The 115343-nt window shown below is 62.3% G+C and carries 79 protein-coding genes and 1 pseudogene (2 of these 80 running past the window's edge); 44 read left to right on the plus strand and 36 right to left on the minus strand.

Annotation, left to right across the window (positions count from 1 at the left end; translation table 11 throughout):
* From V6607_RS20425 to V6607_RS20510, 18 genes are all read left to right on the plus strand, one after another.
* Positions 1-121, plus strand: partial view of a GNAT family N-acetyltransferase gene (locus V6607_RS20425; protein WP_003219580.1) — the 3' portion only. The gene continues 302 nt to the left of window position 1, outside the view; only the last 121 of its 423 coding nucleotides appear in the window; its start codon lies off the left edge, out of view; the stop codon is at positions 119-121.
* Between the two features lie 239 nt (positions 122-360).
* The gene (locus V6607_RS20430) at positions 361-1098 is read left to right on the plus strand and encodes a secretin N-terminal domain-containing protein (protein WP_003219578.1); all 738 of its coding nucleotides are present in this window, start codon (positions 361-363) and stop codon (positions 1096-1098) included.
* A 493-nt stretch (positions 1099-1591) separates the two neighbouring features.
* Positions 1592-2917, plus strand: coding sequence for an isocitrate lyase (gene aceA, locus V6607_RS20435; RefSeq protein WP_003219577.1), 1326 nt, complete (start codon positions 1592-1594; stop codon positions 2915-2917).
* 716 nt (positions 2918-3633) lie between these two features.
* Complete coding sequence (locus tag V6607_RS20440) at positions 3634-4047, plus strand: NADH-quinone oxidoreductase subunit A (RefSeq protein ID WP_003219575.1); 414 nt, start codon at positions 3634-3636, stop codon at positions 4045-4047.
* 10 nt (positions 4048-4057) lie between these two features.
* Positions 4058-4732, plus strand: a complete 675-nt coding sequence (locus V6607_RS20445; protein ID WP_003219572.1) for an NADH-quinone oxidoreductase subunit B — start codon at positions 4058-4060, stop codon at positions 4730-4732.
* 72 nt (positions 4733-4804) lie between these two features.
* Positions 4805-6589 carry an NADH-quinone oxidoreductase subunit C/D gene (gene nuoC / locus V6607_RS20450; protein WP_003219570.1) on the plus strand — a complete coding sequence of 595 codons (1785 nt, stop codon included), beginning with the start codon at positions 4805-4807 and terminating at the stop codon, positions 6587-6589.
* A gap of 2 nt (positions 6590-6591) precedes the next feature.
* Positions 6592-7089, plus strand: coding sequence for an NADH-quinone oxidoreductase subunit NuoE (nuoE, locus tag V6607_RS20455; RefSeq protein WP_003219568.1), 498 nt, complete (start codon positions 6592-6594; stop codon positions 7087-7089).
* The gene (nuoF, locus tag V6607_RS20460; RefSeq protein WP_003219566.1) at positions 7086-8441 is read left to right on the plus strand and encodes an NADH-quinone oxidoreductase subunit NuoF; all 1356 of its coding nucleotides are present in this window, start codon (positions 7086-7088) and stop codon (positions 8439-8441) included. Before nuoE ends, nuoF begins: the two co-directional genes overlap by 4 nt.
* Before the next feature lie 135 nt (positions 8442-8576).
* A complete protein-coding gene (gene nuoG / locus V6607_RS20465; protein WP_008432794.1) occupies positions 8577-11291 on the plus strand; it encodes an NADH-quinone oxidoreductase subunit NuoG in 2715 nt (904 codons plus the stop codon).
* Positions 11288-12295 carry an NADH-quinone oxidoreductase subunit NuoH gene (gene nuoH / locus V6607_RS20470; RefSeq protein WP_003219563.1) on the plus strand — a complete coding sequence of 336 codons (1008 nt, stop codon included), beginning with the start codon at positions 11288-11290 and terminating at the stop codon, positions 12293-12295. The genes nuoG and nuoH overlap by 4 nt, the downstream gene beginning before the upstream one ends.
* Before the next feature lie 11 nt (positions 12296-12306).
* Entirely contained in the window at positions 12307-12855 is a 549-nt protein-coding gene (gene nuoI / locus V6607_RS20475; RefSeq protein WP_003174725.1) for an NADH-quinone oxidoreductase subunit NuoI, read from the plus strand.
* Positions 12856-12864: 9 nt separating this feature from the next.
* Entirely contained in the window at positions 12865-13368 is a 504-nt protein-coding gene (nuoJ, locus tag V6607_RS20480; RefSeq protein ID WP_003219561.1) for an NADH-quinone oxidoreductase subunit J, read from the plus strand.
* 2 nt (positions 13369-13370) lie between these two features.
* Positions 13371-13679, plus strand: a complete 309-nt coding sequence (nuoK, locus tag V6607_RS20485) for an NADH-quinone oxidoreductase subunit NuoK (protein ID WP_003219560.1) — start codon at positions 13371-13373, stop codon at positions 13677-13679.
* On the plus strand, positions 13676-15529 hold the full coding sequence (gene nuoL, locus V6607_RS20490; protein WP_003219559.1) for an NADH-quinone oxidoreductase subunit L: 1854 nt from the start codon (positions 13676-13678) through the stop codon (positions 15527-15529). Before nuoK ends, nuoL begins: the two co-directional genes overlap by 4 nt.
* A gap of 49 nt (positions 15530-15578) precedes the next feature.
* Positions 15579-17111, plus strand: coding sequence for an NADH-quinone oxidoreductase subunit M (gene nuoM / locus V6607_RS20495; protein ID WP_003219558.1), 1533 nt, complete (start codon positions 15579-15581; stop codon positions 17109-17111).
* A gap of 7 nt (positions 17112-17118) precedes the next feature.
* Positions 17119-18582 (plus strand): NADH-quinone oxidoreductase subunit NuoN, encoded by a 1464-nt coding sequence (gene nuoN / locus V6607_RS20500; RefSeq protein WP_003219557.1) that lies wholly within the window; start codon positions 17119-17121, stop codon positions 18580-18582.
* A 238-nt stretch (positions 18583-18820) separates the two neighbouring features.
* Positions 18821-19171, plus strand: a complete 351-nt coding sequence (locus V6607_RS20505; RefSeq protein WP_032899042.1) for a toxin — start codon at positions 18821-18823, stop codon at positions 19169-19171.
* A complete protein-coding gene (locus V6607_RS20510) occupies positions 19161-19475 on the plus strand; it encodes a transcriptional regulator (RefSeq protein ID WP_003219555.1) in 315 nt (104 codons plus the stop codon). Before V6607_RS20505 ends, V6607_RS20510 begins: the two co-directional genes overlap by 11 nt.
* A gap of 59 nt (positions 19476-19534) precedes the next feature.
* Here V6607_RS20510 and V6607_RS20515 read toward each other — a convergent pair whose 3' ends face one another.
* Positions 19535-21214 carry a methyl-accepting chemotaxis protein gene (locus V6607_RS20515; protein ID WP_134326934.1) on the minus strand — a complete coding sequence of 560 codons (1680 nt, stop codon included), beginning with the start codon at positions 21212-21214 and terminating at the stop codon, positions 19535-19537.
* A gap of 70 nt (positions 21215-21284) precedes the next feature.
* On the minus strand, positions 21285-22604 hold the full coding sequence (locus V6607_RS20520) for a Na+/H+ antiporter NhaC family protein (RefSeq protein WP_161635727.1): 1320 nt from the start codon (positions 22602-22604) through the stop codon (positions 21285-21287).
* A gap of 374 nt (positions 22605-22978) precedes the next feature.
* Between V6607_RS20520 and V6607_RS20525 the strand changes: the two genes are divergently transcribed.
* Positions 22979-25126 (plus strand): methyl-accepting chemotaxis protein, encoded by a 2148-nt coding sequence (locus tag V6607_RS20525; protein ID WP_134326935.1) that lies wholly within the window; start codon positions 22979-22981, stop codon positions 25124-25126.
* 136 nt (positions 25127-25262) lie between these two features.
* Here the strand turns inward: V6607_RS20525 and V6607_RS20530 are convergent, their stop codons facing one another.
* From V6607_RS20530 to V6607_RS20545, 4 genes are read right to left on the minus strand one after another with little or no spacing between them, the layout of a single operon-like run.
* On the minus strand, positions 25263-26579 hold the full coding sequence (locus V6607_RS20530; protein ID WP_134326936.1) for a sensor histidine kinase: 1317 nt from the start codon (positions 26577-26579) through the stop codon (positions 25263-25265).
* Positions 26576-27244: a response regulator transcription factor gene (locus tag V6607_RS20535; RefSeq protein ID WP_003219550.1), complete on the minus strand. Its 669-nt coding sequence runs from the start codon at positions 27242-27244 to the stop codon at positions 26576-26578. The genes V6607_RS20530 and V6607_RS20535 overlap by 4 nt, the downstream gene beginning before the upstream one ends.
* The gene (locus tag V6607_RS20540; protein WP_008432790.1) at positions 27244-27567 is read right to left on the minus strand and encodes a PepSY domain-containing protein; all 324 of its coding nucleotides are present in this window, start codon (positions 27565-27567) and stop codon (positions 27244-27246) included. Before V6607_RS20540 ends, V6607_RS20535 begins: the two co-directional genes overlap by 1 nt.
* Positions 27567-27875, minus strand: coding sequence for a PepSY domain-containing protein (locus tag V6607_RS20545; RefSeq protein WP_003219548.1), 309 nt, complete (start codon positions 27873-27875; stop codon positions 27567-27569). Before V6607_RS20545 ends, V6607_RS20540 begins: the two co-directional genes overlap by 1 nt.
* 159 nt (positions 27876-28034) lie before the next feature.
* On the opposite strand from V6607_RS20545, the gene V6607_RS20550 reads away from it, so the two are divergent.
* The 7 genes and pseudogenes from V6607_RS20550 to codA all read left to right on the plus strand — a co-directional run.
* The gene (locus V6607_RS20550; RefSeq protein WP_003219547.1) at positions 28035-29114 is read left to right on the plus strand and encodes a hypothetical protein; all 1080 of its coding nucleotides are present in this window, start codon (positions 28035-28037) and stop codon (positions 29112-29114) included.
* A 180-nt stretch (positions 29115-29294) separates the two neighbouring features.
* Positions 29295-29651, plus strand: coding sequence for a 6-carboxytetrahydropterin synthase QueD (gene queD, locus V6607_RS20555; protein WP_003190259.1), 357 nt, complete (start codon positions 29295-29297; stop codon positions 29649-29651).
* Between the two features lie 89 nt (positions 29652-29740).
* On the plus strand, positions 29741-30193 hold the full coding sequence (locus tag V6607_RS20560) for a GNAT family N-acetyltransferase (RefSeq protein ID WP_102369443.1): 453 nt from the start codon (positions 29741-29743) through the stop codon (positions 30191-30193).
* A gap of 10 nt (positions 30194-30203) precedes the next feature.
* Entirely contained in the window at positions 30204-30827 is a 624-nt protein-coding gene (locus V6607_RS20565) for an NUDIX hydrolase (RefSeq protein ID WP_134326937.1), read from the plus strand.
* Between the two features lie 201 nt (positions 30828-31028).
* Positions 31029-32297 (plus strand): cytosine permease, encoded by a 1269-nt coding sequence (gene codB, locus V6607_RS20570; protein ID WP_134326938.1) that lies wholly within the window; start codon positions 31029-31031, stop codon positions 32295-32297.
* Positions 32294-33511, plus strand: coding sequence for a PucR family transcriptional regulator ligand-binding domain-containing protein (locus tag V6607_RS20575; RefSeq protein WP_003219540.1), 1218 nt, complete (start codon positions 32294-32296; stop codon positions 33509-33511). Before codB ends, V6607_RS20575 begins: the two co-directional genes overlap by 4 nt.
* Positions 33512-33538: 27 nt before the next feature.
* Positions 33539-34771: pseudogene (gene codA / locus V6607_RS20580) on the plus strand (cytosine deaminase); the annotation flags it as partial.
* 5 nt (positions 34772-34776) lie between these two features.
* Here the strand turns inward: codA and V6607_RS20585 are convergent.
* The 6 genes from V6607_RS20585 to V6607_RS20610 all read right to left on the minus strand — a co-directional run bounded on the left by V6607_RS20585 (position 34777) and on the right by V6607_RS20610 (position 42529).
* The gene (locus V6607_RS20585; RefSeq protein ID WP_134326939.1) at positions 34777-36927 is read right to left on the minus strand and encodes a lipase family protein; all 2151 of its coding nucleotides are present in this window, start codon (positions 36925-36927) and stop codon (positions 34777-34779) included.
* A 48-nt stretch (positions 36928-36975) separates the two neighbouring features.
* Positions 36976-37518 (minus strand): hypothetical protein, encoded by a 543-nt coding sequence (locus V6607_RS20590; RefSeq protein WP_134326940.1) that lies wholly within the window; start codon positions 37516-37518, stop codon positions 36976-36978.
* A 67-nt stretch (positions 37519-37585) separates the two neighbouring features.
* Complete coding sequence (locus V6607_RS20595) at positions 37586-38428, minus strand: DUF4123 domain-containing protein (RefSeq protein ID WP_134326941.1); 843 nt, start codon at positions 38426-38428, stop codon at positions 37586-37588.
* Positions 38428-40470, minus strand: a complete 2043-nt coding sequence (gene tssI / locus V6607_RS20600; protein ID WP_134326942.1) for a type VI secretion system tip protein TssI/VgrG — start codon at positions 40468-40470, stop codon at positions 38428-38430. The genes V6607_RS20595 and tssI overlap by 1 nt, the downstream gene beginning before the upstream one ends.
* 311 nt (positions 40471-40781) lie before the next feature.
* A complete protein-coding gene (locus tag V6607_RS20605) occupies positions 40782-41771 on the minus strand; it encodes a diaminopimelate epimerase (protein ID WP_102604549.1) in 990 nt (329 codons plus the stop codon).
* Complete coding sequence (locus tag V6607_RS20610) at positions 41768-42529, minus strand: FadR/GntR family transcriptional regulator (protein ID WP_134326943.1); 762 nt, start codon at positions 42527-42529, stop codon at positions 41768-41770. The genes V6607_RS20605 and V6607_RS20610 overlap by 4 nt, the downstream gene beginning before the upstream one ends.
* A 234-nt stretch (positions 42530-42763) precedes the next feature.
* Between V6607_RS20610 and V6607_RS20615 the strand changes: the two genes are divergently transcribed.
* The 7 genes from V6607_RS20615 to V6607_RS20645 are packed head-to-tail and all read left to right on the plus strand — an operon-like array spanning position 42764 to position 48960.
* Complete coding sequence (locus tag V6607_RS20615; RefSeq protein ID WP_338740236.1) at positions 42764-43504, plus strand: SDR family oxidoreductase; 741 nt, start codon at positions 42764-42766, stop codon at positions 43502-43504.
* A 28-nt stretch (positions 43505-43532) separates the two neighbouring features.
* On the plus strand, positions 43533-44378 hold the full coding sequence (locus V6607_RS20620; RefSeq protein ID WP_102369452.1) for an ureidoglycolate lyase: 846 nt from the start codon (positions 43533-43535) through the stop codon (positions 44376-44378).
* 20 nt (positions 44379-44398) lie between these two features.
* Positions 44399-45676 carry an L-fuconate dehydratase gene (locus V6607_RS20625; protein WP_102369453.1) on the plus strand — a complete coding sequence of 426 codons (1278 nt, stop codon included), beginning with the start codon at positions 44399-44401 and terminating at the stop codon, positions 45674-45676.
* Between the two features lie 37 nt (positions 45677-45713).
* On the plus strand, positions 45714-46574 hold the full coding sequence (locus V6607_RS20630) for an amidohydrolase family protein (protein WP_134326945.1): 861 nt from the start codon (positions 45714-45716) through the stop codon (positions 46572-46574).
* Entirely contained in the window at positions 46571-47344 is a 774-nt protein-coding gene (locus V6607_RS20635; RefSeq protein WP_087693071.1) for an SDR family oxidoreductase, read from the plus strand. Before V6607_RS20630 ends, V6607_RS20635 begins: the two co-directional genes overlap by 4 nt.
* Positions 47341-47688, plus strand: a complete 348-nt coding sequence (locus tag V6607_RS20640) for an L-rhamnose mutarotase (RefSeq protein ID WP_134326946.1) — start codon at positions 47341-47343, stop codon at positions 47686-47688. Before V6607_RS20635 ends, V6607_RS20640 begins: the two co-directional genes overlap by 4 nt.
* Positions 47689-47739: 51 nt before the next feature.
* A complete protein-coding gene (locus V6607_RS20645) occupies positions 47740-48960 on the plus strand; it encodes a sugar MFS transporter (protein ID WP_003219513.1) in 1221 nt (406 codons plus the stop codon).
* Here the strand turns inward: V6607_RS20645 and V6607_RS20650 are convergent.
* Positions 48902-49723, minus strand: coding sequence for a helix-turn-helix transcriptional regulator (locus V6607_RS20650; protein WP_166742175.1), 822 nt, complete (start codon positions 49721-49723; stop codon positions 48902-48904). The genes V6607_RS20645 and V6607_RS20650 overlap by 59 nt on opposite strands.
* A gap of 92 nt (positions 49724-49815) precedes the next feature.
* On the opposite strand from V6607_RS20650, the gene V6607_RS20655 reads away from it, so the two are divergent.
* Together V6607_RS20655 and V6607_RS20660 are read left to right on the plus strand one after the other, a co-directional pair.
* Positions 49816-50061, plus strand: coding sequence for a hypothetical protein (locus tag V6607_RS20655; RefSeq protein ID WP_102369456.1), 246 nt, complete (start codon positions 49816-49818; stop codon positions 50059-50061).
* Positions 50062-50339: 278 nt separating this feature from the next.
* On the plus strand, positions 50340-51491 hold the full coding sequence (locus V6607_RS20660; RefSeq protein WP_087693074.1) for an MFS transporter: 1152 nt from the start codon (positions 50340-50342) through the stop codon (positions 51489-51491).
* A 46-nt stretch (positions 51492-51537) separates the two neighbouring features.
* Here V6607_RS20660 and V6607_RS20665 read toward each other — a convergent pair whose 3' ends face one another.
* The 6 genes from V6607_RS20665 to V6607_RS20690 all read right to left on the minus strand — a co-directional run bounded on the left by V6607_RS20665 (position 51538) and on the right by V6607_RS20690 (position 58282).
* Positions 51538-52152, minus strand: coding sequence for a hypothetical protein (locus V6607_RS20665; protein WP_008432744.1), 615 nt, complete (start codon positions 52150-52152; stop codon positions 51538-51540).
* Between the two features lie 497 nt (positions 52153-52649).
* A complete protein-coding gene (locus V6607_RS20670; RefSeq protein ID WP_023658960.1) occupies positions 52650-52994 on the minus strand; it encodes a hypothetical protein in 345 nt (114 codons plus the stop codon).
* 84 nt (positions 52995-53078) lie between these two features.
* A complete protein-coding gene (locus tag V6607_RS20675; RefSeq protein ID WP_338740254.1) occupies positions 53079-54050 on the minus strand; it encodes a type III secretion protein in 972 nt (323 codons plus the stop codon).
* Positions 54051-54272: 222 nt separating this feature from the next.
* Positions 54273-56678 (minus strand): TonB-dependent receptor, encoded by a 2406-nt coding sequence (locus V6607_RS20680; protein WP_003219493.1) that lies wholly within the window; start codon positions 56676-56678, stop codon positions 54273-54275.
* A 96-nt stretch (positions 56679-56774) separates the two neighbouring features.
* Positions 56775-57749, minus strand: coding sequence for a FecR family protein (locus V6607_RS20685; RefSeq protein WP_008432738.1), 975 nt, complete (start codon positions 57747-57749; stop codon positions 56775-56777).
* Positions 57750-57781: 32 nt separating this feature from the next.
* The gene (locus V6607_RS20690; protein ID WP_003219490.1) at positions 57782-58282 is read right to left on the minus strand and encodes a sigma-70 family RNA polymerase sigma factor; all 501 of its coding nucleotides are present in this window, start codon (positions 58280-58282) and stop codon (positions 57782-57784) included.
* A 147-nt stretch (positions 58283-58429) separates the two neighbouring features.
* On the opposite strand from V6607_RS20690, the gene V6607_RS20695 reads away from it, so the two are divergent.
* A complete protein-coding gene (locus V6607_RS20695; protein ID WP_008432737.1) occupies positions 58430-58987 on the plus strand; it encodes a GNAT family N-acetyltransferase in 558 nt (185 codons plus the stop codon).
* Here V6607_RS20695 and V6607_RS20700 read toward each other — a convergent pair.
* A complete protein-coding gene (locus tag V6607_RS20700; RefSeq protein WP_134326948.1) occupies positions 58965-59849 on the minus strand; it encodes an EamA family transporter in 885 nt (294 codons plus the stop codon). The two genes, V6607_RS20695 and V6607_RS20700, sit on opposite strands and share 23 nt — an antisense overlap.
* 115 nt (positions 59850-59964) lie before the next feature.
* Between V6607_RS20700 and V6607_RS20705 the strand changes: the two genes are divergently transcribed.
* The 3 genes from V6607_RS20705 (at position 59965) to V6607_RS20715 (ending at position 62415) form a co-directional block, all read left to right on the plus strand.
* Complete coding sequence (locus V6607_RS20705) at positions 59965-60744, plus strand: helix-turn-helix transcriptional regulator (RefSeq protein WP_134326949.1); 780 nt, start codon at positions 59965-59967, stop codon at positions 60742-60744.
* A 165-nt stretch (positions 60745-60909) separates the two neighbouring features.
* A complete protein-coding gene (locus V6607_RS20710) occupies positions 60910-61881 on the plus strand; it encodes a GlxA family transcriptional regulator (RefSeq protein WP_008432734.1) in 972 nt (323 codons plus the stop codon).
* A gap of 72 nt (positions 61882-61953) precedes the next feature.
* Positions 61954-62415, plus strand: a complete 462-nt coding sequence (locus V6607_RS20715; RefSeq protein ID WP_008432732.1) for a DUF4440 domain-containing protein — start codon at positions 61954-61956, stop codon at positions 62413-62415.
* A 124-nt stretch (positions 62416-62539) separates the two neighbouring features.
* Here V6607_RS20715 and V6607_RS20720 read toward each other — a convergent pair whose 3' ends face one another.
* From V6607_RS20720 to V6607_RS20750, 7 genes are all read right to left on the minus strand, one after another.
* Positions 62540-63895 (minus strand): MATE family efflux transporter, encoded by a 1356-nt coding sequence (locus V6607_RS20720; RefSeq protein ID WP_003218590.1) that lies wholly within the window; start codon positions 63893-63895, stop codon positions 62540-62542.
* A gap of 22 nt (positions 63896-63917) precedes the next feature.
* A complete protein-coding gene (locus tag V6607_RS20725) occupies positions 63918-64481 on the minus strand; it encodes a DUF2239 family protein (RefSeq protein ID WP_134326950.1) in 564 nt (187 codons plus the stop codon).
* Between the two features lie 50 nt (positions 64482-64531).
* The gene (locus V6607_RS20730; RefSeq protein WP_134326951.1) at positions 64532-65488 is read right to left on the minus strand and encodes an AAA family ATPase; all 957 of its coding nucleotides are present in this window, start codon (positions 65486-65488) and stop codon (positions 64532-64534) included.
* 3 nt (positions 65489-65491) lie between these two features.
* Positions 65492-66535: an aliphatic amidase gene (locus V6607_RS20735; protein ID WP_003218599.1), complete on the minus strand. Its 1044-nt coding sequence runs from the start codon at positions 66533-66535 to the stop codon at positions 65492-65494.
* A gap of 15 nt (positions 66536-66550) precedes the next feature.
* Positions 66551-66898 (minus strand): zinc ribbon domain-containing protein, encoded by a 348-nt coding sequence (locus V6607_RS20740; RefSeq protein WP_008432727.1) that lies wholly within the window; start codon positions 66896-66898, stop codon positions 66551-66553.
* Between the two features lie 2 nt (positions 66899-66900).
* A complete protein-coding gene (gene fmdA / locus V6607_RS20745; RefSeq protein ID WP_003218608.1) occupies positions 66901-68130 on the minus strand; it encodes a formamidase in 1230 nt (409 codons plus the stop codon).
* Between the two features lie 894 nt (positions 68131-69024).
* Positions 69025-69495: an Lrp/AsnC family transcriptional regulator gene (locus tag V6607_RS20750; RefSeq protein WP_008430161.1), complete on the minus strand. Its 471-nt coding sequence runs from the start codon at positions 69493-69495 to the stop codon at positions 69025-69027.
* A gap of 124 nt (positions 69496-69619) precedes the next feature.
* Between V6607_RS20750 and V6607_RS20755 the strand changes: the two genes are divergently transcribed.
* Together V6607_RS20755 and V6607_RS20760 are read left to right on the plus strand one after the other, a co-directional pair.
* Positions 69620-70864, plus strand: coding sequence for a methionine gamma-lyase (locus V6607_RS20755; RefSeq protein WP_134326952.1), 1245 nt, complete (start codon positions 69620-69622; stop codon positions 70862-70864).
* Positions 70865-71049: 185 nt separating this feature from the next.
* A complete protein-coding gene (locus tag V6607_RS20760) occupies positions 71050-71739 on the plus strand; it encodes a helix-turn-helix transcriptional regulator (RefSeq protein ID WP_134326953.1) in 690 nt (229 codons plus the stop codon).
* Positions 71740-71864: 125 nt separating this feature from the next.
* Here V6607_RS20760 and V6607_RS20765 read toward each other — a convergent pair whose 3' ends face one another.
* From V6607_RS20765 to V6607_RS20785, 5 genes are all read right to left on the minus strand, one after another.
* Positions 71865-73823: a MacB family efflux pump subunit gene (locus tag V6607_RS20765; protein ID WP_003212489.1), complete on the minus strand. Its 1959-nt coding sequence runs from the start codon at positions 73821-73823 to the stop codon at positions 71865-71867.
* Positions 73824-73826: 3 nt separating this feature from the next.
* Positions 73827-74978, minus strand: coding sequence for a macrolide transporter subunit MacA (macA, locus tag V6607_RS20770; RefSeq protein ID WP_032898521.1), 1152 nt, complete (start codon positions 74976-74978; stop codon positions 73827-73829).
* 851 nt (positions 74979-75829) lie between these two features.
* Positions 75830-87247 (minus strand): non-ribosomal peptide synthetase, encoded by an 11418-nt coding sequence (locus tag V6607_RS20775; RefSeq protein ID WP_134326954.1) that lies wholly within the window; start codon positions 87245-87247, stop codon positions 75830-75832.
* Positions 87244-100167 carry a non-ribosomal peptide synthetase gene (locus tag V6607_RS20780; RefSeq protein WP_134326955.1) on the minus strand — a complete coding sequence of 4308 codons (12924 nt, stop codon included), beginning with the start codon at positions 100165-100167 and terminating at the stop codon, positions 87244-87246. Before V6607_RS20780 ends, V6607_RS20775 begins: the two co-directional genes overlap by 4 nt.
* Positions 100168-101223: 1056 nt before the next feature.
* On the minus strand, positions 101224-107505 hold the full coding sequence (locus tag V6607_RS20785) for a non-ribosomal peptide synthetase (protein ID WP_134326956.1): 6282 nt from the start codon (positions 107503-107505) through the stop codon (positions 101224-101226).
* 486 nt (positions 107506-107991) lie between these two features.
* Here V6607_RS20785 and V6607_RS20790 point away from each other — a divergent pair, with 486 nt between their 5' ends.
* Both V6607_RS20790 and V6607_RS20795 read left to right on the plus strand, forming a co-directional pair.
* Complete coding sequence (locus V6607_RS20790) at positions 107992-108786, plus strand: helix-turn-helix transcriptional regulator (protein ID WP_008430236.1); 795 nt, start codon at positions 107992-107994, stop codon at positions 108784-108786.
* The gene (locus tag V6607_RS20795) at positions 108786-110279 is read left to right on the plus strand and encodes an efflux transporter outer membrane subunit (protein ID WP_338740282.1); all 1494 of its coding nucleotides are present in this window, start codon (positions 108786-108788) and stop codon (positions 110277-110279) included. Before V6607_RS20790 ends, V6607_RS20795 begins: the two co-directional genes overlap by 1 nt.
* 186 nt (positions 110280-110465) lie before the next feature.
* On the opposite strand, the gene V6607_RS20800 is transcribed toward V6607_RS20795, so the two are convergent.
* Positions 110466-111806 (minus strand): sorbosone dehydrogenase family protein, encoded by a 1341-nt coding sequence (locus V6607_RS20800; protein ID WP_134326957.1) that lies wholly within the window; start codon positions 111804-111806, stop codon positions 110466-110468.
* Between the two features lie 185 nt (positions 111807-111991).
* Here V6607_RS20800 and V6607_RS20805 point away from each other — a divergent pair, with 185 nt between their 5' ends.
* Entirely contained in the window at positions 111992-112579 is a 588-nt protein-coding gene (locus V6607_RS20805; protein ID WP_003208266.1) for an Sbal_3080 family lipoprotein, read from the plus strand.
* A 244-nt stretch (positions 112580-112823) separates the two neighbouring features.
* Here the strand turns inward: V6607_RS20805 and V6607_RS20810 are convergent, their stop codons facing one another.
* The 3 genes in view from V6607_RS20810 to V6607_RS20820 are tightly spaced (at most 2 nt apart) and all read right to left on the minus strand, a layout consistent with a single transcriptional unit that may run on beyond the window.
* Positions 112824-113789, minus strand: a complete 966-nt coding sequence (locus V6607_RS20810) for a pyridoxamine 5'-phosphate oxidase family protein (protein WP_134326958.1) — start codon at positions 113787-113789, stop codon at positions 112824-112826.
* A 2-nt stretch (positions 113790-113791) separates the two neighbouring features.
* Entirely contained in the window at positions 113792-114691 is a 900-nt protein-coding gene (locus V6607_RS20815) for a LysR family transcriptional regulator (protein WP_134326959.1), read from the minus strand.
* Positions 114691-115343, minus strand: the 3' portion of a protein-coding gene (locus V6607_RS20820; protein WP_003208270.1) for a LysR family transcriptional regulator. 265 nt of this gene lie beyond the right edge of the window; the window shows 653 of its 918 coding nt (coding positions 266-918); its start codon lies beyond the right edge, outside the window — the gene reads right to left on this strand; the stop codon is at positions 114691-114693. Before V6607_RS20820 ends, V6607_RS20815 begins: the two co-directional genes overlap by 1 nt.

Consider the following 115343-nt stretch of genomic DNA (forward strand, 5'->3'; position numbering starts at 1 on the left):
GCAGATCCTCAGTGCACAGGTCCATGCGGCGCCGTTTTATGAGCGCCTGGGCTTCAAGATTGTCAGCGATGAGTTCCTGGAAGTCGGGATTCCTCACGTTGATATGGTGCGCGAGGGCTGATCCGAGACCGCGCCGCGCCCTTCGCAGGCAAGCCAGCTCCCACATTCGATCCAGTACATCCTTTGGAATGAGGTCAAATGTGGGAGCGGGCTTGCTCGCGAAGGCGCCATCAGCAACACCTCAAAAGGCCCTGCCATCCCCCGATGCCAGGGCCTTTTGCCGTCCAGGATTCAACTTGCACCCCGCCAGGCCGACAAACTGGCAATATCTAGCCTAAATGACTCGCAGAGATAACGGACATGTCCCTACGCACCCTGCTCACCCTGTTGCTCCTGGCCACCAGTTTCTCGGTGATGGCCGCCACCGAAGTCGTGCCCCTGAGCAACCGCACCAGCGCCGACCTGCTGCCGGTGGCGCAGAACTTTATCGGCAAGGACGGCACCGTCAGCGCCTACGGCAACCAACTGATCGTGAACGCCGAGCCCGACAAGATCCAGGGCCTGCGCGCCCTGCTCGCGCAACTGGATACGCCTTCCAAACGCCTGTTGATCACCGTCGACACCAACGAAAACAACCAGCAGAGCAACGGCAACAATCAAACACAGGTCATCACCTACAGCACCGAAAGCCGTGACGGCGGGATCCAGCAGATCCAGGCCAGCGAAGGCGTGCCCGCGCTGATCCAGGTCGGCCAGAGCGTGCCCCTCACCACCACCCAGCCCGATGCCTACGGCCGCCCGCAGAACCAGACCCAGTATCGCAACGTAACCCAGGGTTTCTACGTGACGGCCAGCGTCACCGGCGAGACCGTTCACCTGAGCATCAGTACCAATCGTGACCGCATGAGCCAAGAACGTCCCGATGTAGTGAACGTGCAAAGTACCGACACAACTGTCAGCGGACGCCTGGGCGAGTGGATCACCCTGGCCGGGATCAACCGCCAGACCCAGGCCGACAAAAGTACTACAACCCGCAGCTACTCTACTCAAGGGCGCGATGACCTGACATTGCGGGTCAAAGTCGACACGCTGAACTGAAGCACCAGAAACTGACTGGCGAGTCGTATTAGACTAAAGATGTAGTGCTTTAAAAAAAGCACTACAAAACATTTGACGATCCAAAAAAGCATGGGCATGATGGCCTCGCTCCCGCTAATCAGGGGCCCTGGCAAGGGCCTTCGGATCGTCGCTCAAAGCCACCCACCTGAGCCGATTCGTGTCTGTACCGCCCACAAGGTGTGTTTGACGAGGTTGCGACTGGAACGAAGTTGTCCCGAGGGACGGAAGCTAACCAGGTAACCCGGCAACACACTGATGGATCGTACAAAGGCCCACGACGCCCGAAGACTGTTCGCAGTTCGCCCTTACCTGCTCAACTCCCCCTTGAGCCACTCGTTCATACCGTCGCCTTCCCCGCCAAGCCTGACTTGACCGCCTAAGCTTCTGGTCAGCGAGCAGCCATAACCACGCACTGATACGTGGCTGGCAAATGGAATTTTCCACCTAGACCTATGCGACGAGGTTTTTCCCCATGGCACTGACACGCGAACAGCAAATTGCAGCCCTTGAAAAAGACTGGGCTGAAAACCCACGCTGGAAAGGCGTGACCCGCGCTTATTCCGCTGCTGACGTCGTCCGCCTGCGTGGCTCGGTTCAACCTGAGCACACCTTTGCAAAACTCGGCGCCGAGAAGCTGTGGAAGCTGGTCACCCAGGGTGCCAAGCCGTCCTTCCGTCCCGAAAAAGATTTCGTCAACTGCATGGGCGCCCTGACTGGCGGCCAAGCGGTTCAACAGGTCAAAGCCGGTATCCAGGCGATCTACCTGTCTGGCTGGCAAGTGGCAGCGGACAACAACTCCGCTGAATCCATGTACCCCGACCAATCGCTGTACCCGGTGGACTCCGTGCCAACCGTGGTCAAGCGCATCAACAACTCGTTCCGCCGTGCCGACCAGATCCAGTGGAAAGCCGGTAAAGGCCCGGGCGATGAAGGCTACATCGACTACTTCGCACCGATCGTTGCAGACGCTGAAGCCGGTTTCGGTGGCGTACTGAACGCCTACGAGCTGATGAAGAGCATGATCGAGGCAGGCGCTGCCGGCGTTCACTTCGAAGACCAGCTGGCTTCGGTGAAGAAATGCGGCCACATGGGCGGCAAGGTACTGGTTCCAACCCAGGAAGCTGTTCAAAAGCTGACGGCTGCTCGTCTGGCTGCTGACGTTGCTGGCACTCCGACCATCATCCTGGCCCGTACCGATGCCAACGCGGCTGATTTGCTGACCTCGGATTGCGACCCGTACGACCAGCCGTTCGTGACTGGCGAACGTACCCAGGAAGGTTTCTATAAAGTGCGCGCCGGTCTCGACCAGGCGATCGCTCGTGGCCTGGCCTACGCGCCGTACGCCGACCTGATCTGGTGCGAAACTGCCAAGCCGGACCTGGACGAAGCTCGCCGCTTTGCCGAAGCCATCAAGAAGGAATACCCGGATCAACTGCTGTCCTACAACTGCTCGCCTTCCTTCAACTGGAAGAAGAACCTGGACGACGCGACCATCGCCAAGTTCCAGCGTGAACTGTCTGCCATGGGCTACAAGCACCAATTCATCACCCTGGCCGGCATTCACAACATGTGGCACAGCATGTTCAACCTGGCGCACGACTACGCCCGCAACGACATGACTGCCTACGTGAAGCTGCAGGAACAAGAGTTCGCTGATGCTGCCAAGGGTTACACCTTTGTGGCGCACCAGCAGGAAGTGGGCACCGGTTACTTCGACGACATGACCACCGTGATCCAGGGCGGCACCTCGTCCGTGACTGCGCTGACCGGTTCGACCGAAGAAGAGCAGTTCCACTAAGTACTGAGTACACGGCCACTGCGGCCCCACGGAAGACCTAACCGCAGTGCCGCACGATCTGACGCCCCGACTGGTTCGGGGCGTTTTTTTGGGCGCCTGAAAAGCACTGGTGTGTGAGAGCAGCCACGGTCAACTGTAGGAGCTGGCTTGCCTGCGATGCCGACAACTCGGTTTCTGCGATACACCGAGGCGATGCCATCGCAGCCAAGCCAGCTCCCACAGGAAAGCACAGCGGCACGCGCCTTGGCCCAGCCTTTGATTGGGCTTTTGAATATGTGCCCCTGCGCGCCCTCGCCAGCCGATTTCGATCAAAACATTGATCCAGAGCGCTATTCCCATCTGCAAAACCAGTTAAAAGATCCGCTTTACCAACTAGCATCACCCGCACAAGTAACAACAACTTCCCGCGCTAAACCCCGAACAGTTGTTTAAAACCCACGCAAACAATATTCATTATCATTTAGAGCATGAAAACTTCTTTACCGGTTAAACAAAACACAATTCGTGAAAAGCCCGCTAATGCCCGCAGCACAAGGGCTACAGCCCCAAGAAGGTGCACTATGTCCTTATTCCATCGAATAATTTCGCTATAGGAATTTTACTTGCCCGGTGTTTAGCCATAAAATCACCGCGATTGATTGCGCTGCGACATATCGTCACTGCATCGTTACTTTTTCGAGCTCAGAGACCTTTGCTCTCTGTTAAGGATTTCCAGCATGACCGAAGCGACAGGACTCATGGCCCACAACTGGGGCTTTGCCATTTTCCTCCTCGGTGTAGTCGGCCTTTGCGCCTTCATGCTCGGCGTCTCCAGCCTCCTCGGGTCAAAAGCCTGGGGCCGCAGCAAAAACGAACCGTTCGAGTCCGGCATGCTACCTACAGGTGGCGCCCGCTTGCGGCTCTCAGCCAAATTCTATCTGGTCGCGATGCTCTTCGTGATCTTCGACATCGAAGCCCTTTTTCTCTTTGCCTGGTCTGTGTCCGTCCGCGAAAGCGGCTGGACCGGATTCGTCGAAGCCCTCGTTTTCATAGCAATTCTGTTGGCAGGCCTTGTCTACCTATTTCGAGTGGGCGCCCTTGACTGGGCTCCGGAAGCTCGTCGCAAGCGGCAAGCGAAGCTGAAACAATGAGGCTTTGGCGATGCAATACAATCTCACCAGGATCGACCCGGATGCTCCTAACGAGCAGTACCCAATCGGCGAACGGGAAACCGTTTCCGACCCGTTAGAAGACCAAGTCCACAAAAACATCTACATGGGCAAGCTGGAAGACGTGCTGAGTGGCGCGGTCAACTGGGGACGTAAGAACTCCCTGTGGCCGTACAACTTCGGTCTATCCTGCTGCTACGTGGAAATGACCACCGCCTTCACGGCGCCCCACGACATCGCGCGCTTTGGCGCCGAAGTTATCCGGGCATCGCCGCGTCAGGCGGATTTCATGGTTATCGCCGGTACCTGCTTTATCAAGATGGCGCCGATCATTCAGCGTCTCTACGAGCAAATGCTCGAGCCAAAGTGGGTTATCTCCATGGGTTCGTGCGCCAACTCCGGTGGCATGTACGACATCTACTCCGTGGTTCAGGGGGTGGACAAGTTCCTGCCCGTGGACGTCTACGTGCCTGGCTGCCCGCCCCGCCCTGAAGCATTTCTGCAAGGCTTGATGCTGTTGCAGGAATCGATTGGCAAGGAGCGTCGTCCACTTTCCTGGGTTGTCGGAGATCAAGGCGTATACCGCGCCGAGATGCCGTCACAAAAGGAACAGCGCCGCGAACAGCGTATTCAGGTAACCAACCTGCGCAGCCCCGACGAAGTCTGATCCAGAACCGCTTCTTTTATAGAACGAAAACCTGGCTTCATTCTTTACGTTGACCGAAAGCGATAAAAAACCATGACTACAGGCAGTGCTCTGTACATCCCGCCTTATAAGGCAGACGACCAGGATGTGGTCGTCGAACTCAACAACCGTTTTGGCCCTGACGCCTTCACCGCCCAGGCCACACGCACCGGCATGCCGGTGCTGTGGGTGGCGCGTGCCAGGCTCGTCGAAGTCCTGAGCTTCCTGCGCAACCTGCCCAAGCCGTACGTCATGCTCTATGACCTGCATGGCGTGGACGAGCGCCTGCGCACCAAGCGCCAGGGGCTGCCGAGCGGCGCCGACTTCACCGTGTTCTACCACTTGATGTCGCTTGAACGTAACAGCGACGTGATGATCAAGGTGGCCCTCTCCGAGAGCGACCTGAGCGTTCCGACCGTGACCGGTATCTGGCCCAACGCCAACTGGTACGAGCGTGAAGTGTGGGACATGTTCGGCATCGATTTCCCGGGCCACCCGCACCTGTCGCGCATCATGATGCCGCCGACCTGGGAAGGTCACCCGCTGCGCAAGGACTTCCCTGCCCGCGCCACCGAATTCGATCCATTCAGCCTGACCCTCGCCAAGCAACAGCTTGAAGAAGAGGCTGCGCGCTTCCGTCCGGAAGACTGGGGCATGAAGCGCTCCGGCACCAACGAGGACTACATGTTCCTCAACCTGGGCCCGAACCACCCTTCTGCTCACGGTGCCTTCCGCATCATCCTGCAACTGGACGGCGAAGAAATCGTCGACTGCGTACCGGACATCGGCTACCACCACCGTGGTGCCGAGAAGATGGCCGAGCGTCAGTCGTGGCACAGCTTCATCCCGTACACCGACCGTATCGACTACCTCGGCGGCGTGATGAACAACCTGCCGTACGTGCTCTCGGTCGAGAAGCTGGCCGGCATCAAGGTGCCGGACAAGGTCGACACCATCCGCATCATGATGGCCGAGTTCTTCCGGATCACCAGCCACCTGCTGTTCCTGGGTACCTATATCCAGGACGTCGGCGCCATGACCCCGGTGTTCTTCACCTTCACCGACCGTCAGCGTGCGTACAAGGTCATCGAAGCCATCACCGGTTTCCGCCTGCACCCGGCCTGGTACCGCATCGGCGGCGTCGCCCACGACCTGCCGCGTGGCTGGGAACGCCTGGTCAAGGAATTCATCGACTGGATGCCCAAGCGTCTGGACGAATACCAGAAAGCCGCCCTGGACAACAGCATCCTCAAGGGCCGGACCATCGGCGTCGCCCAGTACAACACCAAAGAGGCCCTGGAATGGGGCGTCACCGGTGCTGGCCTGCGTTCCACCGGTTGCGATTTCGACCTGCGTAAAGCACGCCCGTACTCCGGCTACCAGAACTTCGAATTCGAAGTGCCGCTGGCGGCCAACGGCGATGCCTACGACCGCTGCATCGTGCGCGTCGAAGAAATGCGCCAGAGCCTGAAGATCATCGAACAGTGCATGCGCAACATGCCGGAAGGCCCGTACAAGGCGGATCACCCGCTGACCACGCCGCCGCCGAAAGAGCGCACGCTGCAACACATCGAAACCCTGATCACGCACTTCCTGCAGGTTTCGTGGGGCCCGGTAATGCCGGCCAACGAGTCCTTCCAGATGATCGAAGCGACCAAGGGTATCAACAGTTATTACCTGACGAGCGATGGCGGCACCATGAGCTACCGCACCCGGATTCGCACGCCAAGCTTCCCGCACCTGCAGCAGATCCCTTCGGTGATCAAAGGTGAAATGGTCGCGGACTTGATTGCGTACCTGGGTAGTATCGATTTCGTTATGGCCGACGTGGACCGCTAAGCATGAATAGCACGCTTATCCAGACAGACCGTTTCACCTTGAGTGAAACCGAGCGCTCGGCCATCGAGCACGAGCTGCATCACTACGAAGACCCGCGCGCGGCGTCGATCGAAGCCTTGAAGATCGTCCAGAAGGAACGTGGCTGGGTGCCGGACGGCGCCCTCTACGCCATCGGCGAGATCCTCGGCATCCCCGCCAGCGACGTTGAAGGCGTGGCGACGTTCTACAGCCAGATCTTCCGCCAGCCGGTCGGCCGCCACATCATTCGCGTGTGCGACAGCATGGTCTGCTACATCGGTGGCCACGAGTCCGTGGTCAGCGAGATCCAGAGCAAGCTGGGCATCGGCCTGGGCCAAACCACTCCGGACGGGCGCTTCACGCTACTGCCGGTGTGCTGCCTGGGCAACTGTGACAAGGCGCCGGCGTTGATGATCGACGACGACACATTCGGCGACGTGCAGCCTGCTGGCGTCACCCAATTGCTCGAGGGCTACCCATGACCCTGACTTCCTTCGGCCCTGCCAACCGCATCAAGCGGTCGGCCGAGACTCACCCGCTGACCTGGCGCCTGCGTGACGACGGCGAGCCTGTATGGCTTGACGAGTACCAGGCCAAGAACGGTTACGCGGCCGCGCGCAAAGCCTTTGCCGACATGGCCCAGGACGACATCGTCCAGACCGTGAAAGACGCAGGCCTTAAGGGCCGCGGCGGTGCAGGCTTCCCCACCGGTGTCAAGTGGGGCCTGATGCCAAAAGACGAATCCATCAACATCCGCTACCTGCTGTGCAACGCGGATGAAATGGAGCCGAACACCTGGAAAGACCGCATGCTGATGGAGCAACTGCCCCATCTGCTGATCGAAGGCATGCTGATCAGTGCCCGCGCGCTGAAAACCTACCGTGGCTACATCTTCCTGCGTGGCGAATACACCACCGCCGCCAAGCACCTGAACCGTGCCGTGGAAGAAGCCAAGGCCGCTGGCCTGCTGGGCAAGAACATCCTTGGTTCGGGTTTCGACTTCGAACTGTTCGTGCACACCGGCGCCGGGCGTTATATCTGCGGTGAAGAAACCGCACTGATCAACTCCCTCGAAGGCCGCCGCGCCAACCCGCGTTCCAAGCCGCCCTTCCCTGCCGCCGTGGGCGTGTGGGGCAAGCCGACCTGCGTGAACAACGTTGAAACCCTGTGCAACGTGCCGGCAATCATCGGCGACGGCGTGGAGTGGTACAAATCGTTGGCCCGCGAAGGCAGCGAAGACATGGGCACCAAGCTCATGGGCTTCTCCGGCAAGGTCAAGAACCCGGGCCTGTGGGAACTGCCTTTCGGCGTGACCGCACGCGAGCTGTTCGAGGACTACGCCGGCGGCATGCGCGATGGCTACACCCTCAAGGCCTGGCAGCCAGGCGGCGCCGGTACCGGCTTCCTGTTGCCAGAACACCTGGACGCTCAAATGTACGCCGGCGGCATCGGCAAGGTGGGCACCCGTATGGGTACCGGCCTGGCCATGGCCGTGGACAACACCGTGAACATGGTGTCGTTGCTGCGCAACATGGAGCAATTCTTCTCCCGCGAATCCTGTGGCTTCTGCACCCCGTGCCGCGACGGTTTGCCATGGAGCGTCAAGCTGCTGATGGCCCTGGAAAACGGCGAAGGCCGCGAGGGCGACATCGAGACCCTGCTGGGTCTGGTCGGTTTCCTCGGCCCAGGCAAGACCTTCTGTGCTCACGCACCGGGCGCCGTGGAGCCATTGGGCAGCGCGATCAAATACTTCCGCTCGGAGTTCGAAGCCGGCATCGCGCCTACCAGCGCCGCCGTCCCGCCTCTGGCAAGGCCGATCGTAGTCGGCGCGTAACGCTTAAAAAGGCGAAGGGTCCGTGCCCTTCGCTTTCTCATGTGCTGACGCCTTCAAGGCTGTGTTGATGCACATGAATAACAAGATTCCATTAGCCACGCCCGCTGACACCGGGCCAACGAAGAACTTTGAACCATGGCCACTATCCACGTAGACGGCAAAGAGCTCGAAGTCGATGGGGCAGACAACCTGTTACAGGCGTGTCTGTCGCTAGGCCTCGACATTCCATATTTCTGCTGGCACCCCGCCCTTGGCAGCGTTGGCGCTTGCCGCCAGTGCGCGGTCAAGCAGTACACCGACGAGAACGACACCCGTGGTCGTATCGTCATGTCCTGCATGACCCCTGCCACCGACGGCAGCTGGATCTCCATCGAAGACGAAGAAGCGAAAGTGTTTCGCGCCAGCGTCGTCGAATGGCTGATGACCAACCACCCGCACGACTGCCCTGTGTGTGAGGAAGGCGGCCACTGCCACCTGCAAGACATGACCGTGATGACCGGCCACAACGAGCGCCGGTATCGCTTCACCAAGCGTACCCACCAGAACCAGCAACTGGGCCCGTTCATTTCCCACGAGATGAACCGCTGCATCGCTTGCTACCGCTGCGTGCGCTTCTATAAGGACTACGCCGGCGGTACCGACCTCGGTGTGTTTGGCGCCCACGACAACGTGTACTTCGGTCGCGTTGAAGACGGCACCCTGGAAAGTGAATTCTCCGGCAACCTCACCGAGGTCTGCCCGACCGGTGTGTTCACCGACAAGACTCACTCCGAGCGCTACAACCGCAAGTGGGACATGCAGTTCTCGCCGAGCATCTGCCATGGCTGCTCCAGCGGTTGCAACATCTCCCCGGGTGAGCGCTACGGCGAACTGCGTCGGATCGAAAACCGCTTCAACGGTTCGGTCAACCAGTACTTCCTGTGCGACCGTGGCCGTTTCGGCTATGGCTACGTCAACCGCGAAGACCGCCCACGTCAGCCACTGCTGGCCGACGGCGCCAAGTTGAGCCTCGACGAAGCACTGGATAAAGCCGCTGACCTGCTGCGCGGTCGCAACATCGTCGGTATCGGTTCGCCCCGCGCCAGCCTCGAAAGCAACTACGCGTTGCGCGAACTGGTGGGTGCCGAGCACTTCTACTCGGGTATCGAAGCCGGTGAACTGGAGCGCATCCGCCTCGTGCTGCAAGTCTTGAACGACAGCCCGCTGCCGGTTCCGAACATGCGCGACATCGAAGACCATGACGCGATCTTCGTCCTCGGTGAAGACCTGACCCAGACCGCTGCCCGTGTCGCCCTGTCCCTGCGCCAGTCGGTAAAAGGCAAGGCCGAAGACATGGCCGACGCCATGCGCGTCCAGCCATGGCTCGACGCTGCGGTGAAAAACATCGGCCAGCACGCGCTGAACCCGCTGTTTATCGCCAGCCTGACCGCCACCAAGCTCGACGACATCGCAGAAGAATGCGTACACGCCGCGCCTGACGACCTGGCCCGCATCGGTTTCGCCGTGGCCCACGCCCTCGACGCCAGCGCGCCTGCCGTAGAAGGCCTGGACGCTGAAGCCGCTGAACTGGCCAAGCGCATCGCCGACGCCCTGCTGGCCGCCAAGCGTCCATTGATCATTGCCGGTACCTCGCTGGGTTCCAAGGCGCTGATCGAAGCCGCTGCCAACATTGCCAAAGCCTTGAAGCTGCGCGAGAAGAACGGTTCCATCAGCCTGATCGTGCCAGAGGCCAACAGCCTTGGCCTGGCCATGCTCGGTGGCGAGTCCCTGGACGCCGCCCTGCAAGCCGTGACCGACGGCAGCGCCGATGCGATCGTGGTACTGGAAAACGACCTGTACACCCGCACTGATTCGGCCAAGGTCGACGCAGCGCTGAACGCGGCCAAAGTGGTGATCGTTGCCGACCACCAGAAAACCGCCACCAGCGACCGTGCCCACCTGGTACTGCCCGCCGCCAGCTTTGCTGAAGGCGACGGTACCCTGGTCAGCCAGGAAGGCCGCGCCCAGCGCTTCTTCCAGGTGTTCGATCCGAAGTACATGGACGCCAGCATCCTGGTTCACGAAGGCTGGCGCTGGCTGCATGCCCTGCGCGCCACCCTGCTGAACCAGCCGATCGACTGGACCCAGCTCGACCACGTGACTGCCGCCACAGCCGCAGCCGCACCGCAACTGGCACGCATCGTCGACGCTGCACCGTCTGCCTCGTTCCGCATCAAGGGCATGAAACTCGCCCGTGAACCGCTGCGTTACTCCGGCCGTACCGCCATGCGGGCTGACATCAGCGTGCATGAGCCACGTACACCGCAAGACAACGACACCGCGTTTGCCTTCTCCATGGAAGGTTACTCGGGTTCGGTCGAGCCACGTCAGCAGGTGCCTTTCGCCTGGTCGCCGGGCTGGAACTCGCCGCAAGCCTGGAACAAGTTCCAGGACGAAGTCGGTGGCCACATCCGTGCCGGCGACCCGGGCACCCGCCTGATCGAAAGCACCGGTGACTCGCTGAACTGGTTCGCCAGCGTTCCGCGTCCGTTCAACCCGGCCCAGGGTACCTGGCAGGTTGTGCCGTTCTTCCACCTGTTCGGCAGCGAAGAGACTTCTTCCAAAGCCGCGCCGGTACAAGAGCGCATTCCAGCCGCCTACGTGTCCGTAGCCAAGTCCGAAGCCGACCGCCTGGGCGTCAACGACGGTGCCCTGCTCAGCGTGAACGTCGCCGGCAAGACCCTGCGTCTGCCGCTGCGCATCGACGAAGAGTTGGGTGCTGGCCTGGTTGCATTGCCAAAAGGCCTCGCGGGGATTCCTCCGGCGATCTTCGGCCTTACCGTTGACGGTCTGCAGGAGGCAGCTCAATGACCTGGTTCACCCCTGAAGTGATCGACGTGATCATCGCGGTGGTCAAGGCCATCGTGATCCTGTTGGCCGTGGTCGTGGCGGGCGCCCTGCTCAGCTTCGTCGAACGTCGCCTGCTGGGCTGGTGGCAGGACCGTTACGGTCCGAACCGCGTTGGCCCGTTTGGTATGTTCCAGATCGCCGCCGACATGCTGAAAATGTTCTTCAAGGAAGACTGGACCCCGCCGTTTGCCGACAAGGTGATCTTCACCCTGGCACCGGTCGTGGCCATGAGCGCCTTGCTGATTGCCTTCGCAATCATCCCGATCACCCCGACCTGGGGCGTGGCGGACCTGAACATCGGCTTGCTGTTCTTCTTCGCCATGGCCGGCCTGTCGGTCTACGCGGTGCTGTTCGCCGGTTGGTCGAGCAACAACAAGTTCGCCCTGCTGGGCAGCTTGCGGGCCTCGGCCCAGACCGTGTCCTACGAAGTGTTCATGGGCCTCGCGCTGATGGGCATCGTGGTGCAGGTGGGCTCGTTCAACATGCGCGACATCGTCGAGTACCAGGCGCAGAACCTGTGGTTCATCATTCCGCAGTTCTTCGGCTTCTGTACGTTCTTCATCGCTGGCGTCGCCGTGACTCACCGTCACCCGTTCGACCAGCCGGAAGCGGAACAGGAACTGGCCGACGGTTACCACATTGAATACGCCGGCATGAAATGGGGCATGTTCTTCGTTGGTGAATACATCGGCATCATCTTGATCTCGGCCCTGCTGGTCACGCTGTTCTTCGGCGGCTGGCACGGTCCGTTCGGCATCCTGCCGCAGCTGGCGTTCTTCTGGTTCTTCCTGAAGACCGCGTTCTTCATCATGCTGTTCATCCTGCTGCGCGCTTCCATCCCGCGTCCACGGTATGACCAGGTGATGGATTTCAGCTGGCGATTCTGCCTGCCGCTGACCCTGATCAATTTGCTGGTGACTGCTGCCGTTGTGTTGTTGAACACGCCAGCGGGCGCGGTTCAGTGAGGATTTGACCCATGTTCAAATATATTGGCGACATCGTTAAGGGTACCGGTACCCAGTTGCGAAGCCTGGTGATGGTGTTCGGTCACGGCTTTCGCAAACGCGACACCCTGCAATACCCGGAAGAAGCGGTGTACCTGCCGCCGCGTTATCGCGGCCGCATTGTCCTGACCCGCGACCCCGACGGCGAAGAGCGCTGCGTGGCCTGCAACCTGTGCGCCGTGGCGTGCCCGGTGGGTTGCATCTCGCTGCAGAAAGCTGAAACCGAAGACGGTCGCTGGTACCCGGACTTCTTCCGCATCAACTTCTCGCGCTGCATTTTCTGCGGCCTCTGCGAGGAAGCTTGCCCGACCACCGCGATCCAGCTGACACCGGATTTCGAGATGGCCGAGTTCAAACGTCAGGACCTGGTGTACGAGAAAGAAGATCTGCTGATCTCTGGTCCCGGTAAAAACCCTGATTACAACTTCTATCGTGTTGCAGGTATGGCCGTTGCCGGTAAGCCGAAAGGCGCCGCACAAAACGAAGCCGAGCCGATCAACGTGAAGAGCTTGCTGCCTTAAGGAAGAAAGATGGAATTCGCTTTCTATTTCGCATCGGGTATTGCAGTGGTGTCCACGCTTCGCGTGATCACCAACACTAACCCCGTGCACGCCCTGCTCTACCTGATCATTTCGCTGATCGCCGTGGCCATGACCTTCTTCAGCCTCGGCGCACCGTTCGCCGGTGTACTGGAAGTGATCGCCTACGCCGGCGCCATCATGGTGCTGTTCGTGTTTGTGGTGATGATGCTCAACCTGGGGCCGGCGTCTGTCGCCCAGGAACGCGTCTGGCTCAAGCCCGGCATCTGGCTCGGCCCGGTGATCCTCGCAGCCCTGCTGCTGGGTGAACTGCTGTATGTGCTGTTCGCTCACCAGAGCGGCCAGGCCATCGGCCACACCACCGTAGACGCGAAAGCCGTGGGCATCAGCCTGTTCGGCCCGTACCTGCTGGTGGTCGAACTGGCTTCGATGCTGCTGCTCGCTGCAGCCATCACCGCCTTCCACTTGGGCCGCAACGAAGCCAAGGAGCAATGACGATGCCTGCTATCCCTTTGGAGCATGGTCTGGCGGTCGCCGGCATCCTGTTCTGCCTTGGCCTGGTCGGCCTGATGGTTCGCCGCAACATTCTGTTCGTGTTGATGAGCCTGGAAATCATGATGAACGCCGCGGCACTCGCGTTCATCGTGGCCGGTAGCCGTTGGGGCCAGCCGGATGGACAAGTGATGTTCATCCTGGTGATCAGCCTGGCAGCCGCCGAGGCCAGTATTGGCCTGGCGATCCTGCTGCAACTGTATCGTCGCTTCCACACGCTTGATATCGACGCTGCCAGTGAGATGCGCGGATGAACATGATCTTTCTGACTTTCGTATTTCCCCTGATCGGTTTCCTGCTGCTGTCGTTCTCCCGTGGACGCTGGTCGGAAAACCTCTCGGCCCTGGTCGGCGTGGGTTCCATCGGCCTGTCGGCAATTGTCGCCGCCTACGTCATCTGGCAATTCAACGTCGCACCGCCTGAAGGCGGTCACTACACCCTGGTGTTGTGGCAGTGGATGTCGGTGGAGGGCTTCAAGCCCAACTTCGCCCTCTACGTCGACGGCCTGTCGATCACCATGCTCGGCGTGGTGGTGGGTGTGGGCTTCCTGATCCACCTGTTCGCGTCCTGGTACATGCGCGGTGAAGCCGGTTACTCGCGCTTCTTCGCCTACACCAACCTGTTTATCGCCAGCATGCTGTTCCTGGTGCTGGGCGATAACCTGTTGTTCCTGTACTTCGGCTGGGAAGGCGTGGGCCTGTGCTCGTACCTGTTGATCGGTTTCTACTACAGCAACCGCAACAACGGTAACGCCGCACTCAAAGCCTTTATCGTGACCCGGATCGGTGACGTGTTCATGGCCATCGGCCTGTTCATCCTGTTCCAACAGGTGGGCACGCTGAACATCCAGGAACTGCTGGTGCTGGCACCGCAGAAATTCCAGGTCGGCGACTTCTGGATCACCCTGGCTACCCTGATGCTGCTGGGTGGCGCTGTCGGTAAATCCGCACAACTGCCGCTGCAAACCTGGCTGGCGGATGCGATGGCCGGTCCTACCCCGGTTTCGGCACTGATCCACGCCGCAACCATGGTAACCGCCGGTGTCTACCTGATTGCCCGTACCCACGGCCTGTTCACCCTGGCGCCGGAGATTCTGCATCTGGTGGGCCTGGTGGGTGGCGTGACCCTGGTACTGGCAGGTTTTGCTGCCCTGGTTCAGACCGACATCAAGCGTATCCTCGCCTACTCGACCATGAGCCAGATCGGCTACATGTTCCTGGCCCTGGGCGTTGGCGCCTGGGACGGCGCGATCTTCCACCTGATGACCCACGCCTTCTTCAAGGCCCTGCTGTTCCTTGCTTCCGGTGCGGTGATCGTTGCCTGCCACCACGAGCAGAACATCTTCAAGATGGGCGGCCTGTGGAAGAAACTGCCGTTGGCCTACGCCAGCTTCATCGTCGGCGGCGCGGCCTTGTCGGCCCTGCCACTGGTGACCGCAGGTTTCTACTCGAAAGACGAAATCCTCTGGGAAGCCTTTGCCAGCGGTAACCACGGCCTGCTGTACGCCGGCCTGGTAGGTGCGTTCATGACCTCGCTGTACACCTTCCGCCTGATCTTCATCACGTTCCACGGTGAAGCCAAGACTGAAGCCCACGCAGGCCATGGCATTTCCCACTGGCTGCCACTGTCGGTGCTGATCATCCTGTCGACCTTCGTCGGCGCCATGATCACCCCGCCACTGGCCGGTGTTTTGCCGGAAAGCGCCGGCCATGCCGGTGGTGCAGCCAAGCACAGCCTGGAAATCGCCTCGGGCGCCATCGCCATCGCGGGTATCCTGCTGGCGGCCCTGCTGTTCCTCGGCAAGCGCCGCTTCGTCACCGCCATCGCCAACAGTGGCATTGGCCGCTTCCTTTCGGCCTGGTGGTTCGCTGCCTGGGGCTTCGACTGGATCTACGACAAACTGTTCGTCAAGCCGTACCTTGCGATCAGCCACGTACTGCGCAAAGACCCGCTCGACCAAACCATCGGTTTGATCCCGCGTGCCGCCAAGGCCGGTCACACCGCCCTGAGCCGCAGCGAGACCGGCCAATTGCGCTGGTATGCAGCTTCCATGGCGGCCGGTGCCGTCCTGGTAATCGGCGCCATCATCGTGGTCGCGGTCTGACTATGCACATTGCGAACTTTGCGAACTTGCGAAAGGAAACGAGCCCGTCATGATTCTGCCCTGGCTAATCCTGATCCCCTTTATCGGCGGCCTGCTCTGCTGGATGGGTGAACGCTTCGGCGCCACCCTCCCCCGCTGGATTGCGTTGCTGACCATGTCCCTGGAACTCGCGCTCGGCCTCTGGCTGTGGGCCCACGGTGACTATTCATTTGCTCCGGCACCGGGTGTCGATCCCACCTTCGCGCTTGAATTCAAGCACGTGTGGATCCAGCGCTTCGGCATCAACGTGCACCTGGCCCTCGACGGCCTGTCGCTGTTGATGATCCTGCTGACCGGCCTGCTGGGTATCCTCTCGGTACTCTGCTCCTGGAAAGAGATCCAGCGTCACGTGGGCTTCTTCCACCTGAACCTGATGTGGATCCTGGGCGGCGTTGTCGGCGTGTTCCTCGCCCTCGACCTGTTCATGTTCTTCTTCTTCTGGGAAATGATGCTGGTGCCGATGTACTTCCTCATCGCGCTCTGGGGTCACAGTTCTTCGGACGGCAAGAAAACCCGGATCTACGCGGCGACCAAGTTCTTCATCTTCACCCAGGCTTCCGGCCTGATCATGTTGGTGGCGATCCTGGGCCTGGTACTGGTCAACTTCAACAGCACGGGCGTGATCACGTTCAACTACGCCGACCTGTTGAAAACCAAGATGTCCCTGACCACCGAGTACATCCTGATGCTGGGCTTCTTCATCGCGTTCGCGGTGAAGCTGCCGGTGGTGCCATTCCACTCCTGGTTGCCTGACGCTCACGCCCAGGCGCCGACTGCAGGTTCCGTAGACCTGGCCGGTATCCTGTTGAAGACGGCGGCCTACGGCCTGCTGCGTTTCGCCCTGCCGCTGTTCCCGAATGCCTCGGCCGAGTTCGCGCCGATCGCCATGACCCTCGGTCTGATCGGGATCTTCTACGGTGCGTTCCTGGCCTTCGCCCAAACCGACATCAAGCGTCTGATTGCCTTCTCGTCCGTTTCCCACATGGGCTTCGTACTGATCGGCATCTACTCCGGCAGCCAACTGGCGCTGCAAGGCGCCGTGATCCAGATGCTGGCTCACGGTGTGTCGGCAGCGGCACTGTTTATCCTCAGCGGCCAACTGTACGAGCGCCTGCACACTCGTGACATGCGCGAGATGGGTGGCGTGTGGTCACGTATCGCCTACCTGCCGGCCATCAGCCTGTTCTTCGCCGCCGCATCCCTGGGCTTGCCGGGTACCGGCAACTTCATCGGCGAGTTCCTGATCCTGATGGGTGCCTTCGTGCATACGCCGTGGGTCAGTGCGATCGCTACGTCTGGCCTGGTGTTCGGTTCGGTCTACTCGCTGATCATGATCCACCGCGCATACTTCGGTCCGGCCAAGTCCGACACCGTGTTGCACGGCATGGACGGTCGCGAACTGATCATGGTGCTCGGCCTTGCGGTACTGCTGGTGTTTATCGGCGTGTACCCGCAACCGTTCCTGGATACTTCTGCCGCAACGATGCATGGCGTGCAGCAGTGGTTCGGCACCGCCTTCTCTCAACTCGCTTCGGCCCGGTAAGAGCGCTATGGAATTCACGATCCAACACTTTATCGCGCTTGCGCCGCTGCTGATCACCAGCCTCACCATCGTGGTGGTGATGCTGGCGATCGCCTGGCGCCGCAATCACTCGCAAACGTTCCTGCTGTCCTGTGCGGGCTTGAACCTGGCCCTGCTGTCGATTATCCCGGCACTCAAGGTCGCGCCACTGGCCGTGACCCCGCTGATGATGGTCGATGACTTCGCGCTGCTGTATATCGCGTTGATCCTGGTTGCTACCCTGGCCTGCGTCACGCTTGCCCACGCCTACCTCGGCGAAGGCGGCACCGGCTACCCGGGCAACCGCGAAGAGCTGTACCTGCTGATCCTGCTGGCTGCGGCCGGTGGTATCGTGCTGGTCAGCGCGCAGCACCTGGCCGGCTTGTTCATCGGCCTGGAACTGCTGTCGATCCCGGTCTACGGCCTGGTAGCGTATGCCTTCTTCAACAAGCGCTCCCTGGAAGCCGGCATCAAGTACATGGTGCTGTCGGCTGCCGGTTCGGCATTCCTGTTGTTCGGTATGGCCCTGCTCTACGCAGAAGCCGGCAGCCTGAGCTTCAGCGGTATCGGTCACGCCCTGGCAGCCTCCGGCAGCCCAGCGCCAATCGCCCAACTGGGCCTGGCCATGATGCTGATCGGCCTGGCGTTCAAGCTGTCGCTGGTGCCGTTCCACCTGTGGACCCCGGACGTGTACGAAGGCGCCCCGGCGCCGGTGGCTGCTTTCCTGGCTACCGCGTCGAAAGTCGCCGTGTTTGCCGTGATGGTGCGTCTGTTCCAGATCTCCCCTGCGGCCAACACCGGTGTACTCAGCAACGTGCTGACCATCATCGCCATCGCTTCGATCCTGTTCGGCAACCTGCTGGCGCTGACCCAGAACAACCTCAAGCGTCTGCTGGGTTATTCGTCCATCGCGCACTTCGGTTACCTGCTGATCGCCCTGGTGGCGAGCAAGGGCCTGGCGATGGAAGCCATCGGCGTGTACCTGGTCACCTACGTGATCACAAGCCTGGGTGCATTCGGTGTGATCACGCTGATGTCCTCGCCTTACAAAGGCCGCGACGCCGACGCCCTGTACGAATACCGCGGGCTGTTCTGGCGCCGTCCGTACCTGACCGCCGTACTGACCGTGATGATGCTGTCCCTGGCGGGTATCCCGCTGACTGCGGGCTTCATCGGCAAGTTCTACATCGTGGCCACCGGTGTTGAAGCGCACGAATGGTGGTTGGTTGCTTCCCTGGTACTGGGCAGCGCCATCGGCGTTTTCTACTACCTGCGCGTGATGGTGACCTTGTACCTGATCGAGCCAAACCTGCGCCGTGTGGACGCCGAGTTGCACTGGGAACAGAAAGCAGGCGGCGTGATGCTGCTGGCAATCGCCCTGCTGGCGTTCTTCCTGGGTGTGTACCCACAACCGTTGCTCACCCTGGTGCAGCATGCGGTGATGGCGGGTTGATCGCTTAGTTAAACGCAGCAAGCAAAACGGCGCCTTCGGGCGCCGTTTTGCGTTTCTGGCGTATTAATTTGTTGTCTGACACACAAAGGGAATTTTCCTCGTCGAGATGCCTCCCCTTCCGGCATCACCCTGCCTGGGTCGCTCGTATCGTGGTTGCGTTTTAGGAAACATCCCACAGCAGGGTCACTTGACCCACCGCAGATGGGCCACCAAACTATACGCAGGCTACGTACAGAACATGGATGCTCTATTTATCGAATTGCCGGCCTTTGAGCGGCACCGCAGGGATTATCTGAGTGATGAGTTATTTCACGGCTTTCAACAAGAGTTGATGAGAAACCCGCAAGCGGGCAACGTGATAGAGGGAACCGGCGGGTTACGCAAGGTGCGCTTTGTCGACGAGCGACGCAACAAGGGCAAACGGGGTGGCCTGCGAGTCATCTATTACTGGTGGTCGGGCGGTACGCAGTTCTGGCTGTTCACCCTTTATGGCAAACACGAACAGGACGACCTGAGCGCTCAACACAAAACGGCGCTCAAACACCTGCTGGACAGGGAAATCAAAGCGAGAAAATCTTATGAAACGTGACATCTTTTCCGAACTGGTCGAAGGCTTCGACGCGCTGGCAGATGAACGAGAAGGCAAGGTAACGCTGCGCAGCCACAAGGTGCAGTTGAGCAAGCTGGCACCGCTCACTGCCGACGAAGTAGTCGCTGTGCGTCAACAACTCAATCTGTCGCGCTCGGTGTTTGCGATGTACCTGCGCACCAACACCCGGACCCTGGAAAATTGGGAGCAAGGCCGGGCCACACCCAATGCTCAGGCGGCAACCTTGATTCGGCTGGTGTCGAAGTTTCCGGAGACGGTGGAACGTTTGGCGCTGTTGACCTGATCGATCAATCCAGCCAAGCCCGTCGGCAACGGGACGTTGCCGATGGCTCAAGCCTGCAATCAAATCCTGAACTGCCCCACCAACTGACCCAACCGCTGCCCCAGGTCCGCCAGGCTGCGGGAGGTCTGGGCACCCTGTTGGGTTTCATCGGCCACACTGTCAACCGCCACCGCGATCTGATGCACGCTGCGGTTGATCTCTTCGGCCACGGCGGTTTGTTCTTCCGCCGCGCTGGCGATCTGCGCGTTCATCGAGTTGATGGTGCCGATCAGCTGCGCCATGGTGTCCAGGGATGCTCCGGCTTCGTTGGCCTGGGCCGATGTGCCGTCACCGGCGTCACTGGAACGGCGCATGGACTCCACGGCGGCTTCGGTGCCTTTTTGCAGGCGGTCGATCATGCCCTGGATCTCCTGGGTGCTTTGCTGGGTGCGGCTGGCCAACGCCCGTACTTCGTCGGCGACCACGGCAAAACCACGACCGGCCTCCCCTGCCCGCGCGGCTTCAATGGCGGCGTTGAGGGCGAGCAAGTTGGTCTGTTCGGCAATCGAGCGGATCACGCCAAGCACGCTGACAATCGACGACACATCCTGCTGCAAGCTGTCCAGGGACACGCCGCTGCTGCGGATGTCGTTCACCAGCGCGTGAATCTGCGCGATGCTGCCATCCACGACTTTTTTCGCGGCCTGGCCTTCGGCGTCGGTTTGCTGCGCAGCGACGGCTGCGCCTTGGGCACTGCGCGCCACTTCATGGGCCGCGGAGGACATTTCGTTGATCGCGGTAGCCACCTGGTCGGTCTCGTGTCGCTGGCGCTCCATGGCCTTTTCCGAGCGGTTGGCTTGCTCGGCGACCTGGCTCACCAGGCCGGTAAGCTGGGAGGTCATCTCGGTGATCTGGCGTACCAGGCTGTGGATCTTGTCGACAAAGCGGTTGAAAGAGCCTGCCAGTTCGCCAAGCTCGTCCTGGCTGGTGATGGCCAGGCGGCGGGTCAGGTCACCCTCACCGGCGGCAATGTCGTCGAGGTTGATCTTCATCAGGTGCAACGGCCGCAGGATGGTATTGGCCACCAGCATGCCCACGGCGGCAATCACCAACAGCACCACCACGGCAATGCCGATGATGCTCAGCACCACGCCTTCCATGCGTTTCTCCACCTTGGCCTGAACCTCGGCAACCTGGGCGTCGATGCCGTCCAGGTTCACCGAGGTACCGATCACCATGTCCCACTTGGGCAAGTATTCGGTGTAGCCAAGCTTCGGCACCAGCTCGGTCTGGCCGGGCTGCGTCGAGCTGTATTGCAGGTAGTGGGTGCCGTCCTTGCCGACTTTCACCAGGTCGCGGTTGACGTAGACGCCGTTCGGGTCGCGGTTGTCCTTGAAGCTTTTGCCGACGCCGTCCGGGCTGTTGCCCTTGAACAGGCGAATGGTCTCGGAGTCGTAGCCGAAGAAATAACCGTCCTTGCCATAGCTGGTGTTGGACAGCAGCTTGACCACTTGCGTCCGTGCGGCCGTATCGCCTTGGGCGGCAGCGTCGTACAGCGGCTTGATGGTGGTCATCGCCACCTCGACGTAGCCGCGCAAGGTGGTCTTGGCGTCGTTGAGCAGGTTCTGACGGGTTTCTTCGACCTCGTTGCGGGCCTGCTCCCGAAGGATCCACACCGTGGTCAGGCTGATGATCACGGCAAACAACAACACGGGCAGGACAGCAAGGGACAGTACTTTGGCCTTTAGACTCAGACGCATGGCTCTTCTCTCTTGAGGGACAACTCAAGAGGTTAACGGCTAGTTACAATAAATCTGTAGGACAATCCCGTCAGAGCGTCATCGCGGCAAACCAGCCAAACGCCAGCAGCGGAATGTTGTAGTGCAGGAAGGTCGGTACCACGGTGTCCCAGATATGGTGGTGCTGGCCATCGATGTTCAAACCGGAAGTCGGGCCCAGGGTGGAGTCCGACGCAGGCGAGCCGGCATCACCCAATGCCCCGGCCGTGCCGACGATGCACACGATCGCCAGCGGGCTGAAGCCCAGCTGCACGCACAGCGGCACAAAGATCGCCGCCAGGATCGGCACCGTGGAAAACGACGAGCCGATGCCCATGGTCACCAGCAAGCCCACCAGCAGCATCAGCAGCGCGCCCACACCGCGGCTATGGCCGATAAACGCCGCGGAGGCTTGCACGAGTGTCTGCACTTCACCGGTGGCCTTGAGCACTTCGGCAAAGCCTGACGAGGCGATCATGATGAAGCCGATCATCGCCATCATCTTCATGCCTTCGGTGAACAGGTCATCGGTGTCGCGCCAGCGCACGATGCCCGACACCGAAAAGATCAGGAACCCGGCCAGGGCGCCAATGATCATCGAGTCCAGCCACAGCTGGATAATGAACGCCGCCGCAATCGCCAGGCCGGCCACCAGCAGGGTCAGCGGGTTGTAGTGCACCGCCACCTGCTCGACTCGCTCGATCTTCTCCAGGTCGTACACACGCTTCTTGCGGTAGCTGACAAACACCGCCACCAGCAAACCGACCACCATGCCCAGCGCTGGGAGGCCCATGGCATGGGTGACATTGACCTGGCTGATGTCGACACCGCTCTTGGCCACGTTGGCCAGCAGGATCTGATTCAGGAAGATGTTGCCGAAGCCCACCGGCAGAAACATGTAGGGCGTGATCAGGCCGAAGGTCATGACGCAGGCGATGAGACGGCGGTCCAGCTGCAGTTTGGTCAGCACATATAAAAGCGGCGGTACCAGCAGCGGGATAAACGCGATGTGGATAGGCAGGATGTTCTGCGAGGCGATGGCCACCACCCAGAGCAGACCGATCAGCAGCCATTTGACGTGACTGCCGCCCGTGGCTTCCTGGCGATCCACCAGCAGCAGGGCTTTATCGGCCAGCGCATGGGCCAGGCCGGATTTGGCAATCGCCACGGCGAACGCGCCGAGCAGCGCGTAGGACAACGCCACCGTCGCACCGCCACCCAGGCCGCTGTTGAACGCCTTGAGCGTCGCGTCGATACCCAGGCCGCCGGTCAGGCCACCCACCAGGGCGCCGACAATGATCGCGATCACCACATGCACGCGGGACAAGCTGAGCACCAGCATGGTGCCGACCGCGGCGATTACTGCATTAATCATCGTTACCTCAAGACAGAAAACATGAAAAAAGCACGCACCTGCCCGGGCTGCTGTCGGGAACGGCTGCCGCAAACCAGGTTTTAAGGGAGTTTTATTAGAGGGCGCGCACTTTGCAGCACCCGGCCTGCCTTGTCAAAAAAGTGGGGAGAAGGTTTGTCAGTGGTTAGGGGATTTGTCTGTGGCGAGGGGGCTTGTCCCCCGTTGGAGTGCGCAGCGCTCCCGCTTTTCTTGGGGCCGCTAAGCAGCCCAACGGGGGACAAGCCCCCTCGCCACACAAACAGGTTTAAATTGATCGTTTGAATAAAGAAAATTTCCGAGCCGCCGATACAGGCAGATCGTCTCTGTCGTATCGAAAGGTTAAGGAAGGCTCCATGTCGCTCAGACAGCTGTCCATTCAATGGAAAATTACCCTGCTGGCCGGTCTTTGCCTGCTGGGCATCGTGACCTTGCTGGTAGGTCTCTCGCTGTACCGCATGGCGCAGAGCTCCGACCTGGTCAAGGCTTCCAGTATGGAAATGCTCGACGAAGCCGCCCAGGCGCGCATCGAAGCCCAGGGTGAGGTCCAGGCCTTGGGCATTCGCCAGCAGTTCATGGACGCCTATCAATACGGCCACGGTTTTTCCCGGCAGGTGTTGTTCCTGCGCGAACAGGCCGAGAAACGCTTCCTGGATGCCTTCGACCTGCGCGAAGACCTGACCCGCCAGGTCAAGGCCGCGCTGCAGGCCAACCCTGACCTGCTGGGCCTGTCCCTAGTATTCGAGGCGAACGCACTGGATGGCAAGGACGAACTGTTCGCCAACCAGCAAGAGCTGGGCAGCAACGACAAGGGCCGCTTTGCGCTGTACTGGTCCCAGCCGACTGCGGGCAAGCTGACTTCAATGTCGCTGCCCGAAAGCGACATGTCCGACACCAGCGTCGGACCCAGCGGCGAAAAAGCCAACGCCTGGTTCACCTGCCCGCGCACCACACTCAAGCCCTGCGTGATCGAGCCGTACTTCTATGTGATCGATGGGCAAAAGGTGCTGATGACCAGCATCGTCTTCCCGCTGATGGTCAACGGCAAAGTCATCGCCTCGCTGTCGGTGGACATCAACCTCAACAGCCTGCAAGCCGTCAGCCAGGGCGCCAGCCAGAAACTCTACGACGGCCAGACCAGCGTCAGCATCATCAGCCCGGTGGGCCTGCTGGCCGGCTACAGTCCGGACGCCGGCAAACTCAGCCAGCGCCTGGATGCCGTCGACACCGCCAACGGCGCGCAATTGATCAGTTCGCTTTCCACCAGCACCCAGACCCGCAGCGTGCGCACCGACCACCAACTCAAGGTGCTCGCGCCGTTCCAGCCGATCCCCGATGGCAAGCCGTGGGGCGTGTTGCTGGATGTTCCAGAAAAAGTCCTGGTGGCTCCGGCTGAGGCCCTGAAGTCCAAACTGGACGCCGATAACGCCAAGGGCACCCTGCTGGAACTGAGCCTGGGCCTACTGGCAGCAATCGTCGGCCTGTTGCTGGTGTGGCTGATGGCCCGCAGCGTGACCCGGCCGATCCTCGGTGTGGCGCGCATGCTGGAAGACATTGCCAGTGGCGAAGGTGACCTGACCCGCCGCCTGGCCTACGACAAACACGACGAACTCGGCGAGTTGGCCGGCTGGTTCAACCGCTTCCTCGACAAGCTGCAGCCGATCATTGCCCAGGTCAAACGCTCAGTGCAGGACGCCCGTGGCACCGCCGACCAGTCGGCCGCCATCGCCACTGAAACCAGTGCCGGCATGGAGCAGCAATACCGCCAGGTCGACCAGGTGGCCACCGCCTCCCACGAGATGAGCGCCACCGCCCAGGACGTCGCCCGCAGTGCAGCGCAAGCCGCCCAGGCGGCCCGCGATGCCGATCAGGCGACGCGTGAAGGTTTGACCGTGATCGACCGCACCACCACCAGCATCGGCCACCTGGCGGCGGATATGAGCACCGCGATGGCCCAGGTTGAAGGACTGGCGGCCAACAGCGAGAAGATCGGTTCGGTACTGGAAGTAATTCGTGCAATCGCCGAGCAGACCAACCTGCTGGCACTGAACGCCGCTATCGAGGCCGCCCGTGCGGGTGAAGCCGGTCGCGGTTTTGCGGTGGTCGCCGATGAAGTGCGCAACCTGGCGCGACGTACCCAGGAGTCGGTGGAAGAAACCCGCCTGGTGATCGAGCAACTGCAAAGCGGTACCCAGGAGGTGGTCGGTTCCATGAGCAACAGCCATCGCCAGGCCCAGGGCAGCGTCGAGCAAGTGGGCCAGGCCGTGACCGCCTTGCGCCAGATCGGCGATGCGGTAACGGTAATCAGCGACATGAACCTGCAGATCGCCAGCGCCGCCGAAGAGCAAAGTGCGGTGGCCGAGGAGATCAACAACAACGTGGCGACGATTCGGGATGTGACGGAGTCGTTGTCCGAACAGGCGAATGAATCGGCGCGGGTCAGCCAGGCGTTGAACAGCCTGGCGAATCAGCAGCAGGGCCTGATGGATCAGTTCAGGGTTTGATGAGTTGCGGGATACTCCGGCAATCAGCCCGAGTATCCCGTAGCAGCTGTCGAGCCTTGGCGAGGCTGCGTTGGCGGTGTGTCAGGCATACCGCAACGCAGCCTCGCCGAGGCTCGACAGCTGCTACGGTTTGTTTTCAATGGCGGCGTGGCAGGTCGATGATGACCTTTAACCCGCCCAGCTCGCTCTCCTGCAACAGAAGCACCCCGCCCCACACCTCGACAATATCCCGCACGATCCCCAGCCCCAGACCATGCCCGTCAGTCTGCTCATCCAACCGCGTGCCTCGGCTGAACACCTGATCACGCTGGCTCTCGGGAATCCCCGGCCCGTCATCTTCGACAGCCAACCGAAAGCCTTCCGGGGTTTCGTCGATGCTCAACACAATCTCCGCATCCGCCCATTTGCACGCGTTGTCCAGCAGGTTGCCCAACAGTTCCAGCAGGTCTTCGCGGTCCCACGGCAATTGCAAACCGGGCGGCACGCGGTAACTCAAATCCAGGTGTTCGCCATGGATCATGTTCAGGGTCGCGAGCAACCCCGGTAATTCGCCGTCGCAATCGAACAAGGCACCCGGCAGTGTCTCTCCGGCCAGGCGGGCACGATTGAGTTCACGATTAAGCCGTTGCTGCACCTGCTCCAACTGTTCCCGCAGCAGCTTGCTCAGTTGCGGATGGTCCTTGAGCTGTTCGCTGGATGCCACGCTCAGCAACACCGCCAACGGGGTTTTCAAGGCATGGCCGAGATTGCCCAGGGCATTGCGCGAGCGCTTGAGGCTGTCTTCGGTGTGGGCCAGCAGATGGTTGATCTGCGCCACCAGCGGCTCCAGCTCCACCGGCACCTGGGTATCCAGTTGCGAGCGCTGGCCCTGCTGCAGTTGGGCGATCTGGTTGCGCGCGGTCTCCAGCGGGCGCAAGGCGCGGCGCACGGTGACCCGTTGCAGAATCAGGATCAGCAACAGCGCCGCCAGCCCCAGCACCAAGCCGATCTGACGCATCAGCCGAAAGCTTTCTCTGACGGGTGTGTAGTCCTGGGCCACGCTGATGGAAATCGACTGGCCAAACCGTTTGTAGTCCGAACGCAGTACCAGCAACTGCTGGCCTTCCGGCCCCAACTGCAGGTTGCCCTTCAGCCCGGCGTGGGGCAACTGCGGCAGTTCCTGGTCCCACAGCGAGCGGGAACGCCAATGGGTGTCGGCAAAATCGATACGGAAATAGTGCCCGGAAAACGGACGCTGGTACGCAGGAGACAACCGCTGCTCATCCAGTTGCACACCCGCCGGCCCGCGCACCAGCGCCACCAGCAGGTTCTCGCTGTCGTTGCGCAAGCCGGACTCCAGGTAACGTTGCAGGCCCATTTCGAACAGCCACAGGCTGGTCTGCGCCAGCACCAGGCCGACGATCACCATCACACTGATCAGCCCCAGGCTCAGGCGCCGCTGGATCGACTTCATGCCGGGCTGGCACCAAACCGGTAACCCTGGCCGCGCCGGGTCTCGATCACGCTGCGGCCCAACTTGCGGCGCAGGTGGTTGACGTGGACCTCCAACACATTGGAGTCACGCTCGGTCTCGCCATCGTACAAATGTTCGGCCAGGTGACTTTTTGAAAGGATTTGCTCGGGGTGCAGCATGAAGTAACGCAGCAGCCGAAACTCGGCCGCGGTCAGCTGGATCTCCTCGCCATCACGCATCACACACTGGCGACCCTCATCCAGGTGCAAGCCGGCAGCCTGCAAGGTGGGCTGATTGGCGTGGCCATGGGAACGACGCAGCAAGGCCTGGATACGCAGGTGCAGCTCTTCGGGATGGAACGGTTTGCTGAGGTAGTCGTCGGCCCCGGCCTTGAGCCCTTCGATGCGCTCGGCCCAGGAGTCGCGGGCAGTGAGGATCAGCACCGGCGTGGCCAGGCCGGCGGCACGCCATTGCGTCAACACCTCAAGCCCGGGCAAACCCGGCAGGCCGAGGTCAAGGATGATCAGGTCGTAGGGTTCGCTGCGCCCCTGGTACACCGCATCGCGCCCGTCCGCCAGCCAGTCGACGGCATAGCCCTGGCGATTGAGTCCGGCCATCAGCTCATCGGCCAGGGGTACGTGGTCTTCCACCAGCAGCAGGCGCATCAGTCGTCTTCCTTGTCTTTGAGCAGTTGACCGGTGTTGGCATCGAGTTCGATCTCGCGCACCACGCCTTCCACCGTCAATAGTTCGATTTCATAGATATAGCGCACAGGGCGATCCTTGTGCTCTTCAAGCTCGGCGTCCAGCAGCTTGGCGCCCGGGTAGCGCTCGAAAGCCGGGCCCAGCAGATGCTCAAGCGGCGCGATCACACCCTCCTGGCGCAGGCGAAGCGCCTCGTCCTGGCCCAGGTCACGAGCGGCCAGGCCTGAGCAAAATGCCAGGAGCACCAGCGCCACTTGAACGCTGGTGCGTAGATTTACCTTCATTACGTATCCTGATGATCCTTGAGGACGGCGCCGGTGACGGCGTCCAATTCCAGGTCCCACTCGACGCCCTGGGCGTCGCGCAGTTCAACCTGATAAAGGTACTTGCCGTATTCCTCTTCAAGCTCGGTTTCATGCACGGTGGCGCCGGGATGTTTGGCCAACGCCGTGGCGTTGAGCTTCTCGAAAGACACAATGGTACCAGCGTCGCGCAACTTCAGTGCTTCGTCCGGCCCCAGGTCGCGAGCCTGGGCGACGCCTGCGGTGAGGGCGATGATACTGCTGGCGATCAAGGCTGTGAGGGTTTTCATGGTGAGTCTCCGTTTCGGGATATTTTGCCTACGGGGCTCACGGTACTGGATCCAACTTAACTGAAACTGAATTGCCACCATGGCAATTCTCTGCGAGACCTTTGCCTGCAACCGGGCAAGATTTTCTATACTGCCCTGCTCGCGGTAAATGAGACCGGTATGACTGCTATCCATATGAAGTTCCCCGCCTTGACCCTCAAGGCCGGTAAACGCGCTTTTGCACGCATTCGTGAGCAGGGGCTTGCGCCTGCGGACGTCGGCATCCTTCCCGGCGCTGCCGGCGGGCCCAAGGCGCTGGGCATCCAGGGTCTGGACCTGGCGCTGTTTGGTGACTGGCTGCCCCGGGCGCCCCGCGAGCGTGCGCTGATCGGCGCCTCGATAGGCTCCTGGCGGTTTGCCAGTGCGTGCCTGCCCGACCCGGTGCAAGGCCTGCTCGACCTGGGCCGGCTGTACAACGCACAAAGCTTTGCCAAAGGCGTGACCATGGCCGAAGTCAGCCAGAGCTGCGTGCGCATGCTCGATGACTTGCTGGCCGGCCGCGATGCCCGCGTGCTCGACAACCCGCACTACCGGCTGAACATCATGGTGGTCAAAAGCCATGGCCTGCTCGCCGACGATCATCGCGGTCGGCTTGGTTTGGGGTTGTCCTCGGTGATCGCCGACAACCTGAGGGGCCGCGCGCGGTTGTCCCGGCACTTCGAACGGCTGATCGTCCACGACCCACGCCAGGCGCCACCGCTGCATGCGCTCAAGGATTTCCCGTCGCGCTTCCTTGATCTGGAACTGGGCAACCTGCGCCAGGCCTTGCTGGCGTCGGGCTCGATCCCCATGGTGATGCAAGGCGTACGCGACCTGCCGGGTGCAGGCCAAGGCACTTACCGCGATGGCGGCCTGCTGGACTATCACCTCGACCTGCCCTACCACGGCGATGACATCGTGCTGTACCCGCACTTCACCGACCGGGTCATTCCCGGCTGGTTCGACAAAGGCTTGCCGTGGCGCCGCGCCAATCAACAGGGTTTGCAGGATGTCCTGCTGCTGGCGCCGTCGAAGGAATACCTGGCGCGACTGCCCCACGGCAAACTGCCGGACCGCAGTGACTTCAAGCGCTTCATGGGGGATGACCCGGGCCGCAACAAGTACTGGCAAACCGCAATGAGCGAAAGCCAGCGGCTGGGGGATGAGTTTCTGCAACTGGCCGACAATGGCCAATTGGGCGAACGCCTGCTGGCTCTCTAGCGCCCTCTCCGTAGTAGCTGTCGAGCCCAAGCGAGGCTGCGTCGGCAGCACCTCGGTTTGTCAGACAAATCGCAAACGCAGCCTCGCCATGGCTCGACAGCTGCTACGCGGTATGCGCGCGGCCGCGACAAACTGTTAAACTCGCCGCCTGCCAGACACCTCACCGAGCTGAAAAACCCTGTGGAAATCTTCAAAGAGTTTACCTTCGAGTCCGCCCACCGCCTGCCCCACGTTCCGGAAGGCCACAAATGCGGGCGCCTGCATGGCCATTCGTTCAAGGTGGCGATCCACCTCAGCGGCGACCTCGACCCGCACACCGGCTGGATCCGTGACTTCTCGGAGATCAAGGCGATTTTCAAGCCGCTCTACGAACGCCTCGACCACAACTACCTCAACGACATCCCGGGCCTCGAAAACCCCACCAGCGAAGTGCTGGCCAAGTGGATCTGGAATGAACTGAAACCGCTGTTGCCGGAACTCAGCGCGATTCGCATCCATGAGACCTGCACCAGCGGCTGCATCTATCGCGGCGAATAAGCCGGCGACGTAAAAAACCACCCTTGCGGTGGTTTTTTTATGCCGGAGACTCCCTTACAGTCGTGGCCTCTTGTACAGGAAGCGCTGCGATGCCAACCCATATCCGCCCCGCTACCGGCGACGATATCGCCGCTATTGAAGCGATCGTCCACGCCGCCTACTCCCCTTACATCCAGCGAATCGGGCGCAAGCCAGGACCGATGCTGGATGACTATCGCCAGCAGGTCGCCGCCGAACGGGTGCATGTGCTGGAGAGTGCGGGCCAGGTCCGCGGCTTTGTCGTACTGATTCATCACGATGAGTACCTGCTGCTGGATAACCTGGCCGTCGACCCCGGTGCCCAGGGCTTGGGTTACGGGCGCCTGTTGCTGGGCTTCGCGGAAGGCCAGGCCAGGCATGGCTCCATCCGTCTCTACACCAATGAAGCGATGACCGAAAATATCGCGCTGTACACCCGCAAAGGCTATGTGGAAACCCACCGGGCCGAGGAAAACGGCTTGCGTCGGGTCTACATGCAAAAAGACCTCACCGCCTCGCACTGAAGGAGCTCCCATGGAAAACACCTGGCTGGCCCAGGCCAAGCGCCTGCAAGCATTGGCCTCCACGGGGCTGCACTTCTGCACCGATGACTTCGAGCGCGAGCGCCTTGAGGAAATCGCCCAGATTGCCCACAGCATGCTGGCGCAATTGGGCGAAGTACCGCTGGAGCGCATCACCGGGCTGGTGCCGGATTTTGCCAAACGTTATTCGACGCCCATGATTGATGTGCGGGGCGCAGTGATTGACGGTGACCGGATCCTGTTGGTCCGCGAGCTCACGGATGGCTGCTGGGCATTGCCCGGCGGTTATGCGGATATTGGTTTGTCGGCGGCTGAAAACATCGTCAAGGAAATTCGCGAAGAGGCCGGGCTGACGGTCACGGCCAAGGCGCTGTACAGCGTCACCCACAAGGCCAAAGGCTTGTACCGGCCGGATATCCGGGACTTCTACAAACTCTACTTTCTGTGCGAACGGGTTGATCAACTGGCGCCGTCGGCCGGTTTCGAAACCACCGAAGTTGGCTTCTTCAGCCTGGACGATCTGCCGCCGCTGTCCCGTGGCCGCACCATTGAAAGCGACCTTGAGGCCGCTTTTGCCTTTCATCGCGGGCAGACCACTCACACCCTGTTCGATTGAATAACGGGTGATCCAATTTGTATCACCCTGCACCGCTTTCGCGCCTGACTGGGCAGAAAGACCAATCCCGCCTGCGTGTTTCTCCTGTTTGGCTATAAATACTGTGCAACCTGCACAGTCCTGACCGTGCGCCCATCACTGCCTCGCACTTGGCACGACGGGTGCAATAGGCCTGCGTCACTCATTCAGGGAGAACGGCACATGACGCAGAACGAACCGGGCAATGACTACCCTCTCAGCGAGGTGCCCATGCATGCCCGCAAAGGCCTGGCCTCCACCGCCATGGTGCTGCTGGGCTTTACCTTTTTTACTGCGACCATGTTCGCCGGCGGCAAGCTGGGGGTGGCCTTCAGCTTTACCCAGATGCTCGGCATCGTGGCCCTGGGTAACCTGCTGTTGGGTATCTACGCCGCAGGCCTGGGTTACATCGCGTTCAAGAGCGGTTTGAACTCGGTGCTGATGGGGCGCTTCTGCTTCGGTGAAGTGGGCAGCAAACTCAGCGACTTGATTCTCGGTTTTACCCAGATCGGCTGGTACGCCTGGGGCACCGCCACCGCAGCCGTAGTACTGGGCAAGTATTTCGAGTTGAGCCAGGGCAGCGTACTCGGGCTGATGGTGCTGTTTGGCATGGTGTTCTGCGCGACGGCCTACGTGGGCTATCGCGGGTTGGAGATTCTGTCCTACATCGCCGTGCCGGCCATGGGTATTTTGTTGTTTCTGTCGATGTGGGTCGCCACCGTCAAGGTCGGCGGGCTCGATGGACTGCTGGCGGTGGTGCCGACCGGTGAGCTGGACATTTCCACGGCTATCACGCTGGTGTTCGGCACCTTTGTCAGCGGCGCGACCCAGGCCACCAACTGGACGCGGTTCTCACGCTCGGCCAGGGTCGCGGTGCTGGCCAGCCTGATCGGCTTCTTTATCGGCAACGGCTTGATGGTGTTGATCGGTGCCTATGGCGCCATCGTCTACCAGCAGCCCGACGTGGTCGAAGTGTTGCTGCTGCAAGGCTTCGCCATGGCGGCCATGGCGATGCTGTTGCTGAATATCTGGAGCACCCAGGACAACACCATCTACAACTTCGCCGTCGCCGGCTGCAACCTGCTGCGCACCAAGCGCCGCAAAACGGTGACCCTGGCCGGTGCGGTGATCGGCACCCTGCTGGCGTTGCTGGGCATGTACGACATGCTGGTGCCCTACCTGATCCTGCTGGGCACGGTGATCCCACCGATTGGCGGGGTGATCATGGCGGATTTCTTCTATCGCTACCGCGGCCACTATCCGCGCCTGGCCGATACACGCCTGCCGGCCTTCAACTGGCCAGGGCTGATCGCCTATGCCGTGGGTACGGTGCTGGCCTTTCATTCACCCTGGGTGGCGCCGTTGGTGGGGATCGTGGCGGCGTCCCTGACCTACATCGTGCTGACCAGCGTATTGCGGGTGCGGGCACCTTTGGCTGACGTCCAGGCATGAGCCTGACAGTCGCCGATGTGCTGGCCTTGCCCGGCCTTGAATCGATGTGCCTGCGGGCCGGGGAAGCCGGCCTGGAGAACACGGTGCGCTGGCCCTATGTCGCAGAAAACAGCGGGATCGCCGAATGGGTGCTGGGGGGCGAACTGGTGTTCGTCACCGGCATCAATCATCCACGGGACGAGGCCAATCTGTTGGTGCTGCTGGACGAAGCCTGTCAGCGCCAGGTCGCCGGCCTGGTGATCCTCACGGGGCCGGACTATATCCAGGCGATTCCCCAGCGTTTGCTGGAAGCGGCGCAAGCGGCGGGCATGCCGCTGATCGAACAGCCTTACTCGTTGAAGATGGTACTGGTGACCCAGGCCATCGGTTCGGCGTTGATCCAGTCGCAGCAGTTGGGGCGCTCGCGACACGATGTGCTGGAGCGCCTGCTGGCCGGTGATTACCAATCCCTGGATTTGCTGCTGCACCGCGCTGCGCAGTTGGACATGCCGCTGGCCGGCCATTGGCAACTCGTCCAGTTGCAACTGGACGGCAGCGACGCGCTGTTTGCCCAGGGTGAGGCGCCAGTGGTCGAGACGCAGCTTGCCCGACAACACGATGCGATTACCCGCCGTCTGCGCCAGTTTGCTGCGCAGCATCCGTCGCGCCTGCCCGTGCTGGGGCGTGCCGGACAATGGACGTTGTTGCTGCCTGCGATAGACGCGGGTGCAGCATTGGCCAACCGTCAGTTGTTGGCGGGTTGGTTGAAGGCACTGAATCTGCGCCTGGCACCGTTGAAACTGTTTATCGGCCTGAGTGCTGCCGCGCACCCACCCGCGCGCCTGGCCCAGGCCCTGGATGAGGCGCGCCAGGCATTGGCCGCTGCGCGACGGTTCAGTGAACGCGCCGGGCTGTGTGTCTACGATGAGTTGGGCGTGCTCAAGCTGCTCAGTGGCGTACGTGATCGCGCCCTGCTCGATCAGTTCCTCAACGAACGCCTGGGGCCGCTGCTGCGCCACGACCTGCACCATGGCCCAAGCCTGATGCCGACCCTGGAGGCCTGGTTCCACGAGAATGGTAACCTTGTGGCCGCAGCCCAACGGCTGGCGGTTCACCGCAACACCCTGACGCACCGCGTCCAGCGTATCGAAGCCCTGTGCGGGCTGACGCTGGACAATGCTTATGACCGCCTGGACATCGGCATCGCGCTGATGATCTGGCGGCTGTCTGCCTGACTGTTTTTTGCCAAGAGGAACTTGCCCATGCACATCATCAACGCCCGCCTGCGCAACCGTGAAGGCCTGCATGATCTGCACCTGGAACACGGCCGGATCGCCAGCATCACCCAACAAGGCGCTGCCCCCCTGGCAGGCCCCGACGACCTGGACGCCGCCGGCAACCTGGTGGTCCCGCCTTTCGTCGAGCCGCACATTCACCTCGATGCCACCCTGACCGCCGGCGAGCCGCGCTGGAACATGAGCGGCACCCTGTTTGAAGGCATCGAGTGCTGGGGCGAGCGCAAGGCCACCATCACCCTGGAAGACACCAAGACCCGCTCCAAAAAAACCATCCAGACCCTGGCCGCCCATGGCATCCAGCATGTGCGCACCCATGTCGACGTCACCGACCCGGACCTCACCGCGCTCAAGGCCATGCTTGAAGTACGCGAGGAAAGCGGCCACCTGATCGACCTGCAAATCGTCGCGTTCCCCCAGGAAGGCATCGAGTCCTACCGCAATGGCCGCGAGCTGATGGAAGAGGCCATTCGCCTGGGCGCCGACGTGATCGGCGGCATCCCGCACTTTGAATACACCCGTGACCAAGGGGTGAGTTCGGTGAAGTTCCTGATGGACCTGGCCGAACGCACCGGTTGCCTGGTCGATGTGCATTGCGACGAAACCGACGACCCACACTCGCGCTTTCTTGAAGTGCTGGCCGAAGAGGCCCGCAGCCGTGACATGGGCGCCCGCGTGACCGCCAGCCACACCACGGCCATGGGCTCCTACGACAATGCTTACTGCGCCAAACTCTTCCGCCTGCTGGGGCATTCGGGCATAAGCTTTGTCTCCTGCCCTACCGAAAGCATCCACTTGCAGGGCCGCTTCGACACTTTCCCCAAACGCCGCGGCGTGACCCGGGTCAACGAACTGCTGGAGGCTGGCATGAACGTCTGCTTCGGCCAGGACTCCATCGTCGACCCTTGGTACCCCTTGGGTAACGGCAACATTTTGCGGGTGCTGGAAGCCGGGTTGCATATCTGCCACATGCTTGGCTACCGCAACCTGCAAAGTGCCCTCGACCTGGTCACCGACAACAGCGCCCGGGCGATGGCCCTGGGGGATCGTTATGGCCTGGAACCGGGACGCCCGGCGAACCTGTTGATCCTGTCTGCAGACAGCGACTATGAAGTGATTCGCAGCCAGGGCTTGCCGTTGTATTCGATTCGAGCGGGCAAAGTGTTGATGAAACGCCGGCCGGCGCAGGTGGAGTTTTTGGAGGCTCATACGATTGAATCTATATCGAGGGTTTGTGGCTTTCCCCAGCCATCATCCGATTGTGGCGGGATGCTCGCCACTTGGGTGAGTACGCGATTTTGCGGATGAGCGAACCAGCGTTTCAGGCTGGATTGCAGGGATGGGGATGAAGCGTGGCTGCCGTAGACGTCGCGGGCCTGGAGGCGGCGCCAGCGGAGGGTTGCCAGGCGGTCGCGACTACTTTGCAGACGATCAGCTTCGATGCTCAAGGCCTGGATATCTTCATAACCACGCTGATTGGTCGGTCGATAGCGGTCCAGTTCTCGTTTTTTCTCCCGCAGTTGTTGCCGCATGCTGATCAGCGCTTTTTCGATCAGCTCAAATTCACTCGCAGTCACCAGTGTTCCGTCGGCGTCCACGGTTTGCTGCCAGCGGCGTAACGTCGCCCAGGCTGCCGGGATGTAGCTTGCGGTCATAAAGTGCTGCTTGTATTGGACTAGCTGCTTGATCAGGTTGGCCCGGTCCGGCATATCACCGCTGAGTTGAATCGCGCGATTGCATGCAGCTTCTTCGATCGACTCACACCCGGGGTTCCACAATATTGAAGACTGTGTGCCGTCGGGCAAGGCAATCGGCATGAAATGCTGCTGGGAGCCGTGATGCTGATAGGCGTTCCCGCCCACCCGCACCAACCCAAGTGCGAACAGCAGGCCAGCAGGTGCAGGATTGCTGAACAGGGTAACAAGCCCGGGAATCCAGAGTTTGGCAGTTGTGTTCATCCAGGGTGCCGGGACGCTGGGTACCGGGTCGTTATGATTGACGATGCGGTGATGCACCAAAGATGAAGCACCGTCAGCGAACTCAGAGTCGGCAGCGCGGGGAGCGCCATAGGTGTAAAGAAGGATGTTGCGGTCGTAACCTGGAATTCGCCTAAGAGACTCTGCCAGCAGCAGTGCTATGGCGCCGCCGAGACTATGGCCACAAATTATGATGCGCTGGCCTATGTAGAACCGGTCGAGGTAATGCAGCGCAAAATCACGCATCGCCCGATACGCGCCATAAAAGCCCTCATGAACCTTACCAACACCCTCGACAAAAGCGACCTGGTGAGCATTGGCATCCCTCAGCCCATCGGAACGGCTTGCAGTGCCCCGCACTGCGATCAGGATCACATGGTCGTGATGGCTGATAAACGCCTGAGTATCAGTGCCATTCTCCTCGTCATCAAAAAAATGCAGCTTCGCTGGGTGGGCCGGGGACTCTCCTTGCCCCGATCGATTTTGCTCATACAACTCAGGATCAAAAGGCAACACCTCGAATCGTTGCGAGTACGGCACGTCTTCATACACGGGATAAAAGTGTTCCACCTGGTCGGAATCGAACTTCCAAGCCTCCTGATAGCCCGACAGTTGTTCGGAAAAAAAATTGCCCACACTGGGCTCTATGGGAAAGCTGACCTGGTCCATCGGCGGAGTCGACGGTTCCTGCCCAAAATCGCAATAACTCAAGGTAGCCATAAGCGCCAACTGATAAAGGTTCAAGGCACAGAACTGGTCTTCAATCGACAACAACGGGCGTAGCGCACGCAGCGGCCGTACCTCCAGCACAGTGTGCAGGTCAGGAAATAAAACCAGCCCTGTCAGCTTGGGCTGAGGGGGACCAAACCCAAGTTCAGCCAGCATGCGGAGCGCATGCCGCGGTGGTCGATGGGTTCTGGGCGCCAAGGGAGGCAAATGAGCAGTGTGCAAGACCAAGTCACTGACCTCGACTTGATAGAATTTGCCTGTTTCCCGCCCTGCCGGGTTTCGCTCGACGCGCTCCCCGTCTACACGTGAAAACCGCGTCTGTTCGGCTCGCACCTGAAGCTCGGTGATAGGCAGTGGGTAACAACCACGCGTTTGCAACGTTGCGTAGTAATCCCCGCTCATTTCATACGGCGCATCGAAGATCAGAACCACAGGCCCTCGATATGGGTTGTCCAACTTTGCGAAACCGTTTCCATCCAAACGACCTGCATATTGTTGACCTGTGCTGTCAAAAACCTTGTACGCAAGACCCCCATAAGCGTTTCCGTCACCTGATTCGTCCACCAGACAAAAACTCAGCCAACATCCACGCACTGCACAAGCCGGCATTTTCCCGCTGAAAAAGGGTTGTTTCCATTCTGTAAGCGCCATCGCTGAATATCCTTATTCAGTAAAAGTTAAAGATAAGTACGCTCCCCATCAGATTTCCCCAAACACGAGCCTCACCGTTTTACCGTTCAGCTCATCACGCTGCACACGGCCACCCGTTGCAGTCGTTGGCGGCAGTCCTCTTGCATCCACCAGGTTGCATTGAAATACGTTATCAGTCGCCTGCGTTGGCCCTGCCGGCCTGAGTAACCACTGACAGGCCCCCGGCACCTCCAAGGTACCTGCACCCGGCATTCGAGACATATGGGGTTCGACCCAATCATGCACACCGATAAACGCAAAATCCCCCCCACTGTCCGACAAGTGCTCAGCCGACTTCGCATAGACATCAAACGTCATGTAACGCAGCACTAACGGACACCCGTTCACCGTCTCCGTCAGAGGCAACTCGAAGCTCGCCCGATTCGCCACCGACTTCTCAAGAGCGTCGAATATCTTGATCTCTGGCAGATCACCTGGACGCCATCGTAAAGTGCAAGTCTCACCTGTTCCGGGGACGTAAGTTGCATCGCCTCTGAGTCTGTAATTCGCCGGCAAATCGACCTCCAAAGTGAAACTATCAGCAGGCTTCATCACACAACCGGAAACACCCAGCACACTGCAAACGAATACCCCTCGCCACACGCCCGACATAAATCCCCTACGCATCCTGCTGCTCCCGCTCCACCCGACGCCACTCCCCAACCACCCGCTGAAAATGATCCTCCGCCACTTCCCCACGCATCGGCTGCCATCGAACAAGCACGTCCCCAGTGGCTTCCAACAGCCGCCGCACGACCAAAAACTCCAGCTGTTCCGGCCTGTCCCATTGCCAGGCCCGCGCTTGCTCCAGCACCTGCGCCAACCAGACTCTCGGGTCTTGAAACTCAACCAGTGCGCTCAACGCCTCGCTGTACTCGGCCAGCAGGTAACGCAGGATATTGGCTTGCAGAATCACTCCCGCCTGGGGATTCGGCACCTCCAGCCACGGCGCAGGATCGGGTACCGGATACCCCCCCGGAGCCGGGTTATCGACACAACTCCAACGCTCACCCTGCCAGTAACACACGCCGATCAGCGGCCCGAGAAAAACAGGCCAGTCCCGAGCAGGCAGGTGAACCAAGGCCCGCGCCAAGGTGCGGTTATCGTGGAAGCGGTACAGCGCCTGACTGCCCGCCGCTCCCACTACCAACCTGTCGCGCCAGTGCCGGGTAACACCCGATAAATCATCACCCGGCAGGCTGCCCAACCAGCCCCAATTACGCTGAGGGTTTTGCAACAAACCCACCAATGCGGGCTCGTTGACATGGTCGAGCAACAGGAGCATCGGTCCATCCGCCGCCATTTCCGATGCGACGGTTTCACCATAGAGGCTGCGATACTCAGCGACCGTGCGTGTCGCCAGCAGTACCCCACGCGCATCGCTTTCACCCTGTAGAACCAGGCACAGCCGGCGCCCTGCCTGCTGCTGTTCAGCCATCCACTGGCCAGGCGCGATCGCCATCAAGCCGCCCTCCCGGTGGATTCGCACAGGCCTTCACGGCAGCGCTCGCACACTGGACAGAAGTCCGCATCCAGTCTTCTGGCCAGCTCCATGACTGCGCCCTGGATAACCGAAACCTTCGGCCCATCCGCTGCAAATGCGGACGCAGCAGCCACGTCACCCGGTCCAACTGGGCTGGCTGTTCGAGTCCCGTCAGGCACACCGCCCAACGTGATCGGCCGACTGCTGAAAATCCCTCCGGCCTGAATCAGCAAATGCTCACCACCGGCCTTGAAGCTCAACTGCGCACCGGCATCGATAACCAGGTTGGCACCGGCCTTCAAATGGACCTGTTGCCCCGCTTCGATCACCAGGGTCTGGCCGACAAGGGTCTGGCTGTTGCCCTGCACGTGCAAGTGATCATCAGCCCCAAGCCGAACCTTGCGGTCGCCGGCGATGCTGCGGTGTTCCTCGCCTCCCAGGGTGGTGGCACTCAAGCCGTGGATGGTTTCCCGACGTTCGCCCACCACCTCCAGCCGACTGTGGTGGCCGACCTGCTGCTCCAGATCGCGTTGGGCGCGCAGGTAGATGAGTTCCTGGCCGCTGCGGTCCTCAAGGTGCAGCTCGTTGGCCCCCGTCCCGCCCGGCGAACTGCGGCTGCGCAGCACACTGCGGGTCTTGTGTTGGGGCAACGGATAGGCAACAGGCTGCAAGGTATTGGGCAGGCAACCATTGATCACTGGCCGGTCTGGATCACCTTCCAGGAACGTCACCAGTACCTCCATGCCCACACGCGGGATCATCACCGCGCCATAGCTGTCACCCGCCCATCCGGACGCCACACGCACCCAGCAGCTGCTCTTGTCGTCGTGCTGGTCCAGGCGGTCCCAATGAAAGCGAATTTTCACCCGGCCGTGAGCGTCGCAATGCACGTCTTCACCCTCGGGCCCGGTGACGGTTGCGGTCTGGCTGCCGCTGATACGCGGTTTGACGTGCTTGAGCGGCGGGCGGTAAGCGGCGCGCCAGGGCGTTGCGGTAAATCGATTGCGATAGCCGTGGAATGCCTCGACATCCACCACCGCCTCCTCCAGCACCTGCGGTTGATAGCCTTCGTGACGCACGCCGGTGATCAGCCACAAGTCATTACAGGTGCGGTCCGGATGGCCGCGCAGTTCCAGGAAATGCCCGCTGCGCAAAGCCGGCTGGTCACTGCGGCCCAGGGCCCGATGACGGTCGCGTTGATGACGTTCCAGGCCACGCCGGGCCAACTGCGAACCTCGCAGATGCCCCGTGAATCCCGCAGGGTATTGATAGTCTTCAAGTGCCGGGAAAGATCCGGCCTGCTCCTGTAAGCGCAGCGACGGATGTTCGAAGTCGTAGTCACGCCGAACAACCTGAGCACTGCGCGTGGCCAGGCGCACATCGAAACGCTGGATCACCAGCGTTTCGGCAGCCGGGCCTCCGGCCGGGCAGTAGCGTTGCGCCGGCAAACGACGAAACACCGTCTGGTCATCACCCAACACCAGTACATGGGCGTCTGCACTGTGGCGAAAGTGGTAGTGAATGCCCTCTTCCTCGCACAGCCGCTGGATAAAGTGCAGGTCGGTTTCCGCGTATTGCACACAGAACGTACGCGGTGGGTAAACCACCGGCCCCAGTTCGAAGGTATAGGCATCAGCAAGGATGCCGTGCTGCTCAAGCACTGCCGCGATAATTTGCGGCACGCTGCGCTGCTGGAAAATCCGCTGGTCGCAACGATGGGCCAGGTACGCCACGCGCGGCGCAAGGGTGAGGTGGTAGCGGGTCAGCCGCTGCCCCGGGCCTTCCCGGCCAATGCTGTAGATTTGCCCGTGCAGGCCTTCACCGGGCTCGCCAAAATCCAGATAGGCCGGTTGGTGAAGTAACTTCTCCAGATCCAGGCTGGGGTTTTCACTGACCCACTGCACTTCAATGAAAAAAGGCTGGTCAATCGTTTCGCTGCCTTTAAAAGCCAGCACCTGAAATGCCTGGTTCATTCCTGCAACGACCAGTTTGAAACGTGACGAAACAAGCGTATTGAACATCCGTTGTTACCCGCCATTCATTGTCGAGCTGAAATAACTTCTCCCGTAAAACGCAGATAAAGCCACTCAATTCGAAGCCGATAAAAAGTGCCTGAACCCCAGGAATACTAGCGATTTCAGGCGAAATTCGGCCGCCTCAAAATAAAAAAGAAGATTCGTACATTGATAGTGGAAGGGTCTTTTATAAATACAGAAATGCAGTTAAACAGCCAGTACTGACTAACGAGAATACTCTTACACCACCATTCACCAGAGCTGCTTATTAATAGAGAAACAGCTGACAAAGATGATTAAGCCCGCCACTGCCTTTTTCAAACTTCCTGCAGCCGCGCAGTCCCGAACAGGCTAACGCTCGGCAACTCACCCGGCTCTGCTTGCAACCGTACGGGTGCGGTACCGCCCGGCATCACCACCGCCACCTGACCCGCCGTCACCCATCCTACAGACCAGGCGGCGCACGCCACCGCACTGGCGCTGGTCCCGGAGGACGCCGTGGGCCCCTCACCACGCTCAAACACCCGCGCGATCACGCGATTGCCTGAATCCCGGGCGACCCATTGCAGGTTGACCCCGGAAATACAAGGTTGGCCGGCCCCGGCAGGTGGTGCGAAAGCAATCGCCCTCAGCGGATCGAACCAGGCTGATCGATGCAGCTGGGCGTTGTCCGGCAACGCTGACGCGTCCTGTACCAGCGTCACACAATGCGGGTTGCCCACACGCACAAACTGGCTGTGATTCCACTCGGGGTTGAGCGCAGCCAGTGGCGAAACATGGCTCACCTCAGTTCCCTCAAGCGAGACCGCGCCCACACCAACAGCCCCTACCGCCAAAGGCCCGAACTCGGGACGCCCCAGCGCCAGCCAAAAGCCCTGGACCTGTTCGTACTCCGCCGGCTCAACCCGCGTAACCACCGGCGACAGTGCGTCTGTCTTGTCGTGATGCACCCGCAACTCACAGCCTTGCGCCATCAATCCCTGGTCGGTCAACGACTGGGCAAAGATCGTCAGGCCATTGCCACTGCGTTCGGCCAGGGAACCGTCGGTGTTGACGATCAACAGGTCAAAAGGCGGCGCGGCCTGGAACGGCCCCACCAACAAACCGTCACAACGATGCGCCTTGGCCTCTGCCGGGCGCGGCAACTCATCCCAACCGCACTCGGCGGCAATCGCCGCCAATGCCCAAACACCTCGGGTGCCAGCGGCCAAGTCGGCACGGTCCGGCACGTCGATACCCTTGCTGCGTAACTGCGCCGGGCTTACCACCCCGTAGATATTCCCGCGGGCGTCGTAGAACAGGGTCATTGCGCAGTCCGCATAAAGATTCGTACCACCTCTTCCAGGTGCTTGCGCATCGCCTGTCGCGCACCCTCCATGTCTCGCAATTCCAGTGCATCGAGGATCTTGCGATGCTCGTCTTCCGAGCGATGGGGCATGTCGTCCGAGGTGTAATGCGCCTGCAACCGCTGGAACATGCTGCCGTAACGATGCCCCAGCAAGTGCGCAATCATCAACGCATACGCCGGATTGCCCGAGGCCTGGGCGATGCGAATGTGAAACAGGCGATCGCCCGGATGGGTATGGGAGCCGTCGCGGTTGTCCTGCACATTACGCTCGAAGGCCTCGCGGATCCCCGCCAGCTCTTCGTCGGTGGCATGTTTGGCGGCCAGGGCGGCGGCTTCCGGCTCAATCAGGCGACGGGCCTGGAGCAGGGAAAACGGTGGAATCTCGGCATTGAAGTCGACGTGCAGGTTGAGTTCCGGATCGAACTCTTTCCATTGATCCCGGGTGGCCTGGGCCATCACCGGTTCCTGGCTGACTGTCGGTTGCACGGGTTCACACACCAGCACGCCGTTGCCCACCCGCACGTCTACCAGGCCGATCACCTCCAGGGCAATCATCGCCTCACGCACGGAAGCGCGACTCACGCCCAGCAGTTTGGCGAGTTCACGCTCAGCGGGAAGTCGACTGCCCGGCGGAAATTCTCCGCTGTCGATCAACGCTCGCAACTGGTCGGCAATCTGTCGATAAAGACGTTGGTTATCAATCACTTGAAATGGCATCTAGGCTCAGCTCGATTCATGCACAGCACGGTCAAAGCGATCAACCCGCAAAAAAGCCGCTTGTTGACCGGGATGACCCATGCTAAAAATTGGATCAATGGCCTGACCATTGGATCGTTTCCAGTGTGCTGATCATAGCAAACCCACCAGGGTTCGCTATGCCGCAGATGCAGGTGTTTCACGCCCTCAATGGCCTGACCATTGAGCCAATAACAATAATCAAGGGAGTCTGTCATGGACCTCACCGGTAAACGCGTGCTGATCACCGCCGCCGCCCAGGGCATTGGCCGCGCCAGCGTCGAAGCCTATCTGGCGGCAGGGGCCGAAGTGATTGCAGCCGACATCAATCAACAGGCGCTCGCCGGCTTGCCGGGTGCGCAAACGGTGGTGCTGGATGTCACCGACGCCAGCGCCATCCAACGCCTTGCCGCCGAGATCGGCCCTCTGGACGTGCTGTTCAACTGCGCAGGCGTGGTGCATGCCGGCAATATCCTCGAGTGCTCGGAAAGCGACTGGACGTTTGCCCTCGACCTGAACGTCACCGCCATGTACCGCATGATCCGCGCGTTTCTGCCGGGGATGCTGGCGGCGGGCGGCGGCTCGATCATCAACATGTCGTCGGTGGCCTCCAGCCTCAAGGGCGTGCCCAACCGCTTTGCCTATTGCGCCAGCAAGGCGGCCGTCATCGGCCTGACCAAATCCGTCGCGGCCGACTTTGTCACCCAGCGCATCCGCTGCAACGCTATCTGCCCGGGCACCGTGGAGTCGCCTTCGCTGCAGCAACGCATCGTCGAACAAGCCCGCCATGAAGGCCGTCAACAGGACGAGGTGTACGCCGCCTTCACCGCGCGCCAGCCGATGGGACGCTTGGGCACGCCCCAGGAAATTGCCCAGCTGGCGCTGTACCTTGGCTCCGATGCCAGCGCGTTTACCACCGGCACCACCCAGATCATTGACGGCGGCTGGAGCAACTGACCGCCCACTTCCAATAAGAGGATTGCTCATGAAATTGCTGCGCTATGGTGAAAAAGGTCAGGAACGCCCGGCCCTGCTGGACGCTGATGGACGTCTGCGTGACCTGTCCGCCCACATCAGTGATATCGCCGGTGACGCCCTGCTCCCGCAAAACCTCGCTCGCCTGCAAGAACTCGACCCCGCGAGCCTGCCCCTGGTACCGGGCAATCCGCGTTTGGGCGCCTGCGTCGGCCAAGTGGGAAAATTCATCTGCATCGGCCTGAACTACGCCGATCACGCTGCCGAAACCGGCGCCCCCATCCCTGACGAACCGATCATCTTCAACAAGTGGACCAGCGCCATCGTCGGCCCCAACGACACCATCGAAATCCCCCGCCACTCCACCAAGACCGACTGGGAAGTGGAGTTGGGCGTGGTGATCGGCCAAGGTGGCCGCTACATCGAGGAAAGCCAGGCCATGCAGCACGTGGCCGGCTACTGCGTGATCAACGATGTCTCCGAGCGCGAGTTCCAGCTGGAACGCGGCGGCACCTGGGACAAGGGCAAGGGCTGCGACACCTTCGGCCCGCTCGGCCCCTGGCTGGTCAGCCGCGATGAGATCGCCGACCCGCACCAACTGTCGATCTGGCTGGAAGTCGACGGCCACCGCTACCAGAACGGCAACACCCGCACGATGATTTTCCAGATCCCCAAACTGATCAGCTACCTCAGCCAGTTCATGAGCCTGCAACCGGGGGATGTGATTTCCACCGGCACCCCGCCCGGTGTCGGCCTGGGGATCAAGCCAGTGCCGGTCTACCTCAAGCCCGGGCAAAAAATCCGCCTGGGTATCGAAGGCCTCGGCGAACAGAACCAGACCACGGTCGACGCCTGACAAGAGACTAGGAGCCGTTCATGACTACCATTACCGCGATTCGCGTCGAAGATATCCGCTTTCCTACGTCCCAGTCCCTGGACGGTTCCGACGCCATGAACCCGGACCCGGACTACTCGGCCGCCTATGTGATTTTGCAGACCGACAACCCGGCCCTTGAAGGCCATGGCCTGACCTTCACCATCGGCCGTGGCAACGAGATTTGCTGCGCGGCGATCCAGGCCATGCAGCCGCTGCTGGTGGGCTTGACCCTGGAATGGATCGCCGAAGACATGGGCCGCTTCTGGCGGCATGTCACCAGTGACAGCCAGTTGCGCTGGATCGGCCCGGACAAGGGCGCAATCCACCTGGCCACCGGCGCGATCGTCAACGCCGCGTGGGATTTGTGGGCCAAGGCCGAAGGCAAGCCCCTGTGGCGCCTGGTGGCCGACATGAGTCCGGAACAGCTGGTGCGCTGCATCGATTTCCGCTACATCACCGACTGCATCACCTCCAGCGAAGCCCTGGCCTTGCTGCGCCAACGCGCCGAAGGCAAGGCTGAACGCATGGCCGACCTGCAAGCCAATGGCTACCCCTGCTACACCACCTCGGCCGGCTGGCTCGGTTATGGCGACGAGAAGCTGCGCAGGCTGTGCCAGGAAGCGGTGGATGCCGGCTTCAACCACGTCAAGCTCAAGGTCGGCCACGACTTGCAGGATGACCTGCGGCGCGTACGCATCGCCCGCGAAGTATTGGGCCCGGACCGCCAATTGATGATTGACGCCAACCAGGTGTGGGAAGTCGACACCGCCATCGATTGGGTGCGCGAATTGGCGTTTGCCAAGCCGTGGTTCATCGAGGAACCCACCAGCCCCGACGATATCGAGGGCCATCGCAAGATTCGCCTGGGCGTGGCGCCGGTCAAGGTCGCCACCGGCGAAATGTGCCAGAACCGGATCATCTTCAAGCAATTGATCATGCGCGAAGCCATTGATGTGGTGCAGATTGACGCCTGCCGCCTGGGCGGGGTCAACGAGGTGCTGGCGGTGATGCTGATGGCGGCCAAATATGGCCTGCCCGTGTGCCCGCATGCCGGCGGTGTCGGGCTTTGCGAGTACGTGCAGCACCTGTCGATGATCGACTACCTGTGCATTGCCGGCACTCACGAAGGCCGGGTGATCGAGTATGTCGACCACTTGCACGAGCATTTCGAAGAACCTTGCGTGGTGCGCGGTGCGGCCTATCTGCCGCCGAAGGCGCCGGGATTTTCGATCCAGATGAAAGCCGCGTCCCGGGAGCAATACCGCCACCGGCCGTGAGCTGAACCGCAATTTGAATGGACGGAGCACAATAACAATGTCGTCCCCATCACCTTTGAGGCTCGATGCGCACCAGCATTTCTGGCGCTACCGGGCCGCTGATTATCCGTGGATCGGTACGGCTGAGGCTGACCTGCGGCGGGACTTTCTCCCACAGGACTTGCGGCCGTTGCTCGACGCTGCCGACCTGGATGGCTGCATTGCCGTGCAAGCCCGCGCCGGTGAGCAGGAAACCGACGCGCTGCTGGAAATGGCGCGGCAGCACCCATGGATACTCGGCGTCGTCGGCTGGGTCGACCTGTGCGACCCACGCCTGGAACAGCACCTGGAACAGTGGCGCGACGCACCGGGACTCAAGGGCTTTCGGCATCAGATTCAGGATGAGCCTACGCCTGCCAGCTTTATGGCCGACGCCAGGTTCTCCCGTGGCCTGCAACACCTGCAGCAACAAGGCTACGTCTACGAAGTGCTGATCCGCTGCGCCGACCTCGACGCCGCGACAGCCCTGTGCCAGCGCCACGACCGGCATCATCTGGTGCTGGACCACCTGGGCAAACCGGACATCGCCATCGGCCCCGTCGGTTGGGCCGAACACCTGGCGCCACTGGCCGCCCTGCCCCACGTCAGTTGCAAGCTGTCGGGCCTGCTCACCGAAGCCGGGCCCGAGCAACGCAACGCCCGAGCCCTGCGCCCCTACATCGAACTGGCGCTGGAATTGTTCGGCGCCGAGCGCCTGATGTTCGGTTCGGACTGGCCGGTGTGCCTGCTGGCCGGGGAATACCAGGGCACCTGCCAATTGCTGCAACAGACCCTCGGCCCACTGTCGCCCGATGAACAGCAGGCCATCTGGGGCGGCACGGCCCAGCGGGTCTATCACCTTGAAGGAAACTGCCCATGAATCTGCATTTGCAGGACCGCGTGATCATCGTCACCGGCGGCGGCTCGGGGATTGGCGCCGCCATTTCCCTGGGATTGATTGCCGAAGGCGCAATCCCGGTGATTTTCGGTCATCAACCGTTGTCCGCGGCGTTCGCGGCCGAGCTTGAGCAGCACGGTCAAAGCCACTTCATCCGTGTCGAGTTGCGCGATGAGGACGCCTGCCGCGCAGCCGTCAACGAAGTGTTGCGACGTTTCGGACGCATCGACGGCCTGGTGAACAACGCCGGGGTCAACGACGGCGTGGGCCTGGATGCGGGCCGTGCAGCCTTCGTCGAATCCCTGGAAAAGAACCTGATTCATTACTACCTGATGACCCACCTGTGCCTCGATGCCCTCAAGGCCAGCCGCGGGGCAATCGTGAATATCAGCTCCAAGACGGCCCTCACCGGCCAGGGCGGTACCAGCGGTTATACCGCCGCAAAAGGTGCGCAGTTGTCACTGACCCGGGAATGGGCCGCCTCCTTGCTGGAGTTCGGCATCCGGGTCAATGCCGTGGTGCCCGCCGAGGTGCTGACGCCGCTGTATCAACGCTGGATCGACGGCTTCGACAACCCCGAGGCCAAGCTCGCCGCCATCGTCGAAAAAATCCCCTTGGGCAAACGGATGACCACTCCCGAGGAAATTGCCGACAGCGTGCTGTTCCTGCTCTCACCCCGCGCCTCCCACACCACCGGACAGTGGCTGGTGGTGGATGGAGGCTACACCCACCTCGACCGGGCGCTGACATGAGCGGCCAACGTTACTGCCTGGCGCTGGACCTGATCGACGATGCGGCATTGATCGCCGAGTACCAGCAGCTGCATCGACGCATCTGGCCTGCCGTGGCAGAGCATCTGCGCAGCCAGCAAATCCTGGAAATGCAGATCTGGCGCCTGGGCACGCGGCTGTTCATGGTCATGGACACCGCGGCCGGGTTCAGCTTCGAAGGGCTGGACCACGCTGCACGCGCCAACGCCGACGTGCAAGCCTGGGAAACCCTGATGTGGCGCTTCCAGGCCCCCACGCCGTGGACTGACCCCGGCGGCAAATGGCAGCCCCTGGAGCAGATTTTCCGCCTTACCGACCAACCCTGATACCCGCTGCATCGCACGCCTTGATCCCATAAAAACAACAGGAGAAGCGTCATGTTAAGCAAAGATACACACCTGCCAGGCACCCGTGCCGTGCCGACCTATCGCTGGGCGCTGATGCTGGTGACCAGTCTGTTTTTCCTCTGGGGCTTGTCCTACGGTTTGCTCGACGTACTGAACAAGCACTTCCAGGAAGTCCTGCACGTCAGCAAGGCCCAGTCCGGGCTGTTGCAAAGCGCCTATTTCGGCGCGTACTTCCTGATTGCCCTGCCGGCCGGGTTGTTGATGGACCGCCACGGCTACAAGGCCGGGATCCTGCTGGGCCTGTGCCTGTATGCGGCGGGCGCGCTGCTGTTCATGCCGGCGGCTGCGGCGGCGAGCTTTCCGTTTTTCCTGTTCGCGCTGTTTGTCATCGCCTGCGGCCTGGGCTGCCTGGAGACCGCTGCCAACCCCTATGCCACGGTGCTGGGCGAACCCCAGGGCGCCGAGCGGCGGTTGAACCTGGCGCAATCATTCAATGGCCTTGGCCAGTTCTTCGGCCCGCTGATTGGCGGCGCGATGTTCTTCAGCGCCGGCAGCACACCGGCCTCGGACATGAGTTCGTTGCAGACCACCTACGTGGTGATCGCGGTTCTGGTACTGCTGGTGGCGCTGCTGATCGCCCGCACGCCGCTGCCGGATTTGCGCGCGCAGGAACAGGCACTGCAACCGACGGCCGGCAAGGGTCTGTGGCAGCACCGGGAGTTCGTCGGTGGGGTGATCACGCAGTTTTTCTATGTGGCGGCCCAGGTCGGAGTCGGCGCATTTTTCATCAACTACGTCACCGAGCATTGGGCACAGATGGGCAATCAGCAAGCCGCCTACCTGCTGTCGATCGCAATGCTGGCCTTCATGTTCGGGCGCTTCTTCAGTACCTGGCTGATGGGCCGGGTCAGCGCGCAGAAGCTGCTGCTGATTTATGCGCTGATCAATATCGCGTTGTGCGGCCTGGTGGTGATCGGCCTGGAAGGTATCTCGGTGATCGCGCTGATCGCGGTGTTCTTCTTCATGTCGATCATGTTCCCGACGCTGTTCGCCATGGGCGTGAAGAACCTCGGGCCGCACACCAAGCGCGGCAGTTCGTTCATGATCATGGCGATCGTCGGCGGCGCCCTGATGCCCTACTTGATGGGCAAGGTGGCGGACAACAGCACAGTGGCGCTGGCTTACCTGTTGCCTATGGGGTGTTTCGTGATTGTGGCGGTGTATGCCCGTAGTCGCTTGCGCCATCCGTGAAGTACCGCCCCGGCGTCGTCCCGAACGTACGCCGGAACATCGCAATAAAGGCACTGACGTTTTCATAACCCAGGTCCAGCGCAACCCGGGTCACGGGTGCATGCGCCGCCAGCAACTCCAGGGCGCGCAACAACCGTGCGCGCTGGCGCCACTGGCTGAAGGTGAACCCGGTCTCGGCAACAAACCGCCGGGCCAGGGTGCGCGGCGAGACACCGGCCCACTGCGCCCAGTGTTCCAGCAGGCGGTTGTCGTCGGGACTGTCGGCCAGCGCCTGGGCGATGCGCAACAGGCGCGGGTCCCGGGGCAGCGGCAAGCCGAATGGCTCCTGGGGCAACCCGGCGATTTCATCAAGGATCACCTGGGCGATCCGTGACTGAGGCGGCTCGAGCAGCGGCTGGCTCCAGGTTGCCGCGCGCCTGACGGCTTCCAGCAACAAGGCCGACGTGGCGATAACGCACGTCTGTCGGGGCAGCCCTGCGCATGCCTGGGGTTCGACATACACACTCCAGCCATCAAACGGCCCGTGGGAACGCAAGGCGTGGGAACAATCGGGGGCAATCCACACCGCATGGGTGGCCGGTACTACCCAATGCTGGTGCGCCGCCTGCACCGACAACAACCCGCGCTGGGCTCCGAGCAATTGCCCGCGGGCATGCTGATGAAGGGCCGTGGTGCGTGCTACCGGACTGCTGCGCAACGTCGCCACCAGCAACGGACCGCCGATCGCATTGGCGAGCTGGGCTGAAACGAGTGTTGACGGCATATGGCAGCTTTACCGTATTGAATGACCTGGATAAGGCAGTGTAGCCATTTGCGCACGCCCAGACTGCGGATTCATTCATTGAGGGCTCCGCCATGCGTGCAGAAGACGTGCTTCCCGACCATCTCGACCAAGGCCAATTCAATGGCGTGACCGTGCGCAAGGGCACGGTGGGCGCATTCCTCGCCAACGCCAGAACCTGGTGCGATCCGGCCACCCCGGACGAGCAGCGCTTGCTGGCCGAACAGGACATCCTGCAAGCCCTCCCCGCCCTGCAGGCCCTGGGCTTGTTTGAAGTGTTGCAGGTGCGGGATGCGAAACTGGCGCGGCTGCTGAAGTGAGAGGATCGGCCTGGAAGGTGGTAATCCGTCGCTGGAAGCCCGGGGTTCACCAGCTCTCGCGGGGATTACGCACCTTCCCGGCCACCTCGCACCTCAAGTGGTTACTTGTCCTACGAACTGATAGTGGTTGGAGAGGCCCGTCGCGTTCCACGATCCTGGAAAAAATGTTTGGCCCTGTGTTCAGGCATGCCAAGGGAACCCGGCTCGCTCGATACGGCCTGATGTGCAAGGATGTTGCGCTGCACATCGTTCGTTGAACGCAAAACCAAGGATTTTTCATGACCGCCATCAGCACCCCAGCGCCCGTGGTACCCGGGCGGCTGGAACAAATGTCGACCCGCATCGCGTTTTTCATCGCCGGCTTCGGCATCGCCGCCTGGGCACCACTGGTGCCTTATGCCAAGGCCCGCGCCCAACTCAATGAGGGCACCCTCGGCCTTTTGCTGTTGTGCCTGGGGGTGGGCTCGATGATCGCGATGCCGGTCGCCGGGGCCCTGGCGTCGCGCTACGGTATCCGGCGAGTGGCCACCGGCGGCACCCTCCTGATCTGCCTGGGCCTGCCGATGCTGGCCACCGTCACCTCGATTCCGTTGCTGATGGCCGCGCTGTTTGTGTTTGGTGCCGGCCTGGGCACGGTGGACTCCACGGTCAACCTGCAAGCGGTGATGGTCGAACGGGCCAGCGGCAAGACCATGATGTCGGGCTTCCACGGGCTGTTCAGCCTGGGCGGGATCGTCGGAGCGGCAGGTGTCAGCGGGCTGCTGGGGTTGGGCTGGTCGCCGTTGCAGGCCACCCTCGCCGTGATCGTCGTCATCGTAGTGGCCTTGCTCAAGGCCGGGCCACACCTGCTGCCTTACGGCAGTGAAAGCTCCGGGCCGGCCTTTGCCGTGCCCCACGGCGTGGTGCTGTTTATCGGCTGCCTGTGCTGCATCGTGTTTCTTGCCGAAGGCGCCGTGCTGGACTGGAGCGCGGTGTTCCTGAGCGCCGAGCGCGGCCTTGACGAAGCCTATGCGGGCCTTGGCTACGCAGCCTTTGCCTTGACCATGACCGTCGGGCGCCTTACCGGCGACAGGATAGTTCGCCGCCTGGGCGCAACCCGGGTGATTGTATTCGGTGGCGCGCTCGCCGCCGGCGGCATGCTGTTGGCGACGCTATTCCCTGCGTGGGAAACCGCCCTGCTGGGGTATGCGTTGGTCGGTGCCGGGTGTTCGAACATCGTACCGGTGCTGTACACCGCCGTCGGCAAGCAGACCGTCATGCCGGAACACATTGCGGTGCCCGCCATCACCACCCTGGGCTACACCGGCATTCTCGCCGGCCCTGCGGTGATCGGCTTCATCGCCCATGGCAGCAGCTTGAGCACTGCCTTTGTGCTGATTGCCGTACTGCTGATCGGTGTGGCGATCAGCGGGAAAATACTGCGGGTCTGACCACCCAGCCCCATCACGCCTCGTACATTGAGGCGTCAACCCGGGGTCATTTGGCTTTCTGGAGTTCCAGCCAGCGATCAAGGGTTTTGTTGCTGAGCCAGCCCGCCTGGTGATGGCTGCCGAAAATTCGCCGACCGCTGTCGGCGGTGTTTTCCAGCGACCGCAACAAGCCCGGCCGGTCCACAAGGTTTTTCGCCATGTACACCTGCTGTTCGTCGTACTTCTTCTTCGGTAGCCCCGTGGCCGGGTCCAGTACAACTTGGCCATGGCTGTCGAGCTCATCCGGGTCTTTGCTCATCATCGCCAGCACCTCGATATTGACGTAGCAGATCTGCTCGAAAAACCCCATGCGGTCCCGCGACCGGTCCCGTAACTCGGTGAACATTTCCTTGAACAGGCGGACGAGATCGGCATTGTTTTTTGTGTGGAAAGGGTCCGGGCTGAAGGCACTGGGATCGCTGTTGCCGAACACGACGTTCTCGGCCTGTGCCAGGCTTTCGCGGGTGATGTAGCCGTCCTGGTCGAGGATCGCATCGATCAGGCGCGGACGCTGGATGATCGCCTTGGCAAGCAGGATAGCGCTGTCGGCCTCTCGGCTGGCACCGAGCTTTTTACTGGCGATTCGTTGCAGTGAAGACAGCTTCAGTCCGTCAGTTCTCATGGAGTTTTTTCAGCATGGCAAATTGGGCGTTCGCCGCGCTCACCAAATCGCTGTCCGGCAAACGAATGTAGGGATTGGGCCCGCGGAGGCGGCTGGCCACTTCGTTCTGAAGCCCCAGGTGTTGCAGCAGACTCCTGCAGTGACTCTCCCCCCGCAAAGGAGGCCGATAGCCTGATGAGCGGACAGGCGCCCCGCCGGATTGATGGCTGTGCTTTCGCGCAGCCTCACCGGGTTCACTTGAAGCGGCGTGAATTGCCCGTGTACCGCCGTCCAGTGCCGGGGCAATACAGGGTGTAGCACCGAGGTGCTGGCAGACCGACCCGCCGTTGATTGTCATGATTCATCTCCACCAATTTCCGGTTCCACATTGACCTGGTCATCATCCCGGCAATCGCCGTATCGCTCAGGTGAAAACAGGCCAAAGGTGTGTGGTGTGCCGGTGGCAATGGTTCCGAGATAGAGCAGCGTTCCAATGACAACATGTAAAAACCGAAGAATCAGTCGGCTTTTCGAGACCCTGGCGAGGTCGGTTTTGTCTCCTGCCAAAGGTCTTTGATCGCTGCGACCATAGCGCCCATCACCGCGCGCAACGGGCGTAACCCAGGCGCGTGGGAGGCAGGCAACTGCCCGTGCGGCAACATGCCTTTGATGAAGTCGTCAGCCGCCGGCGCCTGGAACGTGTGCTGCCCGGTGAAGTTCTTCACTCGCCGGGCTTCGGCGCCCTCTTCGCACCGTTTGCCCGGTGCGGCAACGGGGGGCGGTTGCAGGGTATCGCTGCCCGTCGGCGCAAGACAGGCTGGCTGATAGCCAGGATTGTGCGATCCACACGAAGGTGTAGCCATGTCTGAGCCCTGGCTGAGAGTTTGAAAGCAGCGGATTGATCAAGGCAGGTCATCACGCCGCGAGAGGGTCGCGGCGTGATCGAGCTAAAACAGGTTCAGAGAGAGGTGGCGCAGGGCGGCTCTGCCGATCTTGCCGTCATACCGGTCAAGAGAGTCCATCAGCGTTAACAGGCTTGAGCGCTGAGTGACTTCCTTGGCCAACTCGATGAGCCGCTGTTGCTTTGGGTCGCTCGACGACGATGCGGCCAATTTTTTCAAATCTTTGATACTGATGGAGCGGTTCCAGATACCCTTCAGGGCGTCGAAGTCCTTCAACATCTGTTCGGCGAGCTGTTTGTCGGTCTTGTACTTCAAGGCGTTGCCGGAGTCGAGCACGGCGTTGAGGTCCCGCCGGGAGATTCGACCATCCAGATCACCGGTCCTGCCGGCTCGGTCAAAGGCTTGTATTACGTCTGGGCGTCGCAGCAGTTCCCGGGCCAACAGAATGTTCTCATTACGGTCCTGGTCGTTGGTCAACCGTCTGCCCGCCATCTCCTCCAGGCTTTGTTTTGTGATGAAGGGCTGGCCCGGCACCGTGAACGCATCAAACTTGTTCTTGAGGAGGTTCCCCAGTTGATCGGGGGTTTGCCTCGAAAAGTGTGGGTCCGGGCGACCGTATCCCGGGTCAGGCTTGCAGGGGGTCGGACGGCAGTGTCCGGGAAGAGGCTTGAGTGGAATGGCAGGGTCAGGACGACCATAACCGGGGTGAGGCCGGAACGGATTGAACAGCTTGTGCAGAAAGTCCTGAAGCTGTCCGATCAGCCCGCCCAGGAACGAGTTTGCATAGGACGCCCGGAATGAGTTGTTGGCGGCACCATGGGGATCCATCGTGCTCTGCGTCGTCGTCCAATTCGAATATCCCGGGCCGATCCCATTCTGTGGCACGTTGAAGCTGATGTGGATCGACCCCTGCCCGGAGCGTGAGCGTGACTGCGTCGATGTGGCGGCATCAGTATGCGGCTGCGCGGCGTTATCAGAGGGGTTGGCAACAGTTGAGTTGGATAAGGTTACCGACATAGGCATCTCCAGTTCGGCGTATTGACACGATTCACTCCCGGCTCAAAGACACCTCGGCGATACAAGGTATCCCATGGAAAGTGGGCACCTCCTTGTGTGGTAGACCTGTCGGATTCAGTTCCTGCGGACGCAGAAAATCGTTAGAAAAAGAGTAGGAAGAAGGGCTATGGCGAGGGAGCTTGCGCCCCCTCGTCACTGTCGATACCTGGGATCAGGCACGCATCAGAAGCCGACGCTGGCCTGCACGAAGAACGTGCGCGGTTCACCCAGGTAGATCCCGGAGTTGTTGTCGCTGGAGCGGGTGTAGTGTTCCTGGTTGAACACGTTTTTTACCCCGACGCCCAGCTTCAGGTTCGACAGTTGCGCACCGAAGTCATAACCGCTGCGCACGTTGACCGAGACGTAGCCGGGAATATCCCCGTACTGGCCATCAGCAGTCGGCTGGGTGATGTAGGTGGTACCGGTGCCCGGCGCACGCTGGCCGGACTGGGCATAGACGTCCAGGTTGTGGGTCCAGTGGTTGATGTCGTAACGCAGCCCCAGGGTGGCCACTTCACGGGAGTACAGCGGCAAGTCGCGGCCCTTGAAGGCAACGTCGCCTTCGGAGGTGGCCCTGGTGTAGGTGAAGCCGGCGTTGGCGGTCAGGCCGTCCAGGCGCGGGTCGAGGTTCGACAGGTCGTAATGGGCCGACGCTTCGATGCCCTCGTGCTTGGTAGCGCCGAGGTTGGTCCAGCCCACATCGTTGCTGACGTATTGCAACTCGTCCGAGAAGTCGATGTAGAACAACGTCACTTCGCCGCCCCAGACGCTGTCGTTGTAGCGGGTACCGATTTCGTAGGTCTTGGCTTTTTCCGGGTTCAGGCCGTTCGCGGTCTGGTCGCCGTTACCGCCCTGGCCCAGCTGGAAGTATTGCAGGCTGCCGAAGGAGGTTTCGTAGTTGGCAAACAGCTTCCAGGCATCGGAGACGTGGTACATCACGCTCAAGGCCGGCAGCGGTTCGTTGTTGTGGATCTCGCGACGTTTCTCCTGAACCGTGGCGCCATTGAGGCCTACCACCGGACGGTCGTGCCATTCGGTGCGAATCTGCTCAAAGCGAATGCCCGGGGTGACGGTCCATTTGCCGATATCAATCTTGTTGTCGATATAGAACGAGTTGGCCTCGGTGCCACCGGTACGGTCCTGGTACACGTGGCCGTCACTCTGGCCCACGGGCGTCGGCACGTTGTTGACCAGCCCCAGGCTGGTGGCCTGTTCGTGCATGCCTTCCTTGAGGTAGCGATAACCGACGCTGACTTCCTGGGTGCTCGGCCCCAGGTCAAATACATGGGACACACGCGGCTCGATGCCGAAGGTGTAGTAGGTGCGCGGGTAGGAACCCAGGGTCTTCAGGTCGCGGTTGGCGATGTTGCTGCCGCGGAAACTGTCGGAATAGTAGGTCAGCACTTCAGCCTGGGTGCGGTCGTCGATCTGCCGGATGTACTTGAAGGACATATCCTTGCGCCGGCCATTGAAGTTGTCCCAGTCACGTACCGATTGATACGGGTTGGCGTCGTACTGCTTCTGGGTCAGGCCGCCGGGCATGTCGGCGCTGGCGTCGTAGTAGTGGAAATTCAGCGAGAAATCGTCTTGATCGGTCGGCGCCCAGTGGGTCTTGAAGATCACGTCGTCGATGTCGTTGGAGTTGTTGCGGTCGCGGTAACCATCGCCCTTGGTCCCGGAATACAGCAACGCAGCACCGATACCGTTGTCGGCGGTGCCGCCGATGAAGGCGTTTTCAATGTGTTTCCAGCCGCCGTGGGCCGCGGTTTCCAGGGTGGTGCCGACTTCGCCGGAGAATTTTTCCGGGATGGCCCGGGTGACGAAGTTGATCACGCCGCCGACGTTCTGTGGTCCATAACGTACGGAGCCTGCGCCACGCACCACGTCGATGCTGTCGAGGTTGCCGGAGGAAATCGGCGCCATCGACAACTGCGGCTGGCCGTAGGGTGCAAACGCTGCCGGTACGCCGTCGATCAATACCGTGGAGCGTGGCGACAGACGCGAGGTCAGGCCGCGTACCCCGACGTTGAGGGAAATATCACTGCCACCGGTGCCGTTGGCCTCCTGTACCTGCACCCCGGGAATGCGCCGCAGCACGTCACCGACGTTCATCGCGCCCTGCTCCACCATGGCTTCACGGCGCACCACGGTGCGCGCCCCCGGGTGGTTCTGCACCACTTGGGCATTCGCGTCGCCGAGCCAGTCGCCGACCACCTTGATGTCGGTGGCACCCAACTCCAGCGGCGAACCGGCTTCGCCGGTGCCCTTGCCCAGCGGGCGCAGGGTCACGGAGCCCGCATCGATCTGGTAATCCAGGCCGCTGCCCTGCAGCAACTGGCGCAGCGCTTGTTCGGGCGAAAGGTTGCCGTCGACGGCCGGGGCTTGTTTGCCGGCCACCATGTCGGGGCTGAAGAACACTTGCAGCGACGTCTGCTGACCCAATTGGCTCAAGGCCGAACCCAGGGACTGGGCCTGGATATGAATGCCATCGTCAGCATAGGCCGCCGGCAGTGCGGCGCTGACGGCCAGCGCCAGGGCGAGGGGTGCCCAGCGCGATGATTTATTGTTTTTCATGGCGAGTTTTTTCACGTCGAACGTAGTCCTGTGATCGCAAGAGAGTGCGGCTGTTAATGCAAACCAGTTGCAGTTGCACAAGAAGACGAAGAACTCGAAAAAAACCTGAATCTATCGCGAAATTATTTCCTGGCTACCGTCCGGCAAGGTGCGCAAGGCCACCGGAAGAATGTGCGGCAAGGCCTTGAGCAAGGCGTCGGTGTCGGTGGATTTGAACACGCTGGTCAAGCGCAGGTTGCTCACCGCGGGCGCGCTGACCCGCAAAGGTTGCTCGCGGTAACGTGAGACCTCCCGAGCCACTTCGCCGAGAGTGGCGTTGTTGAACACCAGTTTGCCGGTGCGCCAGGCCGTGAGCTCTTCAGGGTTGACGGCGTAGGCAGCCGCCACCTGGCCCCGGGTATCCACATGGGTGCCCCGACCGGCCGTGAGCATCACGATGTCATCGGATGAGCGCCCTTGCACTTTGACCGTACCGGCCTCGACCACCACGCGGGTCTGGTCGTCATCGCGGCGCACGTCGAAACGCGTACCGGTGACCGTCACCTGCCCTGCCCCGGCGTCCACCACGAAGGGCCGGCTGGTGTCGTGCTCGACGCTGAACATGGCCTCGCCCTGCTTGAGCTCGATGCCGCGCTGGCCTTTTACATAGTGCACGGCCACCACGCTGCGGCTGTTCAAGTCCATCAGCGAGCCGTCGGGCAACGCCACCTGCCGGCGCTCCCCCAACGCAGTGCGGAACTCGGCGTTGTACGTCGCCGGATGATCCAGGCCACTGAACAACCCCAGGCCCAGGGCCACCGCCAGCACACTTGCAGCCACTGCATAACGCAGCACGGGCCGGCGCTTCGCACGCGGCTGCGGGGCATCGCACAACGCCTGCAAGCGCGCCTTGGGCACCAGGTCGGTGGCACTCCACAAACCTTGCAGCACATCAAATTCGTACTGGTGCTCGGCATGCTCTGCACGCCAGGCATCAAAACGCTCGCGTTCTTCTGCGCTCAATGGGCTGTCCTGCACACGCACAAACCATTGCGCCGCCTCGTCGCGGGCCGTCGCGCTGCCGCAGGCACACTCACGGGTATCCATCATGGAAGATCCTGTTTCAAAGCGGGCATTGGTCATGGTGCCATCGCATCCAGGCGGTCACGTAGATGCCGCAGGGTGCGGATCATATACTTTTCCACCATGTTTTTAGACAGGCCCAGGCGTTCGGCGATTTCCTGCTGGGTCAGGCCCTCGATTTTCTGCCAGATGAAAATCTTGCGGCAATTGAGCGGCAGCTCGGCCAGGGCTCGCTCGATGGAATCCGCCAGCTGGATCGCGTGCATGAAATGCTCCGGGTCGCCACTGTGGGGCGAACTCTGATCAAAGGCTTCCAGGGCCATCGCCTCCCGCCGGTCCTCGCGGCGATAGGCGTCAACGGCGATATTGCGCGCCGTTTGATGCAGATAGGCGCGAGGTTGCTCAACCTTGGTGGCGCTGGATTCAAGCACCCGCACAAAAGTGTCGTGGGCCAGGTCTTCGGCCTGCTGACGGTTTCTCAGGCGGCGCGTCCAGGTCCCGATCAACTCTTCGTAGTGCTCGAAAAAGCCTGTTCTGCGGGGCGGCTGAGGAGTCATCAAGGAAGCACTGGGGAGGTGGGGTGTGAATAGTAATGCTTCCTATTAAGTGGAGCAATTGCTTGCCGTCGTCCTCTTTCCTCGACCCTTGTACAACCCGCCCAATCCCGGCAGCATTCGCCCGTGACTTTCACGGACGAGCACCTTATGACCCTGCCCTTTTTCGCCCCCGTACTTCTCACCACCGAACGCCTGGGCCTGCGCCCTCCCCATCAGGATGACTGGCGCGCGCTGTTTGCCATTTGGTCCGACCCCGAGGCCATGCGCTACTTTTCCTTTCCCACCATGACCCGCGCCGAGCAAGCCGTTGAACGCTTCGGCCAATTGATGGAGGCATCGATTGCCGGTGAAGACCTGGTGTGTATGGTGGAGTTGCTGGCCACCGGCGAGGTGATCGGTAGTTGCGACCTGTTCAATGTCGACGAGCAATGCCGCCGCGCTGAAATCGGCTTTACCCTGGGCCGCCAGCATTGGGGCAAGGGCTACATGAGCGAAGCCGCCCGCGCGGTGATCGACCATGGGTTCAACACCGCCGGGCTGCGCCGCCTTGAAGCCGACATTGACCCACGCAACCTGGGCTCCGCGAAGCTGCTTGAGCGCCTGGGTTTCGTCCGCGAAGGCTTGCTGCGCGAGCGCTGGGTGGTCGGCGACGAGATCTCGGACAGCGCGCTGTATGGCCTGCTCAAGCGTGACCGTCCTGCCTGACCCACAACGGGCGCCCCTTCTTCAGGCCGACGATCAGGGCCAAGAGGATCAAGCCCATGGCCTGCCACTGCGAAACCCCGGGGCGCTCACCCAGGATCAGCATTGAGCTGACGATGCCGAACACCGGGATCAGCAGTGACAGGGGCGCCACCCGGGAAACCGGGTACTCGCGCAACAGCAGGTTCCAGCCCCAGTAACAAAAGTGCGTCGCGCCATACACCTGGAACGCCAGCGAGAACAACGCCACGCCGTTCAACTGCCCGGGCAACGCAGCAAAGGCCTGCGGGCCGTCCAGCAGCCACGTCAACAGCACCAGCGGCAGCGGTGCAAACAGGCTGGCCCAGACTACGAAGGCAAAGATCTCCCGCACCCCGGAGACCTTGATGATGATATTGCCGATGCTCCAGGCCAGGGCACTGAACAGCACCAGGGCAAACCCCAGCAGCGTGGCCGTCCCCACCACGCCCAGCAGCATGCCTGCCAACCCCATGGCCGCCAGCAGCACACTGATCAATTGCGCCAGGGAAAGGCTTTCCCGAAACAGCAGCACGCCCCAGCCCAGGGTGAAGAATGCGCTGAACTGGATCAGCAGCGAGGCACTGCCAGGGGGTACGCCCATGGCGATCCCGAGGTTGATCAAGGCCCACATCGCCACCCCGAATATCAAGCCATAGGCCGCCAGCCACTTCACCGCGACCTGGGGCCGGCGCACCAGAAACACCCAGGGCAACGCCGCCAGGGTGAACCGCAGGGCCGTCAGCAACAGCGGGTTGATCTCGGCCAGGCCGAGTTTGGTAATGGGGAAATTGAGTCCCCACACAGCCGTCACCAGGACGGCCAGTAACAGGTGTTTTTGCTTCATCGTGACGGGTCCATTGACTCGGTGGCACGACAGGAGGCCGTGCATCCGACAGATTTTTTCGTAAACCGCGATGGCCCGCCTGCGATTGTGGGTCAACAAAGGCTAGAATCAGGCCATGCCCGATATTCATCCCTACGAAAACACCCCGCGCGACGTGGTCGTGACCGCCATCGACTATGCCGACGGCGAGCTGTTCCCCGCCCACGCGCACCCGCGAGGCCAGTTGGCCTATGCCAGCCAGGGTGTCATTACCGTCTACAGCGCCACCGGTAACTGGGTGGTGCCGCCCCGCCGCGCGATCTGGGTGCCGCCGCATGTGTCCCACGCCATGCTGATGCGCGGGCCGGTGACGATGCTCAACACCTACATTCGCCCGCAGGCGGCGCGGCGGCTGGAGTTGCCGCAACAGTGCCAGGTGCTGGATGTGTCGCCGCTGCTTGGGCAGTTGCTGGAGAAGGCCGTCGAGGTACCTGCGCGTTACGCGATGGGTGGCCGCGACAGCTATTTGATGGGCTTGCTGCTGCACGAGATCGCCCGGATGCCGGTGCTGCCGCTGTGTGCGCCGTTGCCGGCCGAGCCTCGATTGGCGAAGGCCTGCGAAGAGTTTCTGGCTGGGCCTTCGTTGGAGGTCAGCATTGATGCCATGGCCTTCGGCGCGGGGATGAGCCGCCGGACGTTTACCCGGCAGTTTCGTCAAGCCACGGGTATCAGTTACCTGCAGTGGCGCCAGCAAGCCTGCCTGCTGGCGGGGATTGTGCTGCTGGGCAATGGGGAACCGGTGACCAGGGTGGCGCTGGATTTGGGGTATAGCAGCCCGAGTGCGTTTGCGACGGTGTTCAAGCGTGTGTTGGGTGAGGTGCCGAGTCGTTATTTCAGCAACGAGTTGCGACGCTGATTGAGATCGGTGGGGGGATTTGTGGATGGATTGGTCCGGGGTATTTACCCGTTGCTGCGGTAACGGCGTCAATGACTTTACCGACGCGGTACTACGGGAAAAAATCCGCTTCAGGTAATCTGTCTGTCACCTTGATTGACAGATCAGACGGTTTTGGAGCGCCTCATGCAACGCATTGGTTTCATCACCTTTTCCGGTTTCGGCGTCATGAGTTTCTCTGCACTGTCAGTTTTCGAGAGTGCCAATAATGCATTGGGTAAAACCCATTACGACGTACGTCTGATCTCGGAGCACGGCGGGCCGGTACGCAGTTCACTCGGCGTGGTGGTGCAGACTGAAGCCTTCGGCAAGACTGCATTCGACACGGTGATCATCGGTGGCGGCAATGACCGCGAATTCACGCCCGGCTTGCTGGATTACCTGCGTCAGGCTGCCAGAAATAGCCGACGCCTGGCCGCCACCTGCTCCGGAACCTTCTTCCTGGCCCAAGCCGGTTTGCTTGACGGTATGCGAGCGACCACCCACTGGTTTTTCGCGGCAGAATTCCGCAAACGCTACCCCAAGGTGCGGCTGGAAGAGGAGCGTTTGTTTATCGTCGACGGTTCGCTATGGACAAGCGCCGGCATGACCGCTGGCATCGACCAAGCCCTGGCGATGGTCGAAGCCGATCTTGGCGCGACGGTAGCGCGGGCGGTATCGAAAACCTTCATCCTGCAAAACCGCCGTGCCGGGGGGCAGCCACAGTCCTCGGCACTGCTGGACATGGAACAGAAGACCGACCGTATCCAGACTGCCATAGCCTATGCGCGCAATAACCTGCATCGCAGCCTGAGCCTCGACGAACTGGCCGAAGCAGCCCATTTAAGCCTGCGCCAATTCAGCAGGGCGTTTCGAGCACAGACCGGCGTATCCCCAGCCAAAGCCATTGAAAAGCTGCGGATCGAAACAGCCTTGGTGCTGATCCAGGACGGCCGTCATCCTATCGAAGGCATTGCCCGCCAGACCGGCTTTGGCGACAGCGAACGCATGCGAAGGGCATTTATCCGCGAATTCGGCAAACCGCCGCAGGTGATGCGGCGCACGGCAAGAAGCCGGTCGGAAACGGCGGCATCGGGAATGTCCAGAAACGAGGGTTAAATGGCCTTTGCTTCGCCCTGCCCGAGCCTAGGCTAAACCTCAGGTCACTCAACCCGATTCCCGAGGAACTCCATGAAACCTTATGCCCTGGCCTTCGGCGCCTTGCTCAGCCTGCTTAGCGCCACCACAAGCTTCGCCGCAGCCAAAGAGGATGACGCTCGCGCCTTCTTCACCCGGTTTGTCGCCGCTCAAAACGCCCACGACCTCACCCAGATCAAGGCAATGCTCTGGGACTCGCCAAAAATGCTCTGGTACGCCCGAGGTGGCGAAAACTGGGGGCCGGATGCGGTGGTCAGCAAGCTCAAGGTGTACTACCAGGGCGCCTGGCAACTTAAGCCCGACATGAGCCACTTCAGCGTGGTGCTGGTGGCCGATAACGTTGCGCAACTGATGGTGCCGATCACCTTCACCCGTAGCCACGCCGGTGAAACACCTACCGACAGCACCTTCCTGATCAGCCAGACGCTGGTCATGGGCAAGGATGGCTGGCGTGTAGCGAGCATCATGCCGATCGCCGATACCAACTTCAAATAAGCCGATGTCCGAAAACGAGACCTTGGCGCAAACGCTTACGCGTCTTAGCGTTGCGTCATCAATCTGATAGTCCTGGATGGCCGGTACCTATATGACGAATAGGTACCCGCGCCACCCCACACACTCACACCAACCGCTTGATCTGCTTATGCCGCCAAACCAACCGGTAATACGCCGTCTGCAACCCCAACATCGCCAGATACGTCACCGGAAACGCCATCCACACCCCTTCCAGCCCAAACCGCGCATTCAGCAGATACGCCACCGGCAACTCCACCCCCAACACGCAAACGATCGAGATCCCCACCGGCACCAGCACCACCCCGCTGGCCCGCATGATCCCGCCCACCACGGCCTGGAAACCGAACACCAGGATGCTCCAGAGCATGATATGCAGCAGGTGCTCGGCCTTGACCCGCGCATCCACGTCGGTAATGAACAACCCCAACAGCCAGTGCGACAACACATACCCCAGCACTATCAACCCACCCGTCAGGCACAGGTTGATCAAAATCCCCGTACGCAGGATCGGCCCGATCCGCTCCAGGCGCCCCGCCCCGATCGCCTGCGCCCCCAGAATCGACGCCGTGATCGCAATCGACAACGCCGGAAACTGCACATAGTTGACGATCTGCGTCACCGCCCCATACGCCGCCGTCGCCTGGGAACCATGGCTGTTGACCAGCGCCAGAATCACCAGCTCCGACAACGACAGCACCACCATCTGCAACCCAGTGGGCAACCCGATACGCAGGACCTTGCCCAGGATCACCCGATCCAGCCGCAGCGCCGCCATCAACTGGCGATCCGGCGCCATCACGTGGTTTTTATGGCGCAGGCGCAGCACCAGGAACGTCATCGCCAGGGCATTCCCCACCAACCCCGCCACCACCGCGCTCTGGATACCCATCGGCGGCAGGCCCAGCCAGCCCTTGATCAGCGCAGGGGTCAGCACCAGGCCCACGGTGGTCGACACCATCAGCGCCAATAAGGGCGACACCGTGTCACTCACGCCCCGCAGCAGTTGGGTGAACAGGATGAACACCAGCAACAGCGGCATGATCAACATCATCATCTGCGCATAACCCACCGCGTCATCCAGCACATCCACCGGTGTGCCCAGGGCCTGCATTGCCGGGCGCGCAAACACGCTGCCCAGCACCGCCGCGATCACCCCGATCAGGGCGCCGAGGGTCAGGGTGGCGCCGGTGATCGACTTGACCATCGAGGTTTCCTGCGCGCCCCACGCCTGGCCGATCAGCACCGAAGCACCCGCCCCCAGGCCGATCACCAGGGCGATAAAGAAAAACACGATGGGGAACATCCCCGACACCGCCGCCAACGCCTGGGTGCCGAGCATCTGCCCGACATAGATCCCGTTCAGCGTGCCGGAAAAGCTCTGGAGGAAATTGGACAGCACCATGGGTGCCAGAAAGATCAGGTAGATCTGCCACAACGGTCGTTGCTGGGTGACTTCCATGAAGGTTCGGATCTCAATGCAATTAGGCAGGGAAAGCGTTGCGTGACAACCAGGCCAGGTACAACTTCACATCCACCGGCCAGTGCGCAATCTTGTTGGAAAAGTCGGCGCCGTCCTGGGCAAACAACGCCCGCGAGGCTTCTTCAAAACCTGGCAGGTCGCCGCCGATGGCGCTCATGAAACGATAGCTGGACTCCTTCGCCTGGCGCCGCTCATCGTGCTCGGCATGGGCGTTGCGCGCTTCGTCCACCAACCGGCGCAAGGCCGCCGAGGCGCCGCCGCGTTGTTGTCCCAGCCACTCCCAGTGCCTCGGCAGCAAGGTCACTTCACGGGCGACCACCCCCAGCTTCGGACGGCCTACAGTAGGTGACGCCGGCACGTCGGCCTCCGTCACCGCGACGGTCGGTTGCTGCGGTGCGTAACCGGCGGGCCAGGGATAGTCGACTTGAACACCGCTGGCGTCATCAAACACCAGCAAGCTGCCCGTCGCCAGGTCGAGGCTTTTCAGGTTTTTGGCGACGTCGGCATAAGAGCCGGCAGCCACGCGTTGGTGGCCAAGGAAGGCGGTGCAGTGTGATGCGCTCATGACTTTTACCCGGATTATTTTGTTTTACCCGGATCATATTAGTCTGAAATTTATTGAATGCAAGCCGCTTGTTGCGAAACCACCAAACGATCACCGTCGACAGTCGCGCCCATGGGGCCCACACCCGGGTCGCGCAATACGCATTCGGCAATCGCCGGCTCCAGCTCCACCCGCAATCGGCGGCCCAAGGCGCGGGCGCCGAACCGTACGTCATGGTCGCGGCACAACCAGGCGCGTGCCGATTCATCCAGCACCAATGATCGGTGCTGCGCCGCCAGGCGTTGATTGAGTTTGCCGAGTTCCACCTTGAGCAGCGCCTCAAGCCACTGATGGTCGATGGGCTCGAACATCAGGATACGATCGATGCGATTGAGAAATTCCGGCTCGAAGTGGCGGTGCAAGGCGTCCTCCAACACCCCCGCTTCACCGCGCCCCCACCAGCGCAACGGGGCAAAGCGTTGCCGGTGCCGACGCGCCTGCTGGGCGCCGATATTGCTGGTCATGAAGATCAGGCTGTTGCGAAAGTCCAGCGTACGAGCGCCGCCCGCCAGCGTCAGCTGGCCGTTTTCAAGGATGCCCAGCAGGCTGCGCACCACCTCCTGGCTGGCTTTCTCCAACTCGTCGAACAGCACGATACCAGGGCGGCTGTAGCTACCCTGGATCAGTTCGCTGTTGAACAGGCTGATGCCCTCCTTGCTGCCGACATAACCCGGCGGTGCACCGGTGAGTGCGGCGGCATAATGCTCCTGGGCCAGGGTGTGCATGTCGATACGGCAGAACCCGTCGGCACGCCCGTGCAACGCCTGCGCCAGCAGCCGGACGATTTCCGTCTTGCCGACCCCGGTAGGCCCCATGAACAGGTTGACGCTCAACGGCCGCTCACGCTCACCGATATCGGCCTTGACCACCTTGAGCAACCCTTCCATTTGGGCCAGGGCTGCTTCCTGGCCAACGATACGGCTGCGCAGCAAGGCCATGACCTGGGCCGGTTCAAAAGTAAACCGCATGCCTCAACCCGCCGTTTTTTCTTTACCACCATGGGGCAACTGCCCCACCGGGCATTCGGCGACACCGACGGTGCTACGGGTGAAGGCCTCGACATTCTCTTGGGCCTTTTGCGCGTCCAGCACCCAGGTGCGATAGAACTCGAATGGGCAATCCGCCACGCCCTTGTCCCCATCGCCCGAGGCATGCATGCCGGTGTAGCCACGGTGCAGCAACTTGAACAGATGGTTCTGCGACTGGTCGTTGGCCCGCGCATCGCGGATCTGCGACACCGACAGTTGGGCGTACTGAATGCCCATTTCTTCCTCGCCGCACTCGCCCAGGGTACGGCCATCGAAGCCGATGATCGCCGAGTGCCCGAAGTACGAATACACCCCGTCGAACCCCGCCGCATTCGCCACCGCCACGTAGCAGTTATTGGCCCAGGCCATGCTCTTGGACATCTGCACCTGCTGCTCCTTGGCCGGGTACATATAGCCCTGGCAGCGCACGATCAGCTCGGCGCCTTTCATCGCACAGTCACGCCAGATCTCCGGGTAGTTGCCGTCGTCGCAGATGATCAGGCTGACCTTCATGCCCTTGGGCCCGTCGCACACGTAGGTGCGATCGCCCGGGTACCAGCCCTCGATCGGGCACCACGGAATGCACTTGCGATAACGCTGGACGATCTCGCCGAGGTTATTGATCAGCACCAGCGTGTTGTACGGCGCCTTGTGCGGGTGCTCCTCGTGGCGTTCACCGGTCAGGGAAAACACGCCCCAGGTATTGGCCTGGCGACAGGCCGCGGAGAAAATCGCCGTCTCCTCGCCGGGAATACTCGCAGCGGTCGCCATCATCTCGTCGTGGTCGTACATGATCCCCATGGTGCTGTATTCGGGGAACACCACCAGGTCCATGCCGGGCAAACCCTGCTTCATGCCGACAATAATCTCGGCAATCTTCTTCGCGTTATCGATGACCTCGGCCTTGCTGTGCAGGCGCGGCATCTTGTAGTTCACGACAGCAACGCCGACCGTGTCCGGGCTGCTGGAAATGTCGCCATGGCGCATTGCAAATCTCCTCGGTCAGTGACTGATCATCCAGGGCCGTGGCCCGGTCCTGGTCTTGAGCCCCAGCGGGTTGGCCTTGCTCGGCACCACCGGCTTGCTGGTGCCACAGCAACTGCAGCCCGCCGGGTGCTTGCGCGCTGCCTGATATTCGCCGACGGTTTGCGGCGCATGGGCGCTGCGCTCGTTACCGGCTATGGCCTTGCGCTGATTGGCCGACAGCGTGGTCAGCGCCGGCGCCGACAGCAGCAACTGCCCGCCCGGGCCGTCGCAATACGGGCATTGGCTGGGTTCGTGACGCTGGGCCATGGGCCGCAGCATCGTGAAGGTGCCGCAGGACTCACAGGCATATTCGTAGGTCGGCATGGCTACAGGTCCGGAGCGATGGGCAGGTCGATGCTGCCGTCGAGGAATTGGGTCGGGCCGCTGGCATTGGGGTTGATGTCGAACTCGAAGATTTCAGTCGGCAGCCACAACGTCGCGCAGGCGTTGGGGATGTCCACCACGCCGCTGATATGCCCCTGCACCGGCGCCGAGCCGAGCAACGCATAACCCTGGGCCGGTGAGTAGCCGAACTTGGTCAGGTAGTTGATCGCATTCAGGCAGGCCTGGCGGTAAGCGACATTGACGTCCAGGTAATGCTGCTGGCCCTGTTCGTCGACGGAGATGCCTTCGAAGATCAGGTAGTTCTTGTAGTTCGGGGTGATCGGGCTTGGCTTGAACACCGGGTTCTTGATCCCGTATTTGGCCATGCCGCCCTTGATCAGCTCGACCTTCATGTGCACCCAGCCGGCCATTTCGATGGCGCCGCAAAAGGTGATTTCGCCGTCGCCCTGGCTGAAGTGCAAGTCGCCCACCGACAGGCCGGCGCCGTTGACGTACACCGGGAAATAGATCTTCGAGCCGCGGGACAAATCCTTGATATCGCAGTTGCCGCCATGCTCACGGGGCGGCACGGTGCGGGCACCGGTGGCGGCGGCATCATCACGGGCCGAGCCCTTGAGTTTGCCCATGTGCGCGGTGGCGGCCAGCGGGGCGTTGGCCAGGGGTGGGACGCGGGTCGGGTTGGTGTCGATCAGCTCCTGCTCGCGACGATTCCAGTCGGCGAGCATCACCGGGTCGGGCAGGCAGCCGATCAGGCCGGGGTGGATCAGGCCCGCAAAATTGACGCCCGGGATGTGCCGGGAGCTGGTGAACATGCCCTTGAAATCCCAGATGGCTTTTTGCGCGCTGGGGAAGTGATCGGTGAGAAAGCCGCCGCCGTTCTGGCGCGAGAAGAACCCGTTGAAGCCCCACTGGGAGTCGGCCTTGGCGCCGATGTCGAGCAGGTCGACCACCAGCAAGTCGCCGGGTTCGGCGCCGTGTACGCCCACCGGGCCGGAGAGGTAATGTACGGTGGAGAGGTCGACGTCGCGCACGTCGCTGGCGTCGTCGTTGTTCTTGATGGCGCCGGCGGTCCAGTCGTAGGTTTCGAGGATGAAGTCATCGCCGGGTTTGACCCAGCAAGCCATCGGGATGTCCGGGTGCCAACGGTTGTGGATCTGTTCGTTTTCGGTGACGGGTTGGTTGAGGTCGACTTTGATCAGGGTGTCGGTCATCGAGGTGCTCCCGGAGGGTGGGTTGGCTGTCGGGAGCAGTCTCACGGGGATGGGGTTGGGCGGGGAATACGTTGGATGACGTATGCGTCTTTGGGGTTGGGGGGCATATCCGTTTTTTGGGTGATGGCTGATATCGGTTCCGCTCTTACAGCGGCTCACTTTTGAAAAGCGCAAAAGTAAGCAAAACGCTCTTGCCCCACCACTCGGCACCTCGCTTAGGCTCGGTGTGCCCTCACTCCGGCTTTGGACCGTGGGCCGCCGTCATGGGCCATCCCTGGCCCAGGACGGCTAACCCGGCGTCCTGCCGGGTTACCCACGCTCCAAAGCCTGCGTTCGGCCAGCGTGGTTTAACGGGGCGCCCAAGATCAAAAGCAGATCAACAGCACAGCGGCCTACCGGCCGGCTTGAGTGTTTAGAAGCAAAATCAAAAGCTAAAGCGGGCACGGTCCACTGTAGGAGCTGGCTTGCCGGCGATGGCATCAACTGGGTGTGTCTGATGCACCGAGGTGTCTGCATCGCCGGCAAGCCAGCTCCTACAGAAAAGCAGCTCTGCTTTCGCTCTGGATCTTGCCTTTGCTTTTAACACTCAGGTCGGCTCTCAGGCCGCCGTGCTTTTGATCTTGATCTTGATCTGACTGCCCCAATAAGCCCGAGGCCGAACGCAGGTATTGCGCAGCGGGTAAACCGGCAGGACGCCGGTTTAGCCGCGCCGGGCCATGGATGGCCCGTCGCGGCGGCCCGCGGAGTAATGCCGGAGTGAGGGCACACCGAGCCTAGGCGAGGTGCCGACAGGCGGGGCAGAGCGCTTTGGTTACTTTGCCGCTTTTGCAAAGTGACTCGCTGTAAGAGCGAAACCATAAGCAGCCGCTACCCAAATAACGGATATACACACCATCACTCCGGCAAAGGAATCACCCGCAACGGCCGCACCGACTTATAAGAAAAACTCGAGTAAATCTCCTTAACACACGGCAACCCCTGCAACACCTCCCGCGCAAACTCTCCAAACGACTCCAGATCCTTCGCCACCACTTCCAACAAAAAATCATACCGCCCCGAAACGTTATGACACGCCACAATCTCGGGAATCTCCAGCAACCTTTGCTCAAACGCCCGGGCAACTTCCCGGGAGTGCGTATCCATCATGATGCTGACAAACGCCGTCACCCCATACCCCAGCGCCTTGGGCGACAGGATCGCCTGATAACCGCCGATCACCCCGCTGTCCTCAAGGTTCTTCACCCGCCGCCAACACGGCGAAGTGGTCAGCGACACCCGCTCCGCCAACTCCGCCACCGTCAACCGCGCATTACCCTGCAAGGCGTTTAAAAGTGCCTTGTCAGTCCGATCCAGATGCATGGGCATATCTTGCCTCAAAACGTCGTTTTTATTGTTTTTCATCCCAATCTACCGGCTTTTCCCAGCAAACTATGGAACGTTCGGCCGCCATTATAAGCATAGCATTGTAGGAAATAAGGAGCGTCCGACCATGAAAAATAAACACAACACGTTCGGCTTTTCCACCCGCGCCATCCACCACGGCTATGACCCCCAGGACCACCACGGCGCCCTCGTGCCGCCCATCTACCTGACGGCAACCTTCGCCTTCCCCACCGCCGAATACGGAGCCGCCTGCTTCGCCGGCGAAGAGAGCGGACACTTCTACACCCGCATCTCCAACCCCACCCTGGCCCTGCTGGAATCGCGCATGGCCACCCTGGAAAACGGGGAAGCCGCCGTCGCCTTCAGCTCCGGCATGGGCGCAATTGCCGCGACGTTCTGGACCCTGCTGCGCCCAGGTGATGAAATCATCGTCAGCCAGACCCTCTACGGCTGCACCTTCGCCCTGCTGCACCACGGCATCGGCGAGTTCGGCATCAAGGTGCGCCACGTCGACCTCACCGACCTGAACGCCATGAGCGAGGCCATCAACCCGGCCACGCGCATGATCTACTTCGAAACCCCGGCCAACCCCAACCTGCAACTGGTGGACATCGCCGCCGTCGCCGAGATCGCCCACCGGCAACCCGGTATCACCGTGGTGGTGGACAACACCTACTGCACGCCCTACCTGCAACGCCCGCTGGAAATGGGCGCCGACGTGGTGGTGCACTCGGCCACCAAATACCTCAGTGGCCACGGCGATATCACCGCCGGCATCGCCGTCAGCAGCCAGGCCCTGGCCCAGCGCATTCGCCTGCAAGGGCTCAAGGACCTGACCGGTGCGGTGATGTCACCCCAGGACGCCGCCCTGCTGATGCGCGGCCTCAAGACCCTGGCCCTGCGCATGGACCGCCATTGCAGCAACGCCCTGGCCATCGCCGAAGCCTTGCAGGCCCATCCCCTGGTGGAATGGGTGACCTACCCCGGCCTGCGCTCCTTCCCCCAATACGAACTGGCCGCGCGGCAGATGAAACAATCCGGCGGCATGATCGCGTTTGAACTCAAGGGCGGCATCGACATGGGCCGACGCTTCATGAACGCCCTCAAGCTGTTCACCCGGGCCGTGAGCCTGGGGGACGCGGAGTCACTGGCCCAGCACCCGGCCAGCATGACCCACTCCACCTACACCCCGGAGCAGCGCGCCCACCACGGGATTTCCGAAGGGCTGGTGCGACTCTCGGCGGGCCTTGAGGATGTCGCCGACCTGCTGGCCGACGTTGCCCAAGCCCTGGAGGCCTGTGCCGTAAAGCCGAAATCCCGGGCGGTGCAACACAACGTTCATCACGCTTGAAGTAAATTCACAGGCAGGCGCGACGTTTATCAATAGCCCGGCCTGAAAAGGTCGGGCTTCTCCCGTTGCGCCCTGCACCGCAAAAAATTTGATCCATTCATTGGCCCGTTTGCGAAAGCCTGTACTAGCATACGAGGCGGCAGTCATGGAGATCACTGCCCTGTACGCCGCCCTCATTGAAACTCATGGATGAAATGATGAACTCACACCTGTTCCCCCACATTGGCAAAGTCATCGCCAGCACCGGCAGCCGACATTTCCCGCGCATGCTGCACGACCTGATCCTCACCCAACTGGCGGTCGACGCCACGCACATCACCCAAATGCCTGTGAGTTCACCGCGCAAGGCAGGCAGTTCGCGAATGACGGGGATCAGCCCGGTGTACACCGACCCGCTGCCAGGGCAGGCAGAGGCCCAGGCCGCCGCCCAACTGCACCTGACCCGGCGCAAGGATGACGTCAGCTACGTGCTGTCGGTGTATCGCTCCAACCCCTGCGAAAGTTTTTCCCAGCAGGAGCGGATCATCCTGCAAGACTTCTCCTCCCTGCTGCTGCCGATGGTTGAAAAACACATCAGCGCCCTGCAACCCAGCGGTCCGGACAGCGAAGCGCCGCAGCAACCAGGCATCGACACCTTGCGCCGGCGCTTTGAAGAGCGCCTCGCGCAATCGGGGCTGGCCCTGTCCAGCCGGGAGCTTGAGGTGTGCGTGGGGCTGCTGGCCGGGCGTACCGCACCGGAACTGGCAGAGCAGTTGGCACTGAAGGTCAATACCATCGAGAGCTACCTCAAGCGGGCTGCGATCAAGATGGGCATCAGTGGCCGGCATTCGTTGATGCGGTGGATGTATTCCACAGAAGAAAACGCCACTCTCTAGAACACCGAGGAACAAATGTGGGAGCGGGCTTGCTCGCGAATGCGCAGTGTCAGTCAATACATGTGTGACTGATCCACCGCATTCGCGAGCAAGCCCGCTCCCACATTTTTTGATCTCTGCCCGGCCTAATCCCGGGCCAGGGCTTCAATCGGATCCAACCGCGCCGCATTCCGCGCCGGCACAAACCCGAACACAATCCCGATCAACGTTGAACACGCAAACGCCGTCACTACCGAGCCCAGGGAAAACACCATTTCCCACTCTTTCACAAACAACGAAAACAGATAGCCGATGGCGAATGACAGCGAGATGCCGATCATCCCGCCAATCAGGCAGACCATCACCGCTTCCACCAGGAACTGTTGGCGAATATCCGATTGCCGCGCGCCCACTGCCATGCGAATCCCGATTTCGCGGGTGCGTTCGGTCACCGACACCAGCATGATATTCATCACTCCGATGCCGCCCACCAGCAACGAAATCACTGCAATCAACGACAGCAGCAACGCCAGGGAACGGCTGGTTTTCTGCACCGTCTGCATGATGCTGTCGAGGTTGTTGGTAAAGAAGTCCTTGGTGCCGTGACGTTGCAACATCAGCTTGGTGACGTTCTCTTCCACCACCTTGCTCGGCTGGCCGTCCTTGATGCGCACCGTGATGCTGTCCAGATGACGCTGGCCCAACAGCCGCCCCGCTGCCGTCTCGTACGGCACCCACACGTTCAACGCCTTGCTGGCGGCGAACATGTTTTTGTTGTCGGCCGTCACCCCGATCACGGTGCAGGGCAGGTTGCCCACCAGGATCACCTGGCCCAGCGGATCCACGCCGGGCGCGAACAGCCGATGGCGCGCGTTGTGGTCGATCACCACCACCTGGGCCTGGCGCCGGGCGTCGCTTTCGCTGAAGGTAATTCCGGCTTCGAGCTTCAGGCCCTTGACCTGGAAATAGCGATCGCTGACCCCATTGACCTGGGCGTCCAGGTCGATATTGCCGTAACGCAGCAACAGGTTGCGCCCCACCACCGGCGTGGCGCTGTCGACGTAATACAGCTGGTTCAGCGCGTCCACATCCGACGGCAACAACGTCTCGATGGCTGACGCACGGCTGTCACCAAAACTCTTGCCGGGAAAGATATCAATGGTGTTACTGCCAATGGCCTGGATGTCCTTGAGCACATAGCGCTTGGCGCCTTCGCCGATGGCCGAGATCGATACCACCGAGGTGATGCCGATGACAATGCCGAGCATGGTCAGCAAGGTGCGCATGCGATGGGAAATCAGCGCGACCCAGGCCATGTTGAAGGCCTCCTTGAACAGCCCGAGGCTCGCCACCAACTTGCGCGCACCGCTGCGCTTGGGCTCGATGGGCGCTTCGGTGGGCAGGTCGAGGCCGACACTCTGATTGGCGCGGTCACTGACGATCTCGCCATCGCGCACCTCAATGATCCGCTGGGCATTGGCCGCGACTTTCGGGTCATGGGTAACGATGATCACCGTGTGCCCGGCGGCGTGCAGCTCGGCCAGGATGCGCATCACCTCCTTGCCGCTGTGGGTATCGAGGGCGCCGGTGGGTTCGTCGGCGAGGATCACTTCGCCGCCGTTCATCAAGGCCCGGGCGATACTCACGCGCTGTTGCTGGCCGCCGGACAGCTGGCTCGGGCGATGGGTCAAATGCCCCGACAACCCCAGGCGTGCCAGCAATTCCCCGGCGCGGCTGTGCCTGGCGGTTTCCGGCGTACCGGCATAGATCGCTGGCATTTCCACGTTGTGCAACGCGCTCAGGTGCGCGAGCAAGTGGTAACGCTGAAAGATAAAACCGAAGTAGTCGCGGCGCAGCTCGGCCAGTTGCTCATCCCCCAGGGTACGGGTTTCGATGCCATTGATCTTGTAGCTGCCGGCAGTGGCGTAGTCGAGGCCGCCGAGAATGTTCATCAGGGTCGATTTACCCGAACCCGAGGCCCCGGTGATCGCGACCATTTCCCCGGCGTGGATGGTCAGGTCGATGCCCTTGAGCGCAATGAATTCGCGGTCACCGGCCATGAAACTGCGCACGATGCCTTTAAGCTCCAGCAGTGGCTGAGTCATCAATCAGCCCCCCGCCACGGCAGGCGATGGATCGCCGATCACCACCTTGTCGCCTTCGGCCAGGCCATCGAGGATCTGCACCTTGACGTTGTTGTTGATGCCCGTCTGCACCTGCCGCGTGTTGGCCTTGCCCTTGGCGTCCAGCACCCGCACCGGGAAACTGCCATCGGCATTGCGCGGGCCGAGTGCGGCCACCGGCACGGTCAGTGCGGCCTTGGCGGTGTCGAGCACGATGCGCACCTGGGCGGTCATGGCGATGCGCAGGCGGTGGTCGGGGTTGGGTACGTCGAACAGCGCATTGTAGAACACCGCGGTGTTTTGCTTGGGGGTGCCGGCGGTCTGGGTTTCGAGGAAATTCTGCGGGGCAGGTTCGGTACCGCGCAATTTGGCGTAGTAGCGTTTGTCGGCCTCGCCGAGGATGGTGAAATACACCTGCTGGCCCGGACTGATGTGGATCACGTCCGCTTCGGAGACTTGGGCCTTGACGGTCATGGTGTCCAGGTCGGCGAGCTTGAGCAGCACCGGTGCCAGTTGGCTGGCGATCACGGTCTGGCCTTCCTGGGTGACGATGCCCACTACATCGCCGTCGATTGGCGCGACGATGCGGGTGTAGGCCAGGTTGATCTTGGCGGTGTCGATCTGGATGTGGGCGCTTTTGATCTGGGCGTCGAGGGACATCAGGTTGGCGCGCTGTACCTCGTAGTTGGACTCGGCGGTTTCGAAGTCCTGGCGGGACACGGATTCGTCCTCCTGCAGGCCCTGATAGCGTTCGTAGACGGATTTGGTTTCCTTGAGTTGCGCGGCGGTGGCGCGGCGTTGGGCCTGGAGGTTTTCTTCGTCGACCTGGGCTTTGCGCAGGGTGTTCTGCAGGATCAACGGGTCGATTTCGGCCAGCCATTGGCCCTTCTTGACCTTGTCGCCGACCTTGACCTTCAGGGATTTGAGTTGGCCGGAAACCTGGGCGCCGACATCGACCTGCTTGACGCCTTCGAGCAGGCCGGTGGCCAGGACGGCGTTTTCGATGTCACTGCGCTCGGCGGTGGCGGTCAGGTATTGCGGCGCGTCTGCGGGGGCCTGCACGGTGTAGATGGTCAGGGCGGCGGCGATTGCCAGGGCCAGGGCCATTCCTGTTTTGCGAAGCTTTGACTTTTCCATAAGTGACCACAGAAGACGTTGAAGTTGGTCCGGCTTTTGGCTCGGAGTACATATCCGTTTTTTTGGTAACGGCTGATATGGGTTCCGCTCTTACAGCGGCTCACTTTTGAAAAGCGCAAAAGTAAGCAAAACGCTCTTGCCCCACCACTCGGCACCTCGCCTAGGCTCGGTGTGCCCTCACTCCGGCTTTGGACCGTGGGCCGCCGTCATGGGCCATCCCTGGCCCAGGACGGCTAACCCGGCGTCCTGCCGGGTTACCCACGCTCCAAAGCCTGCGTTCGGCCAGCGTGGTTTAACGGGGCGCCCAAGATCAAAATCAAGATCAAAAGCAAGAGCACAGCGGCCTGAGAGCCGGCTTGAGTGTGGTGAAGCAAAGGCACAAGCCAAATCAAGAGCGGGCACGGTCAAATGTGGGAGCTGGCTTGCCTGCGATGGCATCAACTGGGTCTGCCTGATCCACCGAGGTGTCTGCATCGCAGGCAAGCCAGCTCCTACAGAAAAGCAGCTTTTGCCTTTGCTTCTAACACTCAGGTCGGCTTTCAGGCCGCCGTGCTTTTGATCTTGATCTTGATCTGCGGGCCCCGTTAACCACGATGGCCGCAAGTAGGCACGGTGGAGCGGGTAAATCGGCAAGGATGCCGATTTAGCCGCGCCGGGCCATGGATGGCCCGTCGCGGCGGCCCGCGCAAGCGTGCCGGAGTGCGGGCATGCCGAGCCTGGGCGAGGCACCGAGTGGTGGGGCAAAGACCTTTTGGTTACTTTTGGGGCGTTTGCCAAAAGTGACCCGCTGTAAGAGCGGAACCCTAAGTGGCCGTTACCGCAGCAACGGATATGTACACCATCAAAAGTCCTCACGAAACCCGCTCCCCAACCACAACCCCATCCCGCCACCAAGCCGCCAAACTAAACACGTTCGGCGCCTTGAGCAGCGAAAAATGATTCCCCGGCCCATACCAAACCTCCAACACCCCCACGCACCCGCGCCACCCCTCAACCATCAACCCTTGCTCCCGCTGATTCCCCGCCGCATCGAGGGTCGGATCCTCCGCCAACACCAACCGCACCACCCCCTCATACCGCCGACCAGGCCGATAAACCGTGCGCAACGCCGAGGCATACGTGCGCGCCGGCCCATCCATCGCCTCCACCGAAGACCGCGCAGGCAACAACCCAACCCCCACCATCCCCCCATGCAACAACCTTCGCTGCTCCACTTCATCGCGCCCGGCAAAATCCACCGCATCAATCCCCAGGGACTTACCCGAAGCCACCTGCATCGACTCAATCAGCCGCAACAACGCCGCCGTCGTGGTATAGGGCCGGCCCACCACCCCATTGCCCCCGGGCGCCTCGCTGTCGATCAACGTCAACGACGCCACCTCACGCCCCTGAGCCTGCAACCGCGTGGCCATCTCGAACACCACCCAACCGCCAAACGAATGCCCCACCAAATGCACTGGCCCCGAAGGACATTCCTGCTCCAGGGCCTGCAAATAACAGCGCGCCGCCGCCTCAACCTGGCTATGGGGCACCACCTCCCCATCCAGCCCACGGGGCTGCAAGCCAAAGATCGGCCAGTCCCGTCCCAACGCCTCGGTCAACCCTACAAACCCCGTCACGCTATCCCCCGCCCCCGGCACACAGAAGATCGGTGCCTGCCCGGCGCGACCACTCTGGATCCGCAACAACGGCTGATGCACCGCCACCGCCGGCGCCTCACTCAACGCCAGGGCCTCAACCATCGCCTGCCCCAGCGCCTGGATATGCGGTGCCTGCATCATGCTCTGGTGATCCCCCGGCACCTCAATGCGGCGCAATTGCCCCACGGCCAGTGCCTCATCCCACCCCAAATCCAGGCTGCGCCGCGAGAGTTCCGTCGGCCGCTCGGCGGCGCTGAACAAGTGCACCGCCAGTGGCATCGGGAACAGGCTGTAATGCGCCAACGCATGCCCATGCCCGACTTCCCGCTGGATAAAACTCAACAGGTCCGCGTCCGAAGCCGCCGCCATCTGCGCGTACAACAAATGCCGATCGCGGCAGCGTTGCAGCAAACCCGCAAAGTCCAGCTGTCCAATGTCCGCTTCCAGTTGCTCAAGGCTCGCCAACTCATCCACACCTCCCTGTGCCTTCCAATACGCCGTGCACTGCAACAGCAAATGCCGCTTGAGGGCATCCGGCCCGCTCCAGCGCGCCTTGCCCTGGTCGGTCATGCGCGGCACGTAGCTGTCGATCAACCCGAGGAATGCCACCGGTTCGTCCAGCCCCTGCAGTTGCATCGCCACTTCATAGGCCAACACCCCGCCGAACGACCAACCCGCCAGCCGATACGGCCCATGGGGCTGCACCGAGCGGATAATCCCCACCAGCCGCGCCGCCAGGCCTTCCATGGTCTGCAACTGCACCTCGCCAAGGGGCGTACCGGGCAGGCCATAGATCGGGTAGTCCCCCGGCAGGTGCCGGCCCAGCGCCGGGAAATACACGTCCATGCCGCTGAACTCATGCACCAGGAACAACGGCGGCTGGCTGCCGCTGGCGCGTACGGTGATCAGCGAGCTGTTGTCCTCCCGCGTCGTGCGCTGACCGAGCATCGAGGCGACCGAGGCTACGCTGGCATGCTGGAACAGCTCGGCCAACGACACCTCAAGCCCCGCCGCTTCCATCAGGTTGACCAGCCGGATCGCCAGCAACGAATGGCCGCCCAGTTCAAAGAAACTGTCATGGCGACCGACCTGCTCCAGCCGCAACACCTCGGCCCAGAGGCGTGCCAGGGTCCGTTCCAGCTCGTTCGCCGGCGCCTCGAACACGCGGCTCGCCGATGCCTCCAGCGCGGGCACCGGCAGGGCCTTGCGGTCGACCTTGCCGTTGGCTGTCAGGGGCATTTTTTCCAGCGGTACATAGGCCGATGGCACCATGTAGTCCGGCAGGTGCTGCAGCAGATGACTGCGCAACACTTCGATGGCCAGCGGCTCGCCGGTGTAGTACGCCACCAGGCGCTTGTCCCCCGGCGCATCTTCTCGTGCCAGCACCACCACATCCTTGATGCCGCTGCAGGTGGCCAGGCGTGCTTCGATCTCGCCCAACTCGATGCGGAAGCCGCGGATCTTCACCTGGTCGTCATTACGCCCGATGCACTCCAGCAGTCCGTCCGCCGACCAGCGCCCAAGGTCGCCGGTGCGGTACAACAAGCCATCGCCAAACGGATCATCGACAAACTTCTCGGCCGTCAGCTCCGGCCGGTTCAGGTACCCCTTGGCCACGCCATGCCCGCCAATGCAGATTTCCCCGACCACGCCCAGCGGCACCGGCTGCAAGTGCGCATCCAGCAGGTGGATTTGCGTGTTGGCAATCGGCCTGCCGATCGGCACGCTTTCGGCATCGGCGGCGATGGCCTGCACTTCATGCGTGGTGGCGTAAGTGGTGGTTTCCGTCGGGCCGTAGCAATGCACCAGCCGCAGTGCCGGCGCCTGGGCCAGCAGGCTGCGGAACGCCGCCGGGTCGGCCCGTTCACCGCCGCACAACAGGATGCGCAGCCCGGCCAACGCGTCGGGAATCAATTGCACGTACTGGTTGAACAGCGCAGTGGTGACGAACAGGATCGTCGCCCCGCCCGCCTTCAGTGCCCGGCCAAACGCGCCGGGGTCGAGCAAGGTCGCATGGTCGATCACCAGCACCTGGCCACCGTTGAGCAAGGGGCCCCACACGTCCATGGTGCTCGCGTCGAACGCCGGGTTGGAAGCGAACGCCACGCGGTCATGGGCGTTGAAATCGGCGTAACCGTTATTGATCACCAGCCGCGTGATGCCCCGGTGCGGTACCAGCACACCCTTGGGGGTGCCGGTGGAACCGGAGGTGTACATGATGTACGCCACGCGCTCCGAGGACTGCGACAGGTCCGGGTTGTGGCTCGGTTGCGGGTCCAGCGCCAGGGTGTCGAGGTCGATACGTCGGGCCGGGTAAGCGACGGGCTCGCTGCTGTGGGTCAACAGCCACACCGCGCCACTGTCCTGCACCATAAAGGCCTGGCGCTCGGCCGGGGCGTTGATGTCCAGCGGCACGTAGGCCGCCGCGCATTTGAGGATTGCCAGTTGGCTGAGCAACAGGTCAATCGAGCGCGGCAACAGGATCGCCACATGGTCGCCGGGCTGCACGCCCAGGTTGCGCAGGTGGTGCGCCAACTGGTTGGCGCGGGTGTTCAGCGCGCCGTAACTCAGGATGTGTTCACCATGCACCACTGCGATAGCACCCGGGCGTGCCTGGGCCTGGGCTTCGAACAAACGCTGCACCGTATGTTCGTGAGGGAATTCGCGCTGGGTGGCGTTGAATTCCATCCGCAGTTTTTCACGCTCCGCCGCCGGCAGAATCGACAGTTGGCTGATTGAGCCCCCTGCATTCTGTTCCAGGGCCTGCACCAGTTGCTCCAGGGCAACATGCAGGTACTCGCAGAGGCGTGGCGCGCCCTGCCCCATGGCGTCAAAGCCAAACCCGTCGCCCAGGTCATCGACACTCAGGGACAGTGCAAAGTTGGTACGCTCCTCCGCCTTGAGCACCTGCATGCCCTGCCACGCCTCGGCCTCGCCGCCGGCGTGCGGGGCGCTGTGGCGATAGTTGAACAGCACGCTGAACAGCGGCGTATTGGCCGGCAGCCCGCTGCAACGCTGGGCCAGGGCCAGTGGCGCATGTTCGTGACTGAGCAACCGTGTCAGGCTTGCGTGGGTTGCCATCAGCGCTGCGTGCACCGTGCGCTCACCCAGGTCGACCCGCAGCGGCAAGGTGTTGATGAACACGCCCAAGGCACGTTCGGCGCCTTCGCCGCCTTGCAGCCGGCCCAGCAATACGGTGCCGAACACCACCTGCTCGCGGCCGGAAACCTTGCCCAGCACCTGCGCCCAGGCCAGGTGCATCAGGCTCGCAGCACTCACCCCAAGCTGCCGTGCCAGGGTGCGCAGGCGCCCGTTCAACAGCGGGTCGACGCGCAAATGTGCCTGTTGCGCTTCACCCGGTGCACTCAATGCCAGCGTCGGCTCATCGACCTCCCCGAGCATCTCGCGGAAGAACGCTTCGTGCTCTTCCTCGCGCATGCCCAACCGCGTCTGCGCCACATAATTGCGATACGGCACCGCCGTACCCAACTGCTCGCGCCGGCCGAGCAAGCACGCCTGCATCTCGTGCTGCAGCACCTCCAGCGCAACGTGGTCCATCACCAGATGATGGAACAGCAACAACGCAACCACCCGCTGGTTGGCCGGGTCCTCGGCGTACACCAGGCGCATCAGCGGTGCCTGAGCCAAGTTCAGCCGATGCTGTTCGAAGCGCGCCTGCAATTGCTCCAGCACATTGCCCGTCGCCTGAATCGCCTCAACCCGCAGCGAGGCCTGGCGCCACACCGCCTGCACCGGTTCTTCCAGCCCGTCCCAGTGCATCGACGAGCGCAGGATATCCTGCCGCTCGATCACCGCTTGCAACGCCTGGGCAAACGCTTCAAGGCGCTCGACGCTGGCGAAGGCAAACTGCGCCTGCAACAGGTACGCGTCACCCTGTTGCACTGCGCGGTGGTGATACAGGATCCCGGCCTGCAACGGCGCCAGCGGGTAAATGTCCTGAACGTTGGCCGCGCCACCGGGAATGCTCGCGACAAGGCGGTCGATGGCGGGTTGCTTCAGGTTCACCAGCGTCAGCATGTCCGGGGTGATCCGCGTGCAATCCGCGGCAATCCCATTGGCCGGCACCACCACTTCGCGACCACCACCCACGGCAGCCGCCAAGGCTGCAAGGGTGGGTTGACCAAACAACACTTTCACATCCGCCGACAACCCGACCCGACGCATGCGGCCAATCAGGCTGGCGGCCAGCAGCGAGTGGCCGCCCAGCTCGAAGAAATGGTCGTGCCGACCCACACGCTCCACCTTGAGCAAATCCGCCCACAGGCCGGCCAGGGTGATTTCGGTTTCCCCCACAGGCGCGACGTACTCCCGGGCGCTCACCGATTCCAGGCCCGGCGCCGGCAGTGCCTTGCGGTCAAGCTTGCCATTGGGGCTCAGAGGCAAGGCCTCCAGGTGCATGAAGGTCGCCGGCACCATGTAGTCCGGCAACTGCTCCAGCAGATGGCTGCGCAGGGCGTCGATGTCGGCCTGCGTGCCGGTGTAGTAAGCCACCAGCCGTGAATCGCGGGCGACCACGGCGGCTTCGTTGATCTGCGGGAATTGCAGCAGTCGCGCCTGGATCTCCCCCAGTTCGATGCGCAAGCCACGGATTTTCACCTGGTCGTCATTGCGCCCCAAGTACTCGATGGTGCCGTCCGGCAGGTAGCGCCCGACGTCGCCGGTGCGGTACATCCGGCCCGCGCTGAACGGGTCCTTGAGGAAGCGCTCGGCCGTCAGCTCAGGACGGTGCAGGTAACCCCGCGCCACTTGCACACCGCCGATGAACAGCTCGCCCACCACACCCAATGGAACAGGCTGCAACTGCCCGTCCAGCAGGTACATGCGGGTGTTGGCAATCGGCTTGCCGATGGGGGTGTTGTCCGGCGTGACGGGCCCGGCGCAATCCCACGCCGTCACGTCCACCGCCGCTTCCGTCGGGCCATAAAGGTTGTACAAACCGATGCCCGGCAACTGCTGTTTGAAGCGGCGCACCAGGCTGCCGGGCAACGCTTCACCACTGCACATCACCCGCACCATCCCGGCGCTCTGGCTGACGTCGCCGTGGGCCAGGAACACATCGAGCATCGATGGCACAAAGTGCAGCGTGGTGATCTGCTCCGCCTCGATCACCTCACACAGGTAGGCCGGGTCTTTATGCCCGCCTGGACGCGCCATCACCAACCGCGCGCCGGTGAACAGCGGCCAGAAGAACTCCCACACCGAGACGTCGAAGCTGAACGGGGTTTTCTGCAACACCCTGTCCTGGGCAGTCAGTCCGTACTCGTCCTGCATCCACAGCAGGCGGTTGACCACGCCCGCGTGCTCGTTGATCACGCCTTTCGGTTGGCCGGTAGAACCCGAGGTGTAGATCACGTAGGCCTGATGCTGCGCGGTCAGCCCATCCACTCGTGGGTTGGACGTTGATTGGTGCTGCCAGGTGTTCCGGTCCAGGTCCACCAGCGGCACCGTGACGTCGCCCAGCAACGAACGGGTTTCGCCCTGCACCAGCACGGCGGCCGGGGCGCTGTCCTTGAGCATGTAGGCGATACGTTCCAGCGGATACGCCGGGTCCAGCGGCACATAACCGCCGCCCGCCTTGAGGATTGCGAACAGGCCGATGACCATCTCCAGGCCGCGCTCGACGCAAATCGCCACCCGCGAATCCGGCTGTACACCCAGCTCCCGCAGATGGTGCGCCAACTGATTGGCCCGTTCGTTCAGCTCGCGATAGCTCAGGCACTCCGAGCCTGCCTTCACCGCAAGCGCATCCGGCGTTCTCGCCACCTGGGCTTCGAACATACCGTGCAGCGTCTGGTCGAGGTTGTAATCCACTGTGGTGTTATTGAAGTCGAACAGCAGATGCTGGCGCTCCTGATCGTCCAGCAAGTCAGCCTGCTCCAGCACCGCCTGATCGTTATCCACCATGGCCTGCAGCACGCGGGTGAAATAGCCGACATAGCGTTGCATGGTCGACTCGTCGAACAATGCGATGGCGTATTCCAGGGTGCCGCGAATTTCGCCCCGGGTCTCGCCGAGGTTCAGGGACAGGTCGAACTTGGCAAAGTGACTGTCCTCCACAATGCCTTCAAGGCTCAGGTCGCCGAGGGCCAGCACCGGCGCGTCACTGTCCTGCCAGGTCAACATCGTCTGGAACAGCGGGCTATGGGCCAGGCTGCGCAATGGCCGGGTGATTTCCACCACCTGCTCAAACGGCAGATCCTGATGAGCCTGGGCGTCCAGCGCCAGCCCCTTGACCCGCGCCAGCAGCGCCTCGGCGCTCAGTTCGCCCGAGGTATCAATGCGCACTGCCAGGGTGTTGACGAACAACCCGATCAGGCCTTCCACCTCGGCCCGCTGGCGGTTGGCGACTGGCGAGCCGATCACCACTTCCTCCTGCCCGGCCAAACGCGCGAGCAACGAGGCCCACGCCGTCATCATCACCATGTACAGCGTGGTACCGTGGCGTTGGCTGAGGGCCTTGAGCCCGGCGCTCAGGCGCTCATCCAGGTGCACCTCGACGCTGCTGCCGGCGTAGTCCTGCTGGGCCGGGCGTGGACGGTCGGTCGGCAACATCAGCAACGCCGGCGCACCGGCCAGGGTGTGTTGCCAGTAGCTGCTCTGGCGATGCAGCACTTCGCCGCTCAGCCACAGGCGCTGCCATACGGCAAAGTCGCTGTACTGGATCGGCAACGGCGGCAGTGGGTCAGCCTCACCGTGGCTGAACGCCTGGTACAGCGCCATCAGTTCGCGGGTCAGCACGCCCATGGACCAGCCATCGGACACAATGTGGTGGATAGTCAGCAGCAACACGTGGTGATCGTCGGCCATGATCACCAGGCGCCCGCGCAACAGCGGGCCGCGCTGCAAATCAAAAGGCGCCGAGGCTTCGCCCTGGATCAACGCGTCAAGCACCTGCTGTGCTTCGGGGTGGCGACGCAGGTCCTGGACTTGCAGGGGCATCACTTCTTCAGGCGGCACGATCAGCACCTGGGCGTCGTCATCCTGCTGGGCAAACCGGCTGCGCAAGGTCTCATGCCGCGCGACGATCCGCGCCAGGGCCCGTTGCAGCGCGTCGACGTGCAACTGCCCGCGCAGGCGCAGGCCGATGGGAATGTTGTAGGCGGTGTTGGCGCCCTCCATCAGCGCCAGGAACCACAGGCGTTGCTGGGCAAACGACAACGGCAACTCCGTGTCCCGCGCCACCGGCAGGATATCCGGCAAGGTGCTGCGCCCGGCCTGGGCCACTACCTGCGCCACCGCCGCCAGTTCGGCATTGGCGAACAGTTCGCCCAGTGCCAGGTCGACCCCCAGTTGCTGGCGAACCTGGGACACCATGCGCATGGCCAGCAACGAATGGCCGCCCAACTCAAAGAAATGATCCTGGCGCCCAACACGTTCCACTTGCAACACATCGGCCCAGATCTGCGCGAGGACGGCTTCGATATCGCCATGAGGCGCCTCGTATTCGCGGGTGAAGACGGCGGCCAGGTCCGGCTTTGGCAGGGCCTTGCGGTCCAGTTTGCCGTTGGCAGTCAGGGGCAACGCATCGAGTTTCACGTAGGCCACCGGGACCATGTAGTCCGGCAGGTGCGACACCAGATGGGCACGAACCTCGCCCACCTGAAGCGGTTCGAATTGCGGGTTTTCGGTGAAGTAAGCCACCAGCCGTGGCTGGCCCGGTTGGTCTTCACGGGCCAGCACCACCACTTCCTGAAGGCCAGGCAGCTGGTTGAGGCGGGTTTCGATTTCCCCCAGTTCGATGCGCACACCGCGGATTTTCACCTGGTCGTCGTTGCGGCCCAGGTACTCGATATTCCCGTCCGGCAACCAGCGCGCGAGGTCGCCGGTGCGGTACATGCGGCCCGAATTGAATGGGTCATCCAGGAAACGTTCGGCGGTCATTTCCGGGCGATTGAGGTAACCCCGCGCCACGCCCTTGCCGCCCACATACAGTTCACCGGCAACCCCCAAGGGCACCGGGCGCTGCTGTTCGTCCAGCAGGTAAACCGTGGCATTGGAAATGGGCTTGCCGATGTGCAACGGCTGCCCGGGCTCGATCCGCCCGGAGGTCGCCACCACCGTGGCTTCGGTGGGGCCGTAGTTGTTGATCACCTCGAAACGCTGGGCCCGGGTGAACTGGCGCAGGCGGTCGCCGCCAATCAGCAAGGTGCGCAGGGTCGGGTGCTCGATGTTCTGGCTGAACGCATATTCGGCCACCGGCGTGGGCAGGAAACACACGTCCAGCGGTTGCGCGCGCCACCAGTCCAGCAGCGCGTCGATATCTTCAGCGCCGTCGTGGGCCGGCGGCAGGTGCAAGGTGGCCCCCACGCACAGTGCCGGCCAGACTTCCCAGGCCATCGCGTCAAAGCCAAACCCGGCAACGCTCGCGGTGTGGCGGCCTGCGCACAGGTCAAACGCCGTGCAATGCCAGTCCACCAGGTTGGCCACGGTGTGATGTTCCACCATCACGCCCTTGGGCAGGCCGGTGGAGCCGGAGGTGTAGATCACGTAGGCCAGGTTGGTGGGCGTGACGGCCACCTGCGGGTTGCTCGCCGAATGGTGGTGCCAGGTAAAACGGTCCAGGTTGATCACCGGCACATCGAGCGCGGGCAGGCGCTCCAGCAGTGCATGCTGGGTCAGTACCGCGACCGGGGCGCTGTCGCCGAGCAGGTAGCTCAGGCGCTCGGCCGGGTGCGACGGGTCCACCGGCACATAGCAGGCACCGGCCTTGAGGATCGCCAGCAACCCGGCCAGGGTGTCCAGCCCGCGCCGGGCAACGATGGCCACGCGATCGTCGGGTTTTACCCCCAGCGCCAGCAGGTGATGGGCCAGCAGGTTGGCTTGTTGATTCAACTCGGCATAGGTCAGCTGGCGGCCTTGATACACCGCGGCCACCGCGTCCGGGGTCAGCAGGGTCTGGGCCTCGATACGCCCATGCAGGGTGGTGCCTTGGGGGAAGTCGATGGCTGTCGCGTTGAACTGCTCCAGCAGATGCCGCTGCTCCGCCTCGGGCAGCACCGACAAGCGATTCAAGGGTGTTTCGGGTGCATCTTCCAGCGCCTGAACCAGGTTCCCCAGGGCAGTTTGCAGATAAGCGCACACCCGCTGCGGATCAACCTGGGCGCAGGCCAACAGGCTCAGGCTGAAGTCTTCGCCCAGGTCGTCGACGCTCAGGGTCAACGGGTAGTTGGTGCGTTCCTCGGAGCGCAACGCTTGAATACCCTGCCAGGCCGAGACCGCTTCGGCGCTCGCGCCGCCTGCGCTATGGCGGTAGTTGAGCAACGCGCTGAACAGCGGCGTCGGCGCCACTACACCGCTGCAACGCTGGGCCAGGGCCAGCGCCGCGTGTTCGTGACGCAGCAAGGTGGTCAGCCGGGCATGGGTCGCCTTGACCCCGGTGCGCACGTCTTCGGCGCCTACATCCACCCGCAATGGCAAGGTGTTGATAAAGATCCCCAGGGCACGGTCGGTGTCGTGGCTGCCCTGCATGCGGCCCATCAGCACCGTGCCGAACACCACCTGTTCCTTGCCCGCCAGCACTCCCAGCACCTGGGCCCAGCCCATGTGGAACAGGCTCGCGGCGCTGACGCCCAACTGCCGGGCCTGGGCGCGCAAGCGCCGGCTCAACTGCGGGGCCAGCGGCAGGCTGATCTCCTGGATGTTGTCGCCGTCGCCCTGCACATCCTGCAGGCCGTAGGGCAAGGTCGGCTCGCTGATGTCGCCAAGCATCTGCCGGAAGAACCCTTCGTGCTCCTGCTCGCTGATGCCCAGGCGCGCCTGGGCGACATAGTTGCGAAACGGCACCGCCTGGCCCAGTTCAGCCGCCCTGCCCAGCAGGCAGGCTTGCATCTCGTGGCAGACCACTTCCAGCGCGCTGTGGTCCAGGGCCATGTGGTGGAACAACAGCATCGCCACCACCCGTTGGCCGGCTTCATCCCAGGCCCGCACTAGGCGCAGCAGCGGCGCGCGGGTCACGTCCATGCGGTAGTGGCGGCCATCGAACAGGCGATGCAACTGGGCGGCGATATCGCCGTCTGCCGGGTCCAGTTCAATCGCCTGCACCGGCAGGCGCGCGGTGCGCCAGACCACTTGCGACGGTTCTTCCAGGCCTTCCCACACCACGCCGGTCCGCAGGATGTCGTGACGGTCGATCACCTGTTGCAAGGCCAGGGCAAAGCCCTCGAAACGCTCAAGGCTGTCGAAGGCAAACAGCGACTGCATGATGTACGGGTCGCCGTGTTCGGCACTCACATGGTGGTAGAGGATGCCCTCCTGCAACGGTGCCAGCGGGTAGATGTCCTGCACATTGGCGACGCCACCCTCGACGGTCTCGAGGATACGGTCGATGGACGCCTGGCTGAGGGTCGACAGGCTCAGCATCTGCGGGCTAATCGAGGTAGCGCCCGGTGGAATGCCATTGGCCGGCACCTGCACCTCACCGGCCTTGGTGGCCGAGTACTCCCCGGCCTTGATCAGCTCGATCAGCGCCGGCTTGTGTTCGCGCAGCGAGGCCACCAGTGCCGCGTCGCTCAGGGCCTGCTTGTTGCCTTGCACCGACAACTGATCGCCCTTGAGCGCCAGTTGCACATCCTTGGCCTTGAGTGTCGCCAACAGTTCGATGATGCTCACAGGACGATCTCCATTCGTTCGGTAATTGCGGCGTAGCCGGCCAGGGTCGGCTGTTCGAACAGGCCCCGCACATCGGCTTCCATGCCTTCCTGACGCAAGCGTCCGATCAAGCTGACGGCCAGCAACGAGTGCCCGCCCAGCTCGAAAAAGTTGTCGTGACGCCCGACCCGCTCCACCTTCAGCAGCTCGGCCCACAGCCGCGCCAGGGTGATTTCGGTAGCGCCCACCGGGGCTTCGTACTCGCGCACGATCAGTGATTCCACACCCGGCGTCGGCAAGGCCTTGCGGTCGAGCTTGCCGTTGGGGCTCAGGGGCAGAGCGTCCAGATACACGAATACCGCAGGCACCATGAAGTCCGGCAAACGCGCCAGCAGGTGCGTCCGCAGTTGTTCGATATCGGCTGGCACGCCGGTGTAGTACGCCACCAGGCGTTCGTCGCGGGCCAACACGGCCGCTTCCTTCACCTGTGGGTACTCGGTCAGCCGCGCCTGGATTTCTCCGAGTTCAATACGCAGGCCACGGATTTTTACCTGGTCGTCATTACGGCCCAGGTACTCGATATTGCCATCCGGCAGGTAGCGCCCGACGTCACCGGTGCGGTACATCCGGCCTGGGTTGAACGGGTCCTTGAGGAAGCGCTCGGCCGTCAGTTCGGGACGGTGCAGGTAACCGCGAGCCACTTGCACACCGGCGATAAACAGCTCGCCCACCACGCCCAGCGGCACCGGTTGCAACCGGGCATCCAGCAGGTACATGCGGGTGTTGGCAATCGGCTTGCCGATAGGCGTGTTGTCCGGCACCACGGGCCTGGCGCAGTTCCAGGCGGTCACGTCCACCGCGGCTTCCGTCGGGCCATAGAGGTTGTACAAGCCGATGCCGGGCAATTGCTGCTTGAAGCGCCGCACCAGGCTGCCGGGCAAGGCTTCGCCGCTGCACATCACCCGCAGCAGCCCGGCGCCCTGGCTGACATCACCGTGGGCCAGGAACACATCGAGCATCGACGGCACGAAGTGCAAGGTGGTGATCTGTTCTGCCGCGATCACCTCGCACAGGTAAGCCGGCTCCTTGTGCCCGCCGGGGCGAGCCATGACCAGCCGCGCACCGGTGAACAGGGGCCAGAAGAACTCCCACACCGACACATCGAAGCTGAACGGGGTTTTCTGCAGTACCGCGTCAGTGGCGTTCAGGCCGTAGGCGTCCTGCATCCACAGCAAGCGGTTGACCACACCCGCGTGCTCGTTGATCACGCCCTTGGGTTGGCCGGTGGAGCCGGATGTGTAGATCACGTAGGCCTGGTGCTGCGCGGTCAACCCGGGAACCTGTGGGTTGGACACCGGCTGGTGCGCCCAGGTGTTCTGGTCGAAGTCCACCACCGGCACCGTCACGTCGCCCAGCAACGAACGGGTAGCGCCCTGCACCAGCAGCGCCGCGGGCTGGCTGTCTTGCAGCATGTAGGCGAGGCGATCCAGCGGGTACGCCGGGTCCAGCGGCACATAACCACCGCCGGCCTTGAGGATCGCAAACAGACCGATGACCATCTCCAGCCCACGCTCGACGCAGATCGCCACCCGCGCATCCGGCTGCACGCCCAGTTCCCGCAGGTGGTGCGCCAGTTGGTTGGCGCGCTGGTTCAGCTCGGCATAGGTCAGGCATTGCTCACCCGCCTTCACCGCCAATGCATCCGGCGTGCGCTCGACCTGGGCCTCGAACAGGCCGTGCAGGGTCTGCGCCAGGTCGTAGTCAACCTCGGTGGCATTGAAATCAAACAGCAGTTGCTGACGCTCTGCATCCCCCAGGATCGGCAGGCGGTCAAGGGCCTGGTGCGGCGCGTGCTCCAAGGCCTCCACCAACTGGGTCAACGCCATCTGCATATAACCGCAGACCCGTTGTGCGCCCACCTGGGCCGGGGTCAACGCGGTGAAGTCATAACCATCACCCAGGTCATCGACGTTCAGGGTCAACGGATAGTTGGTGCGCCCGTCATTGGTCAGGGTCTGCATGCCTTCCCAGGCGTGCTGCGCGTCCTGTGAACGGGTGGCGCCGCCCCGGTGGCGATAATTGAGCATCGAGCTGAACAGCGGCAGCGGCGCCGCCACCCCGCTGCAACGCTGGGCCAGGGCCAGGGAAGCATGTTCATGGCCCAGCAGCGCGGTGAGCCGGGCATGGGTGCTGCGCACGCTGTCGCGCACGCCTTGCCCGTCGATATCCAGGCGCAATGGCAGGGTGTTGATGAACACGCCAAGGGCCCGGTCCGCGCCCTCGCCGCCCTGCATCCGGCCGACCAGCACCGTGCCAAACACCACATTCGGCTTGCCCGACGTCACCGCCAACACCTGCGCCCATGCCAGGTGGAACAGGCTCGCGGTGCTCACGCCCAGCAGGCGTGCCTGGGCCCTGAGGCGCCGGCTGAGGGCAGCGTCCAGGTGATGCGTGAATTCTTCGATATCCCGACCATCGCCCTGCACATCCTGCAAGCCAAACGGCAGCGTTGGCTCATGGATATCGCCAAGCATCTCGCGGAAGAACCCTTCATGTTCCTGCTCGCTGACACCCAGTCGCGCCTGCGCCACGTAGTTGCGATAAGGCATCGGCGCGGACTGCGGTGCGGGGTGCCCCAGCAGGTAGCCCTGCATTTCCCGCAGCACCACGTCGAATGCGGTGTGGTCCAGCACGATGTGGTGATACAGCAGCACCGCCACCACCCGCTGATTGGCCGGGTCGTTGGCATACAGCAGGCGAATCAGCGGCGCCTGGGCGATGTCCAGCCGGTAGCGCCGGGCGTCGAAACGCTGATGCAGGCCGGCCAGCACATCACCGTCCAGATGCAGCGCTTCGACCGTCAATCGAGCCTTGCGCCACACCACTTGCACCGGCTGCGCCAAGCCTTCCCAGACCACACCGGTACGCAGGATGTCGTGGCGGTCGATCACCTGCTGCAAGGCCTGGGCGAAGCTGTCCAGGCGCGCCTGGGTATCGAATGCCAGGTGCGATTGCAGCAGGTACGGATCGCCCTGCTCCGCCGTGATGTAGTGGTAAAGAATGCCTTCCTGTAACGGTGCCAGCGGGTAAATATCCTGCACATTGGCGGCGCCACCCGGCACGCTGGCGACGATCTGGTCGATCATCGGCTGATCCAGCTCCACCAATGGCAGCATCGAGGGCGTGATGCGCGGGCAATCGGCGGCGATGGCATTCACCGGCACCACCACTTCCCGGCCACTGCCCACTGCCGCTGCCAATGCCGCCAGCGTCGGCTGGCTGAACAGCACCCGCACATCGGCGCTGAGGCCGGCCTGGCGCATGCGCTCGATCAGGCTTACCGCCAGCAAGGAATGGCCGCCCAGCTCGAAGAAGTGGTCATGGCGGCCCACTTGCTCCACCTGCAACACCTCGGCCCAGATCCGCGCCAGGGTGGTCTCGACTTCGCCGCGTGGGGCTTCATATTCCCGGCTGAGCACAGCGGCCTGATCCGGTGCCGGCAGCGCCTTGCGGTCAAGCTTGCCGTTGGCGGTCAACGGCCAGCTGTCGAGTTTGACGTAGACCACCGGCACCATGGCCTCGGGCAGTTGGCTGTGCAGCTCGGCGCGCAGGGTTTCGATAACCAGCGGTTTTTGTTCGGTGAACCAGGCCACCAGGCGGCCGTCGCGCACCAGCACCACGGCTTCCTTGACGCCGTCGACGGCGGCCAGGCGGGTTTCGATTTCTCCCAGCTCGACGCGCACGCCCCGGACTTTTACCTGGTCGTCGTTGCGGCCCAGATATTCAATGTTCCCATCCGGCAGCCAGCGCGCCAGGTCGCCGGTGCGGTACATGCGGCCCGGGTTGAACGGGTCATCGAGGAATCGCTCGGCGGTCAGGTCCGGGCGATTCAGGTAGCCGCGGGCCACGCCGCGGCCGCCTACATACAGCTCACCGGCCACACCCACCGGCACCGGCCGTTGTTGTGCATCCAGCAGGTACACCGTGGCATTGGCCATCGGCTTGCCGATATGCAGCGGCTGGCCGGCGCGCACCCGGCCAGAGGTGGCGACCACCGTGGCTTCGGTGGGGCCGTAGTTGTTGATCACCGCGAAACGTCGCTCATGGCTGAACTGGCGCAGGCGATCACCGCCGATCAACAGGGTGCGCAAGCTTGGGTGCTCAAGGTCCTGGCTGAACGCGTACTCGGCCACCGGGGTGGGCAGGAAGCTCACGTCCAGCGGCTGGGCCAGCCACCAGGCCAGCAGTTCGTCGATGTTTTCATTGCCGACATGGGCCGGTGGCAGGTGCAAGGTCGCCCCCACACACAATGCGGGCCAGACTTCCCAGGCCATGGCATCGAAACCGAAGCCGGCCACGCTGCTGGTGTGGCTGGCGGCCTGCAGGTCGAAAGCTTCACAGTGCCAATGCACCAGGTTTTCCACGGTGCGGTGTTCCACCATCACGCCTTTGGGCTGGCCGGTGGATCCAGAGGTGTAGATGACGTAGGCGAGGTTCGCCGGGGTCAGGCTGGAGATGTGGGGATTGGTGCCGTCGGGATAGGCGCCATGCAGATCGACGATGGCGACATCACCGAGCACGCCACGTGTGCTCTCTTCGGCCAGGACCGCGACCGGTGCGCTGTCTTGCAGCAGGTAAGCGATGCGCTCGGCCGGATAGGCCGGGTCTACCGGGACGTAGGCCGCGCCCGCCTTGAGAATCGCCAGCAGGCCCGCCAGCATCTGCGGGCCGCGTCGGCAGCAGATCGCCACACGGTCGTCGGGCTGTACGCCCAGCGCCAGCAAGTGATGGGCCAATTGGTTGGCGCGTTGGTTGAGCTGTTGGTACGTCAGGTGCTGGCCGTCCTGGCTCACGGCAATCGCCTGCGGCAGGCGCAGGGCCTGGGCTTCGAAAGCGCCGTGCAGGGTCTGCCCTTGCGGGTAGTCGCGGGCGGTGGCGTTGAAGCTGCGCAGCAGGTGTTCGCGTTCGCGGGCAGGCAGTACCGGCAACTGATGCAGCGGCGTTTGCGGCGCGTGCTCAAGGGCCTCCACCAGTTGCTCCAGCGCACTGTGCATGGAGTCGCACAGGCGCTGCGCGCCGATGGATTCCAGCGCCAGTACCGTCAGGCCGAAGCCTGTGCCAAGGTCGTCCACACTCAGGGTCAGCGGGTAGTTGCTGCGTTCTTCGCCGCCGAGCAATTGCACGCCTTCCCAGATACCGTGGCCGTCGCGGGCCATTTCGCCCGGGGTGCTGTGGCGGTAGTTGAGCAAGGCGCTGAACAACGGCATCGAGGTCGGCACGCCGCTGCACCGCTGGGCCAGCGCCAGGGACGCATGCTCATGGCCCAGCAAGGCACTGAGCCGGGCGTGGGTCGCCTTGACGCCGGCACGTACCGCGTCGGCACCCACCTCCACCCGCAGCGGCAAGGTGTTGATGAACATGCCCAATGCCCGGTCGGCACCTTCGCCGGCTTGCATGCGGCCCATCAATACGGTGCCGAACACCACGTCCTGACGGCCCGACACCAGCCCGAGGACCTGGGCCCACGCGAGGTGCATCAGGCTCGCAGCGCTGACCCCCAGTTGCCGCGCCTGTTCACGAACCCGCAGCGCCAGCCCTGCATCGACGGGCAATTCGGCCTCTTCGATATCCCGGCCATCGCCCTGCACATCCTGCACGCCGAAGGGCAGCGTGGGCTCGTCGACATCGGCGAGCATTTCGCGGAAGAACTGCTCGTGTTCCTGGGCGCTGACACCCAGGCGAGCCTGGGCCACGTAGTGACGGAACGGTGCGGCGGCCGGCAAGTCATCGGCCTGGTTGAACAGGAACGCCCGCATTTCCTGGCCGACCACTTCCATGGCCGTGTGGTCCAGTGCCAGGTGATGGAACAGCAGGATCGCCGCGACCCGCTGGTTGGCCGGGTCCTGCGCATACACCATGCGCAGCAGCGGCGCCTGGGTGATATCCAGGCGATAGTGGCGGGCATCAAAACGCGCGTGCAGTTGTTCGATCACATCACCATCGGCCGGGTCCAGCGGGATGTTCTGCACCACCAGTTCGGCCTGGCGCCACACCACTTGCACCGGGCTGTCCAAGCCTTCCCACACCACGCCGGTGCGCAGGATATCGTGGCGCGCCACGACCTTTTGCAGCGCGCCCATGAAGGCCTGCAAACGCTCGACGCTGTCAAACGCCATGCGCGATTGCAGCAGGTAGGGGTCACCCTGTTCGGCGCTGATGTGGTGGTAGAGGATGCCTTCCTGCAACGGCGCCAGCGGGTAGATATCCTGCACGTTGGCCGCACCGCCGGGCACCGTGGCCACGATGCGGTCGATGGCCGGCTGGTCCAGCTTGACCAGGGTCAGCATCGACGGCGCGATGTGCTCGCAGCCCGGCGCAATGCCGTTGGCCGGCACCACGATTTCCCGGCCACTGCCCACCGCCGCCGCCAGCGCCGCCAGGCTTGGCTGGTTGAACAGCACCCGCACATCGGCGCTCAGGCCGGCCTGGCGCATGCGCTCGATCAGGCTCACCGCCAGCAACGAATGGCCGCCGAGTTCAAAGAAGTGGTCAAAACGCCCGACACGCTTGACCTTCAGCACGTCCTGCCAGATTTGCGCCAGCAGGGTTTCCACCTCGCCCTCCGGGGCTTCGAAACCACGGCTGAGCAGCGACGCCTGATCCGGCGCAGGCAGGCCCTTGCGGTCCAGCTTGCCATTCGCGGTCAGCGGCAACAGTTCCAACCAGACATAGGCCGACGGCACCATGTAGTCCGGCAGCCGGCTTTGCAGGTGCGCTCGCAACGCTTCAATACTCAGCGGCGCCTGGGCGGTGTAGTAAGCCACCAGGCGCTTGTCGCCGGGCTCATCTTCACGGGCCAGCACCACCGTGTCTTTCACGCCGGAATAGCTGGCGAGGCAGCTTTCGATTTCACCCGGCTCGATACGGAAACCCCGGATTTTCAGTTGATGGTCATTGCGGCCCTGGTACAGCAAGGTGCCGTCCGCCTGCCAGCTCGCCAGGTCGCCGGTGCGGTACAGCAGCCCATCGCCGAACGGGTCGACGATAAATTTCTCGGCGGTCAATTGCGGCTGGTTCAGGTAACCCTTGGCCACACCCGCGCCACCGATGTACAGCTCGCCAACCACGCCCAACGCCACCGGCTGCTGCCGTGCATCCAGCACGTAGGCACGGCTGTTGCCAATCGGTCGACCAATCGGAATACCGCCCTCACCCACCGACTTGATCTCGAAGGTGGTGGAAAACGTCGTGGCTTCGGTGGGGCCATAGCCATTCAGCAGGTGCTGCGGCGCGCCGTGCTCAAGCACCCGGGCGATCACCTGCGGGTCGAGCACATCGCCGCCGACGATCAAGTAGCGCAGTTGCCGGAACATCGGCATCAACCCGTCGGCGTACTGATGGAACAGCCCGGCGGTCATCCACAACACGCTGACGGATTGCTCCTGCAACAGGGCGCCAAACGCGGCCTGGGACAGCAACGTGGCATGCTCGACCACCACCACGCAGCCGCCGTTGAGCAACGGCGCCCACACATCGAGGGTGCTGGCGTCGAACGCCGGGTTCGAGGCGAAGGCCACCCGGTCGCGGTGATTGAAGTCGGCATAACCGTTGTTGATCACCAATCGAGAGACGGCGCGATGGGGCACCTGCACACCCTTGGGCGCGCCGGTTGAGCCGGAGGTGTACATGATGTACGCCACGCTTTCGGCAGACTGGGACAGGTTCGGATTATGGGCCGGCTGATTGTCGAGGTTCAGCCCGTCGAGATCACGCAGCACCTGCCCGGCGTGACTGTCCTGCACCATGAACGCCTGGCGTTCGTCCGGCGCATTGATGTCCAGCGGCACGTACACCGCCGCGCACTTGAGGATGGCCAGTTGGCTGACCAGCAGGTCGATGGAACGTGGCAGCGCGATGGCCACGCTGTCGCCCGGTTTTACACCCTGGTCGATCAAATAGTGGGCCAGGCGATTGGCCCGCAGGTTGAGTTCGCGGTACGTCAGCGACACGTCGCCGTGTACCACCGCCAGCGCGTCGGGGCTGGTCAGGACGCCGGCTTCGAAGATCCCGTGCACGGTGTGCGCAGCCGGGTAGGCGCGAGCAGTGGCGTTGAAATCCACCAGCACTTGATGCCGCTCGGCGGCTGGCAGGATCGACACTTGATGCAGCGGTGTGGTCGGCGCCTGTTGCAGTGCCGTGACCAGGTTGCGCAAGGCGCTGAGCATGTAGTCGCCGACGCGCTGCACATCCACCTCCGCCACGCCTTGCACGGTCAAGGCAAAGCCTGCGCCGAGGTCGTCGACGTTCAGCACCAGCGGGTAGTTGCTGCGCTCCTCGGAACTGAGGATTTCGATCCCGGCGTCGGCGAACGGGCTGGCGCCCGGCGCTTCACCCGGCGCGCTGTGGCGGTAGTTGAGCAAGGTGCTGAACAACGGCAGCGCACCGGACACGCCACTGCATCGCTGGGCCAGGGACAAGGACGCATGTTCATGCCCCAGCAACTGTGCCAGCCGCGCATGGGTGGCGCGCACGCCAGCCTGCACGCCCACCGCGCCGACACTGACCCGCAACGGCAAGGTATTGATGAACATTCCCAGCGCCCGGTCGGCGCCCTCGCCGCCGTGCAGCCGGCCCAGCAGCACGGTGCCGAAGACCACGTCGTCCTGGCCCGAGACCTGGCCGAGGACCTGGGCCCATGCCAGGTGCACCAGGCTTGCGGCACTCACCCCCAGTTGCCGGGCCTGCTCGCGAAGGCCCAGGCTGAGGGCCGGTTCCAATGCCACGTGCGCTTCGCGCACACCGCTGCCGTCGCGGTTCACGTCCTGCAAGCCGAAGGCCAGGGTCGGCTCGTCGATGTCGCCGAGCATTTCGCTGAAGAACGCCTCATGCTGCGCAGCGCTCACACCGAGGCGCGCCTGGGCCACGTAGTTGCGGTACTGCACGGCGTCGGGCAGCAAGCAGGTTTCGCCTGCAAGGCTCGCGCTCATTTCCTCCACCAGCACCTGCAACGCGGTGTGGTCCAGCAGGATGTGGTGCAGCAGCAGGATGCCGACGTAACGGCCCTGATCCTCGGCGTAGGCAAACCGCATCAGCGAAGCGCGGGACAGGTCGAGGCGGTAGTGGCGTGGGTCGAAGCGTTCCTGCAGTTGCGCCAATACGGCACTGAAAGGATCGGCTTCAACCTGCTCAACCACCAGCAGCGCCTGGCGCAAGACCACCTGCACCGGCTCGTCCAGGCCTTCCCAGACAATCCCGGTACGCAGGATATCGTTGCGCTCGATCACACTTTGCAGCGCACGGATAAACGCCTCGACCGGCTCATGGCCGCTGAAGCTGAACTGCACCTGCAACACGTAGGGATCGCCTTCGGTGGTTGCCAGGTGGTGGTACAGGATGCCGGCCTGCAACGGGGCCAGGCCGTAGATGTCCTGCACGTTGGCGATGCCGCCGGGGACACTGGCGATGATATGGTCGATGGCCTGCTGGTCGAGATTCACCAGCGGCAGCATGTCCGGGGTGATGTGCCGCGTCGCTTCGCCGATCAGGTTGGCCGGGACCTGCACTTCATGCTGCCCGCCCACCGCAGCGGCCAGCGCAGCCAGGGTCGGCTGGCCGAACAGCACCCGCACATCGGCGCTCAGCTCGAGCTGGCGCATGCGCTCGATCAGCTTGACCGCCAGCAACGAATGGCCGCCCAGCTCGAAAAAGTTGTCCTGGCGCCCGACCCGGTCGACCTTGAGCAGGTCTTGCCAGAGATTCGCGATCGCGGCTTCCACCGCGCCTTGTGGCGCTTCATAACCACGACGGGCCAGGGCATCGGCGTCCGGTGCCGGCAAGGCCTTGCGGTCGAGCTTGCCGTTGGTGGTAAGCGGGAACGCGTCGAGCAGCACAAAGGCGCTGGGCACCATGTACTCGGCGAGGGACAGCAGCAGGTGGTCACGCAGCTCAGCGGCAGTGGGCGTGTGTTCAGGCTGGGCAATCACGTAGGCCACCAGGCGCTTGTCGCCCGGTTCGTCTTCGCGGGCAATCACCACGGCTTCGCGCACACCTTCGCAGGTGGCCAGGCGTGCTTCGATTTCCCCCAGTTCGATACGGAAACCGCGAATCTTCACCTGGTCGTCGTTGCGCCCCAGGTACTCGACACTGCCGTCGGCCAGCATCCGGCCGAGGTCACCGGTCTTGTACAGGCGCAGGCCGGTTGCGGGATCCGTCAGAAAACGTTCGGCCGTCAGCTCATCGCGGTTGAGATAACCCCGCGCCACGCCGGCACCGCCGACGTACAACTCCCCGACTACGCCGCTCGGCACCGGTTCGCGGCGGGCGTCCAGCACATACAGTTGCAAGTCGGGAATGCGCACGCCAATCGGGCTCACGCCCACCCGCTGTGCATCCGCCGCCTCCAGGGCACGGTAGGTCACATGCACGGTGGTTTCGGTGATGCCATACATGTTGACCAACCGCGTACCGGCGTTGGTCACCCGGGCGTACCACGGCTTGAGAATCCCCGGTTCCAGGGCTTCACCGCCGAAGATCACCTGGCGCAGCGAGTGCAGTTGCTGGCTGCGGCCCTGTGCCGCGATCAACTGGCGGAACGCGCTCGGCGTCTGGTTGAGAATACTGACGCCGGCTTCGCACAGCAGTGCGTAACACTCGTCCGGCGAGCGGCTGACCAGCTGCGGCACCACCAGCAACTGCCCGCCATGCATCAGCGCGCCCCAGATCTCCCACACGGAGAAGTCGAAGGCAAACGAGTGGAACAGCGCCCAGGTGTCATTGGCGTTGAACTTGAACCAATGCTCGGTGGCGCTGAACAGTCGCGCGACGTTGCGGTGTTCGATCATCACGCCCTTGGGCAGGCCGGTGGAGCCGGAGGTGTAGATCACATAGGCAAGGCTGGACGCGCTGATTGCAACGTTGGGGTTGACGATGGGCTCGTGCTGCAGGCTGTTGAGGTCGATCGACGTGACGTCGCCCACCAGGTGGCGGGTGTCGTCCTGCACCAGCACCGCCAGCGGCGCGCTGTCTTTCAGGGTGTAGGCGATACGGTCCAGCGGGTAGGCAGGATCGATCGGCACATAACCCGCCCCAGCCTTGAGAATCCCCAGCAGGCCAATGATCATTTCCAGCCCGCGTTCGACACAGATCGCCACCCGGTCATCGGGGCGGATGCCATGCTTGAGCAGGCAATGCGCAACCTGGTTGGCGCGCTCGTTCAGCTCGCGGTAGCTCAGGTGTTCGTGTTCAAAGCGCAGCGCGATGGCTTCGGGATGGCTGGCGGCATGAGCTTCGACTTGCTGGTGGATCAGGGCTGAATCGGCGTAGTGCTGGGTGCTGGCGTTAAGGCCGTGCAGCAGATGCTGGCGTTCGGCGGCAGGCAGGATGCCCAGGTTGTGCAACGGTGCATATGGCGTTTGTTCCAGGGCCAGCACCAGGTTTTCCAGGGCGGTGTGCAGGTAACCGGCAATGCGCGTCGCGCCGATGGAGGCGTCCACCATCACGGTAAAGGCAAAGCCTTCGCCCAGGTCATCGACGTTGACCGTCAGCGGGTAGTTGGTGCGTTCTTCGGCGCCCAACACCTGGATGCCTTCGGCGATATCGATCACCGCCTGGGTGTCCGAGGCATCGCTGTGACGGTAATTGAGGATGGCACTGAACAACGGCGTGGGTGCGGCCACACCACTGCAACGCTGGGCCAGGGCCAGGGAGGCGTGTTCGTGATCGAGCAATTCGGTCAGGCGTTTATGGGTGGTTTGTACGCCCTCGCGCACGCTTTGTTCGCCTACATCTACCCGTAGCGGCAGGGTGTTGATGAACATGCCCAGGGCCTGGTCGGAGCCCTCGCCTGCGCCCATGCGGCCGAGCATCACGCTGCCAAATACCACGGCTTCGCGAGCCGAGACCTTGCCCAGCACCTGGGCCAGCGCCAGGTGCATCATACTGGCGGGACTGACACCCAACGGTCTTGCCTGGGCCCTTAGACGGCGACTTAGATCGCCGTCGACGGCAATGCGGGTTTCGTCGATGCCATGCCCGTCACCCTGCACATCCTGCAGGCCGAACGGCAGGGTTGGCTCGTCGATATCGGCCAGCATCTCGCGGAAGAACGCTTCGTGAGCCTGTTCGCTGACGCCATGGCGGACCTGGGCGATGTAGTTGCGAAACGGCACCGGTGCACTGGCGTGTTCGGTCTGGCCGGCGAGGTGCAGCTGGATCTCCCGGCGCACTACGTCGAGGGCGGTGTGGTCGAGGATGGTGTGGTGGAACAGCAGCATGGCGACCACACGCTGGTTGCGCGGGTCTTCGGCGAACACCAGGCGCAGCAGCGGTGCCTGGCCGAGGTCCATGCGGTAGTTGCGGGCGTCGTAGAGGGCTTGCAGTTGGGTCAGTACATCGCCGTCGAGGCGGGCTTCTTCGCAGGCCAGCGAGGCCTTGCGCCAGACGACTTGCAGGGGTTCGTGGAGGCGATCCCAGGCCATCGAGGTGCGCAGGATATCGTGGCGGTCGATGACCCATTGCAAGGCCTGGGCGAAGGTTTCAAGACGGGCACGGCTGTCGAACACGAACTGCGCGTGCAGCACGTAGGGGTCGCCCTGGTGTGCTGACAGATGGTGGTAGAGCATGCCTTCCTGGAGGGGTGCCAGAGGGTAGATATCCTGCACATTCGCCGCCCCGCCGGGGATCGCGGCGACGATGCGGTCGATGGCGGGTTGGTCGAGGTTGACCAGGGGCAGCATGTCCGGGGTGATGCGATAGGCCGGGCTGAGCCAGTCGCCGCCGTGTTGGGCGACGAGGTCGAGCAGTTGGGGTTTGTGGGCGATCAGTTGGTCCCATAGGGCGTCATCCAGCGCGTCGTCGTCACCCAGGATGATCAGGTCGCCTTCGTCCATTTGCAGGCGGATCGGGTGGGTGGAAAGAGCTGCCAGTAATTTGCTGAACTGCATGGGGTAACCTGCTTTTTGAGTCGGATACGGTTGAGGAGAAAGTCCGTTTTCAGCTGTCGCGTAAGTGCCTGGGAGGCCCGGTTTAAAGCGCGGGCGCAGTCGTGGGCCGGGAGGCTTCCCGCAGGGTTGGGAAATTAGAGGATTCGGGGGGTGGGGGGTGACATGGGAAGCGGGGACAAAGCGGCTGGCGTGGGGGAACTTTCGTATTTGTTGGATGGGGGGCATATCCGTTATTTGGGTGATGGCTTCGATTGGTTCCGCTCTTACAGCGGCTCACTTTTGAAGAGCGCAAAAGTAAGCAAAACGCTCTTGCCCCACCACTCGGCACCTCGCCTGGGCTCGGTGTGCCCTCACTCCGGCTTTGGACCGTGGGCCGCCGTCATGGGCCATCCTTGGCCCAGGACGGCTAACCTGGCGTCCTGCCAGGTTACCCACGCTCCAAAGCCTGCGTTCGGCCAGCGTGGTTTAACGGGGCGCCTAAGATCAAAATCAAGATCAAAAGCAAGAGCACAGCGGCCTACCGGCCGGCTTGAGTGTTGAAGAGCAAAATCAAAATCTAAAGCGGGCACGGTCCAAAAAATGTGGGAGCGGGCTTGCTCGCGAAGGTCGTTAACGATGACGCGGGCATCCTGAATGAACGCGGCGGTCTCAGGTTTTTCGCGAGCAAGCCCGCTCCCACAGAAAAGCAGATCTGTTTTCGCTCTGGCTTTTGATCTGGCTTTTAACACTCAAGCCGGCCGGGAGGCCGCTGTGCTTTTGCTTTTGCTTTTGCTTTTGATCTGACTGCCCCAATAAGCCCGAGGCCGAACGCAGGTATTGCGGAGCGGGTAAACCGGCAGGACGCCGGTTTAGCCGCGCCGGGCCATGGATGGCCCGTCGCGGCGGCCCGCGGAGCAATGCCGGAGTGAGGGAACACCGAGCCTAGGCGAGGTGCCGACAGGCGGGGCAGAGCCCTTTGCTTACTTTGGGGCTTTTCCAAAGTGAGCCGCTGTAAGAGCGGAACCATAGGTGGCCGTTACCGAAGAAACGGATATGCACACCACACCACACCACCACTCAAATCCTGCGTCTACGCCCCAACTGCGGAATCCCCAAAGCAGGCACCACCTCCACCCGCTCCACCCGCCTCCCAACCACCCCCGCCAACCCCACCACCGTCGGCTGACTGAACAACGAGCGCGCATCCACCTCCAACCCCGCCTTACGCATCCGCGCCACCACCCCCACGGCCAACAACGAATGCCCTCCCAACTCAAAAAAGTGATCCTGACGCCCCACCCGGTCCAGCTTCAACACCTCAGCCCAAACCCCCGCAATCACCGCCTCCACCTCCCCCCGAGGCGGTTCATAGGCACGACTCAAAACCGCCTCCACCCCAGGCTCCGGCAACCCCTTGCGATCCAGCTTCCCCGCCGGATTAAGCGGCCACACCTCCACCCGCACAAACGCCGAAGGCACCATGTACTCAGGCAACCCCTCCACCATGTAACTGCGCAACGCCTCAAGCCCCGGCACCGCATCACGAACAGTGAAATACGCCACCAACCGCTCATCCCGAATCAACGCCGCCACCTCGCGCAATGCAGGATGCGCCGCCAACCGCGCCTCAACCTCCCCCAGCTCCAGCCGCACCCCACGCAGCTTCACCTGAAAGTCATTGCGCCCCAGAAACTCCAGGTTCCCGTCCGGCAAATACCGCACCAGATCCCCCGTGCGATACAACCGATCCCCCGCCACAAACGGGCTATCGATAAACCGCTCCGCCGTCATCTGCGCCAACCCCAGATACCCGCGAGCCACGCCCACCCCGCCGATATGCAACTGCCCACTGCACCCCAGCGGCACCGGCCGATCATGCTCATCCAATACGTAAAGCCGGGTATTACTGATGGCCCGCCCAATCGGCAACTGCAACCCCGGCACCGGCGCACCCGGCTCCAGCGTCCAGGCACTGCTGTCCACCGTCGCCTCGGTCGGTCCGTAGACGTTATGCAAGCGCACCTTGGGCAATCGCGCCTGAACCCCACGGGCCAAGGCCTCTGTCAGCTCCCCACCACCGCATAAAACGTCGGTAAGGCTGGTACAAAGCGCAGACTCCTCCAGCTCCAGAAACTGCTGCAACATCGCCGGCACAAACTTGATCACACTGACCTGTTGCTCACGAATCACCTGCGCCAGGTACGCCGGCTCACGGTGCCCATCGGGACGCGCCAGGACCAGGCGCATGCCATTGGTCAGCGGCCAGAACAGCTCCCACACCGAACCGTCAAAACTGAACGGCGCCCGCTGCAACAACGCGCCACCCTCGGCATTCGGGCACAGTTGCGAGCCCCAGTGCATCAGGTTGCCCAGGCCCCGATGCTCGATCATCACGCCCTTGGGCGTGCCGGTGGAGCCGGAGGTGTACATCACGTACGCCAGGTTGCGTACGCTCAGCCCCGGCACTCGCGGGTTGCCTTCAGGCGCCTGGTGCCAGGCGCCGTGGTCGAGGTCGATCACCGGTATCGACACCTCCCCCGGCAAATCGCGGGTCGCGCCGTGTACCAGCAAGGCGACCGGCGCGCTGTCTTGCAGCATGTAGGCGAGACGCTCGCGAGGGTAGCCCGGGTCCAACGGTACATAAGCGCCCCCCGCCTTGAGGATGGCCAGCAAGCCCACCACCAGGTCCAACCCGCGCTCGACACACAAGGCGACCCGCGAATCCGGCTGCACGCCGCGCTCGCGCAGGTGATAGGCCAGGCGGTTGGCGCGCTCGTTGAGCTGGCGGTAAGTCAGTTGCTGCTCACCGGCCTGCACCGCCATCGCGTGAGGTGTGTGCCGGGCATGGGCTTCGAACAAGGCGTGGACGGTCTGGTCCACGGGGTAGTCGGTTTCGCTGGCGTTGAAGTCCACCAGTTGCTGTTGCAGTTCGGTCGCGGGCAGCACCTGCACATCGAACAGCGGCGCCTCGGGCGTCTCCACCAATCCCGCCAGCACCGTGCCAAGGTAGTCCAGCAGGCGCTGGGCACCGACCTTGCGGGGCGCCTTGGCCTTGAGCCGGAAACCGCTGGCCAGGTCGTCCACCGTCAGCATCAGTGGGTAGCTGAGGATGTCTTCGCTGCTCAGCAATTCGATGCCGGGCTGCAGCACCTCGAGTGCCTCGACCGAGACATGCCGGTAATTCAGCAGGCTGTTGAACAGCGGTGTGACGCCGCTGCAACGCTGGGCCAACGCCAGGGACGCTTGCTCGTGGGCGAGCAAGGCGCTGAGTTGCTGCTGCGTCTGCCTGATCGCCTCGCGCACCGTCACCCCGGCCAGGCGTACCCGCAGCGGCAAGGTGTTGATGAACATGCCCAGGGCACGGTCCGCGCCCTCACCGGCCTGCAGGCGTCCCAGCAGAACCGTACCGAACACCACATCGTCACGGCCCGAGACGCGACCCAGTACCTGGGCCCACGCCAGATGAAACAGGCTCGCCGCGCTGACACCCAAGGTGCGGGCCTGCTCGCGCAACAACTGGCCGAGTGCGTCGGGAAGCAGCACGTCGGCTTCCTCGGTGTCACGGCGATCCGCCTGGCGTTCCTGTAAACCGAAGGCCAGGGTCGGCTCGTCGACATCCGCCAGCCGCTCGCGAAAGAACGCTTCGTGCCCGGCCTGGCGTTCCGCCGACCGGGCCTGGGCGACCACGTTGCGATAGGGCACCGGCGCCGGCAATTGCTGTTGCTGGCCAAGCAGATGAGCCTGGATTTCCGCCATCAGTACTTGCGTCGATGTGGCGTCGTTCACCAGGTGATGGAAACGCAGCATGCCCACCCAACGGCGGTTCTGCCGGTCTTCGGCGTAATCCAGGGCCATCAGCGGCGCCTTGCGCAAGTCCAGTGGCCGCTGGCGTTCGCGCAGTTGTTCGAGAATTGAGTCCCCCTGGAGGGCCACCGGTTGCACGTCCAGAATCGCCTTGCGCCACACCACTTGCATCGGTTGTTCGAGGGCATCCCACGCCAGGCTGGTGCGCAGGATGTCATGGCGGTCGATCACCTGTTGCAGCGCCTGGGCGAACGCTTCCAGCTGTTCACGGCGGGCAAAGCTGAACATCGCGTGTTGCTGGTACGGATCGCGCTCGTCGGTGATGTGGTGATACAGCAGGCCTTCCTGCAACGGCGCCAGCGGGTAGATCTCCTGCACATTGGCGGCGCCGCCGGGGATCGCGGCGACGATGCGTTCTATCGTCGGCGGGTCCAGTTCGGCCAGCGCCAGCAGGTCCGGAGTAATCAATTGGCACCCTGCCGGAACACGGTTGGCCGGCACCTCAAGCTCGGTGCCCTGGCCGACCGCTGCCGCCAGTGCGGCCAGGGTCGGCTGGCCGAACAGCACCTGCACGTCGGCCTGCAACCCGACCTGGCGCATGTGCTGCACCAACTGGACCGCCAACAGCGAATGGCCGCCCAACTCGAAAAAATGGTCATGCCGCCCTACTTGCTCGACGTGCAGCACGTCGGCCCAGATCTGCGCCAGGGCGATTTCCGTAGGCCCTTCGGGGGCTTCGTAAATTCGACTGATAAATGCATCGGCACCGGGTGCCGGCAAGGCCTTGCGGTCGAGTTTGCCGTTGGCCGTCAGGGGCAGCGCGTCCAGCTTTACGTAGGCCTGCGGCACCATGTAATCCGGCAAGCGTGATTTAAGATGGGCGCGAAGCGCTTCAATCGCTACCGGCGCATGCTCGGTGAACCAGGCCAATAGCTGCCCCTCGCGTACCAGCACCACCGCTTCGGTGACCCCTTCATAACCCGCCAGGGCGGACTCGATTTCCCCCGGCTCGATACGCACGCCGCGAATTTTTACCTGGTCGTCGTTGCGGCCCAAATATTCAATATTCCCATCCGGCAGCCAACGCGCCAGGTCGCCGGTGCGGTACATGCGGCCTGGGTTGAATGGGTCATCAAGGAAGCGCTCTGCGGTCATGTCCGGGCGGTTCAAATAGCCCCGCGCCACGCCTTTCCCGCCGACGTACAACTCGCCTGCAGTACCGATGGGCACCGGCCGCTGTTGCTCATCCAGCAGGTAGACCGCGGCATTCGCGATGGGTTTGCCGATGTGCAGCGCCTGCCCGGCCTCAACGAGGCCCGAGGTGGCAACCACGGTGGCTTCAGTGGGACCGTAGTTGTTGATCACCGCGAAACTGCGCGCCTGGTTGAACTGGCGCAGGCGGTCGCCACCAATCAGCAGCGTGCGCAAAGTCGGGTGTTCAATATTCTGGCTGAACGCATACTCGGCCACCGGCGTGGGCAGGAAGCATACGTCCAGTGGTTGCGCGCGCCACCAGGCCAGCAGCGCGTCGATGTCTTCGGCGCCGTCGTGGGCCGGCGGCAAGTGCAAGGTCGCGCCCACGCACAGCGCTGGCCAGACCTCCCAGGCCATGGCGTCAAACCCGAAACCGGCAACGCTGGCGGTATGGCTGCCCGCGTGCAAATCGAAGGCCTGGCAATGCCAGTCCACCAGGTTGGCCACGGTGTGGTGCTCCACCATCACGCCCTTGGGCAGGCCGGTGGAGCCCGAGGTGTAGATCACATAAGCGAGGTTGGCGGGTGTCATCGCCACTTGCGGGTTGCGCGCCAACTGCGCCGTGGCGTGGTCCAGATTGATGACCGGCACGCTCAATACCGGTAGACGCTCGAGCAAATCCGTCTGCGTCAGCACCGCCATCGGCGCGCTGTCATCGAGCAGGTAGTGCAGGCGCTCGGCAGGATGGGCCGGGTCCACCGGAACGTAACAGGCGCCGGACTTGAGAATCCCCAGCAAGCCCACCAGCGTCTCCAGGCCGCGCCGGGCGACGATCGCCACACGGTCGTCGGGCTTTACCCCGAGCACCAATAGCTGCCGCGCCAGGGCATTGGCCCGTTGATTCAATTGGTCATACGTCAATCGCTGCCCCTGATACACCGCCGCCACCGCATGCGGGGTCACCGCGGCCTGGGCCTCGACGCGCCCATGCAGGGTTTGCGCTGCGGGATAGGCCTGGGCGGTGGCGTTCCAGCGTTGCAACTGCGCGGTTTCCTCGGGCGTTATCAGTGAGAAGTCAGCCAGGGGCAGCGCGGTGTTTTCCAGCCCCTGCTCCAGCACATACACCAGGCGATCGGCCAGGGCCTGCACCTCGTGTGCCTGGAAATACGCCTCGTTGTAGACGCAGTGCAGGCACGCCGTGTCGTGGTAGCGATTGCTGCGCAAGTGAATCGCCAGCGGCAACGGCTCATGGTGGTTGGACACCTTGATCGCCCGGGCCGACGCCTGGCCGTAGCGAAATTCATGGTCGTCCTGCTCATAGGACACCGACAGGTCGAACAGTTGGCCGCGGTCGGCGCGCAGCAAACCCAGCTCGCGATTCATCTCGCTCAGCGGGAAACGTTGATGCCGAAAATCCTGCTGGAGCTGGTCGCGCACGCCACGCACCAGGGCGCTGAAAGGCAGGTCGTCGCGGAACTGCAAGCGCACGGCACTGACCTGGGTGAACAGCCCCAGGGTCGAACGAAAGCGTGCATTGGAACGGTTGAGTATCGGCAGCCCCACCACCCACTCCTGGCGCTGGCCGGTGCGGCTGAAGTACAGGTACATCGCCGCCAATAACACATGGAACGCCGACGCCTGGTAATGGTTCGCCACCCGCGCCATGCTATTGAGCAGCGCCGCCGGAAACGGTGCTACCAGGGTGTTGCTCGGCGCATCGCCCTTGGCCTGGTAACGGCGCGTCAGCAGCGGCTCTGGCAGCGCCTGGTATTTGTCCAGCCAGTAGCTGCGGTCCCGGGCGTAACGGGCCGACTCGCGATAGCGTTCATCGTTGTCGATGAAGTCGATATAGGACGGCGCCGACAGGTCCGGTAGTCGGCCCTGCTCCAGGGCGCTGTAGATCCCGGCAAGGGATTGCAGCATCTGGCCAAAGCCCCAGCCATCGAGAATCAGGTGGTGAGCCTGGGTGCCGAGGCGGTAATGCTGGTCATCGAGCTTGACCAGGAAGAAGCGGAACAACGGCTCGTCGACCAGCGCATAGGTTCGCGCCATCTGCGCCTGCAACAAGGCCTCGGCGGCCGCGCGGGGATCCGGCTGGCGCGAGACGTCATGCTGCGGCACCGATACCGCCATGGCCTCGGCAAACGCCTGCCGTGGCAAGCCATCGGCCGCCACTTGCAACACCGTACGCAATGCGTCGTGCTTGGCCACCAGGTGCTCGATGGCTCGCTGGATCAATGCGGGATTCACGGTGCCCGTGAGTTCGATATAACCCCCGATGTTGTACAGCGGCGAGTCACCGAGGCGCAGTTGGTCGAGCCAGATATCCCGCTGGGCGGCGGTCAGGGGGAAATACGTCATAAGATCCTTCTCATGTGAGGTGTCGATAAGGCGCACAACGCCCCATTGAGGCGAAATCAACGGGATTTAAGCATCGCCCCGGAGGGCCGTATGTCACCCGAAACCCGGACAGCCTGGGTACCGCGCCGGGGTTGGCTGATGGTTCAGTGCTGAAACGATTAAATGGATGTAGGAGATTGGCTACATCTGGCCGATGCCATATAGCCGGGCATGTCGAGAAAATTGAGTAAATATGTTTTATATCAACTAGTTAACAAACTCTAAAATCCTTTTACCCTGCAGCTTCAGCCTATATCCCTGTCGGAAATGACGAAATAATGGCGCGCTTTTTATGGCAGGTTGTGTCCCTCGTTTCCGCTACATACGTAGGACAAATCCACGTGGCTAAATGAAGCCTCGAGCACCGACCCAGGTTCAAGGAGAACGGGAGGCCTGCACACGTAAGGGCAACCGTTGACGGTTTTCGACATCAAGGATGAGATGGCTATGAGTCTGACCAGCAGTATTCGGAATATGGAAAATCCGCATTTTTATTTCGAGTTGGGAGAGTTGATTTCAAGCACCGGCACTGAACACTTCGCAGCGAACATGCTGCAACTGGTCAACAAGCTGGTACCGGTTCACTTGGTGGACCTCAGTGAATGGACCCTCGACGAGCACCAGGCCTGCGTGCTCGATATCAAGTTACTTGGCAGCGACGGGTTGAAGCAGGACCTGCCGCCACCGCGCACCCTGCATCACCGCGACGATCATCCGCTGCTGAAAAAAATGCTCGGCATGAACGACCCGCTGTTGATCCAGATGAATGCCAAGGCCGACAGCACCCACACCCGCGGCACCTCCCATCAGTGCAACCTGGTATCGCGCCAGGCCAATCGGCGCTGCGTGATTTCGTTCTACCGGCCCCACACCCAACGCGCCTTTTCCCTGGCGCAGCTGTCGTTTCTCAAGAGCCTTTCGGAAACCTTGCTGCCGTTGATCGAGCGCCACGCGCAGATCAATCGACAGGCCCCGCCGGTAGCGCCCGAGCCCTCTAAAACTCCGTTGGAGCAGTCGCAATTGCAGCGCGAATTCTATAAACGCCTGTCACTCAGTGACATCACCTTATCGGCGCGGGAACAGGAGGTTTGCCTGGGGTTGTTGACCGGCGGAACCGTACCGCAGATGGCCGAGAAACTCAGCGTGAAAAACAGCTCCATCGAAACCTACCTCAAGCGCGCGGCGGCCAAACTGGGCGTGAGTGGCCGGCATGGCCTGGCCAAATGGATGGTTGGCGCGTGATGAAAAAACTGATGCTCGGCGTGGCGTGTGTGCTTGGCGGGTGTTCGTTGATCCCGGACTATCAGCGGCCCGAGGCACCGACCCCGGCGCACTACCCGGTGTATAACGCGGACCGGGTGGGGCCATCGGCCGCCGGGCCTGACTGGCAACAGTTGTTCCGTGACCCGGTGATGCGGCAGTTGATTGGCCAGGCCCTGGTGAATAACCGTGACCTGCGGGTGGCGGCGCTGAATGTCGAAGCGTTCCAGACGCAGTACCGCATCCAGCGTGCCGACCTGTTCCCGGCGGTGTCTGCCACGGGTGCCGAAAACCGCCAGAAAGTCCCGCGGCGCGCCACTACCACCGGCAAGTCTGCGATCACCTCTACCTATTCGGCGACATTGGGCGTCAGCGCCTACGAGCTGGATTTTTTCGGCCGCGTACGCAGCCTCAGTGAGCAGGCGATGCTGCAATACCTGGCCACTGAAGAAGCTCGGCGCAGCGCGCAACTGAGCCTGGTGGCCAACGTCGCCAACGCTTACCTGACCTGGCGCGCCGACCAGGAACTGCTGGCCCTGGCCCGGCAGACGCTGGCCTCGGACGAGCACAGCCTGCGTCTGACGTCGCGCAGTAAAACGGCGGGCAAGGCGACGTCGATCGATGTGATCCAGGCCCGGACCAGCGTCGAAAGTACCCGGGCAAGCATTGCGCGCTACCAGCGGCAGGTGGCCCAGGACCTCAACAGCCTGGCGTTGCTGGTGGGTGGGCCGGTGCCGGATTCTTTGCCGGCACAGCCGCTGTCCGACGACCTGGTAGCCCGGGTGCCGGCCGGGTTGCCGTCGGACCTGCTGCAACGGCGGCCGGATATTGTGCAGGCCGAGTATCAGCTTCAGGCGGCCAACGCGAATATTGGCGCGGCGCGGGCGGCGTTTTTTCCTTCGGTTACGCTGACGGCCAACGCGGGCACCTCGAGTAAGGATCTGTCGGGATTGTTCCAGGGGGGCTCGGGGAGTTGGGGGTTCCAGCCGCAGATCAATCTGCCGATCTTCAACGCGGGCAGCCTGCGGGCCAGCCTGGATTACGCGAAGATTCAGAAGAACATTTATGTCGCGCAGTATGAGAAGTCGATTCAGACCGCGTTCCAGGAAGTCTCGGACGGGCTGGCGGCGCGGCAAACGTATAACGAGCAACTGGCGGCGCAGCGGGATTTTGTTCGGGCCAACCAGACGTATTACGACCTGGCTCAGCACCGGTATCGCAGTGGGGTGGACAGTAATCTGGTGTTTCTGGATGCGCAGCGGTCGTTGTTCAGTTCGCAGCAGGCGTTGATTGTTGATCGGTTGGCGCAGTTGGTGGCGGAGGTGAATTTGTATACGGCGTTGGGTGGGGGGTGGGAGGGTGATTCTGCTGGGGGTGGGGATGGGGGTGGGGGTGGGGGCATATCCGTTTCTTCGGTCACGGCGGCTTATGGTTCCGCTCTTACAGCGGCTCACTTTGGAACCCCCCCAAAGTAAGCAAAAGCAAGAGCACGGCGGCCTGAAAGCCGACCTGAGTGTTAAAAGCAAAAGCAAAGCCGCTTTGCTGTAGGAGCTGGCTTGCCGGCGATGCAGACACCTCGGTGCATCAGGTACACCCAGTTGATGCCATCGCCGGCAAGCCAGCTCCTACAGTGGACCGTGAGCCGCTGTAAGAGCAAAACCCTAAGGCCTTACCCGTGCTACCCGCCATACCTTGTTCCCCACATCATCCGCCACCAGCAACGCGCCCTGCCCGTCCAACGCTACACCCACCGGACGCCCCTGAGCCTCTCCATCACCATTTAAAAACCCAGTCAGGAAATCAACAGGCACACCCGACGGCTTTCCGTCCCGGAACGGAATAAACACCACCTTGTACCCCGCCTGCGGATTACGGTTCCAGGATCCATGCTCCCCCACAAACACCCCATCGGCAAACACCGCTGGCATCCCCCGCGCATCGGAAAAAGTCAGGCCCAACGGCGCAACGTGAGTCCCCAGCGCGTAGTCCGGTGCAATCGCCTGGGCGACCTTGTCCGGACGCGGCGGCTGCACCCGGCTGTCAACGTGAGCCCCGTAATAACTCCACGGCCAACCGTAGAACGCGCCGTCCCGCACCGACGTCAGGTAATCCGGCACCAGATCGCTGCCGATCTCGTCGCGCTCGTTGACCACCGTCCACAACTGCGTAGAGCCGGGTTTCCACGCCAGCCCATTGGGATTGCGCAACCCACTGGCGAACAGACGCTTCTGCCCACTGGCAAGATCCAACTCCCAGATCGCAGCACGCCCTTCCTCGGCGTCAAGCCCATTCTCACCCACATTGCTGTTGGACCCGACGGTCACATAAAGCTTGGTACCCTCAGGATTGGCCAGGACGTTTTTGGTCCAGTGATGATTGATCCCGGCCGGCAGATCAGTGACCTTCACCGGCACGGCATCGATGTGAGTCTGGCCCCGAACATAAGGCACCTTGACCACCGCATCGGCATTGCCGATATACAACTCATCCCCCACCAACGCCATGCCAAACGGCGACGTCAGCCCACCGAGAAACTCACTCTTCACCTCGGCACGCCCATCACCGTCGGCGTCCCGCAGCAGCGTGATCCGGTCGGCGCTCGGCGTATCGGCACCGACCCGCCCCATCACAAACCCCATCGCGGTACGACGCGCCCAGGCGAGCAAACCCGTGCCGCCGTCCGTGGCACCTTCAGGCATGGGCGGATGGTTACTCTCGGCTACCAGCACGTCGCCATTGGGCAAGGTGTACACCCAGCGCGGATGGTCAAGGTCCGCGGCCAACGCCGTTACCGTGAACCCATCGGGCGCCGTTGGCTGGGCATTACCGGACCAGCCGACAGCCTTGGAAACCTTGAGTGTCGGGATCAGTGATGCAGTGGGTTCGGGCAGTTGCGGGCTTGGCCCCACACCGGCCTGAAACGGCAGTTTGGAGGAATCGCCACAGGCGCTGAGGGCAGCCGTGGCGGTGATCAGCAGCGCAAGGCGGCTTGGTGCATTCATTGGGAAACCTCGGGACAGCCCTTTATCGGGCAGGCAAAAACCGCTGCAGTATTGCGCCCGCAGGCCGCACCAAACACAGGGTACAGCGCAATTCAGATTTGCCGCAGAGGCACGAATAGTCCTTACGAGATAAGGAGGGAAAGCAGTGCTATCATCCAGCCACTATTGATGACATGGAGGCCGCTATGCGCATACCGCTCGCTCCGATACTGATCGCTATGACCCTCACCATCACGGGTTGCAGCATCAAGCAAACCGTCGCCCCGGCCACCCTGTCCAACGATCAGCCACCGGAAATTTGCCTGATTCCTGCCGAAGGCCTGCGTGCCGGATTCAATACCACCTACACGGCACAGCTGAGGAGCAAAGGTTTCCAGACACGCGAGGTGGCAGCCGGCAGTCCACCCTCCGTATGCACGCTGTCGACGACCTACATTGGCAAGTGGACATGGGACATGGCGCTGTACATGTACTACGCCGATATCCGTGTGTATGAACAGGGCCGTCAGGTCGGCCAGGCGGAATACGACGCGTCGTGGGGCGGTGGTCGCCTCGACAAGTTTATCGATGCGCAGAACAAAATCATCGAGCTGACCGATCAACTCTTTCCCAATCCGGTATACCGGGCAAGCACACCACCAGCGGCCAGTTCCAATGCACCACCCGCACTCGACAAAGCAGCCTACAAGAAGAAAAAGCTTGAGCAGTTGATGCAGGAAAGCACGTCTTACGACGATTACCAGAAACGTTATCGCGAGATCCTCGCGGAATAAATTATCGCCATGAATCAATGCAATCGAGTCAAGGAGCAGACATGCTGAATGCAGTAATGGCTGGAAAGAGGCGTGGCACCGGCCTGGAAAACCAGAAGCAGGCGCTGGGCCTGGCACGGCCTGCGTACCCATCCGATGTGACAAACTCGACAGACCTATCGGCCGGCCTCGCTAGGCCCGCCTATACACTCCCCCTCGTGCGGCTGAGTTAAAGCTCAACTGCGCGAGGGGTGCAGCACCCCCCTCAGGCTTTCCAAGGCCCCAACGCCAGGCTGTAGGGAGAAAACCCCTCGAACTGCCAACGCAGCGCCAGCGCCGCATCCCTTCGGACCACGTGTTCCACGGTCACCTTCCACAACCGCTCAGCCCCCTCGAACGTGGCCACTTCATCTCCTTCAAGAATCACCTCGGCCCGCCCGGCCACCTGCAACACATCACCCGTAGCAAAATCCACAAACAGCAAGCCCGCAACCGGGTTGACCTGCACATTGCCCAAGGTGTTGAAAAACGAGTTGCCGGTAAAATCGGGAATCGTCAGCACCTCTCCCTCCACGCGCACAAACCCACTGTTGCCGCCTCGGTGTGAAACGTCCACCGAACGCTTGGCCGCATCTCCTTCCAGGTCCACATAGCTGGCGACGAAAAACGTATCAGCGCTGCAAATCAGCGCCCGGTCAGCGTCATCGAGCGAGTTCGCGCGCCGCACAATACCTTTAGCAGCGCGCTGCCCCCGGGCCCCCGGGTCCACCGCACGCAACTGGATGTACTTCGGGCAATTTCCAAACGTGTGCACCACCGCCACGGTAAAACCGTCGACGCCGGCAGCCCCAATAACCCCGTTCATGCGATTACGCCGCCGCGTATTCAGGTCAATGCCCAACAGCCCGACCGACGCGCCTTGTTTCAGCCCGCTCCCGGCGGGGTCACTCTCCGCAGGCAGGCTGTCGATACGCAAGCTGTAGGGGTCCGGCGAATACGCAAACCCCGGCGTGCCCTCCAGCAGCGTGGCCCAGGGCAGCCCCTGCTCATCCACGGCCCCCACGACCAGATAGGGCAACAACTCATAAAAAGCCCGATGCTGCTCCGGCAAGTGATCCCGTATCACCTTCGCGCCGATCACCTCCATGCGCTCGGCCACGCCGGCACTTTGCTGCAACTGCCGCTCGCCGGCATGCCATGGCGAAACGGGGGACGCGTCCTGGTGATTCATGATCAAGCCCTCGGTGAATGAAACGCCGGATGTTCACGCAATGCCGCCACGCTGAAATCGACAAAACTGCGCACCCGCATCGAAGCGTTGCGCCCTTCGCGGTAGACCACATGCACCGGCAGCGGCGGCGGTTCATAGGCCTGCAATACTCGACACAGTTGCCCGCTCGCCAGGTGCTCGTGCACCGGGTAGCTCAAGCACCGGATCAACCCTGCGCCCTGCACCGCCGCATTGATCGCGCCCTGCACCGTGGTGCAACCGAGACGCGCCCGGGCCTTGATGCTGGCGCCCTGGAAATCCCACTGCACCCAATTCGAATACGCCTGGCTGGCGACCAGCCGATGCTCCTTGAGCGCCTCCGGTTGCACCGGTTCGCCATGGCTTTGCAGATAGCCGGGGCTGGCGCAGACGATGTTGCGCACATGGCCCACGGGCCGGGCAATCAGGGATGAACCGGGCAGTTCCCCCACCAGGACTGCCACGTCCAGGCCGTCTTCATTCAGGTTCGGATAATGATCGTGGTAATGGGCAAACAGGCGAACTCCGGGATAGCGCTCCAGGTAGCCGGCCAACAGCGGCGCCATCACATAACGGCTGAACAGCAACGGAAAAAACACCCGCAGGTTTCCCTCGGCCTGCGCGTGCGCACCCTGGGCAGATGCTTCGGCGGCGCTCACGCCGTCAAGGATCCGCGAACAGTCGGCCATGAACGTCGCCCCGGCTTCGGTGAGGCGAATGCCCCGGGTGCTGCGCTGTACCAATGGCACCCGCAAGCGCGTCTCCAGCCGGTCAATCGCGCGGATCACAGTGGGCCCCGAGATGCCCAGGCAACGGGCAGCCGCGGACAGGCTCGGCTGCCGGGACAGCGCCTGGAAGATCTGCATGTCGCGATAACGGTCCATCAGGCCGGCCGCTGCATCGATGGGTTGAGCGCAGCATCCTGCCCCAGCCGGCTGACCAGAAAATCCACGAACGTGTTGACCTTCGCCGGTACCCGGGCGTTGTTCTGGAACACCACATGGATCGGCAAGGCCGGCGGTTCGAAGTCTTGCAGGATGATCTCCAGTGCGCCTGCACGCACATCGCTGGCCACCTGATAAGACAACACCCGTGTGACGCCCCAGCCCAGGCGCGCGAGGTTGATCGCCGCGTTGTTGGCGGTGACTACCAGGCGCGGCTCAACGGCCACGCTCAACGGCTGGCCGCCTTCCCTGAACTGCCATTCGCTGACCAACTGGCTGGAAGACGACGTGACAATCTTCGCCTCACGCAGTTGCCCGGGGTGCAGTGGCCGGTGCCGCTCAAGGTAAGCCGGCGCCGCGCACACTACGCGACGCACCTCGCCGACCTTGATCGCCTGCTGGCCGGGTTCCTGCAAATGCCCGATGCGCACGGCCACATCGACGCCTTCATCGGTCATGTTGACCACACGGTCCACCAGCAAGGCGTTGATGCTGACCTGGGCAAACAGGTCCAGGTACTCCCCCAGGATTGGCGCGACGAACAACTCGCCGAACAACACCGGCGCGGTGACCGTCAGGTGCCCCCACGGGA

The sequence above is a fragment of the Pseudomonas sp. KK18 genome (assembly GCF_037094675.1).
Lineage (GTDB): Bacteria > Pseudomonadota > Gammaproteobacteria > Pseudomonadales > Pseudomonadaceae > Aquipseudomonas.

Coding starts and splice junctions, on each gene's coding strand:
- V6607_RS20430 (WP_003219578.1), top strand. CDS start 361: ATGTCCCTACGCACCCTGCTCACCCTGTTGCTCCTGGCCACCAGTTTC.
- aceA (WP_003219577.1), top strand. CDS start 1,592: ATGGCACTGACACGCGAACAGCAAATTGCAGCCCTTGAAAAAGACTGG.
- V6607_RS20440 (WP_003219575.1), top strand. CDS start 3,634: ATGACCGAAGCGACAGGACTCATGGCCCACAACTGGGGCTTTGCCATT.
- V6607_RS20445 (WP_003219572.1), top strand. CDS start 4,058: ATGCAATACAATCTCACCAGGATCGACCCGGATGCTCCTAACGAGCAG.
- nuoC (WP_003219570.1), top strand. CDS start 4,805: ATGACTACAGGCAGTGCTCTGTACATCCCGCCTTATAAGGCAGACGAC.
- nuoE (WP_003219568.1), top strand. CDS start 6,592: ATGAATAGCACGCTTATCCAGACAGACCGTTTCACCTTGAGTGAAACC.
- nuoF (WP_003219566.1), top strand. CDS start 7,086: ATGACCCTGACTTCCTTCGGCCCTGCCAACCGCATCAAGCGGTCGGCC.
- nuoG (WP_008432794.1), top strand. CDS start 8,577: ATGGCCACTATCCACGTAGACGGCAAAGAGCTCGAAGTCGATGGGGCA.
- nuoH (WP_003219563.1), top strand. CDS start 11,288: ATGACCTGGTTCACCCCTGAAGTGATCGACGTGATCATCGCGGTGGTC.
- nuoI (WP_003174725.1), top strand. CDS start 12,307: ATGTTCAAATATATTGGCGACATCGTTAAGGGTACCGGTACCCAGTTG.
- nuoJ (WP_003219561.1), top strand. CDS start 12,865: ATGGAATTCGCTTTCTATTTCGCATCGGGTATTGCAGTGGTGTCCACG.
- nuoK (WP_003219560.1), top strand. CDS start 13,371: ATGCCTGCTATCCCTTTGGAGCATGGTCTGGCGGTCGCCGGCATCCTG.
- nuoL (WP_003219559.1), top strand. CDS start 13,676: ATGAACATGATCTTTCTGACTTTCGTATTTCCCCTGATCGGTTTCCTG.
- nuoM (WP_003219558.1), top strand. CDS start 15,579: ATGATTCTGCCCTGGCTAATCCTGATCCCCTTTATCGGCGGCCTGCTC.
- nuoN (WP_003219557.1), top strand. CDS start 17,119: ATGGAATTCACGATCCAACACTTTATCGCGCTTGCGCCGCTGCTGATC.
- V6607_RS20505 (WP_032899042.1), top strand. CDS start 18,821: ATGGATGCTCTATTTATCGAATTGCCGGCCTTTGAGCGGCACCGCAGG.
- V6607_RS20510 (WP_003219555.1), top strand. CDS start 19,161: ATGAAACGTGACATCTTTTCCGAACTGGTCGAAGGCTTCGACGCGCTG.
- V6607_RS20515 (WP_134326934.1), bottom strand. CDS start 21,214: ATGCGTCTGAGTCTAAAGGCCAAAGTACTGTCCCTTGCTGTCCTGCCC.
- V6607_RS20525 (WP_134326935.1), top strand. CDS start 22,979: ATGTCGCTCAGACAGCTGTCCATTCAATGGAAAATTACCCTGCTGGCC.
- V6607_RS20530 (WP_134326936.1), bottom strand. CDS start 26,579: ATGAAGTCGATCCAGCGGCGCCTGAGCCTGGGGCTGATCAGTGTGATG.
- V6607_RS20535 (WP_003219550.1), bottom strand. CDS start 27,244: ATGCGCCTGCTGCTGGTGGAAGACCACGTACCCCTGGCCGATGAGCTG.
- V6607_RS20540 (WP_008432790.1), bottom strand. CDS start 27,567: ATGAAGGTAAATCTACGCACCAGCGTTCAAGTGGCGCTGGTGCTCCTG.
- V6607_RS20545 (WP_003219548.1), bottom strand. CDS start 27,875: ATGAAAACCCTCACAGCCTTGATCGCCAGCAGTATCATCGCCCTCACC.
- V6607_RS20550 (WP_003219547.1), top strand. CDS start 28,035: ATGACTGCTATCCATATGAAGTTCCCCGCCTTGACCCTCAAGGCCGGT.
- V6607_RS20560 (WP_102369443.1), top strand. CDS start 29,741: ATGCCAACCCATATCCGCCCCGCTACCGGCGACGATATCGCCGCTATT.
- V6607_RS20565 (WP_134326937.1), top strand. CDS start 30,204: ATGGAAAACACCTGGCTGGCCCAGGCCAAGCGCCTGCAAGCATTGGCC.
- codB (WP_134326938.1), top strand. CDS start 31,029: ATGACGCAGAACGAACCGGGCAATGACTACCCTCTCAGCGAGGTGCCC.
- V6607_RS20575 (WP_003219540.1), top strand. CDS start 32,294: ATGAGCCTGACAGTCGCCGATGTGCTGGCCTTGCCCGGCCTTGAATCG.
- V6607_RS20585 (WP_134326939.1), bottom strand. CDS start 36,927: ATGGCGCTTACAGAATGGAAACAACCCTTTTTCAGCGGGAAAATGCCG.
- V6607_RS20590 (WP_134326940.1), bottom strand. CDS start 37,518: ATGAAGCCTGCTGATAGTTTCACTTTGGAGGTCGATTTGCCGGCGAAT.
- V6607_RS20595 (WP_134326941.1), bottom strand. CDS start 38,428: ATGGCGATCGCGCCTGGCCAGTGGATGGCTGAACAGCAGCAGGCAGGG.
- tssI (WP_134326942.1), bottom strand. CDS start 40,470: ATGTTCAATACGCTTGTTTCGTCACGTTTCAAACTGGTCGTTGCAGGA.
- V6607_RS20605 (WP_102604549.1), bottom strand. CDS start 41,771: ATGACCCTGTTCTACGACGCCCGCGGGAATATCTACGGGGTGGTAAGC.
- V6607_RS20610 (WP_134326943.1), bottom strand. CDS start 42,529: ATGCCATTTCAAGTGATTGATAACCAACGTCTTTATCGACAGATTGCC.
- V6607_RS20615 (WP_338740236.1), top strand. CDS start 42,764: ATGGACCTCACCGGTAAACGCGTGCTGATCACCGCCGCCGCCCAGGGC.
- V6607_RS20620 (WP_102369452.1), top strand. CDS start 43,533: ATGAAATTGCTGCGCTATGGTGAAAAAGGTCAGGAACGCCCGGCCCTG.
- V6607_RS20625 (WP_102369453.1), top strand. CDS start 44,399: ATGACTACCATTACCGCGATTCGCGTCGAAGATATCCGCTTTCCTACG.
- V6607_RS20630 (WP_134326945.1), top strand. CDS start 45,714: ATGTCGTCCCCATCACCTTTGAGGCTCGATGCGCACCAGCATTTCTGG.
- V6607_RS20635 (WP_087693071.1), top strand. CDS start 46,571: ATGAATCTGCATTTGCAGGACCGCGTGATCATCGTCACCGGCGGCGGC.
- V6607_RS20640 (WP_134326946.1), top strand. CDS start 47,341: ATGAGCGGCCAACGTTACTGCCTGGCGCTGGACCTGATCGACGATGCG.
- V6607_RS20645 (WP_003219513.1), top strand. CDS start 47,740: ATGTTAAGCAAAGATACACACCTGCCAGGCACCCGTGCCGTGCCGACC.
- V6607_RS20650 (WP_166742175.1), bottom strand. CDS start 49,723: ATGCCGTCAACACTCGTTTCAGCCCAGCTCGCCAATGCGATCGGCGGT.
- V6607_RS20655 (WP_102369456.1), top strand. CDS start 49,816: ATGCGTGCAGAAGACGTGCTTCCCGACCATCTCGACCAAGGCCAATTC.
- V6607_RS20660 (WP_087693074.1), top strand. CDS start 50,340: ATGACCGCCATCAGCACCCCAGCGCCCGTGGTACCCGGGCGGCTGGAA.
- V6607_RS20665 (WP_008432744.1), bottom strand. CDS start 52,152: ATGAGAACTGACGGACTGAAGCTGTCTTCACTGCAACGAATCGCCAGT.
- V6607_RS20670 (WP_023658960.1), bottom strand. CDS start 52,994: ATGGCTACACCTTCGTGTGGATCGCACAATCCTGGCTATCAGCCAGCC.
- V6607_RS20675 (WP_338740254.1), bottom strand. CDS start 54,050: ATGTCGGTAACCTTATCCAACTCAACTGTTGCCAACCCCTCTGATAAC.
- V6607_RS20685 (WP_008432738.1), bottom strand. CDS start 57,749: ATGGATACCCGTGAGTGTGCCTGCGGCAGCGCGACGGCCCGCGACGAG.
- V6607_RS20690 (WP_003219490.1), bottom strand. CDS start 58,282: ATGACTCCTCAGCCGCCCCGCAGAACAGGCTTTTTCGAGCACTACGAA.
- V6607_RS20695 (WP_008432737.1), top strand. CDS start 58,430: ATGACCCTGCCCTTTTTCGCCCCCGTACTTCTCACCACCGAACGCCTG.
- V6607_RS20700 (WP_134326948.1), bottom strand. CDS start 59,849: ATGAAGCAAAAACACCTGTTACTGGCCGTCCTGGTGACGGCTGTGTGG.
- V6607_RS20705 (WP_134326949.1), top strand. CDS start 59,965: ATGCCCGATATTCATCCCTACGAAAACACCCCGCGCGACGTGGTCGTG.
- V6607_RS20710 (WP_008432734.1), top strand. CDS start 60,910: ATGCAACGCATTGGTTTCATCACCTTTTCCGGTTTCGGCGTCATGAGT.
- V6607_RS20715 (WP_008432732.1), top strand. CDS start 61,954: ATGAAACCTTATGCCCTGGCCTTCGGCGCCTTGCTCAGCCTGCTTAGC.
- V6607_RS20720 (WP_003218590.1), bottom strand. CDS start 63,895: ATGGAAGTCACCCAGCAACGACCGTTGTGGCAGATCTACCTGATCTTT.
- V6607_RS20725 (WP_134326950.1), bottom strand. CDS start 64,481: ATGAGCGCATCACACTGCACCGCCTTCCTTGGCCACCAACGCGTGGCT.
- V6607_RS20730 (WP_134326951.1), bottom strand. CDS start 65,488: ATGCGGTTTACTTTTGAACCGGCCCAGGTCATGGCCTTGCTGCGCAGC.
- V6607_RS20735 (WP_003218599.1), bottom strand. CDS start 66,535: ATGCGCCATGGCGACATTTCCAGCAGCCCGGACACGGTCGGCGTTGCT.
- V6607_RS20740 (WP_008432727.1), bottom strand. CDS start 66,898: ATGCCGACCTACGAATATGCCTGTGAGTCCTGCGGCACCTTCACGATG.
- fmdA (WP_003218608.1), bottom strand. CDS start 68,130: ATGACCGACACCCTGATCAAAGTCGACCTCAACCAACCCGTCACCGAA.
- V6607_RS20750 (WP_008430161.1), bottom strand. CDS start 69,495: ATGCCCATGCATCTGGATCGGACTGACAAGGCACTTTTAAACGCCTTG.
- V6607_RS20755 (WP_134326952.1), top strand. CDS start 69,620: ATGAAAAATAAACACAACACGTTCGGCTTTTCCACCCGCGCCATCCAC.
- V6607_RS20760 (WP_134326953.1), top strand. CDS start 71,050: ATGGATGAAATGATGAACTCACACCTGTTCCCCCACATTGGCAAAGTC.
- V6607_RS20765 (WP_003212489.1), bottom strand. CDS start 73,823: ATGACTCAGCCACTGCTGGAGCTTAAAGGCATCGTGCGCAGTTTCATG.
- macA (WP_032898521.1), bottom strand. CDS start 74,978: ATGGAAAAGTCAAAGCTTCGCAAAACAGGAATGGCCCTGGCCCTGGCA.
- V6607_RS20780 (WP_134326955.1), bottom strand. CDS start 100,167: ATGCAGTTCAGCAAATTACTGGCAGCTCTTTCCACCCACCCGATCCGC.
- V6607_RS20785 (WP_134326956.1), bottom strand. CDS start 107,505: ATGACGTATTTCCCCCTGACCGCCGCCCAGCGGGATATCTGGCTCGAC.
- V6607_RS20790 (WP_008430236.1), top strand. CDS start 107,992: ATGAGTCTGACCAGCAGTATTCGGAATATGGAAAATCCGCATTTTTAT.
- V6607_RS20795 (WP_338740282.1), top strand. CDS start 108,786: ATGAAAAAACTGATGCTCGGCGTGGCGTGTGTGCTTGGCGGGTGTTCG.
- V6607_RS20800 (WP_134326957.1), bottom strand. CDS start 111,806: ATGAATGCACCAAGCCGCCTTGCGCTGCTGATCACCGCCACGGCTGCC.
- V6607_RS20805 (WP_003208266.1), top strand. CDS start 111,992: ATGCGCATACCGCTCGCTCCGATACTGATCGCTATGACCCTCACCATC.
- V6607_RS20810 (WP_134326958.1), bottom strand. CDS start 113,789: ATGAATCACCAGGACGCGTCCCCCGTTTCGCCATGGCATGCCGGCGAG.
- V6607_RS20815 (WP_134326959.1), bottom strand. CDS start 114,691: ATGGACCGTTATCGCGACATGCAGATCTTCCAGGCGCTGTCCCGGCAG.